Origin of the sequence: Yersinia pekkanenii (genome assembly GCF_001152565.1) — a bacterium.
GTDB classification, from domain to species: domain Bacteria; phylum Pseudomonadota; class Gammaproteobacteria; order Enterobacterales; family Enterobacteriaceae; genus Yersinia; species Yersinia pekkanenii.
This window is the reverse complement of sequence record NZ_CQAZ01000016.1, coordinates 1-104,473: the sequence shown is the minus strand read 5'-3', so window position 1 is coordinate 104,473 and position 104,473 is coordinate 1. Positions and strand designations below refer to the sequence as shown.

Sequence of the window (104,473 nt, the reverse complement as noted above, 5' to 3'; positions counted from 1 at the left end):
CGGGAATTGGTAACAAGTGAGTATGTGAGTTTATAAAACTCTGCAAAAAGTGCTCACAAGTGCCTTTGACAGAATCTTATATAGGTTTGCAATCATGTCGGTCTCACTACTACCGAGTGGGAGACTTTACCAACCAGCGGAATATTCTGTTATGGCTAATTCAGATACACAAATGAAGCGGCCATATCCGCCATTATCGTTCGTTAATGAATTCAGACCTTACATTGAATTGGTTCCCGCCACTGAAGTGCTTGAGTGGGTTAACAGTCAAATACTCAGTGACGAAGGAGAGCTACACAATCCCGACCACGGACATTTAATTGACGCTGCCATAAAAATCATGTGGGCATCATCTGCATTTGAAAAGCAGGGCCGCACTGTTCTTGGTCAAGTCGAGCAGGTGGCAATGAGAGCCGGTGGCTGGCAAAAGGCCCGGATGGAACAGCAGATGTACGAATGGTTTGGTGATGTGCCGACATTCATCATCACCCTGGCTGCTGATTATTGCGCTCAATGCTCTGACCTTGAGTTCTGCGCACTGTTAGAACATGAGCTTTATCACATCAGCCACGCAAAGGACGAATTTGGCGCACCCAAGTTCAACAAAGAAGGGCAACCAGCATTGAAACTGCGTGGCCATGACGTTGAAGAGTTTGTAGGTGTGGTTCGCAGATACGGCGCAAGCGTTGAAGTCCAAGAGATGATTGACGCAGCAAACAATAAACCCGAGATAGGTAATCTCAACATCGCGAGAGCGTGTGGGACGTGCCTGCTGAAACTGGCCTGATTAGTTACATTACGTTAGTCATGGAGGATACCAATGGCTGCACTAAAACCAGAGGTCAAAGCCTTCATAGTTCAAGCCTTGGCCTGCTATGACACACCATCGCAAGTGGTCGCGCAGGTGAAACAAGAATTCAACCTCACCTTGACTCTTCAGCAGGTTTCTTCATACGACCCGACAAAGGCCATTGCGAAGAATCTCGGGCAGAAATGGGTAGACCTTTTCAACTCTACTCGAGTTCGATTTCAAACCGAAATATCCGACATTCCAATCGCCAATCGCGCTTATCGACTTAGGGCGCTCGACCGTATGGCGACAAAGGCTGAGACCATGAAAAACTTTGCGATGACCGCCCAGCTAATGGAGCAGGCCGCGAAAGAGGTTGGCGATGCTTACAGCAACAAACATAAGTTTGAGCACGCTGGTAAAGATGGTGGGCCTATTCAGGTCGTCAACTTCACACATGCTGATTATGCAGCCGCCTCCAAAGCACTGGAGGACAAACTAGGCGGGTTGGATTGATATGGCAAAAGTTATTGAATGGGGTGACTTGTCATTTCTTGAGCGCTTGGCGCTAAAGCGAAAATCCTCCAAATCGTTTCTTAATTTTACTCGCATCTGGTTTGAACTGATGCAGGGTGATCGGCTACTGGTTAACTGGCACCACCGCTTAATGGCATCAAAGATTGATGACCTGATCGCCGGACGACTTAACCCGCGCAACCTGATAATTAACATTCCACCAGGTGGCACGAAAACAGAATTCTTCTCCATTCACTTCCCGGCTTACGTTAATGCTCTTGTTCAAGAGGGACAGTTAAACCGGTTCAGGAACTTGAATGTGTCATTCGCCGACACACTGGTTAAGCGCAACTCACGCCGTACTCGCGACATTATTGCAAGTAAGGAATATCAGGAGATATGGCCTTGCTCGTTTGGTGTTAATCAGGCTGAAGAGTGGGAAATACTTAATGAGCGTGGTCGCTCTACCGGACAGACAATATCACGTTCCAGTAATGGACAGATAACCGGTGGACGTGGTGGTTACTACGGTGAAAAGTTCTCAGGTTTAGTGATGCTTGATGACTATAACAAGCCGGTAGACATGCTCAGTGAGTCGCGAAGAAATAGCGCTAACACGTTACTGGTCAATACAATTCGGTCACGGCGTGGTGATAAGTCCAAAGACCACCCAACACCGTTTTGTTCGATACAACAGCGGCTACACACCAACGATGCAACAGGTTTTATGCTCACCGGTGGGATGGGTGTTGATTTTCATCACGTTGCAATACCTGCATTACTGAACGATCAATACATACAAGGGCTTCCGGAGCCTTGGCGTTCACTGTGCTGGGATACCGTAAAAGACACTGAATCAGTTGTTATTGGTGGTGAGTGTTATTGGTCGTACTGGCCACAAATGGAATACGTCGGTGACCTTGCGGCATTGTGGGAAAAAGACCGGTATACGTTTCTCTCTCAGTACCAGCAGAACCCAATGGCGCTAACTGGTGGCATTGTAAATATCGACTGGTTTCAAACTTACACGCGACTTCCGCCACTGCGTTATCGCGCAATTTACGTTGATACAAACAGTGGAAAGGTTGAGGACTATCTCGATTACACCGTATTCACGCTGGTTGGGGTGGGAGTTGATGGGAATCTCTACATTATTGACGTAGAGCGTGGGCGTTGGGACCCTGAAGACCTGTTGAAGAAAGCAGAGGAACTTTGGGATAAGTGGAAGTCATACGACCGCAAACGGCCCTGCCCAATAAGACACATGGGTATCGAAGATAAGCAAGCCGGGCAGGGGCTGATTACCACGCTGAAGAAACGAAAATCTATCCCGATAAAAGAAATTCCTCGTGGCGCAGGACAGAACAAGCTGGTCCGTTGCCTTAACTCTATTCCACAGATTAAAACGGGCAAAGTCTACGTGCCAGCAACTCACGATGAGACTGGGGCAGTAATCCCCTTTGTCTATTACGACGATAACACCCTCGCGGGTTCAACGGGCTGGGTGCTGACTGCAATGACTGAGTGTGCGGCGTTCTCTGCTGACGACAGTCACGACAATGACGACATCTTTGACACAATCATGGATGCAATAGAAATCGAGTTAATTTCCGGTGGCAGCATCGGCATTGATAAGTGGGTTTAACGATGAGTGAAAGTTTAGATTTTGGTAAACCCCGCATCAGGCTGACGGCTGATGGACTGGCAAACGTCATGACGGGTATGGGGACTGGTCGCGATCGGCGAATGCACAGCAATTTTGTTTACGGTGCAATGCAAGATTTTGCCGAGTTGGAAGCCGCTTATACGGAGAACTGGATCGCAAGGTCAATAATCGATACCCCAGTTGACGATGCTACTCGTGAATGGCGGTCATTTTCGTCTGATGATGCTAGCGCGTTGAGGCTTGCAGAAAATGAATTAAATGTTCAGGGAGTAACCCAGGATGCTTTTAAGTGGGCTGGGTTGTACGGCGGGGCTGGCGTTCTGATGCTCACAGACCAAAGCCTCAAGGATGAGCTTGAACTTAGTAAGATAAAGAAAGGTTCACTTAAGCGAATGCTCGTCCTCGATCGCATGTTAATCAGTGGGCAGCAATACAATGTAACAAACCCGCTTGCCGATAATTATCTACAGCCAGATTATTACTTGGTTAACGGTGGGGCGCTACAAATTCATCACAGTCACTTCATTCGCGCCCCCGGTTCAGCCTTACCGATGCGTCTAAGAATGATTAACGGGGGGTGGGATGATAGCCGCCTGCGCCGATGCATGGAGGACGTGAAGGATGCCGTATCCGCAAAAGGGGGCATAGCGTCACTGATACTTGAAGCTAATATAGACACGATCAACAGAGACAATTTAGCTAACGACTTGTCGTCTGGTGATATGGATGAGGCGATAGCTAAACGTTACAACACGTTTGGCATGATGAAATCCCTATTTCGCCTGGCACTGCTTGATGGCAGCGAGACGCTTACTCGAAATCAAATCTCATTCGGTGGCTTAGGTGATGTGTTGTCTGTGCTGATGGAGTGGACGGCGGGTGCTGCTGGTATTCCAATGACTCGCTTATTTGGTGTTCAGTCAAAGGGGATGGGAGACTCCGGGCAGGGCGATCAGAATACCCAATAACTTCATTACTCGTCATCTTGGGTCGAGCAGGGCATGTCGCAGAAATTAACGTCAACGTGGAGTAATAAATTATGGCTATGCACAAGTACGGTGCAGACGGTGCAAACCTGACTATTTTTGGTATCCCTATTGATGATTTTGGTGACACTGATCCGCCGATCACTATTGAAGATTTAGAGCCGAGAGCAGTATTAAAACGAGGTATCGGTAAAACATCTGTTCGTCTTGATAATCAGACAAGAGCGAAACGAGTCACAATAAACCTAATCCCCGGGTCTGTTCAGGCCCGTCAGATTATCGCTGTAGAGAAAACCGGTGTTGATGCCACATTTACATTCTCACAAACCGGCACCAGTGAATACTTCGCTGGCTTTGACGGCGTAATGGTGAGTCGTGGTTCGGCAACTCGCGCAGGTAGAAGTGGTGTGAGTGATGAACAATTCGTATTCGAGTTCGCTGATTCAGAGGAAACCTAAGCATGGGCCGTAAAATTGAAGTAACAGCCGGAAGCTCAGTATTCGAGGGGGCAACCTCCCCCGCTAAAGACCAGGTGGAGATGCTGCAAATCGCCGCGAAGTGTGGATTGTTACCAGCAATAAATGATGGCGTCACCGATATGGGATTACTGGCCAGTCTCGCTGGGATTGATTATTCCAGCCTGAATCGCCTGAAAGAACTGTGTCTGAAGAATGGCTGTATTGTTCGACAGGCTGACAACATACCGGTTGCTGAAAATCTGTTTCAGGACGAGGCACACAACTATCTGGTGCTGATTGGTAAAGTATTGAGGGAAAATATCGGCCCTTTTTGGCAACTCAGGAACGAGGAAGAAAACGGCAAAAAAAGCAGTCAGAACCCTCAAGAGTAGACTGGTTTCTATGGCGTCCATGCACCGGTGCGGGTGACGCCTGCCCACCTCTGGCTAAATGGTCTGATATGCTCGACGGAACCTACACAATTGAAGATGTACAAGCCATGCATGACGCGATAGACGAGTTGATTGATGTTATTGAACGGGCGCGAAGTAAATAGCATCTATATATTCTATAGCTGCTGCTGGCAGGAAGGGCAGGAAGTTGGTGAGGTATGCGGGTATTTTGCCAGCAAAAATAGCTGTCAACCCTAGTTTGTTGTTCTTTTTGCCAGCATTTTTATTGATCACTCAGGTTGCAGGTAATACACTTGTCTCAAATTATGCCAGATTAAGGTACGGAAAGTGGCCTCGCCGAAACTGAAAGTAGATGAGCGATTTAATGAACTTTCATCTAAGTGGAACGCCAATCAAAAGCTTGATGACATAAGTTTTATAATTATTAAGAATGAGTTGAGCGAGGATAAATCACTTCAAGCGGTATCTACATTGGCTTTAGCCTATGCAACATATTCAAAGTTGGATAAAGCTATTGAGCTTCTCGAGGAAAGCTTGCCACATGGTGATGCAAACTACGCAACTCTTTATTGTTCAATACTTTACCGCCAAGTAAATACTAGAAAATTGAATCGAGTTATTTATGAATTGGCAAATAACTTCGACACTAAATGGCTTACGTACCACGCGGCAGGGGTGGCGTATGCATTCGGTAAAATATCTTTGTGTAATGAGTTTTTGGATAAGCATATTCGCCTTCTCTCGAATGATGAGGGACGTGAGGCTGCTATGAAATACAAAGATGAGGTATTAAGTGACATGGCTAGCGCTTATGAAAAATCAGGTTGCACATCAGAACAATATGAATTGATAGGTTCTATTGTTGAAAAGATAAAATCCCAACATGAAGTTCCTTCTGCAAAAATTGAAGTAAGTGGAGACGGTGGTGGAAGTTATGTTGTTGATATAGATACCGATGATGTAGGCATGATTGTAAAAATGAACAAGCAATTAGCTGAAGCTATTTGCATGGATGAGCGGCTTGATAACTGCAATCTTATAGCTAGGTTCACACCTGATAGACACAAGAAGCCTGGAGTCTCTTATGTCTATAACTAGCAATGAAGTGCTCTTGTCAGCAAAAAATTGCTATTCACATGGTTGCGAAGCGGATTTTAGGAATGCAGTGTCACGTGCATATTATGCAATGTATCATGAGGCTCGTGACTCTTTAACCTGTCGCCCCAATTATGCTGGTAGCCAGCATTCTAATCTTATTGGTTACTTGAAAAATAAGTCCGAAAATAAGCTAGAGCCGCACGATACATTCAAAATGAAGTTGCTAGGTTACCAATTAGATCAACAGCGTAGAGCTAGAACCGATGCTGATTATGAGCTTGAATCATTAGATATAACTGAGGCGATAGCAAATGTTGCTATAAAAACGGCTGAGGAATTTTTTGATGAGTGGTTGGTGTTAAAGACATTGAAAGCCGTTTAATTAATCAAGCTACCTGCGTAGAACCCGCTCCGGCGGCTTTTTGCTTTCTGGCGCGTCCGTGCGCCAGTGGGGTTAATGATGAAGCGATATTTTTTTGAAATCCTCCATTTTAACAAGAGCATATCCTCTCTTTGACATTACTTCAGCAAACGCCTTGGCACTCGCTAAGTGCTCATCTTCCATTGCTTGTTGTGCTGATACGATTGTTCCGTTGCTATCGAAAGTATAAAGAACTCTACAGTTGAAATGTTGCGGTATAGCAGGAGGGTTTCCGCTGTCATCTGCTTTGCGTCCGAGGAATTCACCCTCGATTACTTTCAGAAATTCTACGGCTTCAAGAGATTCGCTGGCTGATAACTGGTTAATGTGCTCGACGTCGAAACGGTCATGAACTAGCCTCCAGATTGCCGGGTACTTCATACCTGACTTGTTGGCTATCATTTTTTCAACATACTGACGAAGTGGCGTACGCTGATCAGATGATGATTTTTTCTGCTTAGGTTGTTTTGCTGCCCCTGCCTTAGCATTGAAGTAGCAATCTTCCAGTTTTTCGAATACTTCCCATGCCTGATCTGTTTCAAGCATCTTGGCATGACGGGCAGCGCCGCGTTCTGTCCAGAGGATGAGCGCACGAACTTTTGGAGAGACTGGATTTTGTGAGTAGCTTAATGATACTCGCAAATCAGCAAGTTCCTTCCCTTCCAGTTTGAAATAGTGCTTACCACAAATGAAACGGTCGGAGTTACGCTTGTGGCTCTGACGAATTCGAATAGGTACGGTGCCATATAAATTCGCCAGCAATTCTGTGGTGATAACTGGAACACTGTTATGCGATATGCTTGGCAAGCTATCAGCAGATATTGCACGGCTTTGCGTGTTTGTTGATACAGTTTTTGCTAAAGTGGTCATGTTCGTTTCCTTAAGCGGTGCGGACAAATTAGAGGCCCTGACTGTTCAAGCAGTTGGGGCTTCGTTTATTCAGGGCATTTTATTCCGTTTCTTTCTGCATGCTCTCTCATAGCCCTAACGACTTCTTTACTAAATGATCTATCGCCTTTCTTGGCTAGGGTTTCCATTGCATCCTCTAACCATGATGGTACCCGCAGTGTTTTTACTTTCATTTCTTCACTCCTATGTAGTTGGTACGCATACATAGTATTTAGGTATGTATTGATAGTCAATAGGTACGCATCTACTCTATAGGAAATATAGAGGGGTAATCATGTCTGAAAGAGCATATAAGCACCCACAGGTTAACTTGCGACTGCCACTCAATCTTAAGGAAAGGGTGGCTGAACTAGCTGACGTTAATGGCAGATCGGCAAATGCTGAAATGGTCGCAGCAATAGAGGCATGGGTAGAAAAGAACAAAGATGTCAAACCACTAGATATGGCAAGCATTGCTGAACGGATTGCCGTATTAGAGAATGAGGTAGAAAGGCTTAAAAAAGGTGCGGATAAAAGGTAGCCATGCTGCGTGATCTAGGCGTCAACCGATGGTAGGATATTTCCACTTGTAAATTGTGTGGGGGGGTTAGTGATGTTGCTGGGATGGTTGTTTAAGAAAAAAAACAGGAGATTAGTTAAGGATAAAATACCCTCGACAATTTTAGATATTAAGCCGTTTCTGGTTGAAGAGGTGTTACGTAGTCCTGATTTTGATAATAGAGGAGAGAATGCGCTTGTTAAATTTTACACTGATGAGTGTAGGGCCAAAGATAAAAAGATGGAATTGTTTAAATTTATTCATCCTAGCGTTGATACTACAACAATAAAAAAACAGAATGCTATCATTGATGGTATATACCATAGAGCAAGAGCAAGAAGTGCCATAATTAATCGATATAATAAATTAATTTCATGTGGTGCGGAAATGTATAAAGTGTCAGTAATTATAGACCATCGATGTTGTGATTGGTGCAAGAAAAATAAAGATAAACGATATCCTATATCAGTTAATTTCCCTAGCTTATGGGAAGCCAATTGCAAATGCCACCCTCACTCGTTAACAGATTTGATAATACTAATCGAAGGTGCCGATTATTGAATGGATTGATTTTGGAATGTGGGCTTTGACAGCGTTTCAATACAGAAAAATAACACACTAATAATTATGCCAGCAGACTCAAGGAACCCGCTAAGTGCGGGTTTTTTTACGCCTATACAACGAGGTTTATATGTCAGAAACAATTGATTCCTTACTTGTTTCCCTTGGATTGGAAACCGATAAGAAAAGTTTTGATGATGCTAATTCAGCATTTAAAGGCGTAACCGATAATATGCTTCAGCTTGCAGCATCGATAACTGCTGGTTTTGGTTTTGATAAATTAACGAGACAGTTTGCCGGGTTCGTTTCTGAAATAGACCGTTTTTCTCGCCGTAATATTATTGACCCAAATAATGTCCTTCGCTGGGGATTTGCATATGAACAAATGGGTGGGAAAGTTCAGGATGCCATGGGCGCGATAGAGAAATTTAATAATCTGCGCGACAAAGCAAAGGCAGGTCAAATTGATGAAAAAGCTCTAAGGCAGGCTGGCATAAATCCTTATGACTTAATTAACATCACAAACCCACACGAAGCAATGATGTGGACATCAAAAGCCATGCAAGGCATGAATGCTGACCAGAAGAGGATGTTTGGACAAGGTATGGCGTTGACGCCTGTTGATCAAGATGTTTTATCTAATGGCCCTCAGTGGGTAAACCAGCAATTTGATGATTACAACAAGCGCGGTCAACAAATAACCCCTGAGGCTATAAAAATAGCTGATGACTACAATGACGCGCTTTTAAAGCTAACAACTAACGTAAATGGATTGGCTAGTGAATTAAGCGGCCCACTTACTGAAAGTATCACTGCATTGGTAAAGCGAGCTGATAGCTGGCTTGTTGATAATAAGCAAGGGATTGTTGAGGAGTTCAATGAGGCGATACCTTTACTAGAGTTAATGGCTAAAGGTATTGGGGCATTGGTAGCCATACGAGTTATGGAGAAAGGCGGGCGAATGTTTCTTAAATACCTACCTATAGTCGGTGCTGCTGCATATGCGGAGTATTTGTATGACGACAGAGAAAATATTGCTAATAGTGCAAAATCATCATGGGACTACAACACCCGCCATGCGAAGCGCGGTGTAGGCGATGGGTTGAAGTGGCTGGGTATCGAAAACTCTTGGGCAAACCGGAAGCAGGGTGACAGATCGCTCGACCCGCTAGCTCCAGTTGCTAGTGAGCCTGTACAGCGAGGGCAAAGCGCACATAAACCCACGGCATCAGTGCGCGACATGGAACAATATCGTAATGATCCAAATGTGTTGCATTATCTTGATGTGATAGCCAAAGCTGAAGGTACAGATAAATACCCCAATAGTGGATATAACACAAAATTTGGCGGGGGGCAGTTCTCAGACAATACCGATCATCCACGAGAATTAATGCCATTCAAACAAACAGACGGGAAGAACAACCTAACTTCGGCAGCAGGTCGCTATCAATTTACTCGGCAGACATGGGATAGCGCAGCCAATGCGCTTGGGTTAACTGACTTCTCGCCTGAAAGCCAGGACTTGGCGGCGATATACCTGATAAATCGACGTGGGCAACTTGATAACGTCGCAAACGGAGATTTCAGCTCAGCTACAGCCGGACTGGGTAACGAGTGGGCGTCGCTCCCATCATCCCGTTATGCTCAGCCCACACGCAGCCCAGAGGAGATGGAGAGCTATTATTCTCGCCGCAATACGCCTCCAGAGCCACAGCGCCATAGTGGGTCTGCTAGCGGCACCCTAACGAAGATAACACTTGCGCCCGTCATCACGATAAATGAAGCGGGTGATGCCGAAAAGACACGCTCTATTGTTGAGGAATGCCTCGGTGATGCATGTAACGAACTGGCCCTTTCAGTAAGGACAAATTCACAATGAGTATTGTCGGCATATTTACTAAAACCCGCCCAGACATCGGCGGGATTTTTTTTGACGCAATTTTGGAAGAAAGCAGCGAACTACAGACCGATGTTAGCGAATATCCGCTTGAGAACGCCAGCACGGCTAATGATAACGCGGTAACTCGCCCTATGTACCTGACCATGACCGTAAGTGTCTCAGATAACCCGATAAAAACACTGATGGCGGAGGCGGGTGAGTTATCTGGAGTGCTTGGCATTGGGGCTGGTATTACGGCGGGAATAGCCACATCTATGCTATCTGGTGGTGCGGCAGCGCTGGCGGGTCTTGGCGCATCCATTGGCCTTGGGATTGCTTCAACTGCTTCATCAAAACGCTCCGTGACTGTACTTGAGGCAATTCGTAGCAAGCAGCGGGAAAGCGCCGTTATGACTGTTGTAAGTTCAAAAGGCAGCTATACCAACATGATCATAACCAGCACTCGACAAGAAACCAATAAAGAGAATGAAGTTGGGCTTGAGCTGGTTGTTGAAATGAGACAACTGGTTATTATCAATAAAAATAGCAAAGCAGAAATTAACAACGCTAATCTCCCAGCGAATGATAGCGCAACAACTCAAGGGCAATCTATAGTTAATAGAGGAGAGGTGATAGCTCAATGAAAATTATCCCTCTAACTAATGGACTGGCTTATCAAAAATTAACAGTAACCGTAGGTGATTTTAATCTCTGGTTCTATTTGCGGTGGCTTACTCGGTACGGGTATTTTACTGTCGATATTCATGATGCAAATGGAACCCCAATAGCACTAGGTCGTGCATTGCACGTAGGTATTGATTTGCTATCAGGCATTAATACCAATATTGGGAAAATATCACTGGATGGGGAATCAGCCACAATCGCCAACTTGGGCGTTAATAATAAATTAAAATGGTATCCGCAATGAGTGGAGAATTGTTTGGTAGAAACTATAAGCTAACGATTAAATCAAGTGGAGGTGGTGAGGATTTGACATTTTCACCACCAATGCAAATAACTTTCGGCATAGAGGGTATACCAAACAATCATGATGCGCTTGGTCGAATAACCATTTATGGGGTCTCTCAAGAAACAAGAAGCCGCATATACAGGGAATATGACTCCATAACACTATCAGCAGGATACAATGATGATATTGGCGTTATATTTCATGGGCAGATAAATAACTTTGAAACCGGGCGTGATGGTGTAAATACGTACATTCGTTTTTATTGTCGCGCCCTTTTTAGAAACAGAGAGAATGCCTTTATCTCAAAATCGTGGGGAGAGAATACGCCAGTCCTAGACATGATTAGTGATACGGCTGAAACACTTGGGCTATCATTGGAAATAATTGGCGATTTTTCTGACTTACCACTGGCTATAAAGGGTAAAACACGGTGCGTTAACTCAAAAGACTTTTTAATTGAATTATCTGGAAATTATGATTTCAGTCATTACTTTGATGGGTCGAAGCTGGTCATTACTCGCCATGGCGCATCAAGATCGCACGTTATTCATGAAATATCTCAGAATAATGGTATGGAAGGAATACCGAGGTTTTATCTCCAATCTCTCGAAGTAGACGTGAAATTAAACCATCTTATAAAGCCAGCAGATGAAATTAAAATATACCGGACACATGACCAGTTTAATTTTAGCGACATGTATAACACCCCATATAGAGAGCTTATATCCAAGGGGCAGTTTACAGTATTGAGCATTTCTCATAACGGTGACTTTTATCATGATGAGTGGAAAACCACGACAAAGTCATTTTTACAGACGGGAGGGGCAGCAAGTGGCACACAGTGACTCTAAATTAAACCCCATGCTGGCGGCGATGAATGAAGTTAAGCGTTCCGCACTGTCACCCATCATGGTCTGCTTGCCCGGAAAGATAATATCTTACAACTCATCAAATCAGCGAGCACAGATCGAATGTGGTATTCAGCGAAAAATAGGTGAGTCATTTGTAACTATCCCAGTAATAACTAATGTCCCCGTTAATTTTTCTGGTTCGGGAAATTGGTCAGTATTTCATGAGTTACCAGCAGGCACCGAAGGGTTAATTCATTTTAGCCACCGCGCTATCGATACATGGATTGATCAGGGTGGCCCAGTAGCTCCGCACGAAATGAGAATGTTCGCGCCTGAAGATGCATTTTTCTCACCTGGCTACCGCTCTATGCAAACTGTCATTCCCGGATTGCCCGTTTCAGGTGTAGGGATGAGCAATAAAGACGGGAGCGTTTTATTTCACATGAACGACGGTGGAATAACGTTATCAGTGGGCGGTTCCAAACTATCTCTGACCGCTGACGGCATGATTTATAACGGCGTTAACTTCACTAGCAATTCAACAACAACACTCAATGGCTCTACTGAAGTGCAAAGCGGTGGGTTGAAAGTTGGCAGTATAGATTTTGAGAGCCACGTCCACGGCGGCGTCCAAAATGGTAATGGAAGTACTGAGAGGCCAAAATAATGATCCGTAACTTCAAAGATGGCGACATTGTTACACACGGTGATCACTTTGCAGTCGGCAAAGAATCCACCCGGCAGGCAGTTATTTGCCGACTTAAATTATTCCTCGGCGAATACTTTCTAAATATGACGGAAGGGACGCCGTGGTTTCAAAGTATTTTGGGTAAAACGTCTCTCGATATTGCCGCTGCTAACATCAAAGAGAGAATCATTACCACTCCCGGCGTAATGGGGCTGACAAGGTTTGAGTTTAACGCAGATATGCAGACGAGAAAAATAACCATTTATGCCTCGCTGATTGACATAAATAACGAACAATTCGAATTTTTGTTTGATGAGGAAATTATTTAATGGCAGAAATAACAAAACATGGGGTAATAGGAACAACGCTGAGTGAGTATCTTGACGCTATGCGCCAGCGCTATCTTGATATAGATGATGGGTGGAATATTAATCCTGAGTCTCCTGACGGACTTGCTATTGCTGCGTGGTGCGAAACACTGGCGAACATAGATGAAGCTGTCGTTAATTCATATCATTCAGCCGACCCAAACTCAGCAATTGGACAGCAACTTGACCGTATTGCCGCATTCGCAGGAATAAAGAGACAAGACGCGACACACTCGACAGCGACGGTTACTTTTAGTGGTGCAGATCTGACGCCTATCCCGAAAGGTACTCTGGTTAGAAACCGCGTAACAAACACGCTATGGGCGACGGATGTTGATACTACGATTGGCGGCACTGGAACAGTTAAGGTAAACGTAACATGCATGGATATGGGAGGGCTTGCAGCTAATAGTAACAATTTAACAATCATCGCCTCACCCGTTGGCGGGGTTACAGCAGTTACTAATGATGCTCCGGCATCAATCGGCTTAAGTGAAGAAAGTAATGATGCGTTTCGTATTCGCCGGAACGAGTCTGTTGCGCTCCCCGGATCAAATCAGATAGACAATATTTATGCATCATTAGCCAATATTGATAGCGTCAAGCAAGCTAGAATTTACGAAAATGAAGACAGTCTGACTGATGAAAATGGGGTGTTCGGCCACTCGATGGCAATATTTGTGGATGGCGGGGAGGTTGAAAGCATCTCTCTTGCTATAGCAACAAAGAAAAACCCAGGATGCGGATTAAATCGATATAACTCATTCCCAAATAAGATAGCAATAGACACCGTCACTCCGGGCGGGAATCCAATAAGTATTACTTTCTATCGGCCTGAGTTTATTACGATATATGTCAAGGTTGAAATATCAAGTAATAATAGATTTAATGACGACGAAATAAAGCAAGCAATAGTTGATTATGCGAATTATGGATTTAACGAGACAAGCGGATTTGCAAAGACGGGATTTAAAATAGGTGAGAATGTTGGAGCAGGTCGTATATTTACACCATTAAACTATATTGTATCCAATGATGGCTTTGTCAACTCTATTCTTGTTGGGAAAATACCTAATGATGTGACACATACAGTTGTTGACGTCAGATTTAACCAGTTAGGCGTTTTCTCTACGGAAAATATAGAGGTGGCTTATGTATGACCATAACAAAAAAGCATTATCTAGAGTTTACTGGCGATACAAAAACTCTCCGAATCTGATTAAGTGGATAAAGTCATTACCTGATATTGCCCAGCACTCGATTGAGGATCAGATTTATAAAATAAATGAATTGCTTGATATAGATAATGCAGAAGGTGATCAGTTAGATATCTGCGGGAGAATCGCTGGATTTCCTTACAGGCCGCTAATCAGAAGTGATTTTGTGTTTGTATTTGCATATAATGGAACAGGAGGTGCTCAGCCTTATGATGTCGCTCCATATAAACCAATAAATGAATCAGTGAGAATGGTCCCTCTATCTGATTTCATGTATCGAGTCGTTATTAAAGCAAAAATACAAAAAAATAACTCTATAGCAACCATAGATGATATTAAAGTTGCTGTTGATTATATATTAAATGTTAATTCAGTAGTGATAGATGGTCAGGATATGACCATTAAAACAATATGGGTTAATGAAAAGATACCTGCAAATATTTTAGTTTTAATTGAGCTTTTTGATTTAATTCCGCGGCCTCAAGGTGTTAACGCAAAGCTAATAAGATTTAACCATCATCCATTTGCCTATAAAGGCACATTCGACGCTCAGCCATATGGCATAGGCGCTTATATCTAATTGGAGTAAATATATGGCAAGAAATGATAGTTTCAACCAGCCGTGGGCCAACTTTCCTGCACAATTTGAACGCCCCGGCGATGGACTGATTGCCCGAGGCTGGGCGGGTGGTGCATCGGAAGATCCCCCTGAAGCCAAGTGGGAAAATTGGTGGCATAACCGAGTGGATTTAGCCTTACAAGAATTGCAAAACCTTGGGCAGTTGATTTGGTTTACCGATGCGCCCTACCAGGCAGGGGCAAGGGTCAATCATGGCGGTAATAGCTATATTGCATTGTCAGAAAATACCGGGGTAGAACCCACTGGTACATTAGATATCGGTGTGTGGCGCAAAGAGGGTGTGGGCACATATCTACAAACCATCAATAACCTCTCTGAAATTGCCGCCGCAGGCCCAAGCGCTGTACTCGCTGCTATTACAAATTTGAATTTATTAATAACAGTAAACCGAGCGAATGGCGCATTACAGACTGCCAGTAATCTTTCTGAAATTAAAGCTGCTGGCGCGGCAGCAATGACCGAAAGCTTAGCGAATATTGGTGCGCTATCGACAACAGGCACGGCTGTTGCTGCGACAAAACTGGCTACAGCACGAACGATAGCGGGTAAGCCGTTTGATGGGACGGCGAATATCTCAATAGCTGCATCCGATGTCGGAGCATTACCCCTCACTGGTGGCACGTTGTCCGGGCCGCTAACAGTCAACGGCACACATGATGCGCCATTAGGGGCCAACGGATTTAGAAGCTGCATTCTTACCCCGGCAAATGGCGGATTTACAAACCCGGCAGGCGTCGGGATTGGGCTACATTCCAATGGTTCGATTTACTTGTGGAATGACGTTTCGGGCGGTTACGCGATGTCAGTAAGCTCCACTGCCATTGGAACATCCAGGCCCTTAAATGTGGGCGGAACAGTTACACCGACGGATTATTCAAACTTTGACGCCAGATATTCTAAGTTTGCAGTCGGCCAGTCATGGACAAACGTCCTGCCTTCGCGCTCATCAGGAACGTGGTACACAAACAATACGGGAAAGCCGATTATGGTAGCTGTTACTACTGAGTATGGCCCCAACGCCGCTTTAAATTGTCAAACGGGTTCTGCTGGCACGATTGTCTCTCCGCGCGGCGGTGGCTCTGAGTACATACAACATAGCGCGACTTTTATCGTTATGCCGAATGATACGTACCGCGTTGACGCGTCCGGAAATATTGGGATTTGGAAGGAGCTGAGATAATGAAATACTACAAAGACAAGAAAAATGAAGTCTATGCGTATGAAGATGACTGCGCAGATGAGTTTATCAAAAAGGGACTGGAATCAATCACAGAAGAAGACGCTATGTTGATGACTAATCCACCGCCGACTCATGCTGAACTCATTTTATTGGCTCAGCATAAAAAGGCAGAACTTATTGCAGAGGCAGCAGAAGTCATTGATCCGATGCGTGACGCAAAAGATGGCGATTATATCGATGCAGAAGATGTTCCGCGCCTGACTGCCTGGCAAAAGTATCGCTATGCGCTGACTAAAGTTGATGTATCGAAAGCGCCTGACATCGAGTGGCCAGTAGCGCCAGAGTGATTTGGATTATCCGTTTAAAGCGGCAGGGTAGTATTGAGTAGGGGGGTGGTGGGCAGGGATGCCTATCAAGACTAGTACGGTGGATGGTTGTGCTGGATGCCTGGTGAGGCGAGACACAATTGGGACTTACATAGCCTATCATCGTGTATCAACATTTATCATCTTTTTGCATCTTGGGACGTGTGAGCGGCAGTTGATGCGGTAAGTTACTGGTTTAAATGGTAGTTCTACGCACTCTTAATCAATTGGTCGCAGGTTCGAACCCCGCACGACCCACCAACAAAATCAATCAGTTAGACCACATTGAATATATCTTGATTATATTCGCGTGCCATATTCGTGTCATTAAGATTTAATATTCCGTCTATTTGTTTCGCATGTTGAGTTAAATGAATTGGTGAAAGGTGTGCATACCTTCTCACCATTTCAATACTTTCCCATCCCCCCATTTCTTGTAATGCAGATAATGGAACTCCGGATTGAACTAACCCACTTGCCCATGTATGTCTTAAATCATGAAATCGGAAATCTTCTATTCCAGCTCTTTTTAATTCAGCCTGCCAAGCTTTATTTCCGTCAACTCTCATTTTCCTTATTTCAGCTGTTAATTTTCCGTTAGGTTTCACTGATGATGATATGTGAACAAAAAACCATCGATTACCGGCATCTTTTGTCAGCATATCTAACATCAACTCGCCTCCACTGTGCCAGCCAGTTTTTCGACCATATCCGGAAAGTAGTTTTATGCGTGGACCATCTGCCCATATTACCTAAAAATATTTTCAAACATATATCTGTCATCAGTAATATGCGATTCTGGACATAAAAATACGAATTCTACCGTTGTTTTCGCGGTGAGTTGATGTGCAGTATTGGGATAAATGCAAAATACAGAACCTTTGCTGAATTTATCTTCTTGGTGATTTTTTAAAATACCCTCTATAACATCTGCTGTCCAAATAGAACCCTCTCCCGAAAGGATGATATACCATTCTTCACCCTCAGCATGACTATGGCAGCCAACATACCTTCCTTGTTCAATTATTGTACCATAGGCCTGTAAACCCTTTTTCTTAAACATTTCTATAATTGATATACCCACCACGGGGTCTTCTTTTATTTTATTACCACCAAAATTTGAAAAAATTATCATGCCAAACATCCTTTTTATTAGCAGAGTAAAAAATGACCTGGGCAGCTGATGGTAACCGCTATTTAATAATTAAACAATCACGACTTAAATATGAAAGCAAGATGAATGATTACTTGTTTAATTAATAATTATGACACTAAAAGGTGAATTAAATGAATGAAAACTTATATGATTATCTCAATTTATTAATATATTTTTGAAAACTAAGTTCCGAGCCTTGGGGGGCAAAAAAGTGTCTACGAAACCCGGCTCTATTCATATTCGGGGTTGGCAGCCTTTATAGATTCGGTGAGTTAATATCAGCGTAAGCAACCGGGGGAGTTAACCTCCCCAATGTTAGCTATTTGATTCAGATATAGTTAATGAAGGTAATACCGATTTCTATTCGGGTTTTTTGGCTGATAGTAAGAATATCATTGGGCGTTCTTTTTCTTCATCCAATGCAGGGCAATCTGCAATTTGTTGCACTGTTGGGCCCCATTCTTCTAGATGTGTAATAATAAATCCTTTTTTTATTAACAGATTAATATAAGTTCCTAATGTTCGATGTTGCTTGATGACGCCTTCTGCCAACCAATTCGTTATGCGTTCACCTTCAGCCTGGTAACTGTTCACTGGCCATGACTTCAGTCCATCATCTGCAATTAGCCAACCTGGTTGTCTGGGTGCGGTATAAATAGGATGTTCCGCAGAAAAAATGAAGCTGCCACCAGGAACTAATGACTGATAAATCGTTGTAAGCAGAGTCGGCAGGGCTTTTATGTAGTGTAATGTGAGCGAACTATACGCTAAATGGTACATTTGCGGTGGCAGGCACAGATGTTCAAGATCTCCCTTACGGTAAATAATGTTTTGGTCAGTTGTCATCTCGTTAGCACGGTTTAACATTCTCTCGGAAACATCCAACCCTAAAACCTCTGTTGCTCCTTGTGAACGCGCATAGCGAGAGAACCAACCATAGCCACACCCCAGATCCACAACTTTACGCCCAGATAGCGGTGGTAATATTTGGCGAAGGGCTGCCCATTCCGGTGCGCCATCCAGCCCTTCGATCGAACGGCCGAGCTTGGCATAGCCTGAAAAAAAAGCCTGATTATCATAAATATTCTGTGTCATTTATTTTTCCCTTTAAGTTAACTTCTTATTGTCGAATAAAAAGCACCGGCAGTTTAACATTAAGGAGCGAATATTAAATAAGTCAGGAGTCATTTTAATGTTATTTTTCTTTATGAATATCCCTTGGTTGGGATTAGTCAAAACAGTATAAGATACACATTTGATAGTTAAAAATAATTAACATGAGTGAGCAGATAGAATTAATTCTATCATTTATCAAGAAGTAGCCTAAACTTTGTACAGCACGAGTTAACGAACTGTTGTTAACCGTTCAGGGAGGGTTGCCTTCCGCTTGGTGTTTCCCAAAGAATGATAAAGCATGAATATACTGCTAGTGCAGTTAATCATTATTCCTGATTAAGGTGCTTTATCCCTGACCCGATGCTTCTCTTGAAGGAGATAGCGATGACTCTCGTACAAATACTGATTATTCTGGTACTAACACTTTATGCATTATACCGTCAATCGGTCAGTCATGAGGTTGCGTTAGGTCCCGCTCGCTTTAAATGGGCCTGGGTTTACGGGATGGTCGGTTTGGTCGTTGGTGGTACCTATATGCCAGTGACAATGACTTCCTGGGTAGTTTTAGGGAGTGGCGTTGTATTTAGTATTGTCATTGGTGTGTTGCAAGGCCGTCTCATTGAGATTTGGCGTGAACCTGATGGACGTATTTTTTGCAAGGGAACGCCTTTGACTATGACCTTATTCCTGCTGTTGGTTGGGTCTAAATGGATTATAGGTACGCTTCAATATTTTTATAACCAGCCAACAGAGCAAGGTGGGTTTGGTGAAATCCTGATTATGATCGCAGTAATGGCTGCTTTTCAGGTTGAAATTGTTAGACGGCGCATACGGGTCTTATATCCTGATAACCCGGTTGACTCATTGCCTGAAGGGCAGTAATCATGTTTTTCTCAGCTAACAGCCCAGGATTGGCTGCTAGCTGATATAGAGTGTTCACCGGCATCCTGGCGCGATATCTGTAGTGATCAACAAAAACTGGCCACGGCTTTAGCGTTTTCCCAATACAATCACTCTGACTCATTGGGTGTTAGTCCTATTCAATTATCTGCAATATTTCCCACTATTAAAATCCTGCAACAACATACGAAAAATTATAAAAATATTTATTAAATTTAAGTGTGAATTGTCATGGCTGAAAACAATATATTAAATGTATGACCTTTTTTAGCACTCAGTCATCTGAAAATTGGATTTGATATAAATAGAATATAAGAAATAATTAATTTTGTATTTCTTTTAAAAAATGGTCGTAACTCGACTTAAAATTCACATTTAGTGAGTGAGTCCCACTATCGTTAATGCGGAAAAACTAAAATTGCTGCTTTGACGTGTAGGTGAGTTTCTGGACTGTTCTCTGTATATCAATCGAGGTTAACCGATGAAGATTATTGATAAAAATACCCGTACCTATGAAACCTTACAGAAGGGTTTTAATTTACGTTGGCCACCCAAAGTTGAGCAAGGTGCTGAGACCATTTATATCTGTACGACACCTGATGAAGTTCTTGCTGCTGCCAATACAGCGCTCGCTGCGGGAAATAGAATCACGGTACGGAGCGGGGGGCACTGTTATGAGGGCTTTGTTTCCAACAAATTATCTACAGAGAAATTGTCCATCATTGATTTAGGCGAGATGAGCGGTCTGGATTACGATGAAGACAAAGCGATAACCTCATTTTGGGATGCGAACAAAAATACATATCGCTTTAAGAGTTTGACGGGAAATCAGAACTGGAATGGCTATGTATCACTATATAAGCGATCTGGCCGGACTATTCCGGGAGGGTCATGTTATTCAGTGGGTGTGGGTGGACACATCAGTGGGGGGGGCTATGGATTACTCTCGCGGCTGCATGGGCTGACGGTGGATTGGGTGACAGGTGTTGATATTCTGGTGCCAATCGGGCACTTGCATCAGTTGGCGTTTCGACATGTGCGGGCTGACAGTGCGGCTGAGATGGACCGGGAGCTATTCATGGCTTGTTGTGGTGCTGGCGGTGGGAATTTCGGCATCATTATTGCGTATTATTTCGATGATCTTCCCAAGGCACCGCAGAAGGCCTACTGGATCCCACTGACGTATCCATGGTCAGCCCTAAAATCGACTTTCCCGGCATTTTTGAAGGCGTATTGGCAATGGTTTGCTGACAATGATGTCAATGCGACGAATACCACGGAAGGTGTCGGGAATGGGGGACTATTTACTTTACTCAAATTGAACCATATTGATGCGTCCGATAATGTCGTGCTGGCCATTCAATACACCGGCCCGAATGGTCAGGTGGGTGGCGCGAATGATATTCCGCTCAATAATTTTATCGAGAAAATGAATGCCGCGGCGGGTATGACACCGACGATATATGATGATTTTATTTTGCCGAATATTCCGCCATTTAAGCATCTGCATCCAGGCAGGAAAATAGCCAGAACTGTGGATGAGAGCACCTCAATGGATTGGTTGCATGTGACTCAAATGATTAACGGGTCAGGTAGCAATCAGCGTGGGAAATATAAGTCCGACTACCAAATCAAGCAGTTTTCAGACGAGATGTGCCGCGCTCTGCTCACTCACTTGACCACATCAACTGCGGATAAACGTTTTAATCAGTCGCTGGTGCAAATTGACTCTTATGGTGGAGCGATCAACCGCCATGGTATCGGGGCAACCGCCGTGTCCCAAAGGAACTCTCTGCTCAAAGCGCAATATCAGACTTACTGGACCAATGAAGCTGATGACGATACGCACTTAACATGGATCCGCAATATTTATGCTGCGGTTCATAATGGTAAACCTGCACCGCCTGATTTCGAGGGGTGTTATATCAATTATCCCGATGTTGACATGAAATATACCGACTCAGGTGAGGTGGATCCCAATTGGTTGAATCTGTACTACGGCTGGGATAACGCATTGATCAAGAGGCTGATTGCGCTTAAAGCGAGAATCGATCCTAACAATATTTTTCACCATGAACTGTCTATTCCATTAGTCACAGAATTGCCTACGGCCCCGGTTAATCTGCATAGTACGGGGCAGACTGCAAACAGTATCAGTCTCATGTGGGGGGCACCGATAGGGGCACCACCTGTTGCCAATTATGCGCTTTACCGTGACGGTCACGAAGTGAAGCTTCTGGATGGGAGCCAGACTTCGGCAGAAGATGTTGGCTTGCAATCGAATACTGAGTACCGCTATTTTGTTGCCGCCCGTGATGCACAGGGTCAGCTATCAGTACCCAGCAATGTACTGCCGGTTAGAACCCAAGGCACGCACCCAGAATGGGTGCTGAATGGGCGCTATTCCGTTGGTGATGTGGTCGGTCGTATTGGTAAACTCTGGCGCTGTATTCAGTCGCACACAGCTTTTGATCCATCATGGGCGCCAGGGGCGGCAGGCGGACTTACGCTATGGGTGGAGTACACTGGGCGTCGTTAACCCGACAGGAGGTGTCGGGAGGCACCTCTGTGTCAATCAGATGATAAATTACGGGTTATCGGCAACGTTATTGAGGCACTGCATGACTTGCAACCATGCAGTTTTTGACTCTTTTCCCCGTTGAGCCAGTAATTTATTCGGTAATTCAGTAAATGTACGGTAACCGAAATAGAATTGCCCAATGGCTTGATGCAGTAATAGCTCTTCCTGTTGAGAGGGATCCTTGGAGGTTACCATCAGATTTTTATCACAAATAAAAAATAATTAGCTCAATAGTATTGACCTAATTAGCTGTCCATTTTACTTTCCACCCAGGTCAAATTGGTTGGCCTCTATGGAAGGACTGCCATGAATAAGACTGTAGTGACTCAGAGTAATCGATTTTCCTCGCGGTTGCATGATCTTCACCCATCACCTATACGGGAAATACTCTCTGTTATTGAACAACCTGGGATGATCTCATTTGCTGGTGGGTTGCCTGCGGCTGAAAGTTTTCCGCACTTGCATCTCGAAGGCATGCCGCAATCAATGTTGCAATATGGTGCCAGCGAAGGGGAGAGCGCACTGCGCAAACAAATTGCGCAAAATCTCTGTGAGCGTGGTTTATCTTGTACTGAAGAGCAAGTACTGATTATTTCAGGCTCGCAACAAGGGATTGATCTGGTTGCTAAGTTATTTATTGATCAAGGAACACCGGTGGCTGTTGAGTCACCCACTTATTTAGCGGCATTACAGGTATTTCGTTTCTTTGGGGCGCAATTCGTTGCCTATGACTCGTCTCAACCTGACATTGAAAAACTTAAAACAGAAAAGCCTGCTTTTGCCTATAGTATTCCGACCTTCCAGAATCCAAGTGGTCATTGCCTTGATGCTACTCAACGGGCCGCTTTGGCGCAGGCTTGTGATGATATAAGGCTGCCACTCTTTGAGGATGACCCATATCATGACCTGGTTTATGATCCTTGTGAGCGAAAGCCTGTCTGTGCCTTACTTCAGCATGCGTCGTGGATTTATCAGGGGTCTTTTTCTAAAAGTTTATCTCCGGCACTTCGCTTGGGTTACCTTGTTGCCTCGTTAGAGTTAATTCCCTCTCTGACACAGTTAAAACAGGCGGCCGATTTGCACAGTAGCCGAATCAGTCAGTGGCTGGTGTTGCAACAGTTGGGTGATCCCAATCATGCCAAGCATATGACTGAACTGGCGGCGTATTACAAAAAACGTCGTGATGCATTTGAAATCTCACTACATCGTCATTTCGGTTCCCTTGCCTCTTGGCAAAAACCTGCTGGCGGTCTATTTTTCTGGCTAAAGCTTAATCACTGTATTGATACTCGCCAGCTTTTATCTAAAGCACTTGAAAATAATATTGCGTTTATGCCTGGCGAGTCTTTTCTCCCCTATCCCTCAACAGGATGTGGCCAGTTACGCCTTAATTTTAGCCATGCGACAGAAGAGCAGGCTGATATAGGTTTACAAAAATTGGCTAATTTAGTGAGAGAATATTCATAGCTGTATTTTGACAGCCTGAGCATAGTGGCAGAAGCCACAGGAATAGAGCGATACATGATAGGCGGGAAGCGCTTTCCCGCCATTTTCTGCTGGTAATTAAAGGTGACTTACGCGAAAGGAGGCTGTTTTTTTAGAATTTTATCAATGACATTTAACACACCAGAACCATTATTTGATTCAGTCTGATATTTTGCGATCTTTTTAATATTTTCTGGCGCATTGGCCATGGCATAACCAAAACCAGCGTATTGCAGCATTTCAATATCATTGCCACCATCACCAAAGGTCACCACTTCTTCATTTTCTATACCCCATATTTGTTGGAGTAATTTAATCCCATTAGCTTTGTGTATACCGGGTATTATCAGGTCGACAGAACCATGACCGCTAGAGACCGGCGTGACAATACCGGCTAATTCGTGTTCAATAAACCTCATAAAATCTGATAATTTTTCATTGGGTAAGCTTATAGCGAATTTGAATGCGGGCTCTGTGACTTGAGTGAAATCATCGATAACTTTAAGGCGATGATAGTATTTACTCATCGTGGTATAAAAATAATCATCTGAAGAGCTCAGCATGTAAGCGCTATTTTTTCCACAAACGATCACATCAAGATAGGGGATTGGCAGTAACGTTTTTATAACCTGATCACATTGTTCATTAGAGATTGCGCCACAAAAAATCTCGCGATGCGCGTTACTGACATAGGCACCATTTTCAGCAACAAACGCGATCTCATCGACGATATCGGGGAAATATGAGATTAGCTGATAATATTGATTGCCACTGGCAACAACAAATTTTATTCCTTGTGCTTTTAATTGTGAATATTGCGAACTAAACCGCTCCTTATCAAAACTCATCTGATCGTTGAGAAAGGTTCCATCCATATCAACGGCAATAATTTTAATACTCATTTAATTTCCTTTTTTAACATATCAAAGATATTGGTTTGATCGAAAATATCTCGGCATTATTCATCTAAAAAAAAGCCAGCATAATTATGCTAGCCGGTAAAATTACCATTCTCAGTCACATCTTTATCTTCAGAACGTTTTTAGCAAACCTATGCTGCTGTTATTTGTTAGCAGGAAGTACCGTGCAATTACTCACAGGAGTATTTCAGTTTAAATGCCCCCATGGTAATGACAATAAATGTCAGGGCGACGATTGAGAATGCCGTGTAAAGGTCAGTTAAGTGAGCAATAAAGCCGATGAGTGCAGGGCCACCTAAAACACCGAAATAACCCATAGTAGCAACCATCGCCACTGACATATTTACGGGCATCACTTTCTCCTGACCTGCCAATGTGATCAATACCGGAACAATATTAGCTGCGCCGATCCCAACCAGAGCAAAGCCCAGCAATGTGAATGTCCAGTCAGGTACCATGACCGCAATGGCATAACCTATCATGGAAAATACACTGCTAAAAATCAGTACTCGCTTGCGGCCTAAGAAACTGACAACTTTGTCGCCCGTAAAACGCATGATTGACATGGTGCCGCCGAAAATAGCGAATCCCCATCCAGCATGCGCGATATCAAGGCCACGGTCATTAGTTAAAAAGACGCCGCTCCAATCTAATATTGCCCCTTCTGCCATAAAACAAATCATGCACATGAGTGCCATTAAAACGAGCCGGAAGTTGGGGCGGGGTTTTGTTATTACTGGCTCATTAGGTTCTTTATGATCGCCGAAGGGGATTAATTCGTTAAAAACAACAGCGGTGACTATAGCAATAACTGCGATAGCAATGAGGGTCACGGGTAAGGGCATTAAGCCAATAGTAAAGAGAATTGCACCACCGCCAGCACCGGCAATCGAACCGATGCTAAATAAGCAGTGGAAGCCTGACATCAGTGGTTTATCTGAGGACTGTTCTACCAAAGAACCCTGAACATTAACGGCCACGTCCACTAAGCCAATACCAGCACCAAAAAAGAAGAGGCATAGTGCCATCAAGGGGAATTGGTCAATAACCGCCAGAGTAGGGAGGAAAATGCAGGTCAAGGCGATACCTAATAGCATTATTTTCCTGCAGCCAAAACGGCCAATGAGTTTTCCGGAGAACAGCATTGCGAGCAGTGAACCCGTACCCAGGCAGAGCAACAACATACCCAATGAACCTGCATCGAAATGCAGTCTTTCTTGGGCGTAGGGCACCAGGGATGCCCACAGCCCCATAGCAAATCCGGCAACAAAGAAGATTGATCGCGTTGATGTGCGTTTAGCCTGAGTATCCATAGGGTATTCAACGATATAGCTAGACATTCAGTGAGTACCTTCTCGGGTCATGGGCGGTGAAAGTGGGGGGTAATGCATGCAAATTAATTTATAAAAGACTTATATTAAGTGGTAATTTATAATGATGGAACGAGAGCTGTCAAGAAGATTGTTGGCTATCAAGAGGGGGTACAAGGTTATGGCGAGGGGTAACAACTTGTGCTGAGACTGATTGAGGTGTTTTCGGTGATAGAATTTTTGCCTTGGGTCGATTCACCCTCCTCATTGATGGGTTTAAGCGCTAAATTTCAAATACCCTAAAATTATTATATGCATCAAGAGTGTATTCTGATATCCCATTATGATAGTCAGGTTTAATACTGTCCCGATAAACAAAGTGGGGGAGGTGTTTACTATCAAATTTTTTTAACAATGCATTAGATAAATCTTCAATACAATTATGACTGACTTGCTCATCGGATATGGATATGGCTATGGTATCGGGATTAATTATAACAATTAAAGATGAAACAATATGGATAAGCCGCTCTAGTATCCGCGCGCTATGGCATGCCATATTATTTTTCGGGTGGTCATAAAATGGCAGTTTTGAAACCTCGCCTGCAAATTGACTCGCCCCGCGAAGCATTTCCCCTGAAATAACAATGCCACATCCAGCACAATGCCTGGGTGGCATAAAAATATAGGCAATAGGTGCATTGATGTTACGACAATTATTCCGATAGAAGCCAAATGCGGTATAGTTCATATCATTACCGACCTGAACAAAAATACCCAATCGGCTACTTAATTGTTCAGTTAGCGCCAATCCTTCCAGATTGGTAATATCGCAGGTGAGTACTTTCCCATCAACAATGACGCCGGGCAGGCCTACTCCTATTGCTTTGATATTATTGTGATTATCGACAATTTTTTGAATACGATGCATCAAGGTTTCTGCGGTCAAATGGTTATAGACTTCATCGTATTCTGCAAGGATCTTGCCATCGGCAGAAGTCAGACATGAAGATATGATACCGGAGGTATTGGTCCCCTCGGCATAAATGCTTAATACGCTAAAGTAACTCGAATTATATATATAACGCTTTGCTGGCCGACCACCACGTGACTCATCGACAGATTTTGCAATAATTTCTCCTTTTGCACATAACTCATTCAATATCGTGCCACAGGTTGCCAGACTTAATCCGGTTTGAACGGATATATCGCTTTTGGTTGCGGATATCAGCGATTTTAATGTGTTGGCAACCAGCATGATATTTTTTTGTTTCATCTGTCTGGTGGTATTAATCGGCACTGTAGTCATGTTTTTCACCAATAGTTCAACTGAAATAAATATAACATGTTCGTATTTATGAAGAAATATTTATCATGGTATTTGTTCGTATGGCTATGGCGATTAAACTTTGCTATACGTTAGCGCTCTTGTCGAGATGTAATATCCAGTGGCGCTGCCACTCTAATCAGCGAGTGGCAGTCGATATATGTCACTCAATAATACCGATATGAATCTGTACCTCTTCAGCGCCACAATATTGCTCAAAGTCTGATAGATAACTGCGCTTTATTTCCTGGTGTTTTTCAAAGAAACGCCATACATCGCCCCATGCCTGAATAAGGGCGGAGGGCATGGAGCCTTTAGCCTCAAACATCAAATATTTTCCGGCGGCTATTATTACGTTATTGTAATCTGGGTTCCCTTTATCGACGATAACACCGGCAGTAACATCATAATAACCCTTCATATCTGACTCATAATTTGAATACACAGCCACCACCGGAGAATCAGGTACCCGACCTGTGATTTCATCTTCTATGTTACCGGCTAAAAAGGTGGTCCATAACCCTGAAATCTTAGCCGTTTCAGGGTTAAATTCATCACTGTTTTTGGTGCGAACGGTCAAGCCAGCTACTTGCTGGCGTGAAACAGTTATTTCCTTGGGGCCCATACTCATCGTCCTCTTCTCCATCGAAATAAGGTGGCAACACGTTGTGACTTAGCGCGATTCAAGAGAATAGCATTAAACCAACTTTGCTGGATGTGCAGCAGCACCCGGCGTAGTGTTGCGCGATTTTTTTCTCAACAAGCTAGAGGACTTTTTCTTGCACCACCCAGACTGCGGCTTCGACCCGTGATTTAAGTTTCATTTTTTTCAACAGATGTTTGACATGAACTTTGACGGTACTCTCTGCAATCAGTAATTTACGAGCAATGGCTTTATTCGGTAGCCCTTTAGCGATGAGTTTCAGGATATCGCGTTCACGTGGCGTGAGAGTGTTAATGTCGCGTTCATTATCAGGTCGATTTTCGCGTAAGTTGATCGCCAGTATCGACATTAATGCATCACTGAGTACCATTTGCCCCGCCGCTGCATCATAGAGCGAGACCAATAAATCCTCTGGATCCATATCTTTCAACAGATAGCCATCTGCGCCGCGTTTTAACGCATTAATAACATCATCCTGATGGTCAGAAACGGTAAACACCACAATTCGGCCAGACAACGACTCCTGACGTAGTCTGTCCAGTGTTTCCAGACCATTCATTCCGGGCATATTCAAATCCAGCATGATTAGGTCGGGATCAAGGTCGGTTGCCAGCACAATACCTTGTGCGCCGTTGCTGGCTTCACCGGCAATGGATAATCCCGGAGCCATGCTGATTAATTGTTTAATACCGTGCCTTAGCATCGGATGGTCATCAATCAACAGGATGGTCGCGGCGTCTTGTTCACTCATGAATAATTCCTGTGGCTGAGGGGGGAAGGCCCCGAATAGGATGACTGATCGATATTCTTCATCATCCGTGGCTATTACCCCATAACCAATAGGGAGTACCCCCTAATAGCCTGTGGAGATATTAAGCTTTCTGGATAAAAAACAGGCATCGGCAAGAGAATGAAAATAAAGAGTATTTTTACAAAAATAGCACTACCCATAAATGATGTGTGTGTATTGTTAGCTGAAAGTTAACTTCACCTCCTCTTGATGTAAATCAACTTTGAAATGGCCTCTGGTGCCTAGGGTGACGCATTACTCCCGTTTGTGGTCACCCTGATTGAGGTTTTTATGTCGCACTCTTCGACCCCACTAGCTAACTCATCATCTTCAGCTATTCCGGCAAAATTACCCGGTGGCCAGTCAATACAGCAGTGGTATCCAGAAGACCCACGGTTCTGGCAACAAGTCGGGCACCGTGTTGCACGCCGGAATCTGTGGATTTCAGTTCCAGCCCTGTTACTCAGTTTCTGCGTCTGGATGCTATTTAGTGCCGTAGCGGTGAACTTGAATAAAGTAGGCTTTAACTTCACTACTGATCAACTGTTTATGCTGACAGCCTTACCGTCGGTATCAGGTGCACTGTTACGTGTGCCTTACTCCTTTGTCATTCCGGTATTTGGTGGTCGCCGATGGACCGCAATCAGCACACTGTTTCTGGTTGTTCCCTGCCTATGGTTAGGCATCGCGGTACAGGACAGCACCACCTCGTATGGGACATTTGTATTAATTTCATTATTGTGCGGTTTTGCCGGCGCGAACTTTGCCTCCAGCATGGCCAATATCAGTTTCTTCTTTCCGAAAGCAAAGCAGGGCGGCGCACTGGGTCTTAATGGGGGATTAGGCAATCTCGGCGTCAGTGTTATGCAACTTATTGCCCCTATTGCTATCTCGGTTGGGGTGTTCAGCGCATTTCTGGGCAGTGGTTATCCGCAAACTGATGGTAGTCAGCTATGGTTACAAAATGCCGCCTATATCTGGATACCGTTCTTACTGATTTTCAGTGTGGCAGCCTGGTTTGGCATGAATGATCTGTCGGCCTCGAAAGCCTCGATAGCTCAACAGTTACCGGTCTTAAAGCAAGGGCACCTGTGGATTTTGGCGGTGCTCTATCTGGCAACATTTGGTTCATTCATCGGCTTCTCTGCCGGTTTTGCCATGTTGGCAAAAACACAATTCCCTGATGTCACCATCCTGCATTATGCCTTCTTCGGCCCGTTACTGGGAGCATTAGCCCGGCCAATGGGGGGCGCACTGTCTGATCGTTTTGGTGGCATTCGCGTCACGCTGGTTAATTTTGTTCTGATGGCAATCTTTGCCGCCTTACTCTTCCTTACCTTGCCGAGTGCGAACTCTACCGGCTGGTTCTTTGCCTTCTTTGGCGTGTTTATGATGCTGTTCCTGACTGCCGGATTAGGCAGTGGATCGACATTTCAGATGATAGCGGTGATTTTCCGCAAACTGACTATTGATCGGGTGATCCAGGCCGGAGGCAGCGATGAACAAGCACAGCACGATGCCGTCAGAGAATCGGCGGCGGCATTGGGATTTATCTCTGCTATTGGTGCCATCGGCGGTTTCTTTATCCCTAAATCATTTGGTACGTCGTTAGCTCTGACCGGTTCACCGGCCGGTGCGATGAAGTTATTTGTGGTTTTTTATGTGGTCTGCGTGTTGATCACCTGGTTTGTGTATGGCCGCAAACTCAATGCCGGTATGGCGACTAAAAAACCACGTTAATCAGTACGATCCGATAGATAAGCAATAATATTGAGCAATGTTAATCCACTTATAAAAATGAATAGGGCTGTCATATCCCTCAATCAGGAGATCTCCGGATGAGCAAGTTTCTTGACCGGTTTCGTTATTTTAAGCAGCTTGCCGAGCCTTTCGCGCAAGGCCATGGCCAGACACTGAACACCAATCGTGATTGGGAGGACGGTTATCGTAGTCGCTGGCAGCATGACAAAGTGGTGCGTTCTACTCATGGTGTGAATTGCACCGGCTCATGTAGCTGGAAGATTTATGTCAAGAATGGTCTGGTAACCTGGGAAACCCAGCAAACTGATTACCCTCGTACCCGTCCAGACTTGCCTAATCATGAACCGCGAGGCTGCCCACGGGGGGCCAGTTATTCCTGGTATTTATACAGTGCCAATCGCTTGAAATACCCGATGATGCGTAAGAGCCTACTGCAACTGTGGCGCGCAGCTAAAGTGCTGCACAGTGACCCGGTAGAGGCATGGGCTTCAATTGTCGGCGACAGCGTACAGGCCAAGAGCTACAAACAAGCCCGAGGTCGCGGTGGTTTTGTCCGTTCAAGCTGGCAAGAAGTGAATGAATTAATTGCAGCGGCTAACGTCTACACCGCCAAACAGTTTGGGCCAGACCGAATTATCGGTTTTTCACCTATTCCGGCGATGTCGATGGTTTCCTATGCGGCTGGCGCGCGTTATCTGTCGCTGATCGGGGGCGTTTGCCTCAGTTTCTATGATTGGTATTGTGATTTGCCGCCAGCATCACCGATGACCTGGGGTGAGCAAACTGACGTTCCGGAATCAGCGGATTGGTACAACTCATCGTATATTATCGCTTGGGGGTCGAATGTTCCGCAGACCCGAACACCCGATGCTCACTTCTTTACGGAAGTTCGTTATAAAGGCACCAAGACCGTTGCGGTAACGCCAGATTACGCGGAAGTGGCGAAACTGTGCGACCAATGGCTGAATCCGAAACAAGGAACAGACAGTGCCATGGCGATGGCGATGGGCCATGTCATCCTTAATGAATTCCATCTACAACGGCAAAGCAGCTATTTTGTTGAATACATGCGGCAGTACACCGATATGCCGATGCTGGTACTGCTTGAACCGCGTGATGACGGTAATTACGCCGCAGGGCGTTTACTGCGTGCCGCCGATCTGGTGGATAACCTGGGGGAGGATAATAACCCCGAATGGAAGACTATCGCCATAGACGGCAATAGCGGGCAGTTGGTTGCGCCGCAAGGGTCTATCGGTTATCGCTGGGGGGAAAAGGGTAAATGGAATCTTGAACAGCGCGCGGGCAAAGCGCAACAGGAAGTCTCATTACAGCTAAGCTTGCTGGGCCAACATGATGATATCGTCAATGTTGGATTCCCCTATTTTGGTGGTGAAATCAGTGAGAATTTCCAGAGCGTGGTACTGGAAGAAGTGCTGCAACATAAGTTGCCGGTAAAACGGTTAACATTGGCCGATGGCAGTGAAGCGCTGGTAACCAGTGTTTATGACCTGATGATGGCCAATTATGGTCTGGATCGCGGTCTGGCGGATGATAATACGGCCAACAGTTATGATTGTATTAAAGCTTACACGCCAGCCTGGGCTGAAAAAATCACAGGCGTAGCGCGCCAGGATATTATCCGTATTGCTCGCGAATTTGCTGATAACGCCGAGAAGACCCACGGTCGTTCGATGATTATCGTCGGTGCCGGTATTAATCACTGGTATCACATGGATATGACCTACCGTGCGCTGATTAACATGTTGATATTCTGCGGCTGCGTCGGGCAAAGCGGCGGTGGCTGGGCGCACTATGTCGGGCAGGAAAAACTGCGACCACAGACTGGCTGGTTGCCTTTGGCCTTTGGTCTTGATTGGCAACGCCCACCGCGCCATATGAATGGGACGTCATTTTTCTACAACCATTCCAGTCAATGGCGTTATGAGACTGTGAGTACCACCCAACTGCTATCCCCGCTGGCCGATAGCTCTCGCTTTAGTCCGAGCCTGATTGATCTTAACGTTCGTGCTGAACGTATGGGTTGGTTGCCCTCAGCCCCACAATTGAACTGTAATCCGCTGACTATTGCTGCCAGCGCGCAACAAGCGGGTCAAACACCGGTAGAGTATACCGTCGAAAGTCTTAAAAACGGCACGTTACGGTTTGCAGCCGAGCAACCTGATGATCCACAAAACTTCCCACGAAACCTGTTTGTCTGGCGCTCTAACCTACTGGGTTCTTCCGGTAAAGGGCATGAGTACATGCTTAAATACTTACTGGGTACCGAAAATGGCATTCAGGGTAAAGACCTTGGCCAGCAGGGCGGCGTGAAGCCGGAAGAGGTGGAATGGCAGGATCATGGCGGGGAGGGGAAGTTGGATCTGGTGGTGACATTAGATTTTCGTATGTCCAGCACTTGCCTCTACTCAGACATTATTTTGCCAACGGCGACTTGGTATGAAAAAGACGATATGAATACCTCGGATATGCATCCGTTTATTCACCCATTATCTGCGGCAGTAGACCCTGCGTGGGAATCTAAAAGTGACTGGGATATCTACAAAGGTATTGCGGAAACTTTCTCACGGGTTTGTGTCGGGCATTTAGGTCAGGAAACCGATGTGGTGACCTTGCCTATTCAACATGATTCACCGGCTGAACTGGCACAACCCTATGGTGTTAAGGACTGGAAGAAAGGCGAGTGTGAGCTGATCCCAGGGAAAACTGCACCTCACGTTATGGTGGTCGAGCGTGACTATCCGGCAACTTATGCCCGCTTTACCGCATTGGGACCGTTGTTGGATAAATTGGGCAATGGTGGGAAAGGGATCAACTGGGATACCCAGCCTGAAATCGATTTCCTTAAAAAACTGAATCATACCCAGCCTGATGGTCCTGCTGCCGGACGACCAAAAATTGACACTGCAATTGATGCCGCAGAAGTGATTTTATCGCTGGCACCTGAGACTAACGGGCAAGTCGCGGTAAAAGCCTGGCGGGCTTTGGAACAACTGACGGGCCGTGAACATGCGCATTTGGCTTTAAATAAAGAAGATGAAAAGATCCGCTTCCGGGATATTCAGGCTCAACCGCGCAAAATCATCTCCAGCCCCACCTGGTCTGGTTTGGAAGATGAACATGTTTCTTATAATGCTTGTTACACCAACGTTCATGAGCTGATCCCGTGGCGTACCCTTTCCGGACGCCAACAGCTTTATCAAGATCATGAATGGATGCGTGCCTTTGGTGAGAGTCTATTGTGTTATCGCCCACCAATCGATACTCGTGCGGCGCAACCTTTACTCAATAAGAAGCCGAACGGTAATCCGGAGAAAGCACTTAACTTCCTGACGCCTCATCAGAAGTGGGGCATTCACTCCACTTACAGTGACAACTTATTGATGCTGACTCTATCGAGGGGCGGCCCAATAGTGTGGCTGAGTGAAGATGATGCCAAAGAGTTAATTATAGAAGATAACGACTGGATCGAAGCGTTTAACAACAATGGAGCATTAACGGCTCGTGCTGTGGTCAGCCAGCGTATTCCGTCAGGTATGACCATGATGTATCACGCGCAGGAACGCATCATTAATATCCCCGGTTCTGAAATTACCGGTCAGCGTGGCGGTATCCATAATTCTGTTACCCGTATCAGCCCGAAACCTACTCATATGATTGGCGGTTATGCGCAATTAGCCTACGGCTTTAACTATTACGGCACGGTAGGCTCCAATCGTGACGAATTCGTGGTGGTGCGTAAAATGAATAACATCGATTGGCTGGATGATGAGCAGCAGAAAGAGAGTCATAACGGGGGCAAACTATGAAAATCCGTTCGCAAGTCGGCATGGTGCTGAATCTGGATAAATGCATTGGCTGCCACACCTGTTCGGTCACCTGCAAGAATGTCTGGACCAGTCGTGAGGGTATGGAATATGCCTGGTTTAACAACGTTGAGAGCAAACCGGGCCTGGGTTATCCGCACGATTGGGAAAATCAGGACAAATGGAAAGGCGGCTGGATCCGTAAAATTAATGGCAAGTTGGCACCGCGTATGGGAGGGCGGGTCGGCGTCTTATCCAAGATCTTTGCCAACCCGGATGTGCCAGCATTGGATGACTATTACGAACCTTTTGATTTCGATTACCAGCACTTGCATAACGCACCTGCCGGTAAACATCAGCCGGTTGCTCGTCCTCGATCACTGATTACCGGTCAACGGATGGAGAAAATCGAGAATGGCCCTAACTGGGAGGAGATCCTGGGTGGGGAGTTTTCAAAACGATCTAAAGATCAGAACTTCGCCCATATGCAGAAAGAGATGTACGGGCAATTTGAACATACTTTCATGATGTATTTACCGCGCTTATGTGAGCACTGCCTCAATCCCGCCTGTGTGGCGACCTGTCCAAGTGGTGCGATTTACAAACGGGCTGAAGACGGTATTGTACTGATTGATCAGGATAAGTGCCGGGGCTGGCGTATGTGTCTGACCGGTTGTCCGTATAAAAAAATCTATTTCAACTGGAAAAGTGGTAAATCTGAGAAGTGTATTTTCTGTTATCCACGCATTGAATCCGGTGAACCGACGGTATGTTCTGAAACCTGTGTAGGGCGTATTCGCTATCTGGGGGTGCTGCTGTATGACGCTGATGCTATTGAGCAGGCGGCGTCGGCAACCGATGAAAAAAACCTTTATCAACGGCAATTGGATATCTTCCTCGACCCTAACGATCCGGCGGTGATTGCACAGGCGGAGCAAGACGGTATTCCACTCAGTGTGATCGACGCGGCACAGCGCTCTCCGGTTTATAAAATGGCGGTGGAGTGGAAATTGGCGCTACCGTTGCATCCTGAATACCGAACCTTGCCGATGGTGTGGTATGTCCCGCCGTTATCACCGATTCAGTCAGCGGCAGACTCTGGCGCGTTACCCCATAATGGTGTATTACCCGATGTAGAAAGCCTGCGTATTCCGGTGCAGTATTTGGCTAATTTATTGACTGCGGGAGATACCGAGCCGGTATTAATGGCGCTGAAACGGCTGTTAGCTATGCGGCACTATAAACGCGCTGAAACGGTTGATGGCAAAAATGATCTCAGCGCGCTAGGGGCTGTCGGGCTGACAGAGGCTCAGGCTCAGGAGATGTATCGCTATCTGGCCATTGCCAACTATGAAGATCGTTTTGTGATCCCATCCAGTCATCGGGAAATTGCTCGCGATGCCTTCCCGGAAAGCAAAGGTTGTGGCTTCAGTTTTGGTGATGGTTGCCATGGTAGTGACAGCCGCTTCAATTTGTTCAATAGCCGCCGTATCGATGCCGTGGATGTGAGCAAAAAGACTGAGCAGGGGGGTCTCTCATGATTAGCCTGCGGATAATCTCCCGTTTACTGGAATACCCGGATACTGATTTGTGGCAGCACCAGCAAGAACTGGTTGAGGCACTGAACGACGCCGCCGAACTCACGGCGGAACAGAGCCACATGCTCAGGCAATTTATCGGTACTTTGTGTGGTAGCGAACTGCTTGATTGTCAGGCTATCTATTGCGGCCTGTTCGATCGTGGCCGCGCCACCTCACTATTGTTGTTTGAACATGTGCACGGTGAATCACGAGATCGTGGTCAAGCCATGGTGGACCTAATGGCACAGTATCAGCGTGCGGGGTTGGTGCTCGACTGCAAAGAGTTACCCGACTTCCTGCCACTGTATCTTGAGTATTTGGCTAACCAGCCTGCGGCCGAAACCACGTTAGGTTTACAGGATATTGCGCCAATTCTGGCGCTCTTGGGCGCGCGCCTACATCAGCGTGATAGTGAATATGCTCAGTTATTTGATCTGCTATTAGTATTGTCAGGCAGTGATATACGTAGTGCGAATCTTGGCGATAAAGTAGCGGGTGAAACCCGTGATGACACACCAAAAGCGCTGGATGCCGTCTGGGAAGAGGAGCAAGTGAAATTCCTTGGCACAGAGGGCTGTTCATCGGCTCAGCAGGGTACTCACCAAAAACGCTTTTCCGGTGCCGTCCTACCGCAATATCTCAGTGTTCAATCCGCATCCGAGGCCAAGAAAGTGGTTCAGCCCCATTCGACTGTGGATGATAAAGGAGTCAGATTATGAACTTTCTGAATAAATTCTTTTTTGATATTTATCCTTATCTGGCGCTGGTGGTTTTCTTGTTGGGGAGTTGGCTGCGCTACGATTATGGCCAATACAGTTGGCGTGCAGGCTCCAGTCAGATGTTGGATAAAAAGGGTGTACGATTGGCCTCTAATTTATTCCACATCGGTATTCTGGGGATATTCTTTGGCCATGTGCTGGGTATGCTGACCCCACATTGGATGTATGAGTCCTTCTTGCCAATAGAGATAAAACAAAAAATGGCGATGATCGCTGGCGGCGCTTGCGGTGTCATGATGTTGATTGGCGGAGTAATGCTGTTGCGCAGGAGGCTGACTAATCCACGGATCAGGGCCACCAGTACCAGCGTCGATATTTTGATCCTGCTGCTCTTGGTGGTACAGGTCAGCTTGGGGCTACTCAGTATTCCGTTCTCGGCTCAGCATATGGATGGTAGTGAGATGATGAAATTGGTCGCTTGGGCGCAGTCAATTGTGACTTTCCGTACCGGTGCATCAGCCTATCTGACCGATGTGGCACTGATTTTCAAACTGCATATCGTATTGGGATTAACCTTGTTTGTCCTGTTCCCCTTTTCGCGGCTGGTACACATCTGGAGTGTGCCAATTGAATATCTAACTCGCCGTTATCAACTGGTCCGTAACCGGCACTGATGATGTGAGCTTCAGTCCGTGGGCATGACTATTGACCTACGGACTGAAGGGGAATTAACTTGCGGATTTTTGTTCGTACAATTCAGTGGGTTTCACTTCCTTAATGATTATGTCTTCCCTGGAGGTAGGCTTTGGCGCTGTATCTATCGGCGCCGCCGCTACCTCTTGGGCGCGTTTACGTAAACTGAACCAACCGGCAATCAGTAACACTGCCACCACGGGTAGCGCGGCAATGGTCCAGGTACCATTCGGATAGTCAAATGCCATCATCACTAAAACGCCGGCCAGGAAACATAGCGTCAGCCAAGACGTCACCGGGGCACCAGGCATTTTAAAGGATACCGGCTTTGCAGTTCCCTGCTTGATGGCCTGACGTAATTTCATCTGACAGATAATGATAAATGCCCATGAGCTGATGATCCCCAAAGAAGCAATATTCAGAACAATTTCAAAAACCTGTGATGGAACAAGATAGTTAAGTAGCACGCCGAAGACATAAATAGCCACGGTAACCAGTATCCCGGCATAAGGGACGGATTGGGAGCTCATGTTGGACATGAATTTGGGTGCTGAGCCGCCCATTGATAATGAGCGCAGAATGCGACCAGTCGAGTAAAGGCCAGAGTTCAGGCTGGAAAGGGCGGCCGATAACACCACAATGTTCATGATGGTGCCGATATAGGGAACACCTAACTTACTGAAAAATGTGACAAAAGGGCTTTGACCGGCCTGATAGGCATTCCATGGCAGTAGACACACCAGCAGTACCACTGAGCCGACGTAAAACAGGCCAATACGCCAAATTACGCTATTAATTGCCTTCGGCAGCATTTTTTCTGGGTCTTTACATTCACCGGCCGCAGTACCAATTAATTCAATACCCGCGAAGGCGAATATTACCCCTTGAACCAATATCAATGCAGGTAATAATCCGTGTGGGAATAGCCCGCCGTTCTCGGTTATCAGGTGTATTCCCGTGGCGTGCCCAGCAACACTCTGACCCGTACCAAGGAATATCACCCCTACGACCAGAAATATTGAGATGGCGGCGACTTTGATCAGTGCGAACCAGAATTCCATTTCAGCGAACCATTTCACACCAATCATATTCATGGTGGCAACAATTGACAGCGCACCCAGTGCAAACAACCATTGTGGAACATCAGAGAATGTCCCCCAATAGTGCATATACAGGGCCACCGCAGTGATATCGACGATCCCGGTCATGGCCCAATTGAGAAAGTACATCCATCCGGCAACATAGGACGCTTTTTCACCGAGAAATTCGCGGGCATAAGAAACAAAACTGCCACTGGTAGGACGGTGTAGGACTAATTCGCCGAGTGCTCTGAGTATAAAAAACGAGAAAACCCCACACACCAGATACACCAGCGCCAGTGCCGGGCCGGCCATTTGCAAACGGGCACCTGTGCCCAAAAATAAACCGGTACCAATAGAACCGCCGATAGCTATCATCTGTATATGACGTCGGCCCATACTTTTGTGATAACCCGTATCATGAGAGTCTAACCAGCGTTTTTTTGCGGCGTGGTGGGTCTCCGCAGAGTGTTTTCCTGACATCATAGACTTTCCCTATTTTCCTGTCTGTCGTGCAATCATCGTGAATGTATTACAGCAACTGATTGCTAAAGGTTAATGCATAAAGAGCGTCTTAGCGCCTTCAGTTATTATGGTTTTTATTGCTGCCATTGGATTATGGATGGGCATGCTATCGTTTCTATCGTGATGAGGCAAAAAAATATTCACTTATAAATTATTTTTTTTGTTGTATTACCGGAGTCAGTAATTGAAACTTGATGATTAATTTATACTAAATAAAAATATATTTGCTAAATGTATTTACCTAGCCTATTAGATGAAACTATAGATATTTATAACCCATTGTTATAATGGTAAAAACCTATATAAATTGATTTTAAATATAGGGTTGGAATATATTATTTTTAGAAGAATTGTTTTTAGGCTGAGTTTATACTGTCAAATTATTTCTTGGATTAAAAATTGCAATTTATCTTATTATAAATAAATGGCAAAAATAGTTTTCATTGGTATTATTCTTTAAATTTATAATTTATTTTTATGTAGCGAAGTTAATATTTACAATTATATTTATCTGGCAATTAGATTTGCTAAATAAGATCGGTATTACTAATAGATGAGATGCAGATATTCTTAGATGGATTGCCAGCAGTTAAGATTGAAGATGTTAGCGAAAATAACGTCAACACGTTAGTTTATGATACAACCCACTTATGTTTGGCGTTTAACGGTGGCCGTCAATTCGATACCGAACCCATTTTTTATCACTCACGTTATCCGTTATCAGATAACGCGGGTTTTTCAGTGGCGATTTATTTCGGGGCAACTGATTATTGGCAATACTGTTTTAGCACTTCTTGCTGGCTGGGTAAGAGCTGGTAGAGATAAACCGGCCGCCCGGTCGCGCCGTAAAGGGACTTAGTGCTCAGAACATCGGTATCTGAAAGGTAAATCAAGTATTTACGGCAAGAAACCCGTGAAATACCAATGGCGTTCGCCATCTGCTCGGTAGAAAACTCTCCGTCCCGCATTTCCTGGATCCATGCGCACACGGTACGTAATGTTTGTGCCGTCAGCCCCTTCGGTAACTTTTTACGTTCGGCTGGGGTGCGGTTAGTGCGGCGCAGCAAGGCGTCCACATCTTCTTGCGCACAATACTCACGTTGCCCCAGCAAGTTCTGTTTTTCACGATAAGTGGACAGCGCCTCTTCAAAGCGAGAAAACTGGAAGGGTTTAATTAAATAATCCACCACCCCGTATTGCAGCGCTTTCTTGATGGTATTCACCTCCGTGGCAGATGAAATAACAATGACATCTGTATGTTCGCTGAATTCGCGCAGCACCGGCAACAAATCCAACCCATTGTCCTGACGCATAAAAATATCCAGTAAAACCAGGTCAATGGGGTGTTCCGTTGCCATCAAATATTCTTTGGCTTGCTGTAAACTGGCCACTGAACCGCAACAGTTGAAGCCTGCTACCTGATTCAGATAACACTTGTTCAACTCAGCGACCATTGCATCATCATCCACTATCAATACATTAATCATGATTTACCGCGTTGATGTTGTTTGAAGGAATATCGCCTGGCATCGTGTCGTAGGGAAGGCTAATAAAGAACTGTGTAAAAACGCCAGCATCAGAATCAAATTCTATATTACCACCAATGCGCTCTAAACTTTGGCGGACCAGACTTAAACCGATACCGTGCTCATTCCCTTTAGTGGAGAAACCATTATCAAAGATACGGTCTTGCAACGCGGCCTGAATACCCGGCCCATCATCACTGACAACACAGTGTACTCGGCCCTGTTGATAGTGGAAGCTGACCGTGATCTCCCGCTGACTCAGGCTGCCGATAGCCTCTATCGCATTCTCAATCAGATTGCCAAGCACTGTAATTAAGGTCGTGGTCACTTGTTCATTATGGGTATTCGGCAACAGGCTATCGTCGCTGATGGATAAGGTGATACCCAAATCGTGTGCCCGGTTAATTTTCCCTAACAGAAAACCGGCAATCACTGGCGATTTTATTTTACGTAACAGAGAACCAATGTCTGCCTGATAATGATTAGATGTTTTAACAATATAATCTTCAACTTGTTGATAATACTTCATATGTAATAGGCCCAAAATCACATGGAGTTTATTCATGAATTCGTGCGATTGCGCCCGCAAGGCATCGGCATAATGGGCCATGCCGGTCAGGCGTTGCATCAGTTGGCTCACTTCAGTTTTATCGCGGAAAGTGGCGATTACGCCGATAATCTCACCGTTCACCCGTACCGGCACGGTATTGGTCAGTAATATGCGGCCATTAACGTTTATTTCTTCGTCACGGCGAGCGATGCCTGTTTCTAATACCTGTTGCAAATACAGGCGTACCGGCCAATATTTACTGGCATGACTCAATAATAAATTCTCTATCGGCCCACTTTGTTTAAACAAGCGTTTTGCTTCATGGTTAACCACGGTAATCCGAAAGTTAGCATCAACGGCTATCACACCTTCCTTTATTGATTGCAACATGGCGTTACGTTGCTCAAATAAATTCGATATTTCATAGGGTTCGAAACCCAGCATAATTCGTTTCAGTACCTTGACCAAAAACCAGGTCCCCACGGAACCAATAAGTACACCAAATAATAGCGTCCACGGGATAGTCCAACGGGTTTCGCTCACCACCGAGTTAATATTGGTAAGCGAAATACCAATGGCCACCACACCTATTTGTTTGCCGTGCGGCTGGTAGACGGGAACAAAAATACGCAATGCCTGTTCCAGCACACCACGGTTTATGGCACTGTTCTCTTTACCCTGTAACGCCGGTTGCAGATCATTACCGATAAAATGCTGACCGATCATCCCAGGATTAGGATGTGAATAACGGATACCGTTCATATCAGTAACAACGATGAATAGCAGGTTATTGGCGGTCTGAACTTCACTGGCATAAGCCTGAATCCGCCGCCCGGCGACAGGGTCACTCAATCCCTTAATAATTGTTGGCGAAAAAGACAGGGTTCGCGCCACGGCCACCGCTTTGTCTTGCAAGCTATCATGTGCCATCTGACTGAGCTGAATAAAGAACAGTGTATGAACCACTAATAGCACCGAGACAATCACCGCAGAAACCATCAACGTGATGGATGTACTGAGGCGTAACGGTACTTTTTGCTTTGCCACCGTTGTTGCGTTGTTCATGTCATGCTCCAGAGACACCGGTCTGTAGGACAATCAAATAACTCGATAAGAAAGGGGCGAACGGGTCAGTAGCGGGGTTAGACTGGTACGTGCTGCGGCGTAGCGATGATCAATTCAATCTCTTTATCTGCCAGCTCTTCATGAGCTGCTGCCGACAAATCACAGTCAGTGATCACCAGATCAAAATCGGTAAGAGGTAGCGCCAGATAGGTGGCTATCTTGCCGTATTTTGACGCATCTGCCAGCAGCACACGTTTACTGCTGACTGCGCTGACGGCACGTTTCACCACCACCTTATCTTCATCTGGCGTGGATATACCCCGGCTCCCCCAGCAGGATGCTGAAATAAACGCGATATCGATAGACAGATTTCGCAGGGCGCGGGCCGCAGCTTCACCCACACAAGAACGATTTTCACGACACAGCGTGCCGCCGGAGTGGATCATTCTGCATTGGCAGGATTCAATCAGAAAGTTTGCAATCACAAAATCATTAGTGACGACCAACAAATCATCTCTGGCTTCCAATTGGCGCGCCAACGCCAGTGTGGTGGTGCCAGCATCAAGATAAATACAGCTATTACGCGGGATATGCAGTGCTGCTGACATACCAATGGCATTTTTCTGGCTGCTGTACATCAGGGTTTTATCCTGATGAGAGGGTTCTGCTGCTAATCGCTCGGTCGAGCGCACCCCACCTGAAACGGATAAAACCGCGCCTTGTTCTTCCAGTTTCTGTACGTCGCGCCGAATAGTCATGTGCGATACGCCTAAACGATCGGTCAGTTCAGCAATACTGACCACCCCACGTTTGGCAACCAGTGCCAGTATCTGTTGGTGACGTTCAACCGGTATCACGTTCACTCCTCGTTAAGTTTGCCCGCTACGGGGTATGCGATGGTAATTAATGTGATTATACGCCAAGGGTGAAAATATCTTTCTCATTTTTTAACGTAAAAGTTCACCAATAGCCGGAGGGATCGCCATCCTGTTGCCAGGAAATAGCCAGTGCCAGGTGTAATCTATTAATTTTATTGCTTAATTACACCATGAAATCTCTATTTTATAAATGTGAAATGATGTGATTTAATGATTTTTAGTGTTAATTAATGTGATTTAACTCACGATAATAGGGTTTATCTCCCGTTACTCTTAACATAAGAAATCAAATTATCACCAAAATTAACACGGAGAGAAGATGACTCACGCAGCAGCACTATCAGTATGCGTTATCGGACTAGGCTCTATGGGAATGGGCGCGGCACTTTCCTCTGCCATTGGCGTCAACTGCGTTAAATATGTTTACTTCAGCCAGTAATGCCGGATTTGGTCAACAGGATGATAGCGCAGTCATCAAGATTTTCAGTGGCATCACCTTGCCGGAAAAACAGGAGAACATCTGATGCGACTCGGGGTTATTGCCGATGATTTTACCGGTGCCACGGATATCGCCAGTTTTCTGGTAGAAAATGGCATGTCGACAGTGCAAGTGAATGGTGTACCCGCCGCGGATTATCGGGTGGATGCCGATGCGGTAGTGATCAGCCTGAAATCGCGCTCTTGCCCGACCGCAGTTGCGGTGACGGATTCACTGGCAGCGCTGGCATGGTTGAAAGCTCAAGGCTGCCAACAGTTCTACTTTAAATATTGTTCGACATTCGACAGTACCGTGCAGGGCAATATTGGTCCGGTAATCGATGCGTTACTGGATGCGCTGGATCAGCAGCAAACGATTATCTCTCCGGCGCTGCCGGTGAATGGTCGCACGGTATATCAGGGTTACCTGTTTGTTATGGGGCAACTGCTGTCGGAGTCGGGGATGCGTCATCACCCTGTTACTCCGATGACTGACAGCAACCTGTTGCGCCTGATGGATGCGCAAGCCGGTGGGCGTAGCGGTTTGATAAACACGGTAGTGATGGATCAAGGGGGGCAGGCGGTGAGATCGCAGCTAAATATCCTGAAGGAAGAGGGGGTGCGTTATGTGGTACTGGATGCCTTAAACGAGCAGCATTTATTAACGCAGGGTGAAGCGGTACGCGACATGGTTCTGGTGACGGGTGGGTCTGGCCTGGCGATGGGGCTGGCCCGGCAATGGGCTAACGGCGGCAACCATCAGCCACCGGCCACCTTGGCCGGTGCGCCACAAGGCAAGTTGTGTGTGGTGTTATCCGGTTCTTGCTCGGCGATGACCAACCGCCAGGTGGCTCGCTACTTACCACAGGCTCCCTGCCAATCGATTGATATCGCTCGTTGTCTACATGAACCTGAATCTTATGCGCAACAGCTATGTGCATGGGTCATGGAAAATGCTGCAGGCCCGTTAGCACCCTTACTGTATGCCACCACCGAACCTGAGGTATTGCGGGGGATCCAGCAGCAATGGGGGGCGGTTGCCAGCAGTGAAGCGGTTGAACAACTGTTCGGCACGATTGCCCGTGTTTTACAACAGTATGGATTCCAGCGTTTTATTGTCGCGGGCGGTGAAACCTCCGGTATTGTTGCGCAATCATTGGGTGTTCAGGCTTTCCATATCGGCCCGGTAATCTCGCCTGGGGTCCCTTGGGTAAAATCCACCGATCATCCGGTTTCACTGGCATTGAAGTCAGGTAATTTTGGTGACGAAAACTTTTTTGCCAGAGCACAAACGGAGTTCGCAGTATGAATGAGCAGCAAGCGCGGGAAGAGATGGTCAAGTTTGGGGCGTCCTTTTTCCAACGCGGTTATGCCACCGGCTCCGCAGGGAATCTGTCAATGAAACTGGCTGATGGCACATTATTGGCCACCCCGACAGGTTCCTGCTTAGGAGATTTGAACGCAGAACGGTTATCAAACGTCAGTTTGGACGGCGAATGGATCTCAGGGGATAAACCGTCAAAAGAAACTAGCTTTCATCGCGCCATCTATCTCAATAACCCAGCTTGTGAAGCGGTCGTTCACCTGCATTGCCTTTATCTGACTGCGCTTTCGTGTTTACAAGGGCTAGATAGCCGCAATGCCATCAAACCCTTCACGCCCTATGTGGTGATGCGGGTCGGCGACGTCCCGGTAGTGCCGTATTATCGCCCCGGAGATAACCGGTTAGGTGAAGCGCTGGCCAAGCTGGCCCCCCAATATCGGGCTTTTCTGTTAGCCAACCATGGCCCGGTTGTGGTAGGTAAAAGCCTGCGCGAAGCGGCAGATAATATGGAAGAGCTAGAGGAAACTGCCCGTTTGATATTTACGCTGGGTGACCGACCTATTCGTTATCTGACGGATGACGAAATTGCAGAATTAAGGCGTTAGAGATGCTTAAGTTTGCCGCTAATTTATCCATGATGTTTACGGAAGTTCCCTTCCTTGAGCGCTTTAAGGCCGCCAAAGATGCCGGTTTCAGCGCGGTGGAATTTTTATTCCCTTACGACTATCCGGCCGCACTACTTGCGGAAAAGCTGTCCGAGAATAGCTTGCAGCAAGTGCTGTTTAATACTGCACCTGGCAATACTGACATCGGTGAGTGGGGGCTGACGGCCTTACCGGGTCGTGAGCAGGATGCCCGTCGTGATATTGATTTGGCTTTGGAATATGCGCTGAAGCTGGGTTGTCCGTCGGTCCACGTGATGGCAGGTGTGGTGCCTGTTGGCGCAAATAGGGAAAAATACGAGCAGACATTTGTCGAAAATATTCGTTATGCGGCTGACCGGTTTGTCGGACATAACATTAATGTTATGATTGAAGCCTTAAATCCGAAAATAAAACCTAATTATCTTTTCTCCAGCCAGTATCAAACACTGGAATTGGCTAATGCTATCGACCGGCCTAATGTATTTACACAATTGGATTTATTCCACGCACAAATAGTGGATGGCAATCTCAGTCATCTAATTACCTCTTTAGCCGGGCGGTATGGTCATATTCAAATTGCGTCGGTACCCCATCGTCATGAACCGGATGAAGGGGAGATTAATTACCCCTATTTGTTCGAACTGCTCGATAGCATTAACTATAGCGGCTGGGTGGGATGCGAATATCTGCCACGGGCAGACACAGTGGCGGGGTTAGGCTGGATCAAGCCTTATCAGTAGTCGCGTTCGTTATTTATTTTGTTTAACCGGGTTGTTTGAATCACTGAAATAACGATTTCACCGTGACCTGATACGGTGGCGATGCGCTATTGGTTCGCTGCCAGCGTGGCGGTGGAGTGGCTCAGAATAAAATTAATAGAAAAGTGCTAATAAGCACATCACCAACCACCCATGTGATATTTTTGTGATCGAGGTTTAAATAATGTCTACCTCCCTACTGCTGACGATTGCTGTTGCCAGCGTTTTACTCTTATTAATATTAGTTATAAAAGCCAAGGTTCATCCTTTTGTTGCACTGCTGGTTGTTAGCCTATTAGTCGCTATCGCGACGGGTATTCCGGTTGGCAATATCATGCAGGTGATTATGTCCGGTATGGGCGGCTTACTCGGATCGATCACCATCATAATTGTGCTCGGGTCAATGTTAGGTGGGCTGATTGAAGCCTCTGGTGGGGCGGAGTCCCTCGCCTAGCGATTTACGGGTTCACTGGGGATTAAGCGGGCCGTGATGGCGTTAACGCTGACGGTACACGTTGCTTTGCCCACCTGTCTGCTTCGGTGGGCTGGGGTTATCCCATGTTAATGATGCCGGGTTCTGGGTAGTCACACGTTATCTGGGGCTTTCCGTTGCTGACGGGTTAAAAACCTGGACGGTGTTGACTACCGTGATGGGGTTGGTAGGATTTGCATTAGTCTGGCTGGCGTGGACTCTGGTATAAAAGCCGCGTTATCAACAAACTATTAATAAGGGGTTACCTATCAGGCGGACCCTTTATTACCTTCACTTTTAATGTGAATTTTATTAAATAGCACTTTCCCGATAATAAATCGCTATTGTGTCAGATTAATGCTAGTTGACGTGCTAATCTGCTGTTTCGAATTAAACTGATACTTGCCAGCGAGATTTATCCTATATCTTAATTGTCATGACACCGCAACAGTATCCGTGTTCTCCCCCTCTGACCAAATTATTGAAAACAAGTGATATACAGCTTTCTTAACGTAAGTTATCTTACGCTAGGAATATAATGAAGATATGATAAAACGCTCACTAAAAGACGTCGTGATTCATTATTGTTCTTTCATTTAATTTAAAACACAGAGAAAATCTCTGTCGCTTAAAATAAATAATAGAAACCAAAAAGATAGAAAACTAAACAAAAGGTCAACGGGGATAACAAATATGCCTACAGATGATAGCAAAAATGGAGTTATCGACTACGTATCAACTGGACATCTACCGGATCCGGATACGGTAGTTAAATTGGTGCAAGAAGCCCATAAACGGTTTGGTGCAGATACTGAAGGTGTGGTTTCTACCGTTTACCCCGCGTTAGAACGTATCCCCCCGAATCTTTTTGGTGTTTGCATGGTTGGCACCAACGGCAAAGTACATTCTGCCGGTGATGTGGATTATGAATTTACCATCATGAGTGTCTCCAAGCCTTTTGTGTTTGCTTTGGTTTGTCAGGCTATCGGCGCTAAAGTTGCCCGTGAAAAACTGGGTGTGAACAGTACGGGTATGGCATTTAACTCCGTCACTGCGATTGAGCGCACGCCCGATGGACGCACCAATCCGATGGTGAACTCAGGCGCGATTGCGACCACCAGCCTGGTGCCTGGTGCCAACAGTGACGAACAATGGAAGTTTATTTATGACGGTCTGTGTCGCTTTGCGGGGCGTGAACTGACATTGAACGAAGAAGTGTATCAATCAGCATGTGAAACCAATTTCCGCAACCGTGGCATTGCCAATGTGCTGCAAGGTTATGGCTGTCTGGGGAGTGATCCTCTCATTGCAACCGACCTGTATACCCGCCAATGTTCGCTCAATGTCAGTGCCCGTGATCTGGCGGTGATGGGTGCGACACTGGCTGATGGTGGTGTCAACCCACTGACCCGTGAACGGGTGGTGGATAATGATGTATGCCATTACGCATTAGCAGTAATGGTCACCGCAGGATTGTATGAAACCTCCGGTGACTGGCTTTATGACATTGGTCTACCCGGTAAAAGCGGTATTGGTGGCGGAATTGTGACCGTGTCACCTGGGAAGGGGGGGCTGGGCACTTTTGCACCGCTGCTCGACAGTGCGGGTAACAGCGTCAAAGGGCAACTGGCGGCCCGCTTCTTATCTCGTCGTCTTGGGATGGACATGTTTGTTTCTGAACCTTACACCGACAAGAGTTGAGCCTCAATAGAGAGGTATTACGCTGAACATCAGCTTGTTTGAAAGCAAACTGTTTTGAAAACTGAATTGCTTTGAAAACCAAATTGTGTCGAAACCCAAGGGTTCCGAAAACAAGAATAACATGTCAAAAGGATAGAGAAATTTATGGCGAATCAATCAACTCACCGCGCAAGGGCGGAAGTTAAAGAATCCTGGGTGCCGATGATAACCATCGCAATGGCCCAGATTCTGATGTCATTTAACGTTGCCTCCCTACCGGTAGCGTTGGGGGGGATGGTAAAGAGTTTTAATGTGCCACCGACTACGATTGCTACCGCGATCGTTATGTACTCGCTGTCAGTTGCCGGTTTCGTGATGTTGGGTGCCAAACTCAACCAACGTTTTGGGCCGCTGGTGGTCTTCCGCAGCACCGTACTGCTGTTTGGTATTGCACAGGTGATGATGACCTTCAGCCCGAATGTCACCGTGATGATCAGTGCACAGGCATTAAGTGGTCTGGCTGGTGCGGCCTTAGTGCCAGCCTTGGTGGCATTGATTGCTGAAAACTACCGTGGCACGCAACAGGCTACGGCGCTGGGTGCTTTGGGTTCTGCCCGTGCCGGTGCCGGTGTGGCTGCGTTCCTGATCGGTGGTATCCTCGGTACCTATATCGGCTGGCGTCCGGCGTTCGGTATTCTGATTGTGCTGTCGGCAGTCATCTTTGTACTGAGCTTCCGTCTGAAAGCAGATAAAGGCCGCCCGGAAGTGGGTATCGATATCATCGGGGTGATTCTGGCTGCGTCAGCGATTATTCTGCTGTCGTTTGGCTTCAATAACCTGAACCGTTGGGGCTTCGGTCTGGTTCGTGATGGTGCGCCGTTTGATTTGCTGGGCTTCTCACCAGCACCTTTCATGATTGTGTTGGGTATCCTGCTGGGTCAGGCGTTTGTGGTCTGGACCCGTCGCCGTCAGCAACGAGGCAAAACGCCGTTACTGGCGCTGGAAGTCATTTCCTCACCTACTGAGAAAGCGGCAGTATTTGCCATGTTCGCAGTGGTTGCATTAGAAGCAATGTTGAACTTCTCGGTTCCGTTGTATATCCAGATTGTGCAGGGCAGTACGCCACTGGCAACAGCGATTGCCATGATGCCGTTTAACTTATCCGTGTTCTTCTCTGCAATGTTGATCGTCCGTTTCTACAAGAAACTGACGCCACGCAAAATCGGCCGTTATGGTTTTATCACTTGCACCATTGCACTGTTATGGCTGGCATTCGTGGTGCGTAATAACTGGAGTGAGTTTGCGGTACTGTTCGGTCTGGTGGTGTTCGGCCTGGCTCAGGGCGCGCTGGTGACCTTGCTGTTCAACGTATTGGTCAGTGCTTCTCCGAAAGAACTGGCTGGCGATGTCGGCTCATTACGTGGTACCGCTAATAACCTGGCAAATGCCATCGGTACTGCGGTCGCCGGTGCGTTATTGGTCGGTTTGTTAAGTGCCAACGTGATGCGAGGTGTTGCTGAAACCCCGATTCTGACGCCGGAAATTCAAGCACAGGTCAACATGGACAGCATCAACTTCGTCAGTAATGACCGCCTGCAAGGGGTGTTAGCACAGACCACAGCGACGCCTGAACAGGTTGCTGAAGCGGTACGTGTTAATGAAGAAGCACGTTTACGTGCGCTGAAATTTGGCTTACTGATTATGGCGCTGTTATCCCTGCTGGCTATCTTCCCAGCGGGCCGTTTACCTGATTACCTGCCGGGTGAATTGCCGGCGGATAATCTGGAGACTAAAGCCCGTAAATAAGTTGCAGTATTAATAAATAAAGTACGATAAGAAGAGACTGACGGTGTGCTGCGAAAACAGCTGCCGTCAGTTTTTTTTTGCTTAAAGCGAGAAGACTCGATCAGATCAAGAAGAGCGGCCAGATTGCCATGAAAAGCTTGCGGATTTGCAGGGTGACCGATGGGTTTTCTGAGTAAAAAGTGGCGGAGCGCGCCGCATTTTTTAAACAAAAATTCAAAAGACTCAATATTTTTTGATACGGATCAAGACACATTTCCCTTGTTTAGTGTTAATGTTAATAAATCTCATTATCAACTCCATACGTATCTCTCATTATGCGAATTTGGCACAAACTCTTTCTGCTTTGCTGCTGTTGGTGGCTATCCGGCTCCTTAGCGTGGGCTTCTGCCGATTATCAGCAGTGGGTCAATGATATCCAATCCCGTCTCGATAAAACGTCTCAGCTATACCAACAAAAGAACAATGATGAAGCTCGCACAACGGTGCAGATGGCCTATTTTGAAGTATTCGAGAACCTTGAAGGGCCGATCCGCATTAACATCTCTGCCCAGAAGAGTTATCAGATGGAGGCCGCCTTTGGTGAAATCCGGCGCATGATTGGCGAAGGGAGGCCGCAAGCTGAGGTTGATAATAAAATCAATGGGCTTAAAGGTGAACTGACCGCGGTGCTGCCCGTATTGACCGATGGTCATAAGCTGAATGCTGAACCGCCGCATACAGCTTATGAAAACAATGATATCGCACTGTATTGGCAGCAAAGTTTCAAAATCATAGATGATTTATTGGCACAGGCCATCAGTGAATATCAAGAGGGTAAATTTGCAGCAGCCAGCCAAAGTGTACAGCAGGCGCACTATCAGGGTTTTAAAAACTCTGAAATGGAAATGTCAGTGCGCGGGAATCGTTCCGCTCAGCAAGCGGCTGCAATTAATCAGCAATTTAGCGCATTAATCGATTTAACCAACCAACCCGATCAAATAACCGAAGTCGCCTATCGTATCACCGGTTTGTTGCAAACCATTGAAGATACACTTCCGGGTTTACCGACGACGCGTGAGCAGCAACAAGTCACCACCTCTCAACCAGATGCCGGGCAATCTTCGGCATCTGCTGCCAATCCTGATGGGCAAACCAATGCCGATTGGGCCAGGGTTACCGGCAAAATAAACCAAGCGATTAACCAGGCCATTAGCCAATACCAAAAAGGGCAAATTACGCCTGCAATGATGGCAGTACAAGATGCCTATTTTGATTTGTTCGAAGCCAGCGGGATGGAGAACAAAGTGGGTTCACGTGATGCGGCGTTTAAATCCACGTTAGAAGGTCATTTCACCCGGTTAGTCAGTTTGATAAAAGCCGGGCAGCCGGTTGAACAGTTACAGGCCGAAGCGGTAGCCTTGCAAAAAGATCTGTCCAGTGCAGTTGAGATGCTAGGCGGAGGGAGTGAAACCGACTGGAGTCTGTTCATCTACAGCTTGCTGATCATTGTCCGTGAAGGTCTGGAAGCATTGCTGATTGTGGCGGCAATCGTCGCTTATCTGGTGAAAAACAACCATCAAGACAAATTGCCACTGATCCGCCAATCAGTGGTGGTGGCATTAATTGCCAGTGTATTAACGGCCTTCGTCTTCCAGTGGTTATTTGCCAATGCCGGGCAAAGCCGAGAATTACTGGAAGGTTTCACCATGATGATTGCCGTGGTGATGCTGTTCTCCATGAGCTATTGGCTGCTATCGAAGACCGAAGCACGGCAATGGAAAGCCTATCTCGAGGGGAAATTCTCTAAATCACTCAGCAGCGGTTCAATGGTAGGGCTATGGCTGACCAGCTTCCTGGCCGTGTATCGCGAAGGGGCTGAAACGGTACTGTTCTATCTGGCCTTGATGGGCGATGCCAGTACTACCAGCGGCCACTTGTCGATTTTGGCCGGTTTTGGCGTTGGCTGTGTTTTCTTGCTGGTGGCTTATCTGGTGATGCGCTTTACCGTTGTCAAATTGCCACTCAAACCGTTCTTTATGTTTACCGGTGGCTTTATGTACCTGATGGCATTTGTGTTTGCCGGGAAAAGTGTCCTTGAACTGATTGAAGGTAAATTATTCGAGCCGACACTGTTACCGGGCGTACCTGAAATTAGTTGGTTGGGGATCTATCCATACCTGGAGACATTGATTCCTCAAGGGATATTACTGATTGCTGCGCTGGTTGCCCTATGGGTAATGCGGCGGCGTGGTGGTACTCTTTCAGTTCAGTAATAGCTCAGCATGATGGTCCGGCATGATGCCGGTGTGAATAACGACAATGTAATTATCGATACCAGAGGGTGTGCTACATGACCATGAAGAAAACGATTATTGCCAGCAGTATCATTGCCAGCATTTTTGCAGCGCCTGCGGCTTTTGCATTTAAAGAGTATCCAGCCGGCGAACCTATCAAGATTAATGATATGGAAATTGCTGCGGTTTACTTACAGCCAATTGATATGGAACCCCGTGGTATGGGCTTGCCAGCGGCAAAAGCCGATATCCATCTGGAAGCTGACATCCATGCTACCGAAGGCAATAAAAACGGTTTCGGTGCCGGTGAATGGATGCCTTACCTAACTATCGCCTATACCCTGGTGAATACCGATACGGGTGCTAAGCAGGAAGGTTCGTTTATGCCAATGGTGGCCAGTGATGGCCCACACTACGGTGCCAACATTAAAATGATGGGGGTAGGTAATTATAAAGTTACCTATCACATCAGTGAGCCTTCCAAAGCAGGTTTACATCGCCATACCGATAGCGAAACCGGCGTTGGTCGTTGGTGGAAGCCGTTTGATGTGAGCTATGACTTTAAATATACCGGTTTGAACTGATAACAATGACCGCGATGACTGATGCAGTGATCGCGGTTTTTTATTGCTGCTGAACTTACAGCAAGCTGTGACTTCCTCGTTCAAGGTGTGCTATGAGTTATTTTTTTGTTTCCGTACTACAAGCCTTCTTACCGGTAGGGTTGTTACTGGGGTTAAATTGGGCGGTTCGGCCCGCACCCGTACTGAATCGGGTGGTATGGATAACAATATTGATGCTCATTGCGGGCGTCTGGGCTGGCACCTACTACCCTAAATCGCAGCAATTACAGCTAGCTTTGGCCGGGGTTCAACTTCTCGCGCTACTGGTATTCTTATTAAGCCAATTGTCCCCCCGTCGGTCATTAGGCTATTTTTGGCAGGCTCTACTGGTGTTTGGTGCGGCATTTAATTGGGGTAATAACCCGAACTTGGGGGCATTTACCAACACCCACGTGATTAACACGGAGTTACTGCTGAATCTGGCCGCTATTGTAGTGGCGTTTGCTTGGGTTGTTTTCTGTGCCGTACTATTGCTAATGATTATCCGGCAATTACCTCGTTGCCGTTGGTTGCTATTAGTTTCATTAACTGTGCTATTGATTTTGCCACTGAGTGGCGATGCTATTTTGTTATTAATGAAGCTACAGGTGGTGGCATTAACCAAATCACTGCTCAGTTATGTTGCTTTAGTGACTAACGGGCATGCCTGGCTCAGCTACATTTGTGCGTTGCTGTTGGCATTTGCAACACTGTATTACTTGATACCGTTGCGTCATTCTCGCCAGGTCGCCCATGAAAATTCAGACCCCATTGCTCATCGCAAGGCACTGGCGGATTACCGTAACGTCCGGAGAATTTTTGTTTTTTCCTTACTGGCATGGATTGTGGTCGCGGGCGCTCAACTCTATTGGGATAAAGTTGCCTCTCAACCTCCTCAATTATCTGAAGCCTTGCCCGTTACGCTAGCTGTCGATGGCCTGGTCCATATTCCAGTTGAACAGGTACGGGATGGCAAGTTGCACCGATTTGTCTGGGTTGCTGATGATGGTAAAGCCGTACGCTTCTTCATTATTAACCGTTATCCAGACCGTTTGCGCCTTAGCGTGGTTTTTGATGCTTGCCTGCTATGCGGCGATCAGGGCTATGTGATGGAAGGTAATCAGGTGATTTGTGTTGCCTGCGCGGTACATATTTTTATTCCATCTATCGGCAAAGCGGGGGGATGTAACCCTATTCCATTGGAAAATTGGAAAAGTGACGATAAAGAGCTGGTGATCCCCAAAGCCTCTCTCGAGGCGGGCATCAATTACTTCACCACGGTAGTGATGCTCGATGTGATTGATCCGGTTGATAAAACTCACTTGACCAACCAAAAAGCCGAATATAAATACAGTTACGGCGGTAAAACCTACTTCTTCTCCTCTGAGGCAAATTACAACCGTTTCCGTGAACAGCCGGAACAGTTTGTTACGCCAGTTGCCAGTAGTGAAGATAGTGACACGCAGGAGAACCCATAATTATGCTATGGCGCATGCTCAAGCAGTCGTGGTTCAGAAATGTCCGGCGTAAATCGCTGGCGGTATTTACGGTCTTTCTCGCCGCAGGGTTAATCTCCTCACTGTTAGCCGTGTCGATAGACATTGGCGATAAAATGTCCCGTGAGCTGAAGTCTTATGGTGCCAATATTCTAATTGAACCCGGCGGGCAGGTCGCCCTGCCTTCGTTGTTTGGTGAAAAAAGCAATCCACTGACTGGGCAGGATTTCCTTGATCAGGCTGAATTACCCAATATTAAAGACATTTTTTGGCGTAATAATATTGTCGGCTTTGCCCCATTACTGAGTGGTGAAACTGAGGTTAACGGTCACACTATCCCGTTGCTAGGGACATATTTTAATCAGCCGGTCGATGTGCCGGATGAAGCGGATTATCACACCGGCCAGCAAATTATCAGCCCATATTGGCAGGTGAGTGGCGACTGGCCACCAGAGCCGGTCAGCGCCGAGGCTACAGAGGTTCAGGCGCTGTTGGGCAAGCAACTGGCACAACAAACTGGCTGGACAGTGGGCGATGAGTTGCATCTCACCGGCATCGCGGGGCCGATGACGGTGAAGATAAGCGGCGTGTTAAGCAGTGGTGGCGATGAAGAGAGCCAGCTGGTGTTGCCATTGGCTGCGGTGCAATCATTGCTCGGCCAGCCAGGGAAAATCCAGGCAGTTCGAGTCTCGGCACTGACGGTGCCAGAAAACGAGTTATCACGTAAAGCGCGAGAAAATCTCGAAGCACTCAATGCCGAAGAATATGATCTGTGGTATTGCACCGCTTATGTTTCTTCAATAGCGCACCAACTGGAAGACGCTATTTCTGGCTCAGTAGTGCGGCCTATTTGGCAAGTTGCTGCATCGGAAGGGGTGGTCATTGAAAAAATACAATTGTTATTAGCGGTGGTCACTCTGGCTGCATTGATTGCTGCCGCCATGGGGATCGCCTCGCTGATGACCAGCACTATTATGGAACGGGCTAAAGAGATTGGTTTGATGAAAGCGCTGGGGGCTCGCCAGTGGCAAATTTTGATGCTGTTCTACCTTGAAGCCGTAATCAGTGGTTTAATCGGCGGTTTGGCAGGTTGTCTGGCGGGCTGGGGATTAGCAAAAACCATTGGCTTGATGTTGTTTGGCGTACCGCTCAGTTTTGCCTGGATGGTAGTGCCTTGCGTGTTGGTGATATCCATTTTGATTGCGGTGATAGGAACCTGGTTCCCAGCCCGGCGCATTGCCAGCCTTTATCCGGTGGAGGTGCTTTATGGCCGTTAATCATCGGGTTACACCACACAAAGGCAGTCATAGCATGTTCTGGCGATTAGTGTTGCGTGCACTGCGCCTGCGAATGCAGCGGGTTAGTGTGGTATTTGCCGCGCTAACCGTCGGGGCCGCGATTGTCACCGCAATGTCGGCTGTTTATTTCGATATTAATGCCAAAATGAGTCAGGAATTACGCACTTTTGGTGCGAATTTCTACATCGGTCCAGGGCATGGCAACTCTTTTGAACAGCAGAGATTCCAACCAATTATTGATGCAGCGCCAAAAGGGCTTATCCATGCCTCCAGTCCCTATATTTATGGCATGGCACGAACCGAACTAGAAAAAGTGGTGCTGATGGGAGTGTGGTTTGAGTCCCTGCAACAACTTGTCCCTTATTGGCAGGTGACCGGTAACTGGATTGGTGTCAGTTTTGATGACCGCAATGCGATGATTGGCGTCAAACTTGCCGAACGCTTACAGGTCAACGTGGGCGATACTATTACATTGGTTAACGGTGCCACCCGCCAGCGCCTACAAGTCAAAGGCATTGTCGACGCTGGCGATGCCACTGATAACATGTTGATCGTCAATTTGGAATTGGCGCAAAAATGGCTCAATCAACCAGGGCGTATCAGCAATGCGCTGCTTAGCGTCAGTAATGATATGGGGCAGGTCGAAACCTTCGCCAGCCACCTGCGTGAGCAATATCCGAGTCTTGAAATCCGGCCAATTCGTAAAGTCTCAGCCTCTGAAGGGCAGGTCCTTGATAAAATAAAAGGACTGATGGGGTTGGTGTCGGTGGTGATCCTTATTCTGTCATCGCTGTGCGTCAATACGACGTTAATGGCGATAGTGGCTGAGCGTTCGCAAGAGTTTGCCTTGCAAAAAGCGCTGGGTGCCAGTGACAGGGATATCATTCGCCAGATGCTGACCGAAACGCTGATTATATCACTGGCCGCCGCAGTCTGTGGTGCTCTGCTCGGGTATGTGTTGGCACAGGTTTTGGGGCAGACGGTGTTCAGTGCGGCAATTGCCTTGCGTGCGCCGGTATTGCCGTTGACTCTGGTGCTGTCACTGTTAGTCGCCGCTGTGGCGGCAATTGTTCCTACCCGTCGGGCTATTCATATCGAACCCGCTAACGTCCTGAAAGGAGAGTAGCAAATGACATCTTCATTAATACGGGTGAAACCTGAGTGCGCCACGGATGCTGTTATTGAAACCAGGCATTTATATAAACGTTTTGGGCAGGTGACGGCGCTGGAAGACATCAATATCTGTATTAATCGCGGTGAATTTGTTGCGATTATGGGCGCGTCCGGTTCAGGTAAAACAACATTAATGAATATTCTGACCTGTCTGGACACCGTAAGCGAGGGGCAGGTATTACTCGATGGTGTTGATGCCGCAGGTCTGGATGAAGAAGGCCGCAGGCAGTTTCGTGCTGACAAAATAGGGCTGGTTTTCCAACAGTTTCATCTTATCCCTTACCTGACGGCGCTAGAGAATATTATGCTGGCGCAGCACTATCACAGTGTGGTTGATGAAGAGGCTGCCCGACAAGTATTGGAGCAAGTCGGAATGACGCCGCGTATGGGCCATTTACCTAGCCAACTCTCCGGCGGTGAACAACAACGGGTCTGCATCGCACGGGCATTGGTCAATCAGCCCCCGATTATTTTTGCCGATGAACCAACCGGCAACCTTGATGAAGAGAATGAGCAAAGGGTATTGGATCTACTCAACCATATTCATCGGCAGGGCAGAACCATTGTCATGGTGACCCACAATCCAGACTTAGGGCGTGTTGCTGATCGGATAATCCGGCTCCAGCATGGTAAATATCTAAATGAAGAGAGTCGTCATCATGTGGCGTAATCGGTTAACAGCCCTCAGTTTGAGCGGTTTGTTATTGCTGCTCAGTGCTTGTAAGCAAGAAGAGGTGGCGGTGGGTGAAACCGCCCCGCCATTGGCAGCTTACTCCCTGCAAGGTCAGCCGGTTGCACTCGAACAATGGAAAGGCAAACAGGTCTATCTCAACTTCTGGTCAGCAAACTGTGGCGGTTGTTTGGCTGAAATGGCGGTACTGGATAAACTGAGCCAAGAGTATCAGAATGATATCGTGGTGGTGGCTATCAATACCGATCCGCAACCAGTGGATATCAATCCGGTATTGGCACAGCATAAGATCAGTTATCCGGTGATTCGTGATCAGTTGGGTATTACCCAGGAACGTTATCAGGTCATTGGTACACCAACCTCTTTCCTCATTGACCGCAACGGTAAAGTGACTGAATGGCATCAGGGCGCGCGTAATGAGCAGACTCTGACGACATTGTTCCGGCAATGGGCAACAGGGGCATAATGAAAGGATTACTGCTAGTCGCGAGTATAATGATGTTGAGCGCGGCGGCTCAGGCAGCCACTGACGGTGAACATATCTATAAACAAACCTGTTCAAGTTGTCATGGCCGTTTGGCGGATCGGAAAGGCTTGGATAAAGCGCCTCCGCTGATATCGTTATCCTATGATGAGATTGTTGATGGTCTCACCGCGCGGCGTGATGGCAAGATTATTGGCAGGGGTAACAAAGCTAAGGCACATCTGACCGATGACGATATTCAAAAACTGGCGTCTCATATTGACAGTCTAAAAACCGTGAAGCCTAAGGTGCCATAATCTATTTTTAGTTCAGTATTTCAGTAAGTTAATTGATAAAATAAACCAAAATCCCTGCATAAACTTGTTTTTTTTGACCGCTATCATTTGAGGGTAATAATGCTGTATTATATGTTGCATATTAAATGCAACTTTAAATTATTTGAGGAATATCAGCATGGAAAATACATCAGCGTTGTTGTGCTACAAAAAGTTACCTGTCTGGAACAGTGCTGGTGTACCCGCGATGTTTCGGGAAAAACATAATACTAAAGCCGGTACCTGGGCCAAGTTGACCATACTGAGTGGGGAGATGGGCTTTCTGATCCTTGATGAAGCAGGTAATACCTTGGAAAGGCATACATTCTCTGATGAACAACAACCGCCATTTATTGAACCTCAAGTCTGGCATCGTATTGCTGCTTGTTCAGATGACCTGCAATGTCAGCTCAGTTTCTATTGCACTGCGGAAGACTTTTACCACAAAAAATACAATTTAACCCCGACGCATTCAGAAGTGATTAATGCGGTGAAGGTGATTAAACCGGGCAAGGCGCTAGACTTCGGTTGTGGCTCTGGTCGTAATTCGTTGTACCTGAATTTATTGGGTTTTGATGTTACGGCGGTGGATAAGAACAACGATAGCATCACTCATTTACAGCAGATAATCGCCCAGGAAGAGCTGCAAAATATTACGGCTAGCACTTACAACATTAATGAAGCCAGTCTGGATAATCGTTACGATTTTATTCTGTCTACCGTGGTTTTGATGTTCCTCCAACCGGATAGAATTCCGTTTATTATTAACAATATGCAGGAGTACACCTTACCCGGTGGTTATAATCTGATTATCTCGGCCATGTCGACTGACGACTTCCCTTGTACTGTGCCATTCTCGTTTACTTTAAGGTCGGGTGAGTTAAGCCATTACTATAAAGATTGGGAGATCATTAAATACAACGAAAATGTCGGGCAATTACATAAGACTGATGAGCAAGGTAATAGGATAAAGCTGCGTTTTGCGACTTTGCTGGCGAAAAAAGTGTAATTACAGTGCGGTAGCAACGTTAACCAATTTGGGTATATGATTCGCCATACAGAGACAAAGTAAGACTTGAAGGAAATCCCGGTGAATAAAGAAAAAATTGAGCATTTAGACGAGGTTAGTCGCCAAGCCCGCACCGTAATGGAACGAGAAGGGCTTGATGCTCTGGTGGTAACGGTATGTGATAATTTCTATTATCTTACTGGTTTCGCCAGTTTCTTTATGTATACCTTCCGCCACACGGGTGCTGCTGTTGTTATTATGTTCCGTGATGCGGCTATTCCCTCGCAAATAATCATGAATGAGTTTGAGGCTGCCAGTACCCACTTCGATATGCCTAATATGGAACTGAAAACCTTTCCCGTCTGGGTTGATGTCGATGATCCGCGCAATCCCCTGAATCGTCAGACAAAACGTGATCGGCCAATCGGCCCTCCCATTGAGGCGGTTTTTGGTTTAGTAAAAACCGCCCTTGATAATGCGGGAGTACTGGATAAAACAATTGCCATCGAATTACATGCTATGTCCAACGGTGGTAAAAACGTTCTGGATAAAGTCGCGCCAGGGTTGAAGCTGGTTGATTCAACCCCGCTGTTTAATGAAATAAGAATGATCAAGAGCCGCTGGGAGATCGAACACCTAAGAAAAAGTGCTGAAATCACCGAATACGGTATTGCCAGTGCGGCTAAAAATATCCGTATAGGCTGTACCTCGGCAGAATTGACTGCGGCTTTTAAAGCAGCGGTGATGACTTTCCCAGAGACGAACTTCTCGCGTTTTAATCTTATTTCTGTGGGCGATAACTTTTCACCTAAAATGCTGGCGGATGAGACCCCCGCAAAGTTTGGTGACTTAATTAAATTTGACTGTGGCGTGGATGTTGCGGGGTATGGCGCAGATCTTGCCCGGACATTTGTACTGGGAGCGCCAGATAAACTGACGCAGCAGATATATGACACCATCAGAATAGGTCATGAACATATGCTATCGATGGTGGCGCCGGGGGTGAAATTAAAAGATGTTTTTGATTCCACTATGGATATTATCAAAAAATCAGGCTTGCCACATTATAACCGTGGCCATCTTGGGCATGGTGATGGTGTATTCTTGGGGTTAGAAGAAGCTCCATTTGTCAGCACATTGGCCACCGAAACATTTCGTCCAGGGATGGTGTTAAGTCTTGAAACACCTTATTACGGTATCGGGATTGGTGCGATTATGTTGGAGGATATGATCCTCATTACAGATAACGGTTTTGAATTTTTAAGTAAACTGAACCGGGATCTGCTGCACTGTATTTAATTTGTGCGCAGTCTCTTACTTGATGTGAATTACCTACCATTAATAAAAATAGACTCTCCTGTGTTTCTGACAGAGTCTATTTTCATTACGCTACGAACGATAATAAGTAAATTTTAATAATAAAATCATATAGATAAAATAGAGTGTTAAACAGGGTGATGTTTTAACGCTTTGTTTGCTAACATTTGGCAGGCAACGAGTGAGTTGGAACTGTCCTGCTTTCAACTATAACGTCAGTGATAATTGACTATGGCTAACAAAAGTATTTTTTTAATTTTAAACATAAAGAATATTTTATATATTCAAAAACTAGAGCGGTGAAGAGTACGTTAAAACAGCCCAAAAACCACATTGCGCCCTCTCTTAGCAGGATACTGTATCGTAACACTCCCGTAGTAAAAATATTTAATATTTATTTTTTGTATTCTTACAGAGCTTTAAGCTAAGAATATTCTCAGTTTCATATAAATTAACGCCCTTATCACATTTTTACCTCTATTAATCGCTGGAATAACAATATTCTATAATAATTCGACAATAGTATTTCCTTTCAACTATCCTAAATAACATGCTGTAATACATCCCAAGGACTTTATTTCATCATAATTCCATAATGAAAAATGGATGTTTGTGAAGTAGCTTTTCTCGAAAATCAAACAAGTTGTTGGCTTAAGGGTTATATAATGTATAACGCATTTACGACACTGCTGCGCCCGTTGCATCGGTACAGAATTACTTTATTGGCGCTATTAATTTCCGGCCTTTCAGTTAATCCAGCGTTGGCAGACACACAGTATGATTCATTAATCATCCAAGCCAGGCAGGGAGATACCGCGCCGGTTCTTGACTATTTACAAAAAGAATCTAAAGCCAGGCCGCTGGATAGCAGCCAGGTTGACGACTGGCTACAAATAGCCGGTTGGGCAGGGCGTGATCAGGAGGTTATCGACGTTTATGAGAGATATCACTCCTCGATGAATATCTCTTCGCGCGGCCTGGCCTCTGCAGCACGAGCTTACCGTAATGAAAAACGTTGGGATCAAGCTCTGGCATTGTGGCAAAACAGTTTAAAGAAAGATCCTACTAACCCTGACCTTATCACCGGCATGATCCTGACTCAGGCTGATTCTGGTCGTGGCGGTGAGGCTTTACAACAGGCAAAAGACTTGGCTGAACGCAATCCCTCTGCGCAAAACTATATGACTTTGTCTTATCTGAGCCGGGCAACCAACCGCAATTATGATGCATTGCAGGCTTCCAGTGAGGCGGTGCGACTGGCACCTACATCTGAGGAAGTATTAAAAAATCACCTTGAGATCCTGCAAAGAAACCGTATTGCCGATCCTGCGTTGCAGCTCGCAAAAGAAAATCCAAAATTGGTTACTGCTGAGCAATATCGGCAACTTGAGAGAGATGCCGCCGCCGAACAAGTCCGGATGGCTGTGCTGCCAACACGCAGCGAAGCCGAGCGTTTTTACATCGCTGATCAGGCGCTGGCAGATTATCAGGATTTGTTAACCCGCTGGAGCAAAGAGCCTGAAGCACAGGCTGATTACCAGCGCGCACGTATTGACCGATTAGGGGCATTATTGGTACGGCGTAATACCGCCGAACTGATTAAAGAATATGAAAGCATGGAGGCCGAAGGCTACAAAATGCCGGACTATGCTCGTCGTTGGGCCGCTTCTGCTTATATCGATCGCCGGATGCCGGAAAAAGCCGCCCCGATCCTGACCAGTTTGTATTATGCCGATGGCAAAACATTTCGTAATAGCGATGATGTGATTGATGCCGATGATCTTTACTATTCGCTGAATGAAAGCGAACAACTGGATAAAGCGCATCAGTTTGCTAAAAACTTTAGTGAGCAAACACCTTATCAGATAGGGCTTTATGGCCTAAGCGGTAAAGAACCCAATGTTGATTGGGTCGAAGCGCAAACCTTGTATATCCAATCTCTGGTTGCACTTAATGACCTGCCGGCAGCGCAGAAAAAACTGACAGACTTATCCAGCACCGCACCGGCTAATCAGGATCTACGAATTGCCTTAGCCAGTGTTTATCTGGCCCGTGATTGGCCGCGCAAAGCGGAACAAGAACTGAAAGCGGTAGAGTCATTGGAACCACGCAGTCTTATTTTGGAGCGTGCACAAGCTGAAACTGCAATGGACTTGCAGGAATGGCATCAGATGGAGTTATTAACCGATGACGTCATTACCCGTTCTCCGGAAGATGTCCCGTCTCAGGAATTAGACCGACAACGCAAAGTGCATAACATGTATGAATTGCGGATGACAGGTACCCGAACCATTTCCTCCAATAGCCCAGTCAGTGGTAACAAAGATTATGGTATCGAAACCCTATTATACAGCCCGCCGATAGCCGAAAACTGGCGAGTGTTCGGGGGCGGCAGCTATAACAATGCGCAGTTTGAAGAAGGCACCGGCATTAACCGTGTTATGCGTTTAGGTGGTGAATGGACGGCCCGTGATGTTTGGGCTGAAGGTGAAGTGAATAACCAAAATTATGGCTTCGGTAATAAGACCGGTGCCCGTTTATCGACTTGGTACGATTTTAATGACCACTGGCGGGTGGGGGGGCAGGTCGAAAGGCTGGCTAAAGATACGCCATTACGTGCATTAAAAAATAATATCTCCGCCAACAGCGCCTCCGCTTATGTGTTCTGGAAAGCCGATGATCGGCGTGATGCTGAATTCAACGTGACACCGTCACGTTACTCTGATGGTAACAACCGTTGGGAATATGAGTTCAACGTGCGTCAGCGTATCTGGACCGGACCCTATTTGACCGCAGATTTTGATCTGGGTCTGGCAGCAAGCACCAACACTAAAGCTGACGTGATTTACTACAACCCGAAAAGGGATTTCACGTACCTGCCTGCGGTTACCTTAAATCATATTATGTATCGCCATTATAAAACTATCTGGAGCCAGCAAGTGCAACTCGGGGTGGGTGGTTATTGGGAGAAAAACTACGGTAATGGTCTGGTAACTACGGCAAGTTATGGGCAACGAGTCCAATGGAATGATGTTGTCGATACTGGAGTGGCAGTTATCTATGACAAGCGCCCCTATGATGGTGCCCGCGAGCATGATCTCTCACTCGCTTTCGATTTGAATTACCGTTTCTAAGGGAAGCTTTATGGCGAAGATATTATTTATTATCCGGATACTCGTAGTAGGAATGATAACGCTACTGGCTTCGGTCTGTTATGCAGAGAAGCCGGTTTTCGTGCCCCCGGCTGAACGTGCCTTACCGCAAAGTGAAAGAGCGTGGCAAAAAAATACTTTTGTAGTCATTGCTTATCATGACATTGAAGATGATGAGGCGGATCAGCGTTATCTGGCGGCACGCACCAGTGCATTGAGTGAACAATTTGCCTGGCTACGTGATAACCGTTACAACGTGATTTCGGTTGATCAAATTCTGGCAGCACGTGATGGCGGCGCGCCATTACCCAATAAGGCCGTTTTACTCACATTTGACGATGGCTATAGCAGCTTTTATCGCCGGGTTTACCCATTGTTAAAAGCGTATAACTGGCACGGAGTATTAGCGCCGGTAGGTACCTGGCTTGATACGCCTCCCAATAAGAATGTCGATTTTGGTGGGTTAAGTACCCCACGCGATCGCTTTGCCACCTGGAAGCAGATCACAGAAATGTCTCAATCTGGGCTGGTTGAGATTGGCGCGCACACCTACGCTTCTCACTATGGAGCGTTGGCGAACCCGCAGGGCAATACCGAGCCTGCCGCGGCCAACCTGATTTACGATGCAAAAACCAAAACCTATGAAACCGAAGCGGCTTTCAAGCAGCGGATGGAAAAAGATGTTTCTTTGATCACCGAACGTATCGTAAAGGCAACCGGTAAACAGCCGCGGGTATGGGTTTGGCCATATGGTGCCGCCAATGGCACGGTATTAAATATCCTGCGCCAGCACGGCTATCAATTGGCGATGACCCTGGAGCCGGGTATTGGCAATGTCAATGACCTGATGAATATTCCGCGGATCCTGATCAGTAATAATCCGTCACTGAAAGATTTTGCCCTTACCATCACTACCGTGCAGGAAAGTGAGATTATGCGGGTAGCGCATGTTGATTTGGATTATCTCTACGATCCAGACCCAGCACAGGAAAAGGAAAACCTCGATAAGCTGATACAGCGTATTGCTGATTTGCGGGTGACGACGGTATTCCTGCAAGCGTTTTCTGATCCAAAAGGAGACGGTAACATTCGGCAGGTTTACTTCCCAAACCGTTGGATACCAATGCGCCAAGACCTATTCAACCGGGTTGCATGGCAATTGTCGTCCCGTCCGGATGTTAAAGTCTATGCCTGGATGCCCGTACTGGCGTTTGATATGGACCCGTCTTTACCACGGATCACCCGTATTGATCCGAAAACGGGTAAAACCAGCATCGATCCAGATCAATATCGCCGCCTGTCGCCGTTCAGCCCGGAAGTTAGACAGCGCATTATCGATATTTATCGCGATATGGCCTATAGCGCGCCGATTGACGGTGTGCTCTATCACGACGATGCAGTGATGTCTGACTTTGAAGATGCCTCACCGGATGCTATCCGTGCATATGAAAAAGCGGGCTTCCCTGGCTCTATCGTGACTATTCGTCAAGATCCAGAGATGATGCAGCGCTGGACGCGTTATAAGAGTAAGTATCTGATTGATTTTACTAATGAATTGACCCGCCAGGTGCGTGATGTCCGTGGCCCGCAAGTGAAATCAGCCCGTAATATATTTGCTATGCCGATTTTAGAACCGGAAAGCGAAGCATGGTTTGCACAGAATTTTGATGATTTTCTGGCTAACTATGACTGGGTTGCCCCAATGGCAATGCCGTTAATGGAGAAAGTGCCGTTATCAGAGTCCAATGAGTGGCTATCTCAACTGGTCAATAAAGTTGCAGAGCGCCCAGGAGCACTGAATAAAACTGTATTTGAACTGCAATCGAAGGACTGGACCAAACCTGAGGGGCACAATGCCATCAGTGGCCCGATACTGGCGGGGTGGATGCGCCAGTTGCAGTTAAATGGCGCGCAAAATTTTGGTTACTATCCGGATAACTTTATCACTGGCGAACCACCGCTAAAAGATGTCCGCCCTGTGCTATCTTCTGCCTGGTATCCTTTATATGATCGATAGAATTATTGCTTTACTCATCCTGTGCCTGGTATTGAGTATCCCTGCGGGGATGATCTTGCTCTTTACCGGTGATGTACTGCTGAATTTTGTTTTCTTCTATCCACTTTTTATGTCTGGTATCTGGATAGCCGGCGGTCTCTATTTCTGGCTACGCCGGGAAAGACATTGGCCGTGGGGCGATGATGTGCCGCCACCTGAGTTGAAAGGTAACCCGTTAGTGTCTATTTTGATCCCTTGTTTTAACGAGGGGTTAAATGCGCGCGAAACCATTCATGCGGCACTGGCGCAGACTTACACCAATATTGAAGTTATCGCCATTAATGATGGCTCCAGCGATGATACTGCACAAATACTGGATGCCATGTTAGCTGAAGATCCACGTTTACGTGTTATTCACCTGGCCCATAATCAGGGTAAAGCCATCGCCCTGCGTATGGGAACCGCAGCGGCACGCAGTGAATATCTGGTATGCATTGATGGAGATGCTTTACTGGATAAAAATGCGGTGCCTTATCTGGTCGCTCCGCTGATTGCGAACCCACGCACCGGTGCGGTTACCGGTAACCCCCGTATCCGCACGCGTTCAACCTTGATTGGCCGTATTCAGGTGGGTGAGTTTTCTTCTATCATCGGGCTGATTAAACGGACTCAACGAGTCTATGGTCAAGTCTTTACCGTTTCGGGTGTGGTTGCCGCTTTTCGTCGCAGAGCATTGGCGGATGTGGGCTACTGGAGCCCGGATATGATCACGGAAGACATTGATATCAGTTGGAAACTACAGATCAGACATTGGTCGGTATTCTTTGAACCTCGCGGTTTATGCTGGATTTTGATGCCGGAAACCTTAGGGGGGTTATGGAAGCAGCGTCTGCGTTGGGCGCAGGGCGGGGCTGAAGTCTTCCTGAAGAATATGTTCAAGCTATGGCGCTGGCGTAACCGTCGGATGTGGCTGCTGTTCTTTGAGTATTCATTGTCGATCACTTGGGCGTTTACCTACCTGTTCAGTATTGTTTTGTTCCTGCTGGGGATGGTCATTACGCTGCCGCCGGGTATTCATGTACAGACGGTCTTTCCACCGGCCTTTACCGGGATGGTCTTGGCCCTGACCTGTCTGTTGCAGTTTGCTATCAGTTTGGTGATTGAACGGCGCTATGAGCCTAAATTTGGTAGCTCACTGTTTTGGATAATCTGGTATCCAATGGTCTACTGGATGCTAAGTTTGTTTACCACCGTGGTTGCATTCCCGAAAGTGATGCTTAATACCAAGCGTAAACGTGCGCGTTGGGTAAGCCCGGATCGTGGCATAGGGAGGGTTAAACCATGAATGCGCCCCTTATTCATACCGAGCAGCGACTAATACCCCGCTGGATTGACATTATTATCACGGCGTTAGCCTGGTTCGGTTTTATCTTCCTGTTTGTGAAGGGGTTTTTAGATGTGATCGACAGGGCACCGAACATGGGGCCTATTCCGTTTAGACTCTATATTCTGGGTGGCCTGACCACCATTGCTTTGTATGCGGCAATTGCTGTATTTAATGCTCTGGTGCTGATTGTTTGGGCTAAATACAATCAGGTTCGTTTTCAGGTTGAACGTCGTGGGCACCGGGCTCATCTGGATGATGATGAACTGGCGAATAGTATGGAAATGTCGAACAATATGATCGCCCAGCTCAAGGCAGGCTCCTGCCTCACGTTATACAACGATGAACATGGGCAGCTACTGGAAGTTAAAGAGGGGCTGCAACTCCCCATTGTCGCGCCGGTCGTCAATTTACGCCGGGGGTGATGGGTAATCACCTTTGAATACCTGATAGCAAGTTATCCTGTGCTTGTATCGGGTATTCAGGCTTCGGCCTCTGTTATTTGATATATTCCCTTGTCGGGTGAATTTTGCAAAACTCCGCTTTTTTATCCCCCGCTACTTGATAGACTGCTACGATTTAGCCGAAATTATCGCGAGCTATAATCATTGAGTATCGTGATAATTTAGATTTCTCTGACAACGGCATTTAAAGGGAGCATACCGTGAAACAAAACCATTTTGGACAAATTATCGGGGCAGAACTGCCGCATTGGCAACCTGCGCAACAACCTCAGCGGGAAATTCTACCTGGCCACTTTTGCTATCTGGCTCCAGTTAATGCAGATAAACACGAAGCGTCGTTATATCAGGCGTATCATATGGTTAAAGATCCACATGACTGGACTTATTTTTATTGTGAACGTCCTGATAATGAAGGTGATTTTCATCAATATCTCCAATCGTTAATCAACGCCAAAGAGGCGTTCCACTACACGGTAGTTGATGCGCAATCGGACCTTGCATTGGGGACGGTTGGTTTACAACGAATTGATGAGATAAATGGTGTTATTGAGATAGGCTCAGTTAATTGGTCACCGCGCTTAAAACGTCACTCGGCGGGAACTGAAGCCATATATTTATTATTGCATTATATATTCGACAAATTAGGCTATCGCCGTTGTGAGTGGAAGTGTGATTCATTGAATGAGCCATCAAACTCAGCCGCATCACGATTTGGTTTTCAGTATGAAGGTCAATTTCGGCAGGCCATTGTGACTAAAGGGCGCAATAGAGATACCAATTGGTATTCCATTACTGACCGCGAATGGCCATTAATTAAACAGGCATTTAACGATTGGCTGACTATAGAAAACTTTGATAACCAAGGTCGGCAAAAAGTACGCTTACAGGATTTAAGAATCAGTCGCTAGTGATCGTCGGGTTAACGATGTTTAACACTATTTCATTGTTTTAATTTATTATTGTTAATTCTCGCCTTTGCTTAAAACATCAATAAAAAGGGTAAAGGTCAAATAGTGAAACACGTTTAATGCAGAGAGTAAAACAGGGCTTAATAGTATAGCGTGCGGCGAAAAATAATTAGAGCGAAACGTAATTAAATAAAAAAATCTATATTTTTTTGCATTTTGAGACGGCGAAACTTAAGAGTGTCATTATACTGTAATCATCTGGCGGTATTTTTCACAGGGTGTTGAGCTTAGGCTGTTGTTTATCACTGCGAGGAGCGCTAATGGTTGAGGCCATGATTGGGCTGTTAAGACAAAACAAAATTTTCACTCAGACGACTCGTTGTTCCGAGGGCTCCCGCAACGACGCTGATTTTCCAACCATACTGTTATTATCAACCCCTGATGTCTTATTGTTCCCAGTCTTGATTTCACGTAATAACCCCCTTGCGATACGGTTCTCACCCCAGCTCTTAGAGAGCTTAGGTGCTCAGGTATTCGCATTTTTCATTGGCTCTATTGGCTGCGAAGGAAGCCAAAACCTCATCCGTATGTGAAACATAATCGCGCAGGCAATTTCTGCTGCGGTAGGTGAAACAAACTGTAAGGTGCCACTATGGGAAGACAAAAAGCAGTGATCAAAGCTCGTCGTGAAGCGAAACGTGTCATTAGACGTGATTCACGTAGCCATCGTCAGCGCGAGGAAGAAAATGTGACATCGTTAATACAAATGGGCGGTGTTGAAACAATAGGTATGGCACGGGATAGCCGTGATACCTCCGTTATTCAGGCGCGTACGGAAGCTCAAGGTCATTACTTATTAGCCATAGACAGTAAACAACTCATCTTCGCTACCGGTGAAGCCGGGTGTGGTAAAACCTTTATCAGCGCGGCCAAGGCCGCTGAAGCATTAATTCACAAAGAAGTTGATCGGATAATTGTGACGCGACCTGTGCTACAGGCAGATGAGGACCTGGGGTTTCTACCCGGAGATATCTCTGAGAAATTTGCGCCTTATTTCCGCCCGGTGTATGACATTCTGCTGCGTCGGCTCGGTTCTTCTTTCATGCAATATTGTTTGCGACCGGAGATTGGCAAAGTAGAGATCGCGCCTTTTGCGTACATGCGTGGGCGTACCTTTGAGAATGCGGTGGTGATCCTCGATGAGGCCCAAAATGTGACCGCTAGCCAAATGAAGATGTTTTTGACCCGTCTCGGTGAAAATGTCACGGTCATTGTTAATGGTGATATTACCCAATGCGACCTTCCGCGTGGTGTGAAATCTGGTCTCTGCGACGCACTGGAGCGTTTTTCTGAGGATGAAATGATTGGTATTATCCGCTTTGATAAACAGGACTGTGTCCGCTCAGCGCTCTGTCAGCGCACCCTAAATGCCTATTCATAACTCAATGTTATGAATGGATGACCCGATGAAAAAGGGCAAGCGTTTGAAGCGCTCGCCCTTTGCTATTTATGCAGAATAGGGTTGATAGCCGCTACAGCATAATGGTCATCATATAAGCCGCGAACAGTGCCAAATGGGCGGTACCATTAAGTACGTTGGTTCTGCCGGTGGAGAATGAGATTTGTGACAGAATTAATACGCTGACCATCACCACGATGTGTGGCGCTTCCAAACCAAAGTTCAGCTCCTGCCCGGTCAGTACTGCAATCAATGTTACCGCAGGAACAGTCAGTGAAATGGTCGCCAACACTGAACCGAAGAACAGGTTCATGGCCCGCTGTACCTGATTTGCCAGCACGGCTTTTAAAGCACCTAACCCTTCAGGGGAGAGGATAAGCAGGGCTATCAGGAAACCGGTAAATTTAGCCGGTGCATTTAATTCCGTCAGCAATGCTTCCAATGGATTGGCATCAAATTTAGTGACCGCAATGACCGCAATCAGATGAATCAACAACCAAAATGTGTGCCATAAGCTACTGTGAGATGATGGTTTCCCGTGGTGAGGATCACTTGGGTCATCACCTTCATCTTCATGTTCATAAACAAATAAACTCTGGTGCGTTTTGGTTTGAATCAGCAGGAAAACGCCGTACATCGCGGCTGAAATTGCCGCCACGACCAGAGACTGAGTCACGCTGAAGTTACCGTCGGGCAGTGTGCTGGGCAACACCAACACAATTATTGCTAACGGAAAGATAGCCATCAGATATTGTTTAATACCGACCAGATTGACGTGCTGGGTAGCAAATTTACGGCCACCGAGCAGCAAGGAAACACCGACCAACCCCCCAATAACAATCATAATGATTGAGTAGAGCGTGTCGCGCATCAGAGCGGGTGCGGCATCACCGGTTGCCATCATTGCTGAGATAAGGCTGACCTCGAGCACCACGACCGACAGGCTGAGAATAAGTGAACCATAGGGTTCACCCAGACGGTGCGCCAACACGTCAGCATGACGTACGACACTGAAAGCACTGCTCAGGATACCCACCAACGCAATCAGGTTGATAATGATAACAGCAGAAAAATTGCTGGTATTGCCCCAAATATTAAGAATAACCAGCGCAATGATAGGCAGGATAAGGGAGTATTCGTGATGGCGAGATTTAGATCGGCCAGGATCATTTTGCGACTTCATTTCGAGAACGCTCCTAATAGCTTTACTGTATTAAACGGGCATTAGAGCCATTTAACGGTAATTAAGTGCCATATTGTAGGCTAAGTAGCTTTAAGACTAACAAATAACAGGGAATTGTTGCAGAAAATTTACAAGATTTTAATGGGGGAAAAGTAAAAACAGAGCTATAAAAATAGACATGATAAAGTAATACCTATTGATTTTATAGATATTAATTGATTCTAGTCGTCAATGTTGGCCATCAATTCATTTCGCATATAGGGATGATTTTTTTCATCTAGCCCTTCGTGGCAGTAGGGAATAGCGTCAGTACCCGATGAATGGATGGATTGCACATTGCAGTCCGATGGAAATGCATTCTTAAGCGCAGCATCGTAATCAAGGCGATAGCCAACAAGGGGATCACCCATGACGACATCATGGCATAAGCAGCAACCAATCAGACTGCTGACAAACCCCGATGACTCGATGTTAGGCGGTGAGGATAGGCAGAAGAGTAAAGCGTCCGCGCCATGGGTTTATGGCGTCTTTACGATCTGCCTGTGCTCTCCGTGGTGAGCACTTGGTCAATAACCTCAATATACCGATTTTTGGGATACTGACCCCAAAATGGGCGTCTAACGACAAAATGATATATTAAAAAGTAATTAAATATAGCTGACTTTATTTACCCACGCTGATCTCAATCAAATCGATAAAATCCCACCCTTAGCTATCAATTTGATAATAATGGTTATTTTTGTTTTTTACTCTCAATGTAGTGAGTTGTGTATGTCATAAGCTTTACTTAGCACAAAAAAACATAAGCAACGTTTTTTTTGTATTTGTTAGCCGGCATTTTCCCCCGTAAATCTATATATCAATTAGAATTAAACGAAAAGGGGCTAAGTGTGAATTTCCAGCAGCTTAAAATTATTCGGGAATCAGCCCGTTGCAATTACAACCTGACCGAAGTGGCCAATACATTGTTTACTTCGCAATCAGGTGTCAGCCGGCATATCCGTGAACTGGAAGAAGAGTTGGGTATTGAGATATTCATTCGACGGGGCAAGCGGTTGCTGGGAATGACCGAACCGGGTAAAGAATTACTGACGGTGGCAGAACGCATGTTAAATGATGCCAATCAAATCCGCCGTCTGGCTGATGTGTTCAGCAATAATGATAGCGGACAGCTACATATCGCGACCACACATACTCAAGCCCGTTACAGTTTACCTCGGGTAATTAAAGAATTTCGCCTGCTGTACCCGCAGGTTAAACTGGTTATCAGTCAGGGAAACCCACAAGAAATTGCGGCCATGTTGCAGTCTGGTGAAGCGGATATCGGTATTGCCACTGAGTTATTGATGAGTGACCAGTCTGTCGCTGCATTTCCTTATTATCGTTGGCACCATGCAATTGTGGTACCTGAAAATCATCCACTGACGCAAGAACCCAATATCACGCTTGAAATACTGAGTACGCTGCCCTTAATCACCTATCGTCAGGGGATTACTGGCCGCTCACGTTTGGACAATGCTTTCAAAAATGCAGGTTTGACACCCGACATTGCGCTCAGTGCACAAGACTCTGATGTGATTAAAACTTATGTCGAATTGGGGATGGGAGTCGGTATTTTGGCGGATATGTCTTATGAATCTCATCGCGATAAGGGGCTGGTTCGCCTGAATGCAGAGCATTTATTTGATGCCAATACCGTTTGGCTCGGACTCAAACGAGGTCAGTTACAACGTAACTTTATCTGGTTCTTTATTCAGTTGTGTAATCCAACACTTTCTCTGCATGATATTAAAGAGAAAGTGTTGGCAGAGGCAGTAGATGAGATAGCGATTGATTATCAGATTTAACCTGTAATAAGGTGCTGATTGATGCTTTTGACGGAAAAAGTCAGTCAAGGTCATCATTATCGGGGGTAAATCGCACTCGAACTTCGGTCCCTCCGTCTTCCCGTTGTCGGATGTCACAATGGCCATTCAGGCTATTGGCTCGATCCTGCATAATGATCAGACCGTAATGATTCGGCCGCTCACTGGCCTGACCAATCCCACAGCCATTATCGATAATAGACATGACGACATCACCTTGATCGACTGCCACTTTCACCTCGGCTTTACTGGCATGGGCGTGCTTATAGATATTATTCAGTGCTTCGCGGGCAATGTTGACCATATGAATGGCCTGGTGATCAGGAACACAATCTGACGGTAAATTAAAATCAAGGGTAATGGGCAAACTGGCCCGTTCACTGAATTCATTTACCAGTGTTTGGAGTGCCGCCTGTAATGTCGCTGCATCCAGTTTCAGGCGAAAGGTCGTCAGTAGTTCACGTAGCTGGCGGTAAGCGATGTTAAGTTCATCGCGCATTTGCTGTACCAAGAGCTTACTGGGTTCTGGCATGTCCGGAGCCTGCATCTGCAGGCAACTGATTTGTATTTTTAGACAGGAAAGAGACTGAGCGATGGAGTCATGCAGCTCCCGTGCAATGGCTGAGCGCTCTTCCATTAACAGCAATTGCTGCTGATGTCTGGCCTGGCTTTCCAGTGCCAAGGTGCTACTCAGTTGCTCGACCAACATATTAACCAGTTGTTGTTGATCTGAGTTGAGTGGTTTATCCGTGGGTAGCTTCGCCAGTAATAACCCATATTGACCTAGCTTATCACTCAGACTCCAACTCAAAGATCCCCGTGAGGTGGAGCGACTGACACCACTAGATGAGTCGCTAATGGTTAATTGTGCCGGGCGATTTTGCGGCGGTAAATATTCGCCATTCACATTGTCAGTGAGATGAGCACGATAAAGATGATTTTCATACAAACAAATCTGTACATTTTCCAACGGTGTCAGCGTTTGTAATTGCTCAATAATCGGGATCAAGCGTTCACTCAATGGTTGGTGGGTATGCAGTTGACGGCTGCTGTGATAAAGGAAGGCTAACACTTGGTTTTTCTGTTGTAAATCAGCGGTTTTCTGTGCGACACGTTGTTCTAAATTACTGTATATCAACGAAAGTTCCTGTGACATTCGATTCAATGCGGTACCGAGCATCCCCATTTCATCCCGTTGATATGACAACGTATAGCGTTTACTGAAATCACCGCGACCAATCGCATTAGCCATGGAGATTAATTGCAGCCATGGGCGCAATAAACGGCGACGCAAATAATAGATGGTGGCCAACAGCAGACCCAATGTCAGCACAATGAAGACCAGTTGAATCAGGGTAACCAGCAGCAAACGTTGCTCAGTTTTATGGTCAATGGCTAAGACAAGTGCATCAAGCTGGTGGACAAAATTTGCCACACTGGCGGCAACAACGTCATCAGGATGCTGGGCTTGCAGTAACTGTGGTTTTAAGGTGTTTTGCCAATAGCGTTCTATTTGTTGGTATTGGCTGGTCAAGCCTTCGCGCTGTAGTGCATGTTGTAAGTCGCGGCTGGTTTTGTCCTGTTCCAGCGCCACCATATAGGGCAACTCACTGTTATTCAAGGGGACCATTGAAAGCAGCCGGTAGCTTTGCATGCGCAGTGAACCGGCTTTATTGATAGCATGTGCATTACCCTGAATACTTTGTGCCATCCATGATGAAATAGTCATGCCAGCTAGCCCCAGAATACCCAGTAGTATCATCAGTAAAGAGATCTGATTAACTAATGGGATTAGGTAACGTTTCATATAATAGGATCCCTTTGACCAATAAACGCGGCAACCTTACCGTTTTTAATGTTGAAATGTTAGCGTTAATGGGACTTCATACCGGCCGCAGTCATCATCATACGAAACAGCATGGAAACAGCCAATAACGTCAATACGCTAGCGCACCAGATTAAGAACATCCAACCGACTTTCTGCCACCATGGGGATTTTACCGGTTCAGACGGTGGGGACGCCGATGGTGATGTAACCAGCTTCTTGGCATTAATATCATTTTCACTCATATAAGTTCCGCCCAGACAAACTACAGCATCAATTATCAGTAAACATCAGGGCAGGTGAACCTACCCGTGATAGTAATCAGTCGCTCAGTGATAGCCCTGATCATGATTAATTTTCCCTCTGAATACGTAGTAGCTCCAGAAGGTATAAACCAGAATAATGGGGATAATAAAGAGTGCGCCGACTAGCATAAATCCCAAGCTCTGTGGGGGGGCTGCCGCTTGCCATAAGGTAATGGAGGGCGGAACAAGATAAGGCCAGATGCTAATACCCAAGCCGCTATACCCCAGGAATATCAGTAATAGCGTCAGTAAGAAGGGAGCATAATGCCCGCCATGATTGACCGCGCGAAGTAAGGCCCAGCTCGCCAGTAGCACCAATATAGGTACTGGCAGGAACCAAAACAGATTCGGCAAGCTGAACCAGCGCGCAGCAATTTGTGGATGTGAAACCGGTGTCCATAGACTAATGGTGGCAATAACTAACAGCATCACCCAGGTTAGTGGTGTTGCCAACCGGTGCATCACCTGCTGCACATGACCCTCTGTTTTCATAATAAGCCAGGTACAACCGAGTAGTGCATAGGCAGTGACCAAACCTAAGCCACAAAACAGGGCAAACGGGGTAAACCAGTCAAACGGGCCGCCACTATAACTGCGCCCCATGACCGGGAAACCGTGAATAAAGGCTCCAACCACCATACCTTGCGTAAAAGTGGCTATCAGCGAACCGCCAATAAAGGCTTTATCCCAGATATGCTGTTTTTCCTGGCTGGCTTTAAAGCGGAACTCAAATGCGACGCCACGGAAAATCAAACCCAACAGCATCAGTGTTAGAGGAATTGCCAGTGCATCCAGAATAACAGCGTAAGCCAACGGGAAAGCACCCAGTAGGGCGGCTCCGCCAAGGACCAACCAGGTTTCGTTACCATCCCACACCGGAGCAACGCTGTTCATCATTAAATCCCGGTCACGGCTATTTTTTACCAATGGAAACAGGATCCCGATACCTAAATCAAAACCGTCCATAACCACATACATCATGGTGCTGAACACAATAATGACAAACCAAATCAATGGAAGATCAATACCCATAATTAACTCCTGCCTTGGCTGGTGTCAGTATTAAATGGCTCACTGACTGCCGACAGCGGCCGTGATGGCGTATTGGGCTGCCCCGGACCGCCTTTATCTTGCCGAGTGCCTTCATGGACTTTAGGCCCGGTGCGGATAAGCCGCATCATGTAAGCGTAACCCACACCAAATACCGAGCCATATACCACAATAAAGACCAGCAGACTGATGCTCATATGTATTTCACCATGAGACGAAACGGCATCACTGGTGCGTTGCAGGCCATAGACAATCCATGGCTGGCGGCCGACTTCAGTCGTAAACCAACCCGCCAGAATGGCAATCAGGCCCGATGGCCCCATCCATAAAACGAAATAAAGGAAGGGCCGTGACTGATATAGGTTGCCACGCCAACGTAGCCATAAGCTCCAGAAACCAGCCAAAATCATCAACATGCCTAATCCGACCATGATGCGGAAAGACCAGAAAACAATGGTTGAGTTAGGCCGGTCTTCTGGTGGGAATGATTTCAACGCCGGGATCTGTTTCTCCAGACTATGAGTGAGGATCAAGCTGCCTAAATAAGGAATTTTCACAGCAAAATGGGTTTTCTCCTGTTTCATATCTGGCCACCCAAACAGAATCAGTGGTGTGGGTTCCCCAGGGATATTTTCCCAATGCCCTTCAATAGCAGCAATTTTAGCCGGTTGATATTCCAACGTATTCAAGCCATGAGCATCACCGATAACGGCCTGAAGTGGGGCGATAATTAATGCCATCCACATCGCCATTGACAGCATTTTTCTCATCGCGGGAGTATCGCGCTTGCGCAGTAAATGCCAAGCGGCAGAGGCACCAACAAAGAATGCCGATGCCAGGAAGGCCGCCGTTGACATATGCAGCAACCGGTAGGGGAAGGACGGGTTAAATATCACTTTCAGCCAGTCAACCGGTACTACTTGTCCGTTAATGACCTCAAATCCTTGGGGGGTTTGCATCCAGCTATTGGAGGCGAGGATCCAGAAAGTGGACATCAAGGTACCTAACGCCACCATGCAGGTCGCAAAGAAATGCAAACCGGGCCCGACGCGGTTCCAGCCAAATAGCATGACTCCCAGGAAACCGGCCTCAAGGAAGAATGCCGTCAGAACTTCATAGGTCAGTAACGGGCCGGTGATACTGCCGGCAAATTCGGAGAAAAAGCTCCAGTTAGTGCCAAATTGGTAGGCCATGACCAGACCGGAAACGACACCCATACCAAAGTTGACAGCAAATATTTTCGACCAGAAATGGTAAAGATCGCGATAATCCTCATTTTTGGTTTTTAGCCATAAACCTTCCAGTACGGCGAGAAAACTGGCCAACCCAATAGTGATGGACGGGAAGATAATATGGAATGAAATGGTGAATGCGAATTGGATTCTGGCCAACTCGAGAGCGGTTAAGCCAAACATAGCGACCTCGCTGCAAACATGGTCCTGCCTCATCAATCGATAAAATGAATCACGCCGATATTGGTTACTCTGATGATAGGTAGCGGCAACTGGCGATTATTTCGGGGAGCAAACTTGGCAGTTAGTTAACCATAAGTTAAAGTGGCTATAATAGTGACAATTAATTCAATTTTACCTATAACAGTTGGCCTATGACACGATATGAACAGTTAGCTCAACAAATCCGGGCGCAAATACAATCCAAGGTCTGGCAGGCGGGTGACAAGCTGCCTTCGTTGCGGGAAAGTTGTAAACAATCAGGATTAAGCCTGATGACGGTAGTGCAGTCTTATCAGCTACTGGAAAGTCAGGGATGGATCGTGGCACGGCCACAGTCGGGATATTATGTTGCTTCGCGCCCGACACAATTGCCCCAACCGCAACGAGGGAAAAAACTGCATCTGGATGAGCAGGTAGACATTAATACCTTTATTTTTGATGTACTACAGGCGGGAAAAGATCCGGCAATAATGCCATTTGGCTCGGCCTTTCCTGACCCCAGTTTACTGTTACAGCCCCGATTATCGCGCGCTCTGGCCAGTGTGGCGCGCAAAATATCGCCACAGAGTTCAGTCACTAACTTGCCACCGGGTAACGAAAGTTTACGGCGCAATATTGCCCAACGTTATGCCATCAGCGGAATGAATGTTTCACCAGAAGAAATTGTTATTACGGCTGGAGCGATGGAATCACTTAGCCTCAGCTTGCAGGCGGTGACACAGCCCGGAGATTGGGTGGTTATTGAATCGCCCGCATTTTACGGTGCATTACAGGCGATAGAGCGTTTGCGGTTAAAAGCCATCGCGATTACCACTCACCCACAATACGGCATAGACCTCGATGCCCTTGAGCAGGTGATCAATCAATACCCCATCAAAGCTTGCTGGCTGATGACTCATTGTCAGAATCCGTTAGGTTGCACTATGTCTTGGCCGCAGAAAAAACGGCTGGTGGCTCTGCTGAAACAGAATAATGTCTCGTTGATTGAAGATGATGTTTATGGTGAGTTGTACTTCGGTGCTGAGCGGCCGTTGCCAGCCAAAGCACTCGATCAGCATCGGCAAATTCTGCATTGTTCCTCTTTTTCTAAATGCCTGGCTCCAGGGTTCCGGGTGGGGTGGGTTGCAGCAGGGGAACATGCGCAGCGGATCCAACATTTACAGTTGATGAGCACAGTTTCAGCCAGTGTACCGACACAATTGGCCATTGCGGATTATCTCACTCAGGGAGGATACGATACTCATCTTCGCCGTTTACGTCGCTTAATGGAACAGCGGTTGAATAGCTTGCGGCAGGCGGTTGTCGAGCACTTTCCCAAAAATGTCAAAATCAGCCACCCTGAGGGGGGCTATTTCTTGTGGCTGGAATTGGAGCCGCCATTCAATACCCGCGAGCTATATCGGCGTGCCTTGGAGCAGGGGGTCAGTATTGCTCCGGGGCGAATGTTTACTACCGGCAATCAGTTTGATCACTGTTTTCGCCTCAACGCTTCGTTTGCCTGGTCGGAACAAAGTGAAAAGGCAATTCGTATTCTGGCACAACTGATTAACCAACTAAGCAGCGGAACAGATAACAGCCGCTCTCGCCGATAGCATGCCTATCTCTCCTCATTGAGTCTTTTTATCTGGCTGCAGAAAATGGAGCCAGATCAGTATGATCCTCGGTTGACATTTTCGCTATATCCCCCCTCCCGCAGTGCATAAACGGCTTAATCCTTTTCGTAATCCCCTGTTAGTCGGTAGGAGAAATGCACTTAATTGATGCATTCACTGCGCGTTTATAGGGCAATACAAACCTTGGTTGTTGTTTTTATGTTGCAAAAATGTGATCTTGCAGAGCAAAAATCAAATTTGGTATCAAATGCATATAATTTCGAGCTGAACCCACATTTTGGCCTGTCTGGACCATAAAATGCAAAATGAATGCGGGTGTTTTGCATAATTATGCAATTTAAAACCTTGTTTTAATGGAGTTTATACATTTTATTCACATTATGAATGGTGTGGCATAAAAGCTGCTGTACACTTTATATCATATGAATATATTTCATTATTTATTGTTAACAGAATAAGAGATTTTTGTTGGGCGACAGGGTGAGTCCTAACGATGAGTCTCTCAACCCAATATTTACGCTGATTAAAGAGGCCTATATGGAACAGCCAATTCCGGTTACCCGACAGTCTTTTGATGAATGGATTGTGCCAACTTATGCACCAGCAGATTTTATTGTGGTGCGAGGAGAAGGGTCATTGCTGTGGGATCAGCAGGGTAAATCTTATATCGATTTTGCCGGCGGTATTGCCGTGAATGCGCTGGGGCATGGGCATCCGGCAGTTAAGGCGGCGCTGATTGAACAAGCCGACAAAGTGTGGCACTTGGGTAACGGCTATACCAACGAACCGGTATTGCGCCTGGCTAAACAATTAATTGATGCCACTTTTGCCGAGAAAGTTTTTTTCTGCAATTCAGGGGCTGAGGCCAACGAAGCAGCACTGAAACTGGCGCGCAAATATGCATTGGATAATTTTGCCACTAAACCGGGGCAGCAAGGGGAAAAGAACCAGATTGTGGCATTCAGCAATGCGTTTCATGGTCGGACGCTATTTACCGTTGCCACTGGGGGTCAGCCTAAATATTCACAGGATTTTGCGCCGTTACCGGGTGGGATCAGTCACGGTACTTTCAACAATTTGGCCTCTGCAGAGGCACTTATCAATGATCAAACCTGCGCGGTGATTGTGGAGCCGATTCAGGGCGAAGGTGGTGTGCTGCCAGCAGATAGCGAGTTTCTGCATGGTTTACGGGCTTTGTGCCATCGTCATAACGCATTACTGATTTTTGACGAAGTACAAACTGGGGTAGGTCGTACTGGAGAACTGTATGCCTACATGCACTACGGTGTGACACCTGATGTTCTGACCAGCGCCAAAGCACTGGGGGGGGGCTTCCCGATTGCCGCCATGCTGACTACCACAAAATATGCCAGCGCACTTAATGTCGGCAGCCACGGTACTACCTACGGCGGTAACCCGCTGGCTTGCGCGGTTGCAGGTACTGTTTTGTCCCTTATCAACACACCAGCACTTCTCGCAGGGGTTAAAGAAAGGCATCAGTGGTTCTTGGATGGATTGGCTGAAATAAATGCCCGCCACAACGTTTTTACTGAAATCCGTGGGCGTGGCCTGCTGATTGGCTGTGTGCTTCACAAGGATTATGCCGGTAAATCCAAAGAGATAGTACAGGCCGCAGCTCAGCATGGGCTAATCGCCCTGATTGCCGGCCCTGATGTGGTGCGATTCGCGCCATCACTGATTATTTCGCAGCACGATATTAAAGAGGGGTTAGCCCGATTGACCAGGGGTATTGAACAGGTTTGTCATAGGGCTAAGTCGTAACATTTATGCAGTAAGCAAGGGACCTTGACTATGATGATAGTTCGCCCGGTAGAGCGCCGTGATCTGTCCGATATCCTTGAATTGGCAGGTAAAACTGGCGTAGGCATGACCTCACTGCCACAAAATGAACAACACCTCGCGGCCCGGATTGAGCGTGCATTAAATACCTGGCAAGGTTCTTTGACGGCAGGCGAACAGGGCTATCTGTTCGTGTTGGAGGATAGCGAACGAGAAAAAGTCGTCGGCGTCAGCGCCATTGAAGTCGCTGTCGGTATGCATGACCCTTGGTATAACTTCCGCGTAGGGACGCTGGTTCATGCGTCCAAAACGTTGAATGTTTATAAATCGGTACCGACCCTGTTTCTAAGCAATGATCACACGGGTTATAGCGAACTGTGTACGTTGTTTCTTGATCCTGAATATCGCAAAGATAAAAATGGCCCCTTCTTATCAAAAGTGCGCTTTCTGTTTATTGCGGCATTTCGTCAATATTTCTCACGCAAAGTGATTGCCGAGATGCGTGGCTACACCGATGAGCAAGGGCGCTCGCCATTTTGGGAAAACGTCGGTCGACACTTCTTTGCGATTGATTTTGCCAAAGCCGATTACCTCAGTGGTACTGGGCAGAAAGCGTTTATTGCTGAATTAATGCCAAAACATCCGCTGTATGTGGATTTTCTGGCGGAAGAAGCCCGTGCGGTCATTGGCCAGGTCCATCCTCACACCGCCCCGGCGCGTGCGGTACTGGAAACTGAAGGCCTGCAATATCAAGGGTATGTAGATATTTTTGATGGTGGGCCGACATTGGAAGCCAATACTGACGACGTGCGGGCGGTACGTGACAGCAGTATGCGAACAGTGGTTATTGACGATATCGATGTTGACCTGAGCGGTACTGCCTATTTAGTGGCTAATGATAACTATCAACATTTCCGCGCCATATTGATTAGCCGCCATCTTTCAGACGAATTACTGCATCTAACCACCGAAAATGCAGTGGCGCTGGCTGTTGTAGCCGGTGATTCGGTTCGGATAGTCAGCCTTTTTGCCCCGGAGACCAGAAAATGACCCATCCAGCACTGTTTATTCAGGGAGAATGGCGCACCGGTAAAGGTGCTCATTTTGACAAACATGACCCTATGGACCAGCAATTATTGTGGCGGGCGCGTGCGGCTGACAGCCTTGACGTAACAACAGCCTGCCGCGCCGCGCGGGCGGCTTTCCCGGCTTGGGCGCGGGCACCACTGGAGCAACGCGTGGCGGTGGTACAGCGTTTTGCAGCATTACTTGAGCTGCATAAGCAGCAACTGGCACGCACCATTAGCCTGGAAACCAGCAAGCCGCATTGGGAAACGCTAACAGAAGTGCAGGCAATGATTGGTAAAGTGGCTATCTCATTGCAAGCCTATCAAATCCGAACCGGTAGCCGTCAGACCCCCATGGCAGATGGCGTTTCGGTGATCCGTCACCGGCCTCATGGCGTGTTGGCCGTATTTGGTCCTTACAACTTTCCGGGGCATTTGCCTAATGGGCATATTGTTCCCGCATTGTTAGCCGGTAATACCGTCGTGTTTAAACCCAGTGAACTGACACCGTTGACAGCAGAAGAAACCGTCAAATTATGGCAGCAGGCGGGGATCCCTGACGGGGTATTAAATTTGTTACAGGGTGGACGTGAAACGGGCGAAGCACTTGCTGCTCAGCATGATATTGATGGTTTACTGTTTACCGGCAGTGCAAATACCGGTTACCAATTGCATCGCCAGTTGGCTGGCCAGCCGGAAAAGATTTTGGCACTGGAAATGGGTGGCAACAATGCGTTGATTGTTGAACAGGTAAAAGACCGTGATGCGGCGGTCAATCTTGCTATTCAATCTGCGTTTATTTCGGCAGGCCAGCGCTGTACCTGTTCGCGCCGTCTACTGGTTAAATCTGGCGCGGAAGGAGATGCATTTCTTCAGCGCTTTGTTGCCGTTGCTAAAGCATTACGGATCGGTCGTTGGGATATGCAACCAGCGCCCTTTATGGGGGCGGTTATCTCGTCTTCGGCGGCAGAAAAAATGCTGATAGCGCAGCAACACTTGATGGATTTAGGCGGCAAATCATTATTAACCATGACCCGCCCTGATAGCCAAAGTGCCGTTTTGACGCCGGGTATCATTGATATCACCGGTATCAATGATGTACCCGATGAAGAGTATTTTGGCCCGCTGCTCAGTGTTATTCGCTATACCGATTTTACACAGGCGCTCAACATGGCTAATCAGACTCGGTTCGGTTTGGCCGTTGGTTTAGTTTCTGAAGATCGCCGACAATTTGAGCAACTGCTATTAGAAGCCCGCGCGGGGATTGTTAACTGGAACAAACCGTTAACTGGAGCCTCAAGTGCCGCACCCTTTGGTGGCGTGGGGGCATCGGGTAATCATCGACCAAGTGCATTTTATGCCGCTGATTATTGCGCCTGGCCAATGGCCTCACTTGAAAGCGAAAGCCTGACGCTGCCAGCAACATTGTCGCCAGGGATTTCTTTCGATTTACCTGATTAGCCAGTCGCTCGCGAACGGAGAATACGATGGCAGGATATGAAGTTAACTTCGATGGGTTGGTCGGGCTGACACATCATTATGCGGGCTTGTCTTTTGGCAATGAAGCCTCTAGCGCGCATCAAAATAGCATTTCCAACCCTCGTTTGGCCGCGAAACAAGGGTTGCTAAAAATGAAGGCACTGGCTGATTTAGGCTATAAACAAGGCATCCTGCCGCCGCAGGAACGGCCGGCAATCAGCGTGTTGCGGCAGTTAGGTTTTAGTGGCTCAGATGAGCAAGTATTGAGTGACGTGGCGCGCAAATCTCCACGCCTATTATCTGCAGTAAGCTCTGCGTCATCAATGTGGACGGCCAACGCGGCGACAGTATCCCCTTCAGCAGACAGCGCTGATAGCCGTGTTCATTTTACCGTTGCCAATTTGAGTAATAAGTTTCATCGGGCGATAGAGGCGGATACCACATCAGCAATATTAAAAGGTGTTTTCAATAACCATCGCCACTTTGTTCATCACGATGCATTGCCTGCGGTGGAGCTGTTTGGCGATGAGGGCGCGGCAAATCATAACCGTCTGGGGGGCGAATACGACAGCCCGGCGATCCAGCTATTCGTTTATGGCCGCAAAGGGTTAGAAAGCGGGGCGATACCCAGCCGATATCCCGCCCGTCAGACATTGGAAGCCAGTGAAGCTGTCGCGCGCTTACATCTGTTAGAGCCTGACCGGGTAGTTTTTGTGCAGCAGAACCCAGCAGTGATCGATCAGGGCGTCTTTCACAATGATGTCATCGCAGTCAGCAATCAAAATGTGTTATTCCACCATCAGCATGCATTCGTACCCGATATTCAAGTAATTGATGACATTCGCCGCAAAATGGGGCGCATTGAACAGCAACTGATCAACATTGAAGTCCCCGCCGCTGAGGTATCGGTCGCTGAGGCGGTATCGACCTATTTGTTTAACAGCCAATTACTCAGTAAACCGAACGGCAAAATGTTGTTGGTTATCCCACAGGAATCGCAAGACAGTCCGGTGGTGTGGCGATATTTGTCGAAACTGATCAATAGCGGCGGGCCGATTGATGAAGTCAGGGTTTTTGATCTGCGCGAAAGTATGCGTAATGGTGGTGGGCCAGCCTGTTTACGGTTGCGCGTTGCCTTGAGTGACACTGAATTACAGGCAGTTAATCGTAGAGTGATGATGACACCGGCATTGTTTGTTGCACTTAATAATTGGGTAGACCAACATTATCGTGATCATTTGCAATTTAAAGATTTAGCCGACCCGCAACTGTTACAAGAAGGCCGACGGGCATTGGATGAACTGACGCGGATACTCAATTTGGGTTCGGTATATCCATTTCAACGCAACGGGTCATAACTCAGTATGCGTTATCCAACAGCATGGGGTATCAGTCTGTTTTTTCACCAATAGAAGGGGCGATGATGCTAGATTTATTGGCGGTAACACTATCAGGTCATCCTCCAAAAATGACGCAAGGTAAGACTGCGAGCGTGGAGTGGCAATGGCTCGACGAAGGAATACTGGCGCTGACGCCTGTTGGCGATTACTCGCAGTCGGTGGTGTTATCTGCAGGTCTCCACGGAAATGAAACAGCGCCAATTGAGATTCTGAATCAATTGGTATCAGAGTTATTAACGGGCAAATTAACGCTGGCAGTACGCCTGTTAGTTATCTTTGGCAATCCGCCAGCGATTAGCGCGGGAAAACGCTATCTCACCGCCGATATCAACCGCATGTTTGGCGGGCGACATCAGAATTACTCACTGAGTGATGAAACCCGACGGGCGGAACTTCTTGAGCAGACTATCGTTAAGTTTTTTGCTACTGAGAGTCAATCTACTCGATTACATTATGATTTACATACTGCAATTCGCGGATCTCATCATGCCCGATTTGGATTGTTACCTTATCAGCCAGCACCCTATTCAGCGGTAATGTTACGGTGGCTACAGGATATTGAACTGGATGCATTGGTTATGCACACCTCTGTGGGCGGGACTTTTGCCCACTTTAGCAGTGAGTATTGTTTGGCTGCGAGTTGTACTCTGGAACTGGGTAAGGCACTGCCTTTTGGTGAAAATCAACTTGCACAATTTAGTACCATTATTTGTGGCTTGCGGGCATTAGCCAGTGGCAGACAATTAGCTGAGCGACGAACCGTGGACATGGTGTTTTATCGTGTGGTGAAATCACTGCTTAAGCAACACCCCGATTTTAAATTGTGGGTAGCTGATGACACGGTTAATTTTACTCGGTTTAACCAAGGAACGTTGCTCGCAGAACAACCTAATGAGCACTATCGTGTTGCACATGAATACGAGTGGATCTTGTTCCCAAATCCACAAGTCGCGTTGGGATTACGTGCAGGGATCATGTTGGTGCAAATGGATAGGAATGAGATAGCTATTGTATAAGTAAGAGCGTGTTATCAATATCGCCATATATAGTTACTCAGGGTAATATCACTGGAGAAAGCATTACTTAAGTTAAATTTAAAGCAATATATTGTTTTTATCCTATGAGAAATGAGCTATTAGAGATGATAGCTCATTTTTTATTCGTTAAACTAAAGGCTATCTTATTCTTGTTGCTATAAATTAGTCGTAATTAATCAAATCTCCTTCAATTAATAACATAATAAAACCATAATTTTTGTAATCCTATTAATGTAATTTATGTTTTATTCATTATTCCATTGCACCAAAAAAGACATGTCTCTACTTATCACTTGTGTCTTTAATAGACATTTAATTGCTTTAGATATATAAAAAAAGAATTAGAAGTGTGATATCAATCTCATTTTACAAAACAAATGCATTAACAGAACAAAAAAGATACAAATTGAAATCAAATTGCACCTATTTAGTGCGTACGCACTATTTTGGTTATATCTAATCACTTAAAAATACTTATAATCAAAGGGTTATAAAAAGTTCCATTAAACACATTTTGTTACACTTAATTACCTATTCATGCCTGTATTTCTTCGTATTTACCGTTTTAACTTTTTGTGCTTAATGATAATGTCTACTCGCTTTACAAGACAGGTAACTATAAAAAATTAAAAGTTAACTTTTATGAGGCTAAAAAATTAATTTAGCCCGGCGGGTTAACTTTATTAAAATTTAAAGGAAAAATGATGATGAAGCGCAGTATACTGGCCTTGGCGATCACCTTGGGTATGATCCCTACTCTTTCAAACGCAGCGGAAATTTATAATAAAGATGGCAATAAGTTAGATCTTTATGGTCGCGTAGCCGCTAAATATCTTTTCTCAAACCATAATAACGCTGACGATACTTATGTACGTTTCGGCTTTAAGGGTGAAACGCAGATTAATAGCCAACTGACCGGTTTCGGCCAGTGGGAATATAACGTTGCGGCAAAAAATGCAGAATCTCAAGGTGATAAAGGCAATAAAACCCGTTTAGGCTTTGCTGGTCTGAAATTTGCCGAATTTGGTTCTTTCGATTATGGCCGTAACTATGGTGTAGTCTATGATGCGCTGGCTTATACCGATATGTTGCCAGAGTTCGGTGGCGACTCGATCGCTTACACCGACAACTACATGACTGGTCGTTCTACCGGCTTGGCAACATACCGCAACTCTGACTTCTTCGGTCTGGTAAAAGGCTTGAATGTTGCTGCTCAGTATCAGGGTCGCAATGACGACGGTGATACCACTAAGAACGAGCGCGCAATCCAGAAAGCTAATGGCGACGGTTTCGGTTTGTCTGTTGACTATCAAGACATCGAAGGCAGCGGCATCGGCTTTGCAGGCGCATACTCTTCTTCCAATCGTACTCTGGGTCAGAAAAACCTGGCTAACAGTGCGACCGGTGATAAAGCTCAAGCATGGGCTACGGCATTGAAATACGATGCAAACCAAGTTTATATCGCAGCAATGTACGGCGAAACGCTAAACATGACTCCATATAAAGCGTTGATTGCGAATAAAACCCAAAACGTAGAATTAGTGGCTCAATACCAGTTCGAAAATGGTATTCGTCCGTCAATCGCTTATGTTCAGTCTAAAGGCAAAGACTTGGCGGTTGTTGGTGATGCAGATCTGTTGAAATATGCTGAAGTAGGTGTGACTTACTACATCAACAAAAACATGTTTGCCTATGTTGACTACCAGATTAACTTGTTGGATGAAGACAATAACCCATTGGGCCTGGGCACCGATGATACTGTTGCAGTTAACCTGACTTACCGTTTCTAAGTTAATTTAAGCAGTAATTATTACCCTTTTCTGTGTCGGAAATTGGTGAATTAAAAAGGCGGGGGTAACTCCGCCTTTTTTGCATTTCTGACCCGTTATAAATAACGTTGATAAATAATTACAAGGGTATTGCGACAAATCAGCGATGACTCTGTTGTTCTCCCCATGACAGCATTGTATCAATCAACTGCTGGAGTAACTGCTGTAAATGAATCGCTCGCTCTGACAGGTAGGAATACGGCTTAGTTTCAGACATATAGTTTAACTGTGATAATTCTAGTTGTACTGCGTGTTGATTATTCAGTGGTAAGCCATATGCTCGAGTTATATAGCCACCTTTAAAGCGACCATTTAATATATGGCTGAAGGCAGATTGACGCTGACAACATTCGATCAGTTGCTGACTTAATGACGGAGCGCAGCTGACACCACTGTTGGTACCAAAATTCAAATCGGGGAGCTGCCCTTCAAATAACCTGGGAATAACGGATGCAATCGAATGTGCGTCTAACAATAATGCATAACCAAACTTAGCTTTAAGCCGGCCCAATTCTAACTGAAGTTGCTGGTGGTAGGGACGCCAAATCTGTAACAGATAGGATTGACGCTCTTGCGGCGACGGTGTTTTTCCCGCCATAAAACAAGGCTGCCCATCGAATAAGGTTGCGGGGAATAGACCGGTAGTCGCCGTGGTATACAACGGCTGATCATCCTCCGGGCGATTAAGATCAACCACCAAGCGTGAGTAATGACCTATTACTATGCTGGCTCCCATATTGCGGGCGAATTCATAGAGACGGGGAATATGCCAATCGGTATCAGATAAAGGGCGCGCAGCACTTGTCAGGCCCGCTTCAACAATGGGGGTCAGCCGTGTGCCAGCATGGGGAATACTGATTAAAAGAGGCAGTTTACCTGCATGGAAGCTTAAAGGGTCAGTTATATTCATGGGCGAACTTCTCCTTGGAAAACGACGGTCGCAGGTAATTGGCCACCCAGCCAGTAAGCCAACTCGGCAGGGCGCGATAACGGCCAATGGACCCAGTTGGCCACTTTACCGGTTTCCAGTGTGCCTTCATGATGTTGCAGGCCAAGAGCCTGTGCTGCATGGTAAGTGACCCCGGCTAGCGCCTCTTCCGGAGTCATCCGGAATAATGTACAAGCCATATTGAGCATTAAACGTAGAGATAGTGCAGGTGATGTTCCGGGATTGGCATCACTGGCCAAGGCCATTGGCACACCATATTGGCGGAACAGTTCAATAGGAGGGCATTGTGTTTCACGCAACAGATAATAAGCACCGGGCAGCAACACGGCGACAGTACCCGCCTGACTCATTGCCTGAACATCTGCTTCAGTCGCATATTCAAGATGATCTGCGGACAACGCATTAAATTTGGCGGCCAATGTACTGCCATTTAGCGCTGAAAGTTGTTCGGCATGCAGTTTGACAGGTAAACCGGCTTTTTGAGCGGCTAAAAATACGCGTTCAACTTGTGTGGGTGAAAATGCCAGATGCTCACAAAATGCATCAACGGCATCGGCTAACCCTTCAGCGGCCACCTGAGGAATGAGAGTGTTACAAACAAAATCAATATAGTCATCAGCTCTACCGGCAAACTCGGGTGGTAAAGCATGTGCTGCCAGGCAGGTTGTTTTAACCGTAATAGGCAGTAATTCGCCTAAACGGCGGGCAACGCGCAGCATTTTTATTTCGCTTTCAAGGCTAAGGCCGTAACCAGATTTAATCTCAATACATGTCACGCCCTCAGCAAGAAGGGGTTTTAGGCGAAATAAAGCCTGCTCAAGCAATTGTTCTTCACTGGTGTTCCGCGTAGCTCTGACGGTTGAAAGAATACCACCGCCATTGGCCGCTATCTCTGCATAGCTAACGCCATTAAGGCGTTGCTCAAATTCAGCACTGCGATCACCACCAAAAACCAAGTGGGTATGGCAATCTATCAAACCGGGTGTAAGCAAGCCGCCTTGATAAACGACCTCATACGAGGCATTAACTGTGGGTAATTCTTTATAGGGCCCGATCCAGACTATTTTTCCGTTGGTGACGGCCATTGCCCCCTGCGGTATCAGATGATATGCCCCTCCACGCATGGTGACGATATCGGCACCGTACCACAAACTGTCACAGTGAATTACTGACACCATATCCCCCCTTAAAACTAAACGAAATTAAGTTGTATATACAATCATGGACAACCTAGCGCATAAATACACTATCAGCAAGATAGGGATTTAAACAATTGCGTAACACTTCGCAGTTCTTGCAGAGAAATAAAATTGATCAGGACGTCACTGTGCCTTGTGGGGTAAAACGACCATAGAGTTGATAGCGGGAACCTGGATACAACAATTGAGCCGCTGTGACGATGACTTTTCCATACCAGGTTCTACGGCGGATCAACAAGCAGGGTTCATGCTCATCCAGTTGCAGCAGTTGGCGTTCAATCTGGCTTGGAATGACGGCTTCAACAATATGCTCACCTTCGGTAAGGGGCGCCGCTTGGGTGAGGTAACTGTAAGGGGTTGTCCGATTGAAATCCTGTTTCATATAGTCGGGTGCAGTGCTCGGATTGACACATCGGTTTTCGACCTGAATCGGGACGTCATTTTCATAATGCACAATTTGTGAGTAGAACAGTTGTTGGCCGGGTTGGATACCCAATGCCATCGCTTCTTCAGGGTTTGCAGGACGAGCCTCTAATTGCAGGATTTTACTGCTGTGATGATGACCGCGGGCGGTAATCTCATCAGCAATATTATGGACTTCAAGTAAGGCACTGTGCGCTTTTGCTTCTGCAACAAAAGTCCCCACACCCTGCATGCGGATAAGGAAACCTTCGCTGGTGAGTTCGCGTAACGCCCGGTTGATGGTCATGCGACTGACCCCTAACTCTGTAACAAGCTCACTTTCTGAGGGAACTCGTTGGTGAGGCTGCCAGGCTCCGGTTCTGATCTGGCGAATGATGGCCAACTTAACCCGTTGGTAAATTGGCGCAGGAATATCGTCCATTGCGGCACTTAGTTGTAAGACCTTTTGTTGTTCCGCCACGGCGTTAACCTCGTCAAATAAAGAATTTATATACTAAGTCTACGGTTGAATTTAGCGTGTGTATATGTCTATACAAGTTAGTGGTTTAATTAAGTGACGTAGCTGATGCTTAGCGCGTTTGACTCTGAACAAAACCTTGGGATATCGCTATGCCAGTTTATTTTACCAAACGTGCTTTTTTATCGGATGGATGGGCTGATGACGTACAAATCACCGTTGATGAACAGGGGGTGGTTACGCGCATTATTACCGGTAGCAGTGATGCAGGTTGTCAGTTGTTAGCCGGGCCAATAGTTCCCGGTATGCCAAATCTCCACTCTCATGCTTTTCAGCGCATGATGTCGGGGCTCGCTGAAGTTGCCGGTAATCCACAAGACAGTTTCTGGACCTGGCGAGATCTGATGTATCGGCTGGTTCAGCAATTAACACCGGAGCATGTTGGTGTGATAGCCCGCCAGTTGTATATCGAAATGTTGAAAGGTGGCTATACCCAAGTCGCTGAATTTCACTATTTGCACCATGGCCCCGACGGTACTCCATACAATGATCCGGGGGAGATGTCCGCACAGTTAAGTCAGGCGGCACAAGAGGCTGGAATAGGGATGACCTTATTACCCGTGCTCTACAGCTATGCGGGGTTTGGTGCTAAACCGGCTCAGCAAGGCCAGCGCCGTTTTATTCAGAACACTGATAACTATCTCAAGCAGCAGCAGGTAATCGGTAAACAATTGGCTCATCAGCCATTGCAAAACCAAGGTCTCTGCTTCCATTCGTTGCGCGCGGTGGAGTTAAGCCAAATGCAGGAGGTACTACAAGTTTCAGATAAGCAATTACCGGTACATATTCATATTGCAGAGCAGCAAAAAGAGGTTCAAGACTGCCTGGCTTGGAGTGGGCAGCGGCCAGTGGCATGGTTGTATGATCACATGTCAGTCGATAGCCGTTGGTGCCTGATTCATGCTACACATTTGGATGCGTCAGAACTGGGTCGTCTGGCTAAAAGTCAGGCTGTGGCCGGATTATGTCCTACAACGGAAGCCAATCTTGGCGATGGCATCTTCCCTGGTGTTGATTATCTACATCAGCAAGGAAACTGGGGTATAGGGTCCGATAGCCATGTTTCATTAGATGTGGTGGAAGAGTTACGTTGGTTGGAATATGGGCAACGTCTGCGTGATCAACGGCGTAATCGCCTGACCAATGAGCAGCATCCTGCCGTGGCTGATTTGCTTTATAGCCAGGCTTTAGCTGGAGGGCGACAGGCATGTGCCAGTAAAATTAGTCAGTTAGCGGAAGGTTACCGCGCTGACTGGTTAGTATTAGATGGTGATGACCCTTATATTGCCGGCACAGAATCAGCATCTTTACTAAATCGGTGGTTATTTGCGGGGGGGAAATCGCAAATTCGGGATGTTTATGTGGCAGGCAAAGCAGTAATAGTGGATAGATATCATCCAATGCAACAGCAAACTGCACAGGATTTTCTGGCCGTATTGAAAGCCTGTCAACAGGAGGTCTGATGATATTTACTGTTTTTGACTTTGCCAGTTTACCGGTTAGCCGTTGGCGAAATGGCGGCGGTGAAACTCGTGAAATTGTGTGTTGGCCAGTTGGTGGTGATGATTTTGCCTGGCGAGCCAGTATCGCGACTATTGAACAGGATGGTCCGTTCTCGGTGTTTCCGGATATCGATCGGTCAATTACATTGCTCTCGGGTGAGGGGCTTGTACTGTCCAGCTCAGACTGGGAAGCACATACTCTTTCCCAGCCATTACAGCCGTTTGCTTTTCCCGGAGACATACCAATTTATGCACACTTATTGGGGGGAAGCAGTCAGGATTTTAACATTATGACTCGGCGAGGTTGCTGGCAGGCCAATGTGACCTCGGTTAGCTCAGCACAAGAACTGCCTGTATCTCATGGGGGGCTGATCTATATTGTGAAAGGTGAATGGCTTATCTGCCACACAGAGACACACCAGCTTACGGCTTTGCAGGGCTGTTGGTGGTTACCGGCAATCAAAGTTGGTCAATTACAGCCAGTTACAGCGGATAGCCATTTGCTTTGGGTCGATTTAGTCCCTGGGCGATAAGACATCAATCACTTCGTTGATTTTTGTTACAAGCTAACACCTCGTAACGTCAAGTGCGAAGGGCATATTGTCGTTGCTAACATGGCCTTAACTACAGTCGTTACTGCCTGTCTGGTACGTTGAATGACTAAAAAATCTCAAAGTGTGATTTTTATAAAACATCTTTTCATTAAAATTGAAATTTTGTTTTTAGAATGTTATGTTCTTCATAGTCACGTCTAACTATCACATCCAATGGGCCGACGCTTATTGGTGCAAAATGGAGATAACAAAATGAAAATCGCACTGATGATGGAAAACAGTCAGGCAGGTAAAAATGCGATCATCCTTAAAGAGCTGAACGCAGTAGCCTCAGAAAAAGCGTACCCAGTATACAACGTGGGAATGAGTGATGAGCAAGATCACCACCTGACGTATATTCATCTGGGGATTATGGCCAGTATTCTGCTTAATTCTAAAGCAGTCGATTTTGTGGTAACGGGCTGTGGCACAGGCCAGGGTGCGATGATGTCACTAAACATTCATCCTGGAGTTGTGTGCGGTTATTGCATCGATCCGGCTGATGCTTTCCTGTTTGCTCAGATCAATAACGGTAATGCGCTATCGCTGCCATTTGCCAAAGGTTTTGGCTGGGGTGCAGAGTTAAACGTACGTTATATCTTTGAAAAAGCATTTACTGGCGTGAAAGGTGAAGGTTACCCACTGGATCGTAAAGAACCTCAAGTGCGTAACGCAGGTATTTTGAATCAGGTGAAAGCCGCAGTAGTGAAAGAAAACTACCTGGATACGTTGCGTGCTATCGATCGCGAATTGGTGAAAACCGCTGTTAGCGGTGAACGTTTCCAGCAGTGCTTCTTCGATAATTGCCAAGTTGAAGAGATTAAAGCATTTGTGAAAGAAGTTCTGGCGTAACGATAACATCAATCGCCAAAACAAGAGGCTCCCGAAAGGAGCCTTTTGCTTTTTGGCATATCACCAGATGGTATGGGATTTGAAAACGTTGTAGCCGGTTAACATTTTGGTGCGGTCCCTTGTGGTGGTAGATAGCGCAGCGGGTCAAGCGCAGTTGCCCGGTAACGAATTTGGAAGTGCAGCATGAGTTTGTCTGTTCCAGTGCTACCCATTGTTGCTATTTTCTGCCCAGCTTTTACATCCTGCGCATTTTTCACCAGCATAGTGTCGTTATGTGCGTAAGCCGTGATGAAATCATTGCCGTGCTTAATCATTATTAAATTCCCATAACCACGTAGTTGATTCCCTACGTACACCACTCGTCCTTTGGCAGAGGCATATACGGGTTGACCACGCTTACCTGCAATATCAATGCCCTTGTTGCCTCCATCCGCGCTGGAGTATTGCGATATTACTTGGCCGCTGGTTGGCCAGAACCAGCAACGATTAGCTCCAGGTGGCGGGGCTGATTGAGCGATAACGGTACTTGAAGACTTACGCTTATTAGACGCCAGCGGCCCTGATGCGGCGGATCTACCGAGCTGAATTTTTTGCCCCACTTCCAGTTGATAAGGAGGGCGGATCTTGTTGATGCGAGCAAGGTCACTCACTTCACTGTTGCTGATCCATGCAATAAAATAAAGTGTATCGCCTCGTTGAACGGTATACGTTTTATCGTTGTAACTGCCTTTTGGCAAAGTGGCATAGTCACGATTGGATTTGTTTGAGCACCCAGCTAATAGCAAGATAGCCATTGCATAAATTGCTAATCGTGGCCACAACAGCATTCTACCTTTAGTGTTCAAATCTTTTCCTTTGTCATCACGATGTCGAACTCCCTCAGCCAGCTATATTACCATTTGAACTATAAGCGTTAAAAGCCCGAACAAGACTATCGTTTAGCACTGGTGACAATTGGAAAAGCAAAAGGTAATAATCATCAGCTGTGGAAAAAATGACATGTTTGAAATAAACAGCATGGGGCAGCTTGCTGATCGTTGTTATAGTCCTCTGCTCGTACCATATGCCAGATATACTTTCACTGCGCTCCAATATATATATATAACACCTGTTCGGTGAAGGTTATTGAGAATAGCTGAGAGACAATAAGCAAACGGCTCGAAAAGCGTCAGCCAGACATGATATGGATTACAGGCTCAAATATCGCCCAGCGCGGGTTCTCTAAAGTTTCTATATCCGCCCATGGTGAAAAGACAACACCATTCAACGAGCACAAGAAAAACGCCATAGTGCGGTTGGGTAACTCAAGTCTGAACTCTGGGCTGAAATTATGTCTGTTACTTTTGGTCATTGTGTCACTTGTGTAGTGGCACACTAAATTTGTTTTAACTATGAGGTGACGATATCACCGCTATTCGGGTGGCAAAATTCAGTAGTCCACTTCATATCCACTATCTTCATTTAAACTGCCTTTTTGTGATGCTGATTGAGCGTGTTGACATTAATACACGATTAAATGAATACACAGCCTATTACTTTATTGCCAGTCCACTTTTATAAAGTGGGCCATACTATGAGCTATACGGTGAAATGGAGTTATCAAATTGATGAGAAACCCTACGATTTTCCAGTTTTTCCATTGGTACTACCCTGACGGCGGCAAGTTATGGCCAGAAGTATCAGAACAAGCTGAGTATATTAGCCAACTTGGGATTAACATCGTTTGGCTTCCTCCCGCTTATAAAGGTGCTTCTGGAGGGTATTCTGTAGGATACGATACCTATGATTTATTTGATTTGGGCGAATTTGATCAAAAGGGAACTCAGGCGACTAAATATGGGGATAAAGAAGGACTCCTGAATGCGATTAACCGATTGAAGGACAATGATATAAAAGTACTTTTTGATGTTGTATTTAATCACAAAATGGGTGCGGATGAAAAAGAGAAGATCGGTGTTAATAAAGTGAATCCTGAAAACCGTACTGAAATTGACGATGATATTATCGAGGCTCTGGCTTATACCCGTTTTACCTTTCCTGGACGCAATGGAGTTTACTCATCATTTATCTGGGATAAGCAGTGTTTTACTGGCGTTGACTATATTGAAGAACCCTCAGATGAAGGTATATTTAAGATAGTAAATGATTATAGTCACGAGGGTTGGAATACTGAGGTCGATGACGAGTTAGGTAACTTTGATTATCTGATGGGGGCAGACATTGATTTTCGTAATCCCGCGGTTGTAAGCGAGCTAAAATATTGGGGAAAATGGTTGCAAGAGACGCTGCCAATTGATGGTTTTAGATTGGATGCAGTAAAACATATCCCTGCATGGTTTTTTAAAGAGTGGATAGAATATATACAGAACGAAACGGAGCATGATTTACTGATTATTGCTGAGTATTGGTCGCCTGACATCGATAAATTACAACAATATCTGGCGCGGGTAGAAGGCAATGTAATGTTGTTCGATGTCGCTTTACACCACAAATTTCATGAAGCTTCTATGCAAGGTGAGGATTTCGATCTGACACTAATATTCCATGGCACTTTGATTGAAGCCGAGCCGTTGCATACCATAACTCTGGTGGCTAATCATGATACTCAACCACTTCAATCGTTGGCGGCACCTGTCGAATCTTGGTTTAAGCCTTTAGCTTATGCATTGATTTTAATCCGTGAGCAGGGCATTCCCTGTGTCTTTTATCCTGATCTTTTTGGTGCAAATTATGAAGATAACGGTGAGGACGGGGGTATTTACCAGATAGAAATGCCGGTTATTACTGAGTTAGAGCCGTTAATTCAAGCCAGACAGCGTTTTGCTCATGGCGCACAGACTGACTATTTTGATGATAAAAACTGTATTGCTTTTGTTCGTGCAGGCACGGCGGAGGATCCCGGTTGTGTGATGATTATTTCTAATGGTGCTGAAAATGAAAAAATAATTGTTTTGGGTGATAATTTTCAAAATAAAGAGTTTGTTGATTACTTAGGTAATCATCCGGCTATTATTACTACCGATGATAGTGGTGGGGCGATATTCCGAGTTAATAGTAGGAGTGCCAGTCTTTGGGTACAGAAAGATTTTTTACAATCCACCGGTACCGATTAGTGCTTGCAGCTATAGCTCATCACTATCTCGAAAAACTAAAGAAAGAAGCTGCAAATATAGTGTATTTCAATGGGAAAAAAGAAATTTATATATCTGGCAGCATAAGAATCCTACATGTTGTCTCTTGGCCGTTATCGACGATAACCGTTCTTTATTTGAGCAACTGTATTGGTGAAAACTTCAGCTTGAGCAGTGTCTTCGATATCGGCAATGGAACGTTCGATATTTAAGATTACTTTCCCAGCGTCGGCTTGGCCGATCGCTTTTAGCATTAAAGTTAATGTTGCTTTCAAGCATGCAACCTCATTTGCTAAAGTTTCTGGGTCAGCGGAAGTGGTAAAGTCTGGATTGCTCATTTTTTTTCCTGAAGTGATAGCTTGCCTATGGACAAAGTGATGTGGGTAAACCCAGAATCGTAGTGAACATTTGCGGCATTATTAAACAGTTATAGTATTATATCATAAACTGATAGTTAGATTTGATAACATGTGTGCAATCGTTAATTAGTGGCTCAAGTCGTGATCGTAGTTGAGTAAGTGTAGACCAGACTTGATCAATGCTGGCACCGGTCAGGTAAGTCTTACCTTAACTAAGTTAATTTTGGTCATAAAAATCATATCGGTTTCTAATGAGTATTTGTATCAACAAGCACTCATTTTGATAGAGAATATGTGATAGACAATAAATAAATAAAACTAAGAGTAATTCCTATGTTTGAAAATGTGTACAGAATTACCCTATCTTTAATTGTATCAATATGTTGTGTTTTACGTGAAAAATAACATAGCTAATGGACACAATTCTTTTTTGTATGAATAGCTGAGTTATGCCAAGAAAAATCTTAAAAAAACTTTTATTTTTTATCATGTCGTTAATTGATATGCCTGCGATTTTATGTACATAGTAAAGATGATGATGAAAATAATATCTGTCAAACAATATAGATATGAATTTGCAATTATTCTGTATTCATTCTTTGGACGAAAACAAGTAATATCATTGCGGTAAACAAGCGTGATTAGGTTACTCCCTTATTTTTGGAGAATTTTCTTTGATAAGCGTTCTTCTTGTTGATGACCACGAACTGGTGCGCGCAGGGATACGACGCATTCTTGAAGATATCAAGGGTATTAAAGTGGCGGGTGAGATGCAGTGTGGCGAAGATGCGGTAAAATGGTGCCGCAGCCATATTGTTGATATCGTTTTGATGGATATGAATATGCCCGGTATCGGCGGGTTGGAAGCAACTCGTAAGATTTTGCGTTTTTCTCCGGATACTAAAATTATCATGCTAACCATTCATACTGAGAACCCCTTACCCGCAAAAGTCATGCAGGCTGGAGCCTGTGGGTATTTGAGTAAAGGGGCTGCACCTCAGGATATGGTTACGGCTATCCGTGCGGTTCATTCGGGGCAACGTTACATTGCCTCTGATATTGCACAGCAGATGGCGCTGGGGCAGCTAGAACCTCCTACTGAAACACCTTTCAGTTGTTTGTCAGAGCGTGAGTTACAAATCATGCTAATGATAACGAAAGGCCAAAAGGTGAATGAGATTTCGGAGCAACTTCATCTGAGCCCAAAAACGGTGAACAGCTATCGTTATCGGATGTTTAGTAAGCTTAATATTAGTGGTGACGTTGAATTGACTCACCTGGCCATTCGCCATGGTCTATTTAACGCGGAGACGTTGTCTAATAGTGACTGACTGTTTTGATCCTAAAGAGTTTTTAAAAACTGTCACCAGCCAGCCTGGTGTTTACCGTATGTATGATAAAGCGGGGACAGTGATTTATGTTGGCAAGGCAAAAGACCTCAAGAAGCGTCTGACGAGCTATTTTCGCGCTCAGGTTACGAGCCGTAAAACGGAGACCTTGGTTAAAAATATTGCTCAGATTGACGTGACAGTTACTCATACAGAAACAGAAGCACTGTTGCTTGAGCATAACTACATCAAGCTTTATCAGCCTCGTTACAATGTATTGTTGCGTGATGATAAGTCGTATCCCCTTATTTTCCTGAGTGCGGATACACATCCGCGTCTCGCTATTCATCGTGGAGCAAAACATGAGAAGGGGGAGTATTTCGGGCCATTTCCTAATTCCTATGCTGTCCGCGAAACTTTGGCATTATTGCAAAAACTCTTTCCTGTCCGGCAATGTGAAAACAGTGTTTACCGCAATCGTTCGCGGCCTTGTCTACAATACCAAATAGGTCGCTGTTCGGGGCCATGCGTGGCAGGGTTGGTGAGTGACGAAGAATATCAACGTCAGGTCGATTATGTGCGTCTGTTCCTGTCGGGCAAGGATCAACAGGTCCTGACGCAACTAATTTCTCGCATGGAAGAGGCGAGCCAATTGTTACACTTTGAGGATGCGGCGCGTATTCGTGATCAAATACAGGCTGTGCGGCGGGTGACCGAGCAACAGTTTGTTTCCGGTGATAGTGAAGATCTTGATGTCATCGGTGTGGCATTTGATGCCGGATTAGCTTGTGTTCATGTGCTATTTATCAGGCAGGGGAAAGTGCTAGGAAGCCGAAGTTACTTTCCTAAAGTCCCTGCGGGAACCGAATTAAGCGAAGTCGTCCAGACATTCGTCGGGCAATTTTATTTACAAGGAAGCCAGGGGCGCACGCTCCCCGGCGAGATCCTGCTGGATTTCACACTTGCGGAAAAGGACCTGTTGGCATCCTCTCTTTCTGAGCTGGCAGGTAGAAAAATTCAGATTCAAAGTCGCCCTCGGGGAGATCGCGCGCGTTATCTTAAGCTTGCGCGTACAAATGCTTCAACTGCATTGATAACGCGGTTGTCGCAACAATCAACTATCCATCAACGTATGAACGAATTGGCCAAAATTCTTAATATTGATGAGATTAATCGTATGGAATGTTTTGATATCAGTCATACGATGGGAGAACAAACCGTAGCCTCTTGTGTCGTATTTGATGCAAATGGCCCTGTACGTTCGGAATATAGGCGCTACAATATTAGTGGCATCACGCCCGGTGATGATTATGCGGCGATGTCTCAAGTGCTTAAACGCCGATACGGCAAGGCACTAGATGACAAAAAAATTCCTGATGTTATTTTTATTGACGGTGGAAAAGGTCAACTGTCGCAGGCTTTTGAGGTTTTTGCCTCGCTTGATGTTCCGTGGGATAAGCAAAAGCCTCTATTGGTGGGTGTTGCCAAGGGGAGTGATCGCAAAGCAGGGCTGGAAACATTGTTTCTTGCAGCGGAGGGGGAAGGTTTCTCGTTGCCACCAGATTCACCAGCATTGCATTTGATTCAACATATCCGAGATGACTCTCATAATCACGCAATAACCGGGCACAGGCAGCGTCGTGCTAAAGTAAAAAATACCAGTGCATTAGAAACAATAGAGGGAGTTGGCCCTAAACGGCGGCAAATTTTGCTGAAGTATATGGGGGGACTGCAACCTTTACTTAATGCTAGCGTCGAGGAAATTGCAAAAGTGCCGAGTATTTCACAAGCATTGGCAGAAAAAATCTACAATGCATTGAAACACTGAAGCTAATGTTGCACCATACTCATAATATCCACACCAGCCAGATAGTTATCGTAGCATTATGCAATTGAATATACCGACTTGGCTTACCCTGTTTCGTGTTGTACTCATCCCATTTTTCGTTCTGGCATTTTATCTGCCATTCGTTTGGGCTCCGATGGTTTGTGCCATCATATTTGTTTTTGCGGCAGCAACCGATTGGTTTGATGGTTTTTTAGCCCGCCGCTGGAAGCAAACAACCCGTTTTGGGGCTTTTCTTGACCCTGTGGCGGATAAAGTTATGGTGGCCATCGCATTGGTGTTGGTTGCTGAACATTACCATGTCTGGTGGATTACCTTACCGGCAGCGACTATGATTGCCCGTGAAATTATTATTTCTTCACTGCGCGAGTGGATGGCTGAAATTGGCAAGCGCAGTAGCGTGGCGGTATCATGGATTGGTAAAGTAAAAACGACAGCTCAAATGGGGTCGCTTGTTGGGCTACTTTGGCGGCCGGATCATAATATCGAGCTTGCCAGTTTTGTTCTTCTCTACATTGCTGCGGTACTGACATTCTGGTCAATGTTCCAATATTTAAACGCGGCCTGGAATGATTTGCTCGAACCTTGATCGAAGCGCCGTAAAAAGCAGCAAACGAACACAATAGTCAGATAATTTTATTGACTCATTGCGTCAGGTAAGTAGAATGCATCGCATCAGACGGCGGCGGCGAAATGCCGAAAGATAGCAAAAGAATCAGTATGTTCTGATGTTGCGGGAATAGCTCAGTTGGTAGAGCACGACCTTGCCAAGGTCGGGGTCGCGAGTTCGAGTCTCGTTTCCCGCTCCAAATTAGTAGGTTGGCTTAAGGCGAACCTAAGCTGTAAAGGCAAAGAAGAATAAGGCGCGTTGGCAGAGTGGCCATGCTACGGATTGCAAATCCGTCTACCTCGGTTCGACTCCGGGACGCGCCTCCAGTTTTCCAGAGCCCGGGTGGTGAAATCGGTAGACACAAGGGATTTAAAATCCCTCGGCTTATGGCTGTGCGGGTTCAAGTCCCGCCCCGGGCACCATGGAAACAAATCTAAGTAAAACAAAGTAGTATGAGTATGTCGTTAACCGCCGAGAGGCGGTTTTTTTTTGCCTGAAATCACATTCCTAAGATTTTCCTAACATCATTTCATAACATGATTTTGGTAATCTGAATAAAAACTCACTTTTTCTGACCACCTACCACCGGCACAATTTCTATTTTCCTGTCATATCTTGCTGTTTGAGCCGTATTCTTATGCCCTGAAATGGCTTGCTTCTCTTCGAGCGTTCCCTCTAAGTCCGATATTCCCTTTGCCTTTAAATCATGAAACGTGAAATCAAAATCCAACTCAGGAAATGTTTTTGCGGCCAGTAATTTTGCGGTGCGCCACCGGCTATTGAAACCATCTCTTGTGTAACCATGCCCTGATTTTTGATGCAGTACATAAATACTGCTCACTCCTGGTGCTATTTCTATTTCATCGGCAATCTTGATGGCCTGCTGTAATCTTTCTGTCCATGCCTTGATCTGCTTCTTGCCTGTTTTCCCTTGCTGTATAAATACACCGCTATCCATTAGCTGTGACTTTTTCAAGGCAAGGATGTCCGCTTGCCGAGCACAACAAAGATAGGCAAGTTCCATTGCAGCTTTTACAATAAACGGTGCAACATTGTAGAGAGCGTTATATTCCGCGTCAGTGATGTACCTTTCCCTGCTAACCTCTTTAAACTGTTTAACCCCTTTGCATGGATTGCCTTTCACCATTCCCCGCTCATACCCCCAACGATAAACTCGCGAGAGGAAAGTTTTCTCACGGTTTGCTTGTGTTCTGCTGGCCACCCCGCGTTTATCCATATATTTCCTGATATGTTCAGGTTTTATATTGTCTGGTTCCATTTTCCCGAATACTGGCAATACTCTAAGTGAATATTTGCGGTAGTCTTTCTGTGTCTCAATGGCTAACTCATTAAAATCAGCAGAGCGAAAAAACTGTTCAATGAGTTTATTCAAACTGGCTTTTTCTAATGGTTCATTATTTATCTTTTCGTAGCATGACCAGACTTGGGAAATAGGGGCATCCAGTGGGCAAAGCGATATTGAACCACCGCGTGCAGGGTGAAATTCATATTTGGATTTGCCGCGATATACCCGAGGAGGCAATGCCGCGTCTTCGGGATTTTTGCGTTTACCGGCCACTATTCATGGCCTCAAAATTAGGTTCTTCTTTCTCTTCTTCTACTTGCTTACCACGCAAAGTGACTGGATTTAAAAAATGGCCCCAAGTTGTTTTCGGGTGGCCGTCCGGGCGCTTAATAAAAAATATTCCTGCACGGCGTAAAGATTCGCATTGTTTGGTTTTATAGTGATGACCGGTCAGCTCAATCATCTCCTCTTTTGTGATTATGTCGTGGTCGTTTCTCATGGTCTTGCCCCTGTATCATTCGGGCGATTGCTCTGTCGGTTTCAGAACATGCCCGCTGTATATCTTGGTCGGTGAGTTGTTGTTTTCGTACACTTGCGGATAATTTGCCAATCTTAATATCGAAGTCGGTTAATAGGCGCTTGCCTGGTTGCCATTGTTGCATGGTGGTTTTCCCTGGTGTTGGTTCACCACAATGCTAGCTGTGCAGGCTGATTATTTCTGATTAAGCAAAATCAATTTCTGTTTGGTACTTTTCTACGTCTCCAACACCCCACAGCCAAGCCGGCCCCAAATGAAAATGCAGCTACAGCGCTGACCTCGGCCCCATAGATAAGAATTAAGGCTGTTCCTGCTGTGATAAAGAACACGGCTAGTTGAGAACGGATCATTGCTTGGCATCCTTTTCTGTGATTGGTTCCGGTGGGGTACTGCTAATCCGAACATCTACCGGGAAATCGTAGTGAACATCACAGCGGCGATCTGTGTAGATGGTTCCCGTTCTTCCGTCTGGGAGTGTTATATAAGCCAGTTCGTGCCGCTTTTGTGTCTTTCTTAGCATTGGTCTTGCCTCAATAATGCCCCGTTGATCCGGGGCCGAATAAATTAACGAACCTGCAAAGAATTTGGTCCAACTTCAATGCGCGCACCTGGTATTGGGTTAACAAACACCTCGTTTATCTCTTTACCTTCCTCAAGGGCTTTGGCTTCAGCATCTTCCATTGCCTTTTTAATGGCGTTCTTGATTTCATCAGCTTTAGGGGTATAGATAATTTGGCTGGCAACATCGACATAATCATCCGGTAGCGATTCCGCATTATCGACCACTAGAGGGATTAGTTATACTGGCGATACGCGTGGTAACCCGTGGTATATGGACATGATGTGTGAAGCGCGTGGGGCTAGGGATTTACTCAGCAGCACAGCAATGGCAAGGGCTGCATCATAGGGGATATATGAAACCATTAATTTACGTATTAATAGTGCTTGTGGGTAGCTTATTTACGGCGTCAACTTATGCTGCAAGACAGTGTGGTAATTTCACTATAAGTGCTGGAAATGATGGTTTCATGCGAATAAATGGAGAGAGACCAAGCTCACAAAAAATAACTTATCTTGGTAAGAAAGATGATGTTGATAATATGAAAATTGATTGGTTTCTAAGTTCTCAGGATGGAAATATGTATGGTCTTGAGTATTTTCGCCGCAACGATAAAGTATGGCTTAACGTTCAACTCCTACAGAACAGCATGAATGCACCGAAAATAATTGGTTCGTTCCCATGCAAGAAATTGCCAGATTAAGGAT

Annotated in this window: 94 protein-coding genes, 3 tRNA genes and 3 pseudogenes; 71 read left to right on the top strand and 29 right to left on the bottom strand. The window is 46.0% G+C overall.

Annotated elements, in window-relative coordinates:
- Window positions 1-151 precede the first annotated feature (151 nt).
- From AEP37_RS10255 to AEP37_RS10220, 8 genes are all read left to right on the top strand, one after another.
- Window positions 152-787 carry a putative metallopeptidase gene (locus tag AEP37_RS10255; protein ID WP_072086280.1) on the top strand — a complete coding sequence of 212 codons (636 nt, stop codon included), beginning with the start codon at window positions 152-154 and terminating at the stop codon, window positions 785-787.
- A gap of 33 nt (window positions 788-820) precedes the next feature.
- Complete coding sequence (locus AEP37_RS10250; RefSeq protein ID WP_049612984.1) at window positions 821-1,306, top strand: DUF2280 domain-containing protein; 486 nt, start codon at window positions 821-823, stop codon at window positions 1,304-1,306.
- A 1-nt stretch (window position 1,307) separates the two neighbouring features.
- On the top strand, window positions 1,308-2,951 hold the full coding sequence (terL, locus tag AEP37_RS10245; RefSeq protein ID WP_049612983.1) for a phage terminase large subunit: 1,644 nt from the start codon (window positions 1,308-1,310) through the stop codon (window positions 2,949-2,951).
- A 2-nt stretch (window positions 2,952-2,953) separates the two neighbouring features.
- A complete protein-coding gene (locus tag AEP37_RS10240) occupies window positions 2,954-3,940 on the top strand; it encodes a phage portal protein (RefSeq protein ID WP_049612999.1) in 987 nt (328 codons plus the stop codon).
- A gap of 71 nt (window positions 3,941-4,011) precedes the next feature.
- Window positions 4,012-4,416, top strand: coding sequence for a hypothetical protein (locus AEP37_RS10235; RefSeq protein ID WP_049612981.1), 405 nt, complete (start codon window positions 4,012-4,014; stop codon window positions 4,414-4,416).
- 2 nt (window positions 4,417-4,418) lie between these two features.
- Window positions 4,419-4,808: a hypothetical protein gene (locus AEP37_RS10230; protein ID WP_049612979.1), complete on the top strand. Its 390-nt coding sequence runs from the start codon at window positions 4,419-4,421 to the stop codon at window positions 4,806-4,808.
- A gap of 348 nt (window positions 4,809-5,156) precedes the next feature.
- On the top strand, window positions 5,157-5,927 hold the full coding sequence (locus AEP37_RS10225; RefSeq protein ID WP_049612978.1) for a hypothetical protein: 771 nt from the start codon (window positions 5,157-5,159) through the stop codon (window positions 5,925-5,927).
- Window positions 5,914-6,309 carry a HEPN domain-containing protein gene (locus AEP37_RS10220; RefSeq protein WP_049612976.1) on the top strand — a complete coding sequence of 132 codons (396 nt, stop codon included), beginning with the start codon at window positions 5,914-5,916 and terminating at the stop codon, window positions 6,307-6,309. Before AEP37_RS10225 ends, AEP37_RS10220 begins: the two co-directional genes overlap by 14 nt.
- A 72-nt stretch (window positions 6,310-6,381) precedes the next feature.
- Here the strand turns inward: AEP37_RS10220 and AEP37_RS27875 are convergent, their stop codons facing one another.
- Window positions 6,382-7,218 (bottom strand): ORF6N domain-containing protein, encoded by an 837-nt coding sequence (locus AEP37_RS27875; RefSeq protein WP_072086279.1) that lies wholly within the window; start codon window positions 7,216-7,218, stop codon window positions 6,382-6,384.
- Between the two features lie 65 nt (window positions 7,219-7,283).
- Window positions 7,284-7,430 (bottom strand): hypothetical protein, encoded by a 147-nt coding sequence (locus AEP37_RS26525; protein WP_167337937.1) that lies wholly within the window; start codon window positions 7,428-7,430, stop codon window positions 7,284-7,286.
- Window positions 7,431-7,531: 101 nt separating this feature from the next.
- On the opposite strand from AEP37_RS26525, the gene AEP37_RS10210 reads away from it, so the two are divergent.
- The 12 genes from AEP37_RS10210 (at window position 7,532) to AEP37_RS10155 (ending at window position 16,496) form a co-directional block, all read left to right on the top strand.
- On the top strand, window positions 7,532-7,777 hold the full coding sequence (locus AEP37_RS10210) for an Arc family DNA-binding protein (RefSeq protein WP_041175771.1): 246 nt from the start codon (window positions 7,532-7,534) through the stop codon (window positions 7,775-7,777).
- Window positions 7,778-7,849: 72 nt separating this feature from the next.
- The gene (locus tag AEP37_RS10205; RefSeq protein WP_049612969.1) at window positions 7,850-8,356 is read left to right on the top strand and encodes a hypothetical protein; all 507 of its coding nucleotides are present in this window, start codon (window positions 7,850-7,852) and stop codon (window positions 8,354-8,356) included.
- Window positions 8,357-8,486: 130 nt separating this feature from the next.
- Window positions 8,487-10,235 (top strand): glycoside hydrolase family 24 protein, encoded by a 1,749-nt coding sequence (locus AEP37_RS24265; protein WP_156168569.1) that lies wholly within the window; start codon window positions 8,487-8,489, stop codon window positions 10,233-10,235.
- Window positions 10,232-10,879, top strand: a complete 648-nt coding sequence (locus AEP37_RS10195; RefSeq protein WP_049612967.1) for a phage baseplate protein — start codon at window positions 10,232-10,234, stop codon at window positions 10,877-10,879. The genes AEP37_RS24265 and AEP37_RS10195 overlap by 4 nt, the downstream gene beginning before the upstream one ends.
- Window positions 10,876-11,163, top strand: coding sequence for a phage baseplate plug family protein (locus tag AEP37_RS10190; protein WP_049612965.1), 288 nt, complete (start codon window positions 10,876-10,878; stop codon window positions 11,161-11,163). The genes AEP37_RS10195 and AEP37_RS10190 overlap by 4 nt, the downstream gene beginning before the upstream one ends.
- On the top strand, window positions 11,160-12,050 hold the full coding sequence (locus AEP37_RS10185; RefSeq protein WP_049612963.1) for a phage protein: 891 nt from the start codon (window positions 11,160-11,162) through the stop codon (window positions 12,048-12,050). Before AEP37_RS10190 ends, AEP37_RS10185 begins: the two co-directional genes overlap by 4 nt.
- The gene (locus AEP37_RS10180) at window positions 12,037-12,723 is read left to right on the top strand and encodes a Gp138 family membrane-puncturing spike protein (RefSeq protein WP_235801423.1); all 687 of its coding nucleotides are present in this window, start codon (window positions 12,037-12,039) and stop codon (window positions 12,721-12,723) included. The genes AEP37_RS10185 and AEP37_RS10180 overlap by 14 nt, the downstream gene beginning before the upstream one ends.
- Entirely contained in the window at window positions 12,723-13,073 is a 351-nt protein-coding gene (locus AEP37_RS10175; protein ID WP_049612962.1) for a hypothetical protein, read from the top strand. The genes AEP37_RS10180 and AEP37_RS10175 overlap by 1 nt, the downstream gene beginning before the upstream one ends.
- On the top strand, window positions 13,073-14,272 hold the full coding sequence (locus AEP37_RS10170; RefSeq protein ID WP_049612960.1) for a baseplate J/gp47 family protein: 1,200 nt from the start codon (window positions 13,073-13,075) through the stop codon (window positions 14,270-14,272). The genes AEP37_RS10175 and AEP37_RS10170 overlap by 1 nt, the downstream gene beginning before the upstream one ends.
- Window positions 14,265-14,909: a DUF2612 domain-containing protein gene (locus AEP37_RS10165; protein ID WP_049612958.1), complete on the top strand. Its 645-nt coding sequence runs from the start codon at window positions 14,265-14,267 to the stop codon at window positions 14,907-14,909. Before AEP37_RS10170 ends, AEP37_RS10165 begins: the two co-directional genes overlap by 8 nt.
- Window positions 14,910-14,922: 13 nt before the next feature.
- Window positions 14,923-16,149 (top strand): hypothetical protein, encoded by a 1,227-nt coding sequence (locus AEP37_RS27235; protein ID WP_244880779.1) that lies wholly within the window; start codon window positions 14,923-14,925, stop codon window positions 16,147-16,149.
- Window positions 16,149-16,496: a tail fiber assembly protein gene (locus AEP37_RS10155; RefSeq protein WP_053101954.1), complete on the top strand. Its 348-nt coding sequence runs from the start codon at window positions 16,149-16,151 to the stop codon at window positions 16,494-16,496. The genes AEP37_RS27235 and AEP37_RS10155 overlap by 1 nt, the downstream gene beginning before the upstream one ends.
- Before the next feature lie 293 nt (window positions 16,497-16,789).
- Here AEP37_RS10155 and AEP37_RS10150 read toward each other — a convergent pair.
- From AEP37_RS10150 to AEP37_RS10140, 3 genes and pseudogenes are all read right to left on the bottom strand, one after another.
- A pseudogene (locus AEP37_RS10150) lies at window positions 16,790-17,176 on the bottom strand (tyrosine-type recombinase/integrase); the annotation flags it as partial.
- A gap of 86 nt (window positions 17,177-17,262) precedes the next feature.
- On the bottom strand, window positions 17,263-17,649 hold the full coding sequence (locus tag AEP37_RS10145; RefSeq protein ID WP_049612954.1) for a cupin domain-containing protein: 387 nt from the start codon (window positions 17,647-17,649) through the stop codon (window positions 17,263-17,265).
- Between the two features lie 381 nt (window positions 17,650-18,030).
- Entirely contained in the window at window positions 18,031-18,765 is a 735-nt protein-coding gene (locus AEP37_RS10140; protein ID WP_049612952.1) for a class I SAM-dependent methyltransferase, read from the bottom strand.
- 405 nt (window positions 18,766-19,170) lie between these two features.
- Between AEP37_RS10140 and AEP37_RS10135 the strand changes: the two genes are divergently transcribed.
- Both AEP37_RS10135 and AEP37_RS10130 read left to right on the top strand, forming a co-directional pair.
- On the top strand, window positions 19,171-19,668 hold the full coding sequence (locus AEP37_RS10135) for a hypothetical protein (protein WP_049612950.1): 498 nt from the start codon (window positions 19,171-19,173) through the stop codon (window positions 19,666-19,668).
- A 499-nt stretch (window positions 19,669-20,167) separates the two neighbouring features.
- On the top strand, window positions 20,168-22,225 hold the full coding sequence (locus AEP37_RS10130; RefSeq protein WP_049612949.1) for an FAD-binding protein: 2,058 nt from the start codon (window positions 20,168-20,170) through the stop codon (window positions 22,223-22,225).
- 48 nt (window positions 22,226-22,273) lie between these two features.
- Here the strand turns inward: AEP37_RS10130 and AEP37_RS10125 are convergent, their stop codons facing one another.
- Entirely contained in the window at window positions 22,274-22,462 is a 189-nt protein-coding gene (locus AEP37_RS10125) for a hypothetical protein (protein ID WP_049612947.1), read from the bottom strand.
- 216 nt (window positions 22,463-22,678) lie between these two features.
- On the opposite strand from AEP37_RS10125, the gene AEP37_RS10120 reads away from it, so the two are divergent.
- The gene (locus AEP37_RS10120) at window positions 22,679-23,734 is read left to right on the top strand and encodes an aminotransferase-like domain-containing protein (RefSeq protein WP_408068326.1); all 1,056 of its coding nucleotides are present in this window, start codon (window positions 22,679-22,681) and stop codon (window positions 23,732-23,734) included.
- Window positions 23,735-23,841: 107 nt separating this feature from the next.
- Here AEP37_RS10120 and AEP37_RS10115 read toward each other — a convergent pair whose 3' ends face one another.
- The 5 genes from AEP37_RS10115 to narL form a co-directional block, all read right to left on the bottom strand.
- Entirely contained in the window at window positions 23,842-24,654 is an 813-nt protein-coding gene (locus AEP37_RS10115; protein ID WP_049612943.1) for a Cof-type HAD-IIB family hydrolase, read from the bottom strand.
- Between the two features lie 188 nt (window positions 24,655-24,842).
- Window positions 24,843-25,985, bottom strand: a complete 1,143-nt coding sequence (locus AEP37_RS10110; protein WP_408068325.1) for an MFS transporter — start codon at window positions 25,983-25,985, stop codon at window positions 24,843-24,845.
- A gap of 280 nt (window positions 25,986-26,265) precedes the next feature.
- Window positions 26,266-27,291, bottom strand: coding sequence for an ROK family protein (locus tag AEP37_RS10105; RefSeq protein ID WP_049612939.1), 1,026 nt, complete (start codon window positions 27,289-27,291; stop codon window positions 26,266-26,268).
- A 181-nt stretch (window positions 27,292-27,472) separates the two neighbouring features.
- A complete protein-coding gene (locus tag AEP37_RS10100) occupies window positions 27,473-27,940 on the bottom strand; it encodes a GyrI-like domain-containing protein (protein WP_235801400.1) in 468 nt (155 codons plus the stop codon).
- A gap of 133 nt (window positions 27,941-28,073) precedes the next feature.
- Window positions 28,074-28,724, bottom strand: coding sequence for a two-component system response regulator NarL (gene narL, locus AEP37_RS10095; protein WP_049612937.1), 651 nt, complete (start codon window positions 28,722-28,724; stop codon window positions 28,074-28,076).
- 330 nt (window positions 28,725-29,054) lie between these two features.
- Here narL and AEP37_RS10090 point away from each other — a divergent pair, with 330 nt between their 5' ends.
- The 5 genes from AEP37_RS10090 (at window position 29,055) to narI (ending at window position 37,324) form a co-directional block, all read left to right on the top strand.
- Window positions 29,055-30,503, top strand: a complete 1,449-nt coding sequence (locus AEP37_RS10090; protein ID WP_049612935.1) for a NarK family nitrate/nitrite MFS transporter — start codon at window positions 29,055-29,057, stop codon at window positions 30,501-30,503.
- A 98-nt stretch (window positions 30,504-30,601) separates the two neighbouring features.
- Complete coding sequence (locus AEP37_RS10085; protein WP_049612934.1) at window positions 30,602-34,354, top strand: nitrate reductase subunit alpha; 3,753 nt, start codon at window positions 30,602-30,604, stop codon at window positions 34,352-34,354.
- Entirely contained in the window at window positions 34,351-35,892 is a 1,542-nt protein-coding gene (gene narH / locus AEP37_RS10080; protein WP_049612932.1) for a nitrate reductase subunit beta, read from the top strand. Before AEP37_RS10085 ends, narH begins: the two co-directional genes overlap by 4 nt.
- Window positions 35,889-36,650 (top strand): nitrate reductase molybdenum cofactor assembly chaperone, encoded by a 762-nt coding sequence (narJ, locus tag AEP37_RS10075; protein WP_049612930.1) that lies wholly within the window; start codon window positions 35,889-35,891, stop codon window positions 36,648-36,650. The genes narH and narJ overlap by 4 nt, the downstream gene beginning before the upstream one ends.
- A complete protein-coding gene (gene narI, locus AEP37_RS10070) occupies window positions 36,647-37,324 on the top strand; it encodes a respiratory nitrate reductase subunit gamma (protein ID WP_049612928.1) in 678 nt (225 codons plus the stop codon). The genes narJ and narI overlap by 4 nt, the downstream gene beginning before the upstream one ends.
- 54 nt (window positions 37,325-37,378) lie before the next feature.
- Here the strand turns inward: narI and ansP are convergent, their stop codons facing one another.
- The 4 genes from ansP to ygbI form a co-directional block, all read right to left on the bottom strand.
- Complete coding sequence (ansP, locus tag AEP37_RS10065) at window positions 37,379-38,908, bottom strand: L-asparagine permease (protein WP_049612927.1); 1,530 nt, start codon at window positions 38,906-38,908, stop codon at window positions 37,379-37,381.
- 806 nt (window positions 38,909-39,714) lie between these two features.
- Window positions 39,715-40,434 carry a two-component system response regulator DcuR gene (gene dcuR, locus AEP37_RS10060; RefSeq protein ID WP_049612925.1) on the bottom strand — a complete coding sequence of 240 codons (720 nt, stop codon included), beginning with the start codon at window positions 40,432-40,434 and terminating at the stop codon, window positions 39,715-39,717.
- Window positions 40,427-42,088 carry a sensor histidine kinase gene (locus tag AEP37_RS10055; protein ID WP_049612922.1) on the bottom strand — a complete coding sequence of 554 codons (1,662 nt, stop codon included), beginning with the start codon at window positions 42,086-42,088 and terminating at the stop codon, window positions 40,427-40,429. The genes dcuR and AEP37_RS10055 overlap by 8 nt, the downstream gene beginning before the upstream one ends.
- A gap of 77 nt (window positions 42,089-42,165) precedes the next feature.
- Entirely contained in the window at window positions 42,166-42,945 is a 780-nt protein-coding gene (gene ygbI / locus AEP37_RS10050) for a DNA-binding transcriptional repressor YgbI (protein ID WP_049612920.1), read from the bottom strand.
- Between the two features lie 404 nt (window positions 42,946-43,349).
- On the opposite strand from ygbI, the pseudogene AEP37_RS26085 reads away from it, so the two are divergent.
- From AEP37_RS26085 to phoH, 24 genes and pseudogenes are all read left to right on the top strand, one after another.
- A pseudogene (locus AEP37_RS26085) lies at window positions 43,350-43,490 on the top strand (L-threonate dehydrogenase); the annotation flags it as partial.
- On the top strand, window positions 43,490-44,752 hold the full coding sequence (gene otnK / locus AEP37_RS10045) for a 3-oxo-tetronate kinase (protein WP_049612917.1): 1,263 nt from the start codon (window positions 43,490-43,492) through the stop codon (window positions 44,750-44,752). The pseudogene AEP37_RS26085 and the gene otnK, both read left to right, overlap by 1 nt.
- Entirely contained in the window at window positions 44,749-45,372 is a 624-nt protein-coding gene (gene otnC, locus AEP37_RS10040; RefSeq protein ID WP_049612915.1) for a 3-oxo-tetronate 4-phosphate decarboxylase, read from the top strand. The genes otnK and otnC overlap by 4 nt, the downstream gene beginning before the upstream one ends.
- Window positions 45,373-45,374: 2 nt before the next feature.
- Window positions 45,375-46,151, top strand: coding sequence for a 2-oxo-tetronate isomerase (otnI, locus tag AEP37_RS10035; protein WP_049612913.1), 777 nt, complete (start codon window positions 45,375-45,377; stop codon window positions 46,149-46,151).
- Between the two features lie 202 nt (window positions 46,152-46,353).
- Window positions 46,354-46,686: pseudogene (locus AEP37_RS27870) on the top strand (GntT/GntP/DsdX family permease); the annotation flags it as partial.
- Window positions 46,685-46,870, top strand: a complete 186-nt coding sequence (locus AEP37_RS27865; RefSeq protein WP_072086278.1) for a GntT/GntP/DsdX family permease — start codon at window positions 46,685-46,687, stop codon at window positions 46,868-46,870. The pseudogene AEP37_RS27870 and the gene AEP37_RS27865, both read left to right, overlap by 2 nt.
- Before the next feature lie 464 nt (window positions 46,871-47,334).
- Entirely contained in the window at window positions 47,335-48,342 is a 1,008-nt protein-coding gene (gene glsA, locus AEP37_RS10025; RefSeq protein WP_049612909.1) for a glutaminase A, read from the top strand.
- 144 nt (window positions 48,343-48,486) lie between these two features.
- Window positions 48,487-50,127: an MFS transporter gene (locus tag AEP37_RS10020; protein WP_049612907.1), complete on the top strand. Its 1,641-nt coding sequence runs from the start codon at window positions 48,487-48,489 to the stop codon at window positions 50,125-50,127.
- A gap of 314 nt (window positions 50,128-50,441) precedes the next feature.
- Window positions 50,442-52,379 (top strand): FTR1 family protein, encoded by a 1,938-nt coding sequence (locus tag AEP37_RS10015; protein ID WP_049612905.1) that lies wholly within the window; start codon window positions 50,442-50,444, stop codon window positions 52,377-52,379.
- A gap of 77 nt (window positions 52,380-52,456) precedes the next feature.
- The gene (locus AEP37_RS10010; protein ID WP_049612902.1) at window positions 52,457-52,984 is read left to right on the top strand and encodes an iron transporter; all 528 of its coding nucleotides are present in this window, start codon (window positions 52,457-52,459) and stop codon (window positions 52,982-52,984) included.
- A 92-nt stretch (window positions 52,985-53,076) separates the two neighbouring features.
- A complete protein-coding gene (locus tag AEP37_RS10005) occupies window positions 53,077-54,480 on the top strand; it encodes a Fe-S-containing protein (RefSeq protein ID WP_049612901.1) in 1,404 nt (467 codons plus the stop codon).
- A 2-nt stretch (window positions 54,481-54,482) separates the two neighbouring features.
- Window positions 54,483-55,775 (top strand): ABC transporter permease, encoded by a 1,293-nt coding sequence (locus AEP37_RS10000; RefSeq protein ID WP_049612899.1) that lies wholly within the window; start codon window positions 54,483-54,485, stop codon window positions 55,773-55,775.
- Between the two features lie 34 nt (window positions 55,776-55,809).
- Window positions 55,810-56,922, top strand: coding sequence for an ABC transporter permease (locus tag AEP37_RS09995; RefSeq protein ID WP_162208247.1), 1,113 nt, complete (start codon window positions 55,810-55,812; stop codon window positions 56,920-56,922).
- Between the two features lie 3 nt (window positions 56,923-56,925).
- Window positions 56,926-57,639: an ABC transporter ATP-binding protein gene (locus AEP37_RS09990; protein WP_049612896.1), complete on the top strand. Its 714-nt coding sequence runs from the start codon at window positions 56,926-56,928 to the stop codon at window positions 57,637-57,639.
- Window positions 57,629-58,126, top strand: coding sequence for a TlpA family protein disulfide reductase (locus AEP37_RS09985; protein ID WP_049612894.1), 498 nt, complete (start codon window positions 57,629-57,631; stop codon window positions 58,124-58,126). The genes AEP37_RS09990 and AEP37_RS09985 overlap by 11 nt, the downstream gene beginning before the upstream one ends.
- Window positions 58,126-58,440 (top strand): c-type cytochrome, encoded by a 315-nt coding sequence (locus tag AEP37_RS09980; protein WP_049612892.1) that lies wholly within the window; start codon window positions 58,126-58,128, stop codon window positions 58,438-58,440. Before AEP37_RS09985 ends, AEP37_RS09980 begins: the two co-directional genes overlap by 1 nt.
- A 157-nt stretch (window positions 58,441-58,597) precedes the next feature.
- The gene (tehB, locus tag AEP37_RS09975; protein WP_049612891.1) at window positions 58,598-59,467 is read left to right on the top strand and encodes an SAM-dependent methyltransferase TehB; all 870 of its coding nucleotides are present in this window, start codon (window positions 58,598-58,600) and stop codon (window positions 59,465-59,467) included.
- A gap of 81 nt (window positions 59,468-59,548) precedes the next feature.
- Window positions 59,549-60,766, top strand: a complete 1,218-nt coding sequence (locus tag AEP37_RS09970; RefSeq protein WP_049612889.1) for a M24 family metallopeptidase — start codon at window positions 59,549-59,551, stop codon at window positions 60,764-60,766.
- 683 nt (window positions 60,767-61,449) lie between these two features.
- A complete protein-coding gene (gene pgaA, locus AEP37_RS09965) occupies window positions 61,450-63,918 on the top strand; it encodes a poly-beta-1,6 N-acetyl-D-glucosamine export porin PgaA (RefSeq protein WP_049612887.1) in 2,469 nt (822 codons plus the stop codon).
- Between the two features lie 10 nt (window positions 63,919-63,928).
- On the top strand, window positions 63,929-65,953 hold the full coding sequence (pgaB, locus tag AEP37_RS09960) for a poly-beta-1,6-N-acetyl-D-glucosamine N-deacetylase PgaB (protein WP_049612885.1): 2,025 nt from the start codon (window positions 63,929-63,931) through the stop codon (window positions 65,951-65,953).
- Window positions 65,943-67,277 (top strand): poly-beta-1,6-N-acetyl-D-glucosamine synthase, encoded by a 1,335-nt coding sequence (pgaC, locus tag AEP37_RS09955; RefSeq protein WP_049612883.1) that lies wholly within the window; start codon window positions 65,943-65,945, stop codon window positions 67,275-67,277. Before pgaB ends, pgaC begins: the two co-directional genes overlap by 11 nt.
- Window positions 67,274-67,741, top strand: coding sequence for a poly-beta-1,6-N-acetyl-D-glucosamine biosynthesis protein PgaD (gene pgaD / locus AEP37_RS09950; protein ID WP_049612881.1), 468 nt, complete (start codon window positions 67,274-67,276; stop codon window positions 67,739-67,741). Before pgaC ends, pgaD begins: the two co-directional genes overlap by 4 nt.
- 239 nt (window positions 67,742-67,980) lie before the next feature.
- Entirely contained in the window at window positions 67,981-68,688 is a 708-nt protein-coding gene (locus tag AEP37_RS09945; RefSeq protein ID WP_049612880.1) for a GNAT family N-acetyltransferase, read from the top strand.
- A gap of 652 nt (window positions 68,689-69,340) precedes the next feature.
- Window positions 69,341-70,129, top strand: coding sequence for a phosphate starvation-inducible protein PhoH (gene phoH, locus AEP37_RS09935; RefSeq protein WP_049612876.1), 789 nt, complete (start codon window positions 69,341-69,343; stop codon window positions 70,127-70,129).
- A gap of 91 nt (window positions 70,130-70,220) precedes the next feature.
- Here the strand turns inward: phoH and chaA are convergent, their stop codons facing one another.
- Both chaA and AEP37_RS09925 read right to left on the bottom strand, forming a co-directional pair.
- Window positions 70,221-71,330 (bottom strand): sodium-potassium/proton antiporter ChaA, encoded by a 1,110-nt coding sequence (gene chaA, locus AEP37_RS09930; protein ID WP_049612874.1) that lies wholly within the window; start codon window positions 71,328-71,330, stop codon window positions 70,221-70,223.
- A 221-nt stretch (window positions 71,331-71,551) separates the two neighbouring features.
- On the bottom strand, window positions 71,552-71,740 hold the full coding sequence (locus AEP37_RS09925) for a hypothetical protein (RefSeq protein ID WP_049612872.1): 189 nt from the start codon (window positions 71,738-71,740) through the stop codon (window positions 71,552-71,554).
- Between the two features lie 480 nt (window positions 71,741-72,220).
- On the opposite strand from AEP37_RS09925, the gene cbl reads away from it, so the two are divergent.
- Window positions 72,221-73,177, top strand: a complete 957-nt coding sequence (gene cbl, locus AEP37_RS09920; protein ID WP_049612871.1) for an HTH-type transcriptional regulator Cbl — start codon at window positions 72,221-72,223, stop codon at window positions 73,175-73,177.
- A gap of 40 nt (window positions 73,178-73,217) precedes the next feature.
- Here the strand turns inward: cbl and narX are convergent, their stop codons facing one another.
- From narX to AEP37_RS09900, 4 genes are all read right to left on the bottom strand, one after another.
- Window positions 73,218-75,002, bottom strand: coding sequence for a nitrate/nitrite two-component system sensor histidine kinase NarX (gene narX / locus AEP37_RS09915; RefSeq protein WP_049612869.1), 1,785 nt, complete (start codon window positions 75,000-75,002; stop codon window positions 73,218-73,220).
- Between the two features lie 65 nt (window positions 75,003-75,067).
- Complete coding sequence (locus tag AEP37_RS09910; protein ID WP_082170759.1) at window positions 75,068-75,235, bottom strand: DUF2474 domain-containing protein; 168 nt, start codon at window positions 75,233-75,235, stop codon at window positions 75,068-75,070.
- Window positions 75,236-75,349: 114 nt separating this feature from the next.
- Window positions 75,350-76,357, bottom strand: coding sequence for a cytochrome d ubiquinol oxidase subunit II (gene cydB, locus AEP37_RS09905; protein WP_049612865.1), 1,008 nt, complete (start codon window positions 76,355-76,357; stop codon window positions 75,350-75,352).
- 2 nt (window positions 76,358-76,359) lie between these two features.
- A complete protein-coding gene (locus tag AEP37_RS09900) occupies window positions 76,360-77,790 on the bottom strand; it encodes a cytochrome ubiquinol oxidase subunit I (protein ID WP_049612863.1) in 1,431 nt (476 codons plus the stop codon).
- Window positions 77,791-77,981: 191 nt separating this feature from the next.
- Here AEP37_RS09900 and AEP37_RS09895 point away from each other — a divergent pair, with 191 nt between their 5' ends.
- From AEP37_RS09895 to AEP37_RS09865, 7 genes are all read left to right on the top strand, one after another.
- Window positions 77,982-79,421: an aminotransferase-like domain-containing protein gene (locus tag AEP37_RS09895; protein WP_049612861.1), complete on the top strand. Its 1,440-nt coding sequence runs from the start codon at window positions 77,982-77,984 to the stop codon at window positions 79,419-79,421.
- 558 nt (window positions 79,422-79,979) lie between these two features.
- The gene (locus tag AEP37_RS09890) at window positions 79,980-81,224 is read left to right on the top strand and encodes an aspartate aminotransferase family protein (protein ID WP_049612859.1); all 1,245 of its coding nucleotides are present in this window, start codon (window positions 79,980-79,982) and stop codon (window positions 81,222-81,224) included.
- A 30-nt stretch (window positions 81,225-81,254) separates the two neighbouring features.
- Entirely contained in the window at window positions 81,255-82,292 is a 1,038-nt protein-coding gene (gene astA, locus AEP37_RS09885) for an arginine N-succinyltransferase (RefSeq protein ID WP_049612857.1), read from the top strand.
- A complete protein-coding gene (astD, locus tag AEP37_RS09880; protein WP_049612856.1) occupies window positions 82,289-83,770 on the top strand; it encodes a succinylglutamate-semialdehyde dehydrogenase in 1,482 nt (493 codons plus the stop codon). The genes astA and astD overlap by 4 nt, the downstream gene beginning before the upstream one ends.
- A gap of 26 nt (window positions 83,771-83,796) precedes the next feature.
- Window positions 83,797-85,146 carry an N-succinylarginine dihydrolase gene (gene astB / locus AEP37_RS09875; protein ID WP_049612854.1) on the top strand — a complete coding sequence of 450 codons (1,350 nt, stop codon included), beginning with the start codon at window positions 83,797-83,799 and terminating at the stop codon, window positions 85,144-85,146.
- Between the two features lie 65 nt (window positions 85,147-85,211).
- Entirely contained in the window at window positions 85,212-86,204 is a 993-nt protein-coding gene (gene astE / locus AEP37_RS09870; protein ID WP_049612853.1) for a succinylglutamate desuccinylase, read from the top strand.
- Window positions 86,205-86,929: 725 nt separating this feature from the next.
- The gene (locus tag AEP37_RS09865; RefSeq protein WP_049612851.1) at window positions 86,930-88,015 is read left to right on the top strand and encodes a porin; all 1,086 of its coding nucleotides are present in this window, start codon (window positions 86,930-86,932) and stop codon (window positions 88,013-88,015) included.
- Between the two features lie 139 nt (window positions 88,016-88,154).
- Here the strand turns inward: AEP37_RS09865 and hutG are convergent, their stop codons facing one another.
- The 3 genes from hutG to hutC all read right to left on the bottom strand — a co-directional run bounded on the left by hutG (window position 88,155) and on the right by hutC (window position 91,085).
- Window positions 88,155-88,964 (bottom strand): N-formylglutamate deformylase, encoded by an 810-nt coding sequence (hutG, locus tag AEP37_RS09860; protein WP_049612849.1) that lies wholly within the window; start codon window positions 88,962-88,964, stop codon window positions 88,155-88,157.
- Window positions 88,961-90,181, bottom strand: coding sequence for an imidazolonepropionase (gene hutI / locus AEP37_RS09855; RefSeq protein ID WP_049612842.1), 1,221 nt, complete (start codon window positions 90,179-90,181; stop codon window positions 88,961-88,963). The genes hutG and hutI overlap by 4 nt, the downstream gene beginning before the upstream one ends.
- Before the next feature lie 136 nt (window positions 90,182-90,317).
- The gene (gene hutC / locus AEP37_RS09850; protein WP_049612840.1) at window positions 90,318-91,085 is read right to left on the bottom strand and encodes a histidine utilization repressor; all 768 of its coding nucleotides are present in this window, start codon (window positions 91,083-91,085) and stop codon (window positions 90,318-90,320) included.
- 149 nt (window positions 91,086-91,234) lie between these two features.
- Here hutC and AEP37_RS09845 point away from each other — a divergent pair, with 149 nt between their 5' ends.
- From AEP37_RS09845 to AEP37_RS09835, 3 genes are all read left to right on the top strand, one after another.
- On the top strand, window positions 91,235-92,605 hold the full coding sequence (locus AEP37_RS09845; protein WP_049612838.1) for a formimidoylglutamate deiminase: 1,371 nt from the start codon (window positions 91,235-91,237) through the stop codon (window positions 92,603-92,605).
- A complete protein-coding gene (locus AEP37_RS09840) occupies window positions 92,605-93,177 on the top strand; it encodes a HutD/Ves family protein (protein ID WP_049612836.1) in 573 nt (190 codons plus the stop codon). Before AEP37_RS09845 ends, AEP37_RS09840 begins: the two co-directional genes overlap by 1 nt.
- A gap of 273 nt (window positions 93,178-93,450) precedes the next feature.
- Entirely contained in the window at window positions 93,451-94,089 is a 639-nt protein-coding gene (locus tag AEP37_RS09835) for an RpiB/LacA/LacB family sugar-phosphate isomerase (protein ID WP_049612834.1), read from the top strand.
- A 98-nt stretch (window positions 94,090-94,187) separates the two neighbouring features.
- Here the strand turns inward: AEP37_RS09835 and actS are convergent, their stop codons facing one another.
- Window positions 94,188-94,916 (bottom strand): amidase activator ActS, encoded by a 729-nt coding sequence (gene actS / locus AEP37_RS09830; RefSeq protein WP_049612833.1) that lies wholly within the window; start codon window positions 94,914-94,916, stop codon window positions 94,188-94,190.
- 780 nt (window positions 94,917-95,696) lie between these two features.
- Between actS and amyA the strand changes: the two genes are divergently transcribed.
- On the top strand, window positions 95,697-97,202 hold the full coding sequence (gene amyA / locus AEP37_RS09825; protein ID WP_049612830.1) for an alpha-amylase: 1,506 nt from the start codon (window positions 95,697-95,699) through the stop codon (window positions 97,200-97,202).
- A 131-nt stretch (window positions 97,203-97,333) separates the two neighbouring features.
- Here amyA and AEP37_RS09820 read toward each other — a convergent pair whose 3' ends face one another.
- Window positions 97,334-97,558: a DUF2594 family protein gene (locus AEP37_RS09820; RefSeq protein ID WP_049612828.1), complete on the bottom strand. Its 225-nt coding sequence runs from the start codon at window positions 97,556-97,558 to the stop codon at window positions 97,334-97,336.
- Between the two features lie 695 nt (window positions 97,559-98,253).
- Here AEP37_RS09820 and uvrY point away from each other — a divergent pair.
- The 6 genes from uvrY (at window position 98,254) to AEP37_RS09790 (ending at window position 101,785) form a co-directional block, all read left to right on the top strand.
- On the top strand, window positions 98,254-98,910 hold the full coding sequence (gene uvrY, locus AEP37_RS09815; RefSeq protein WP_049612826.1) for a UvrY/SirA/GacA family response regulator transcription factor: 657 nt from the start codon (window positions 98,254-98,256) through the stop codon (window positions 98,908-98,910).
- On the top strand, window positions 98,903-100,735 hold the full coding sequence (gene uvrC, locus AEP37_RS09810) for an excinuclease ABC subunit UvrC (RefSeq protein ID WP_049612825.1): 1,833 nt from the start codon (window positions 98,903-98,905) through the stop codon (window positions 100,733-100,735). The genes uvrY and uvrC overlap by 8 nt, the downstream gene beginning before the upstream one ends.
- Before the next feature lie 58 nt (window positions 100,736-100,793).
- Window positions 100,794-101,342: a CDP-diacylglycerol--glycerol-3-phosphate 3-phosphatidyltransferase gene (gene pgsA, locus AEP37_RS09805; protein WP_005189490.1), complete on the top strand. Its 549-nt coding sequence runs from the start codon at window positions 100,794-100,796 to the stop codon at window positions 101,340-101,342.
- Between the two features lie 144 nt (window positions 101,343-101,486).
- Window positions 101,487-101,562, top strand: a tRNA-Gly gene (locus AEP37_RS09800).
- Between the two features lie 53 nt (window positions 101,563-101,615).
- Window positions 101,616-101,689 (top strand) — tRNA-Cys (locus AEP37_RS09795).
- A 10-nt stretch (window positions 101,690-101,699) separates the two neighbouring features.
- A tRNA-Leu gene (locus AEP37_RS09790) sits at window positions 101,700-101,785 on the top strand.
- Window positions 101,786-101,925: 140 nt separating this feature from the next.
- On the opposite strand, the gene AEP37_RS09785 is transcribed toward AEP37_RS09790, so the two are convergent.
- The 3 genes from AEP37_RS09785 to AEP37_RS09770 all read right to left on the bottom strand — a co-directional run bounded on the left by AEP37_RS09785 (window position 101,926) and on the right by AEP37_RS09770 (window position 103,993).
- A complete protein-coding gene (locus AEP37_RS09785; RefSeq protein ID WP_049612821.1) occupies window positions 101,926-102,942 on the bottom strand; it encodes a tyrosine-type recombinase/integrase in 1,017 nt (338 codons plus the stop codon).
- Window positions 102,932-103,168, bottom strand: a complete 237-nt coding sequence (locus AEP37_RS09780) for a DUF4224 domain-containing protein (protein ID WP_049612819.1) — start codon at window positions 103,166-103,168, stop codon at window positions 102,932-102,934. Before AEP37_RS09780 ends, AEP37_RS09785 begins: the two co-directional genes overlap by 11 nt.
- A 603-nt stretch (window positions 103,169-103,771) precedes the next feature.
- The gene (locus AEP37_RS09770; protein WP_049612816.1) at window positions 103,772-103,993 is read right to left on the bottom strand and encodes a hypothetical protein; all 222 of its coding nucleotides are present in this window, start codon (window positions 103,991-103,993) and stop codon (window positions 103,772-103,774) included.
- A gap of 128 nt (window positions 103,994-104,121) precedes the next feature.
- Between AEP37_RS09770 and AEP37_RS09765 the strand changes: the two genes are divergently transcribed.
- The gene (locus AEP37_RS09765; RefSeq protein WP_049612986.1) at window positions 104,122-104,469 is read left to right on the top strand and encodes a hypothetical protein; all 348 of its coding nucleotides are present in this window, start codon (window positions 104,122-104,124) and stop codon (window positions 104,467-104,469) included.
- The last annotated feature ends 4 nt before the right edge of the window (window positions 104,470-104,473 follow it).

Coding starts and splice junctions, on each gene's coding strand:
- AEP37_RS09835 (WP_049612834.1), top strand. CDS start 93,451: ATGAAAATCGCACTGATGATGGAAAACAGTCAGGCAGGTAAAAATGCG.
- pgsA (WP_005189490.1), top strand. CDS start 100,794: ATGCAATTGAATATACCGACTTGGCTTACCCTGTTTCGTGTTGTACTC.
- AEP37_RS10020 (WP_049612907.1), top strand. CDS start 48,487: ATGGCGAATCAATCAACTCACCGCGCAAGGGCGGAAGTTAAAGAATCC.
- AEP37_RS10210 (WP_041175771.1), top strand. CDS start 7,532: ATGTCTGAAAGAGCATATAAGCACCCACAGGTTAACTTGCGACTGCCA.
- AEP37_RS10120 (WP_408068326.1), top strand. CDS start 22,679: ATGATCTCATTTGCTGGTGGGTTGCCTGCGGCTGAAAGTTTTCCGCAC.
- AEP37_RS10130 (WP_049612949.1), top strand. CDS start 20,168: ATGAAGATTATTGATAAAAATACCCGTACCTATGAAACCTTACAGAAG.
- AEP37_RS09780 (WP_049612819.1), bottom strand. CDS start 103,168: ATGAGAAACGACCACGACATAATCACAAAAGAGGAGATGATTGAGCTG.
- phoH (WP_049612876.1), top strand. CDS start 69,341: ATGGGAAGACAAAAAGCAGTGATCAAAGCTCGTCGTGAAGCGAAACGT.
- AEP37_RS10175 (WP_049612962.1), top strand. CDS start 12,723: ATGATCCGTAACTTCAAAGATGGCGACATTGTTACACACGGTGATCAC.
- otnI (WP_049612913.1), top strand. CDS start 45,375: ATGCTTAAGTTTGCCGCTAATTTATCCATGATGTTTACGGAAGTTCCC.
- AEP37_RS24265 (WP_156168569.1), top strand. CDS start 8,487: ATGTCAGAAACAATTGATTCCTTACTTGTTTCCCTTGGATTGGAAACC.
- AEP37_RS10135 (WP_049612950.1), top strand. CDS start 19,171: ATGACTCTCGTACAAATACTGATTATTCTGGTACTAACACTTTATGCA.
- AEP37_RS10185 (WP_049612963.1), top strand. CDS start 11,160: ATGAGTGGAGAATTGTTTGGTAGAAACTATAAGCTAACGATTAAATCA.
- AEP37_RS10125 (WP_049612947.1), bottom strand. CDS start 22,462: ATGGTAACCTCCAAGGATCCCTCTCAACAGGAAGAGCTATTACTGCAT.
- narI (WP_049612928.1), top strand. CDS start 36,647: ATGAACTTTCTGAATAAATTCTTTTTTGATATTTATCCTTATCTGGCG.
- AEP37_RS10145 (WP_049612954.1), bottom strand. CDS start 17,649: ATGATAATTTTTTCAAATTTTGGTGGTAATAAAATAAAAGAAGACCCC.
- AEP37_RS10105 (WP_049612939.1), bottom strand. CDS start 27,291: ATGACTACAGTGCCGATTAATACCACCAGACAGATGAAACAAAAAAAT.
- otnC (WP_049612915.1), top strand. CDS start 44,749: ATGAATGAGCAGCAAGCGCGGGAAGAGATGGTCAAGTTTGGGGCGTCC.
- cydB (WP_049612865.1), bottom strand. CDS start 76,357: ATGGGTATTGATCTTCCATTGATTTGGTTTGTCATTATTGTGTTCAGC.
- pgaC (WP_049612883.1), top strand. CDS start 65,943: ATGATCGATAGAATTATTGCTTTACTCATCCTGTGCCTGGTATTGAGT.
- AEP37_RS10155 (WP_053101954.1), top strand. CDS start 16,149: ATGAAATACTACAAAGACAAGAAAAATGAAGTCTATGCGTATGAAGAT.
- AEP37_RS10235 (WP_049612981.1), top strand. CDS start 4,012: ATGGCTATGCACAAGTACGGTGCAGACGGTGCAAACCTGACTATTTTT.
- AEP37_RS09820 (WP_049612828.1), bottom strand. CDS start 97,558: ATGAGCAATCCAGACTTTACCACTTCCGCTGACCCAGAAACTTTAGCA.
- AEP37_RS27235 (WP_244880779.1), top strand. CDS start 14,923: ATGGCAAGAAATGATAGTTTCAACCAGCCGTGGGCCAACTTTCCTGCA.
- AEP37_RS10195 (WP_049612967.1), top strand. CDS start 10,232: ATGAGTATTGTCGGCATATTTACTAAAACCCGCCCAGACATCGGCGGG.
- AEP37_RS10205 (WP_049612969.1), top strand. CDS start 7,850: ATGTTGCTGGGATGGTTGTTTAAGAAAAAAAACAGGAGATTAGTTAAG.
- AEP37_RS09765 (WP_049612986.1), top strand. CDS start 104,122: ATGAAACCATTAATTTACGTATTAATAGTGCTTGTGGGTAGCTTATTT.
- AEP37_RS26525 (WP_167337937.1), bottom strand. CDS start 7,430: ATGAAAGTAAAAACACTGCGGGTACCATCATGGTTAGAGGATGCAATG.
- AEP37_RS09840 (WP_049612836.1), top strand. CDS start 92,605: ATGATATTTACTGTTTTTGACTTTGCCAGTTTACCGGTTAGCCGTTGG.
- tehB (WP_049612891.1), top strand. CDS start 58,598: ATGGAAAATACATCAGCGTTGTTGTGCTACAAAAAGTTACCTGTCTGG.
- AEP37_RS10115 (WP_049612943.1), bottom strand. CDS start 24,654: ATGAGTATTAAAATTATTGCCGTTGATATGGATGGAACCTTTCTCAAC.
- hutI (WP_049612842.1), bottom strand. CDS start 90,181: ATGGTGTCAGTAATTCACTGTGACAGTTTGTGGTACGGTGCCGATATC.
- AEP37_RS10220 (WP_049612976.1), top strand. CDS start 5,914: ATGTCTATAACTAGCAATGAAGTGCTCTTGTCAGCAAAAAATTGCTAT.
- AEP37_RS10140 (WP_049612952.1), bottom strand. CDS start 18,765: ATGACACAGAATATTTATGATAATCAGGCTTTTTTTTCAGGCTATGCC.
- narH (WP_049612932.1), top strand. CDS start 34,351: ATGAAAATCCGTTCGCAAGTCGGCATGGTGCTGAATCTGGATAAATGC.
- AEP37_RS10170 (WP_049612960.1), top strand. CDS start 13,073: ATGGCAGAAATAACAAAACATGGGGTAATAGGAACAACGCTGAGTGAG.
- AEP37_RS09895 (WP_049612861.1), top strand. CDS start 77,982: ATGACACGATATGAACAGTTAGCTCAACAAATCCGGGCGCAAATACAA.
- AEP37_RS10255 (WP_072086280.1), top strand. CDS start 152: ATGGCTAATTCAGATACACAAATGAAGCGGCCATATCCGCCATTATCG.
- otnK (WP_049612917.1), top strand. CDS start 43,490: ATGCGACTCGGGGTTATTGCCGATGATTTTACCGGTGCCACGGATATC.
- AEP37_RS10090 (WP_049612935.1), top strand. CDS start 29,055: ATGTCGCACTCTTCGACCCCACTAGCTAACTCATCATCTTCAGCTATT.
- pgaA (WP_049612887.1), top strand. CDS start 61,450: ATGTATAACGCATTTACGACACTGCTGCGCCCGTTGCATCGGTACAGA.
- pgaD (WP_049612881.1), top strand. CDS start 67,274: ATGAATGCGCCCCTTATTCATACCGAGCAGCGACTAATACCCCGCTGG.
- AEP37_RS10165 (WP_049612958.1), top strand. CDS start 14,265: ATGTATGACCATAACAAAAAAGCATTATCTAGAGTTTACTGGCGATAC.
- narX (WP_049612869.1), bottom strand. CDS start 75,002: ATGAAACGTTACCTAATCCCATTAGTTAATCAGATCTCTTTACTGATG.
- AEP37_RS10110 (WP_408068325.1), bottom strand. CDS start 25,985: ATGGATACTCAGGCTAAACGCACATCAACGCGATCAATCTTCTTTGTT.
- AEP37_RS09925 (WP_049612872.1), bottom strand. CDS start 71,740: ATGGGTGATCCCCTTGTTGGCTATCGCCTTGATTACGATGCTGCGCTT.
- AEP37_RS10010 (WP_049612902.1), top strand. CDS start 52,457: ATGACCATGAAGAAAACGATTATTGCCAGCAGTATCATTGCCAGCATT.
- AEP37_RS09865 (WP_049612851.1), top strand. CDS start 86,930: ATGATGAAGCGCAGTATACTGGCCTTGGCGATCACCTTGGGTATGATC.
- narJ (WP_049612930.1), top strand. CDS start 35,889: ATGATTAGCCTGCGGATAATCTCCCGTTTACTGGAATACCCGGATACT.
- ansP (WP_049612927.1), bottom strand. CDS start 38,908: ATGATGTCAGGAAAACACTCTGCGGAGACCCACCACGCCGCAAAAAAA.
- AEP37_RS10100 (WP_235801400.1), bottom strand. CDS start 27,940: ATGAGTATGGGCCCCAAGGAAATAACTGTTTCACGCCAGCAAGTAGCT.
- AEP37_RS09890 (WP_049612859.1), top strand. CDS start 79,980: ATGGAACAGCCAATTCCGGTTACCCGACAGTCTTTTGATGAATGGATT.
- actS (WP_049612833.1), bottom strand. CDS start 94,916: ATGCTGTTGTGGCCACGATTAGCAATTTATGCAATGGCTATCTTGCTA.
- AEP37_RS09985 (WP_049612894.1), top strand. CDS start 57,629: ATGTGGCGTAATCGGTTAACAGCCCTCAGTTTGAGCGGTTTGTTATTG.
- astD (WP_049612856.1), top strand. CDS start 82,289: ATGACCCATCCAGCACTGTTTATTCAGGGAGAATGGCGCACCGGTAAA.
- AEP37_RS10085 (WP_049612934.1), top strand. CDS start 30,602: ATGAGCAAGTTTCTTGACCGGTTTCGTTATTTTAAGCAGCTTGCCGAG.
- AEP37_RS10000 (WP_049612899.1), top strand. CDS start 54,483: ATGCTATGGCGCATGCTCAAGCAGTCGTGGTTCAGAAATGTCCGGCGT.
- AEP37_RS10240 (WP_049612999.1), top strand. CDS start 2,954: ATGAGTGAAAGTTTAGATTTTGGTAAACCCCGCATCAGGCTGACGGCT.
- astA (WP_049612857.1), top strand. CDS start 81,255: ATGATGATAGTTCGCCCGGTAGAGCGCCGTGATCTGTCCGATATCCTT.
- dcuR (WP_049612925.1), bottom strand. CDS start 40,434: ATGATTAATGTATTGATAGTGGATGATGATGCAATGGTCGCTGAGTTG.
- amyA (WP_049612830.1), top strand. CDS start 95,697: ATGAGAAACCCTACGATTTTCCAGTTTTTCCATTGGTACTACCCTGAC.
- AEP37_RS10250 (WP_049612984.1), top strand. CDS start 821: ATGGCTGCACTAAAACCAGAGGTCAAAGCCTTCATAGTTCAAGCCTTG.
- AEP37_RS09900 (WP_049612863.1), bottom strand. CDS start 77,790: ATGTTTGGCTTAACCGCTCTCGAGTTGGCCAGAATCCAATTCGCATTC.
- astB (WP_049612854.1), top strand. CDS start 83,797: ATGGCAGGATATGAAGTTAACTTCGATGGGTTGGTCGGGCTGACACAT.
- AEP37_RS09990 (WP_049612896.1), top strand. CDS start 56,926: ATGACATCTTCATTAATACGGGTGAAACCTGAGTGCGCCACGGATGCT.
- hutG (WP_049612849.1), bottom strand. CDS start 88,964: ATGAATATAACTGACCCTTTAAGCTTCCATGCAGGTAAACTGCCTCTT.
- AEP37_RS10230 (WP_049612979.1), top strand. CDS start 4,419: ATGGGCCGTAAAATTGAAGTAACAGCCGGAAGCTCAGTATTCGAGGGG.
- astE (WP_049612853.1), top strand. CDS start 85,212: ATGCTAGATTTATTGGCGGTAACACTATCAGGTCATCCTCCAAAAATG.
- AEP37_RS09845 (WP_049612838.1), top strand. CDS start 91,235: ATGCCAGTTTATTTTACCAAACGTGCTTTTTTATCGGATGGATGGGCT.
- AEP37_RS10005 (WP_049612901.1), top strand. CDS start 53,077: ATGAGTTATTTTTTTGTTTCCGTACTACAAGCCTTCTTACCGGTAGGG.
- glsA (WP_049612909.1), top strand. CDS start 47,335: ATGCCTACAGATGATAGCAAAAATGGAGTTATCGACTACGTATCAACT.
- terL (WP_049612983.1), top strand. CDS start 1,308: ATGGCAAAAGTTATTGAATGGGGTGACTTGTCATTTCTTGAGCGCTTG.
- AEP37_RS27875 (WP_072086279.1), bottom strand. CDS start 7,218: ATGACCACTTTAGCAAAAACTGTATCAACAAACACGCAAAGCCGTGCA.
- chaA (WP_049612874.1), bottom strand. CDS start 71,330: ATGAAGTCGCAAAATGATCCTGGCCGATCTAAATCTCGCCATCACGAA.
- pgaB (WP_049612885.1), top strand. CDS start 63,929: ATGGCGAAGATATTATTTATTATCCGGATACTCGTAGTAGGAATGATA.
- AEP37_RS10055 (WP_049612922.1), bottom strand. CDS start 42,088: ATGAACAACGCAACAACGGTGGCAAAGCAAAAAGTACCGTTACGCCTC.
- narL (WP_049612937.1), bottom strand. CDS start 28,724: ATGAGTGAACAAGACGCCGCGACCATCCTGTTGATTGATGACCATCCG.
- AEP37_RS10190 (WP_049612965.1), top strand. CDS start 10,876: ATGAAAATTATCCCTCTAACTAATGGACTGGCTTATCAAAAATTAACA.
- AEP37_RS09995 (WP_162208247.1), top strand. CDS start 55,810: ATGTTCTGGCGATTAGTGTTGCGTGCACTGCGCCTGCGAATGCAGCGG.
- AEP37_RS10015 (WP_049612905.1), top strand. CDS start 50,442: ATGCGAATTTGGCACAAACTCTTTCTGCTTTGCTGCTGTTGGTGGCTA.
- AEP37_RS09980 (WP_049612892.1), top strand. CDS start 58,126: ATGAAAGGATTACTGCTAGTCGCGAGTATAATGATGTTGAGCGCGGCG.